Consider the following 114,046-nt stretch of genomic DNA (forward strand, 5'->3'; position numbering starts at 1 on the left):
CGCTGGAGGATATTCTGGAGGAGATCGTCGGCGACATCTCCGACGAGCAGGATGTGCAGGTCGCGGGTGTGCGCGTGCAGCCGGACGGATCCGTCGTCGTCGATGGCTCAGTGCCGATCCGCGATCTCAATCGCGCGATGGACTGGACGCTGCCCGATGAGGAAGCAACGACAGTTGCCGGTCTCGTCATTCACGAGGCGCGTTCGATCCCCGAGCGCGGCCAGAGCTTCACGTTCCACGGCTTCCGGTTTCGCGTGCTGCGCCGGGAGCGCAATCGCATCACTGCGCTGCGCATCGTACCGGTGCCGCGCGGCGAAACCGAGGAGACGCGGCCGCGCCGTGCAGGCACGGCGTTCTAGCTAGAGCATGATCCGGAAAAGTGGAAGCCGGTTTTCCGAAGAGATCATGCTCAAACAAAGCGATGGGATCAAGCCTCGCCCGGCGCCTTCGCATGCAGCGCGAGCGCGTGCACCGAGCCGGCAAGTTCCGCTGCCAATGCGGCGTTGATCAGGCGGTGGCGATCGACACGGCTCTTGCCCGCGAAGGCCTGCGACACAATATACACGCGGAAATGGGTCTCACCGCTCGGCTGATGGCCCATATGGCCTTCATGCAGATGTGATTCGTCCTGAACATCGAGGCTTTCAGGCGTGAAAGCTTCGCGCAACTTTTTGATGATAGCATCTCGGGTCCGCATGGTCTCTGGAAATACGCATCAAATTATTTTTCGTCAATCGGCGGTCCCCGCCCGAGGTATTCGCAATGTCAAGACTTGAAGCTTTTCGCGTTGCGTAGTCAAAGTCCGCCATGCCGATCGATTCAAACAAATTCTTCGACTCCATCCGCATCAAGCCCAAGAAGGCGGCTGCGCGGCAGCCGGTGGTGCGCGAGGAGGCCCAGCCCTGTCAGTGGCCGGACTGCAAGAACAAGGGCTCGCATCGCGCGCCCAAGGGACGCGAGAACGCGCGCGAGTATTGGCACTTCTGTCTCGATCACGTGCGCGAGTACAACCAGTCCTATAATTTCTTCTCGGGGATGAACGCCGAGGCGGTCGCGCGCTATCAGAAGGATGCGCTGACCGGACACCGCCCGACCTGGAAGATGGGGGCCAACACGTCGGCCAAGCGCGGCACCGGCAGCGCCGAGGGCGATCTCGGCGATGCCGCCGATCCGTTCAGCGTATTCGCCGAGATCAACGGCCGCGGCAGCTGGCGCCCGGATCCCCGGTCGGCCCCCAAGGCCGAGACGCGCAAGGTGTTCAACGCCGAGCGCAAGGCGCTGCAGGTCATGGGCCTCGGTCCCGACGCGACGCTGGAAGACGTCAAGGTCAAGTACAAGGCGCTGGTGAAGCAGCACCATCCCGATGCCAATGGCGGCGACCGCTCCACCGAGGATCGCCTGATCGAGATCATCAAGGCCTACAACTACCTGAAGACGGTGGTGAAGGGCTGACGCGCGGCAGCGCGTGAGGCTGCCGCGCGTTGCGTCGAAGGTCTCAGGGCTTCGGCCCGATATAGGCCGAGCTCGGCCGGATCAACCGCCCCGTCCGCTGCTGCTCCCGCGCATGGGCGGTCCAGCCGGCGGCGCGCGCCACCGCGAAGATCGGCGTGAACGCCTGGCGCGGAATCTTCAGCGCATCGAGCAGGATGGCGGTGAAGAACTCGACATTGGTGTCGAGCGCCCGCTCCGGATTCTTCCGCCGCAGCGCCTGGCGGATGTAAGCCTCCACCTCGCTCGCAAACGGCAGGTCGGCGCCGCTGCCCGCCAGCCGCTCGATCGCGGCCTTGAGCACGTCGGCCCGCGGATCGCGCACGCGATAGATCCGATGTCCGAACCCCATCAGCCGCTCGCCGCGGCCGAGCGCCGCGTCGACCCACGGCTTGATGTTCTCGCGCGTGCCGATCGCGTTGAGCATCTCCAGCACCGGCTCCGGCGCCCCGCCATGCAGCGGGCCGGTGAGCGCGCAATAGCCGGCGGTCACCGATGCGAACAGGTCGGCCTGGGTCGAGGCGACGACGCGCGCGGCGAAGGTCGAGGCGTTCATGCCGTGATCGCTGACGGTGACGAGATACGTGTCCAGCGTCGCCACCTCGCCAGCCGCAGGCGTATCGCCGCGGACCATGCGCAGGGTGTCGGCGGCGTGGCTGGCGTCAGGATCGGGCGCAATCGGCTGTGCTCCCTGTGCGCGCTGGACCAGGGCGCCGGCGATCACCGGGCAGGCGCCGACGATCGTGGCTTCGTCGTCGAGCCCGGGCTCGGACCGCAGCGCCGCGATGGCGGCGCGGAAGCCGTCGATGATCGACAGGCCGGAGGTCGCGGCGAGCAGCTCGGGCAGCCGCGTAAAGGCGCGCGCGCGGGCCTGGCCGAGGCTGGCACGGACATCCGTCTCGCCGACGCTGCGCTTCGTCGCCGCGCTCCATAGTCGGGCAGTCACGCCCTCGAAGCCGCTGGCGGCGGCGAGGTCGGCCACACGCGCTCCGGCGATGATGAGCTCCCCCTGCTGGCCGTCGACGTGGCTGAGCACGGTCTCGGCGGCGGCGATTCCGTCGAGGCCGATGGGGGTCTTGCCGAGCTGGATGGTCATGGCGGGTCTCCTTCGAGAATGGTCACGCTGCCAAGATCCGCCCAGTCGACAACTTGATCAATCTTGATTAAGCTGATCAATATGAAAAAAGACAGCGGTCTTTACCTATCTGCGCGCGAAGCTTCGGCTGAACTGGCGATCTCGCCGGCCACCCTCTACGCCTATGTCAGCCGCGGACTGGTCCGCTCCGAGCCGTCGCCGAATTCGCGCAGCAACCGCTATCGCGCCGAGGACATCCGGGCCCTGAAGGAGCGGCGCGCACCGGCGCCCGAGCCGCGCGCCTTCCGCAGCTTCGATGCGGACCTCCCCGTGTTCGATTCCGCCGTGTCGACAATCACCGAAGCCGGTCCGATCTATCGAGGCGTCAATTGCGTCGACCTAGCCGTGCGCGGCACGCTGGAACATGCTGCGACCCTGCTGTGGGACGTGACCGCGCTCGATCCGTTTGCGCCGGGCAACCTTCCGGCCGTGTCGGAGGAGATGGGTTTCATCGCCGATGCCGCGCGGCGTGCGGCGCCGATCGACCGGGCCATCGCGGTGCTGGCGCTGGCGACACATGCCGATCCCGCGGCGTTCAACCGCGCTCCCGATGGCCGGGCCCTGGTCGGCGCGCGCATCGTCCGGCTGGTGGTCGCAACCATGTTGAACCAGCCCGCCTCAGCCGATCCGCTCCATGTTCAGGTCGCACGGAGCTGGGCGCCCGGACATGAACATGCGCCGGACCTGATCCGCCGCACCCTGGTGCTGCTGGCCGATCATGAGCTGAATGCGTCGACCTTCACCGTCCGCTGCGCGGCGTCGACGGGCCTCAGCCTTTATGATGCCGTCATCGCGGGTCTGGCGGCGCTCAAGGGACCGCAGCACGGCGGCGCCGGCGTCCTGGCGTCGCAACTGGTGAAGACCCTCATCGATCGCGATGTCGCGCCGCTGATCCGCGAGCGCGTGGCGCTCGGCGAGCGCTTCGCGGGCTTCGGCCACGGCGTCTACAAGCACGGCGACCCCCGCGCCATCTCGCTGCTGGAGGCGCTGACGCGCGCCGGCGCGCCGCGCAAATTCACCCGCGAGGTGCCGGAGCGGATCGCCGAGGCGACCGGCGAGTTCGTCAATATCGACTATGCGCTGGCGGTGCTGGTGCATAGCCTGCGGCTGCCTGCCGGCAGCGAGCTGGCGCTGTTCGCGATGGCACGCTGCGTCGGCTGGCTCGCCCATGCCTGCGAGCAGCTGCAGCACGGCCGCCTGATCCGCCCACGTGCTCGCTATATCGGACCCGCACCCGGCCGCGGAGCCATGTTGGATGCGCTGTAGCGTTCTAATCCGTGACGCCAGCGGCGAGCTCAGACTCGCGCCGCTTCCGCACCAATCTGAGGACCAGCCAGACCACGATCGTGCCCGCGACAGCCGCGATGATCCAGGTGGACTTGGCGATATGGCTATGATGCGGAATCCCGCCATAACGGTGCAACAGCTGCACCGCGAAGACGCCGGGCAGGACGTGGGCGCAGGCCCACAGCGCGATGGCTGGGATGTTCACGGCGTAGAAGCGCAGCGGAGGGATGTCGAGCGCGCCGGCCGTGATCGGCACGACGGCTCGGATCGGCGCGACAAAGCGGGCGAAGAAGATCGCCAGGGTGCCGAACCGGTGGAAGAAGGCCTCGCTCTGCGCCACCAGGCGCGGATAGTTCGAGAATGGCCAGTTCGCCAGGATCTCGCGCTGCCGGCGATGGCCGACCCAGAACGCCCCGCCGTCCCCGAGCACCGCGCCCAGGACGGCCGCCGCCAGCACCCATTGCAGGGTCAGCTCGCCGCCCGGAATCAGCGCGCTCAGCGCCAGGATGATGGTCGTGCCCGGAATCACCGAGCCCACGATCGGGATCGCCTCCAGCAAGGCGGCCAGAAACAGGGTGAGATAGGCCAGTCCCGCATGCGCTGAGACAAAGGCAATGAGTGGGTCGAGCGGATGGGCCACGCGGTTCCTGTTGGTGGAGAGGGTGGGGCGGGGACTTCCCGATAAGTAGGAACCCCGGCCCCGGGTGCCACGTCGAGATTCCTGGGAAGAGCCGGTGGGCGAAAAGGTGGCACGATTCGCAGGGCAGCCTTCCGAAAACGGCCACCCATGCCTATCTCGATGATATAACGACGGAACTTTGATCAAGGCTTAGGCTTCTGCCCGCGCGTGCTCTCTGCTAGGCTTACGTCGAAGCCCTTCAACCGCAGCCAAACATGAAATCTGGTTTCGGGAATGCCCGGGACCTCGGAGGATGAATGACGACCGCCGCTACGACCAATGCGCAGGAGATGACCGGTGTGCCCGACATGAAGGTGTCGGTGCGGCAGGTGTTCGGGATCGACAGCGACCTTGAGGTGCCGGCTTTTTCAGCGACCGACCCGCACGTTCCCGAGGTCGATGCCGATTACCGCTTCGACCGCGCCACCACGCTGGCGATCCTGGCCGGCTTCGCCAAGAACCGCCGCGTGATGGTGACCGGCTACCATGGAACGGGCAAGTCGACCCATATCGAGCAGGTCGCGGCGCGGCTCAACTGGCCGTGCGTGCGGGTCAATCTCGACAGCCACATCAGCCGTATCGACCTCGTCGGCAAGGACGCGATCGTGGTCAAGGACGGCAAGCAGGTGACCGAGTTCCGTGACGGCATCCTGCCCTGGGCACTGCAGCACAACGTCGCGCTGGTGTTCGACGAATACGACGCCGGCCGTCCGGACGTGATGTTCGTGATCCAGCGCGTGTTGGAGGTGTCGGGCCGCCTGACGCTGCTCGACCAGAACAAGGTGATCAAGCCGCACCCGGCATTCCGCCTGTTCGCGACCGCCAATACGATCGGCCTTGGCGATACCTCGGGCCTCTATCACGGCACCCAGCAGATCAACCAGGGCCAGATGGACCGCTGGTCGATCGTCACCACGCTCAACTACCTCGCCCATGACGAGGAGGTCGAGATCGTGCTGGCCAAGGCCAAGCACTATCAGAACGCGCAGGGACGCGACATCGTGAACAAGATGGTGCGGCTCGCCGACCTCACGCGCAACGCCTTCGCCAATGGCGATCTGTCGACGGTGATGAGCCCGCGCACGGTGATCACCTGGGCCGAGAACGCCGAGATCTTCGGTGACATCGGCTTCGCCTTCCGTGTGACGTTCCTCAACAAGTGCGACGAGCTCGAGCGTCCGCTGGTCGCCGAATTCTATCAGCGCTGCTTCAATGCGGAGCTGCCGGAATCCTCCATCAACGTGGCGCTGAGCTGACACAACGGCGTGGTCCCGGCCTCGGGCCGGGACCCATACGCCGCGGCCTCTCTCGTGGGGTGATGCGGGAGAGCGAGTGCGAACAAACGAACGCCGGTGGTTATCGGGCCTGGCGTTCGCCGGGACGATAGCCGCAGGAACCAGATGACCACACCGAGCAACAAGCCCCGTCCTGGCGTCAAGGAAGCACCGACCGAACCTTTCAAGAGGTCGGTCACGGGGTGCCTGCGCGCGATCGCCAGGGCGCCTGAGCTCGAAGTCTCCTTCGCGGCCGAGCGTCCCGGCCTTGCGCCGGGCAAGGCCCGGCTGCCGGAGCCGGCGCGCAAGATGACCAAGCGCGACGCCGCCGTCGTGCGCGGCCATGCCGACTCGATCGCGCTGAAGCTCGCCTGCCACGATCCGAAAATCCATCGCAAGCTGATCCCGGGCAATCCGCAGGCGCGTGGCGTGTTCGAGGCGGTCGAGCAGGCGCGTGTCGAGGCGATCGGTGCAAAACGCATGGCCGGCGTCGCCAAGAATCTCACGGCGATGCTCGATGATCACTTCCATCGCGGCAAATATGACGAGATCACCGACCGTGCCGACGCACCGCTGTCGGATGCGTTGGCCATGATGGTGCGTGAGCGCCTCACTGGCATGGCGCCGCCGAACGCGGCGCGCAAGGTGGTCGATCTCTGGCGTCCGTTCCTGGAGGACAGGATCGGCCAGCGTCTCGATGAGCTCGGCCGCTTCACCGAGGATCAGGCGAAGTTCGGCGACCTCGTGCACGATCTCTTGTCGGCGCTGGATCTCGGCGACGAGCGCAACGCCGATTCCGAAGAGGACGAGGACAACGACGACAGCCGCGACGGCGACAACGACCAGTCCGGCGCCGAGGGCTCGCCCGAATCCGACGCCGCGCAGGAGATGAGCGCAGACCAGGCGCAGACGACGTCGGACGAGATGTCGGAGAGCGCGATGGAGGCCGCCCAGGCTTCGGCGTCCGACACGCTCGACGACGGCGAGCTCGGCGACGACGAGACGCCGGGCGAGGCGACGCGTCCGAACCGCGGCGGCGCCAACGAGCCGCGCGGGCCGGAATATCACGCCTTCGCGCCGAAGTTCGACGAGGTCATTGCCGCGGAAGACCTGTGCGACCATGACGAGCTGGAGCGGCTGCGCTCCTATCTCGACAAGCAGCTCGCACATCTGCAGGGCATCGTGGCGCGGCTCGCCAACCGGCTGCAGCGCCGGCTGATGGCGCAGCAGAACCGCGCCTGGGAGTTCGATCTCGAGGAAGGCATCCTCGATCCGGCGCGGCTGTCGCGCGTGGTCATCGACCCCTATCAACCGCTGTCGTTCATGCGTGAGAAGGAAGCGACCTTCCGTGACACCGTGGTGACCCTGCTGCTCGACAATTCCGGCTCGATGCGTGGCCGACCGATCACGGTGGCCGCGACTTGCGCCGACATCCTCGCCCGCACGCTGGAGCGCTGCGGCGTCAAGGTCGAGATCCTCGGCTTCACGACGCGGGCCTGGAAGGGCGGGCAGTCGCGCGAGGCGTGGCTTGCCGCCGGCAAGCCGGCCAATCCCGGCCGCCTCAACGATCTCCGCCATATCATCTACAAGTCGGCCGATGCGCCGTGGCGGCGGGCGCGCAAGAATCTCGGCCTGATGATGCGCGAGGGGCTGTTGAAAGAGAACATCGACGGCGAGGCGCTCGACTGGGCGCACAAGCGCCTGCTCGGGCGTGCCGAGCAGCGCAAGATCCTGATGATGATCTCGGACGGCGCGCCGGTCGATGACTCCACGCTGTCGGTCAATCCCGGCAACTATCTCGAGCGGCATCTGCGCCACATCATCGAGGAGATCGAGACCCGCTCGCCGGTCGAGCTGATCGCGATCGGCATCGGCCACGACGTCACCCGCTACTACCGTCGCGCGGTGACCATCGTCGATGCCGAGGAGCTCGGTGGCGCCATCACCGAGAAGCTCGCCGAATTGTTCACGGAGACCCACGCGGCACCGCAGCCTGCGCCGGGACCAAAGCGCAGGCTGCATTCGTAAGCGGCCGTCGGCCGGCTGCGTCTCCTCCGTCTTGGAGGAGGTGGGGGAGGGGGCTCCGCTGACGATGTCGCTGCAGGCGATTGCCGACCGCAGGCGCTTTCTCGCGCTGACCATCGGCGGAGTGTCGGCATTCGCATGGTCCAGGACGGCTCGCGCGCAGCTTGCGCCGGCGCCGGTCCGCGGACGCGTCACCATCGACGAGCACTCCGTCACATCGGCGGTCAAGATCGAGGTCAACGCGCGACCGCTGCCCTCGTTCGACCTCCGTGATCGGACGCATCTGCGCTTCGGGATGCTGCAATATCGCAGCGGCGTGGCGCTGACCTCGTCTTTTCCCGGCTTCGGTGGCCTGTCCGGCATCCGGCTCGATGCCAAGGGTGAACGCTTCCTCGCGGTCAGCGACAAGGGCGGCTGGTTCACCGGCCGCATTGCCTATTCCGGTCGCGAGATCGCGGGGCTCGCCGACGTCGAAGCGGCGCCGCTGCTTGGTCCGGACGGACGGCCCATCACCGATCGCGGTTGGTATGATTCCGAGTCGCTCGCGCGCGATGGAGACATCGTCTATGTCGGCCTCGAACGCGTCAACCAGCTCCTGCGCTACGACTTCGCCAAGGGTGGAACCGGCGCGCGCGGCGAGATCGTGCCGCTGCCGCCGGCCGCCAGACGGCTGCCCCACAACAAGGGACTGGAGGCGTTGGTGGTCGTGCCGAAGGGCCTGCCGCTCGCCGGCACCCTGATCGCGCTGTCCGAGCGCGGTCTGGACGCGAACGGCAATCTGCTGGCCTTCCTGATCGGCGGACCGGCCGCGGGACAGTTTAGCATCGTCCGTAGCAACGAGTTCGACGTCAGTGATGCCGTGCTGCTGCCGTCCGGTGATCTTCTGGTGCTCGAACGCAAGTTCTCGCTGTTCAACGGGGTCGGCATTCGAATCCGCCGGCTGACGCTAGCGCAGATCGCGCCGGGCGCGCTGGTCGATGGTCCGGCGATCTTCTCCGCCGATCTCGGCCAGGAGATCGACAATCTCGAGGGCATCGATGCGCATGTCACGCCGGACGGCGAGACCGTGCTGACGCTGGTGTCCGACGACAACTTCTCGATGATCCAGCGCACGCTGCTGCTGCAGTTCACGCTGATGGAGTGAGCAGCGATACCGCTGCGGCGGCTCGCGTTGACCGCGGCTCGTCCATGATCGACACTCGCGGCCATCGGATCATCGCGTCAACCGTCACAACCTGGAACTCAGCATGAGCGCCCTGTTCACTCCGATCAAGCTGCGCAGTCTCGAACTCGCCAACCGCATCATGGTGTCGCCGATGTGCCAGTACTCGGCCGAGAATGGCGCTGCCAATGACTGGCACTTCACCCACATCAACACGCTGGCGCTGTCAGGCGCGGCGATGTTCTGCATCGAGGCGACGCATGTCGAGCCGATCGGGCGCATCACGCCGGGCTGTCTCGGGCTGTGGGACGATGTGACGGAAGCTGCGCTGAAGCCGATCCTGGCCTCGGTTCGCAAACATTCGAAGGCCGCGGTCGCGATGCAGCTCGCCCATGCCGGCCGCAAGGGCTCCAGCCACAAGCCGTGGGATGGCGGACAGCAGATTCCGCTCGCGGACGGCGGATGGCGGACGGTGGCGCCGTCGGCCTTGCCGCACAAGGCGGGCGAGCTCGCGCCGGAGGCGCTCGATCTCGCGGGCCTGGCCCGCATTCGCGATGCGTTCGTTTCTGCAGCGCAACGGGCGTCGCGCCTCGGCATCGACGCGATCGAGCTCCACGGCGCGCATGGCTATCTGTTGCATCAGTTTCTGTCGCCGATCGCCAACCAGCGCACCGACAGCTATGGCGGGTCTCTGGAGAACCGCATGCGCTTTCCGCTCGAAGTTTACGATGCGGTGCGCGCCGTCTTGCCTGCGGACAAGCCGGTCGGCATGCGTGTCTCGGCCACCGACTGGGTCGACGGCGGCTGGGATCTCGAGCAGACCATCATATTTGCGCAAGAGCTGAAGCGCCGCGGCGCCGACTGGATCGACGTCTCCTCGGGCGGCGTGTCGCCGTTGCAGAAGATCGCCCTCGGACCCGGCTACCAGGTGCCGTTTGCCGCGGCCGTGAAACAGGCGACGGGGCTTCCGACCATGGCGGTCGGTCTCATCACGCAGGCGCAGCAGGCCGAGGAGATCGTGGCCTCGGGCAAGGCCGACATGGTCGCGCTGGCCCGCGGCATGCTCTATGACCCGCGCTGGGGCTGGCACGCGGCAGCGGAGCTCGGCGGACAGGTCGCCGCACCTCCGCAATATTGGCGCTCGCAGCCGTCGACGCAGAAGGAGCTGTTCGGCAAGACGACGTTCGGCGCACGCTGACGTGCAATTGATGACCGCAATGTTGCGCACCAGCGTTGCAAAATTCTGCGGTCATCATTCCGCCCGCGACACGGCTGACGATTGTCGCTGTCGGACGAAGTGCTAGACTTCGCAGACCACGTGCGGCGATGCCGACTCGTCTGGTCGTGTTTCGTCTCGCGTGACGATGAGCGCATCACAAAGATGCGCCGCAATACAAACGCGAGAGGAAAGCGCCATGGAAATCGGATACTTCACGATGCCCTCGCATCCGCCGGAGTGCGGATTGAAGGAGGGGCAGGAATGGGACCTGCAGGTCCTGCGGTGGCTCGACGAACTCGGCTATCAGGAAGCCTGGATCGGCGAGCATCACACCGCGCCCTGGGAGCCGCACCCGGCACCCGATCTCATTCTGGCGCAGGCCTTCCGTGAAACGAAGAACATCCGGCTTGGGCCGGGCGGCTTCCTTCTGCCCTATCATCACCCGGCCGAGCTCGCCAACCGCGTTGCGATGCTGGATCATCTGTCCGACGGCCGGCTCAATTTCGGCATTGCCGCATCCGGTCTGCCGAGCGACTGGGCGATGTTCAACGTCGACGGCATGAGCGGCCAGAACCGCGAGATGACGCGCGAGGCGCTGGAGATCATCCTGCGTCTGTGGACCGAGCCGGCACCGTTCACGCACAAGGGCAAATACTGGACGGTGACCAAGCCCGACGTGATGTTCGACTTCCTCAAGCCGCACATCAAGCCGGTGCAGGCGCCGCATCCGCCGATCGGCGTCGCCGGCCTGTCGAAGAACTCCGACACGCTCAAGCTCGCCGGCGAGCGCGGCTTCATCCCGATGAGCCTCAACCTCAACCCGGCCTATGTGTCGTCGCACTGGGACTCGGTCGAGGCCGGCGCGGCCAAGTCCGGGCGAAAGCCCAGCCGCAATGACTGGCGGCTGGTGCGCGAGGTGTTCGTCGCCGAGACCGACGAGGAAGCCTGGCGCTTGTCCTCCGGCGACATGATGGGGCGGATGATGGGCGAATATTTCCTGCCACTGCTCGGCCATTTCGGCTTCAAGGACTATCTGAAGCACTCACCCGAGGTGCCGGATTCCGACGTGACGGTGGACTATTGCGCCAAGCGCAACTGGATCGTCGGCTCGCCGGCCACGGTGACCGAGAAGATCGAGAAGATCTGGCACGAGGTCGGCGGCTTCGGGACGCTGTGCGTGTTCGGCTTCGACTACAAGCACAAGCCGGAAGCCTGGCACAACTCGCTGCGCCTGTTGAAGCAGGAGGTGATGCCGAGATTGAGCCACCTCAATGCCGGCCTGACCAAGGCCGCCTAGTAACGTCCTAGTATCTTGGCGCCAGCATTCCCCCTCCCTTTCGGGCAATGCTGGCGTCAAAAGAAATGTAGCTAAAATTTTCGCGCGAGTGCAGCTTCAGATTTGACGTTTGGGTGACGGTCTTGCCGTTAGGACGGATCCAGGCGTCGAATCCGCTGCATGCGCGTGGCGGGTCTGACATCTGGGGGCAGGTCATGCGGTTTCGCGTCAGGAAGTTTGCCCATATCCTCGAACGCTCGGGTCTGGCTCTGGCAGGCGCCGCCTGCGGCGTCTTCGTCGGGGCCCATGTCGGCTCCAGCGTTCCGTTGCTGACCACGCAGGGCTTCCTGATCGTGATGATGCTGTCTGGGGCGCTGGGCTTCTATCTCGGCATCGACACGCCGCAACTGCCTTTTCATCCTCATGACGAGAACTCGCCGACGGAGACGAAGATCGACACGGCCGAATTTCTGAGCGCCGTCGGGACCTTCCTCGCAACCCTCACGGCGTTCTTCGCCGTTGCCATCATCATCCTGCGCGAAGATCCGCACATCGTCTGGACGTCGCTGATCATGGTCGGCTGGATCATCGGCGTGATCATGCAGATCGTTGCCGGCGCGATCGCGCGTCTGCGGCGCTGATTTTCCCTGTTCAATTTTTGGGCTGACGCTGTCGCGAGTTTCATCTTGCGGCGAACAGGTGGCGCATAGGCTCCTCGTTGAGTTCTGCTCTGCGGAACTAGCTGATACTGAGCAGCGACGGCACCGTCGGCGAGCCAACTTGCCGGCCGGTGATCCGGCAAATGATCAGGCTGCATTTCGGCGCGGGGTCGCGACAAAGCCGGCGTCCATGCGCCCAGAGCAAGCGCAGCATCAAAACGCCGCATGGCGATTCCGCGCGCGTTGGCGCGCTTGATGCATTGCAGGCGGCAAGGACATTTGGGAAGTTCATCATGTTGAAACGGGTGCTGCTGGGTGTGGTCATTGGCTGCGGACTGTCCGCGGCGCAAGCGGAGGAGCCGAAGGTCGGCGGCGTGGTCAATGCCGTCATTCAGCCCGAGCCGCCGGGCCTGATGCTGGCGATGGTCCAGAACGGCCCGACGCAGATGGTCGCCGGCAACATCTTTGAGGGCCTGCTGCGCTACAGCCCCAAGCTCGAGCCGCTGCCCGGCCTCGCCGAAAGTTGGACGATCAGCCCGGATGCCAAGGTCTACACCTTCAAGCTCAAGCCTGGCGTGACCTGGCACGACGGCAAGCCGTTCACGTCGGCCGACGTGCTGTTCTCGATCGAGATGCTGAAGCAGACGCATGCGCGCGCCCGCAACAACCTCGCAATCGTCGAGAAGGTCGAGGCGCCGGACGATCTCACGGTGGTGTTCACGCTGAAGGAGCCGTTCGGTCCCTTCATCGGTATTTTCGAGGTCGGCTCGATGCCGATGGTGCCGAAGCACCTGTATGAAGGCACCGACTACAAGACCAATCCGAACAACAACGCGCCGATCGGCACCGGTCCCTTCATGTTCAAGGAATGGCAGAAGGGCTCCTTCATCCGGATGGTGAAAAATCCCAACTACCACGAGAAGGGCAAGCCCTATCTCGACGAGGTCTACTGGCAGATCATTCCCGACGCGGCGGCGCGCGCGGTGGCCTTCGAGACCGGCAAGGTCGATGTGCTGCCGGGCGGCTCGATCGAGAATTTCGACGTGCCGCGCGTCTCCAAGCTGCCGGGCGCCTGCGTCACCGGTGCCGGCTGGGAGTTTTTCTCGCCGCTGGCCTGGATGTGGCTCAACAACCGCAACCCGATCCTTGCCAACAAGAAGGTACGCCAGGCGATCATGTATGCCATCGATCGCGACTTCGCCAAGGACGTGATCTGGAACGGCCTCGGCAAGGTGGCGACCGGCCCGTCGGCCTCGACGATCAAGTTCTACACCGATGACGTGCCGAAATATCCGTATGATCCGGCCAAGGCCAAGGCGCTCTTGAAGGAGGCCGGCTACAAAGGTGAGAAGATCCGCATGCTGCCGCTCGCCTATGGCGAGACCTGGCAGCGCTGGGGCGAGGCGGTGAAGCAGAACCTGCAGGATGTCGGCATGAACATCGAGACGATCGCGACCGACGTGCCCGGTGGCAACCAGAAGATCATGGAATGGGACTACGACATCGCCTTCACCTATCTCTATCAGTACGGCGATCCCGCGCTCGGCGTGTCCCGCAACTACATCACCTCGGCGATCGCCAAGGGCCAGTTGTTCAACAATGTCGAAGGCTATTCCAATCCGGAAGTGGACAAGCTGTTCGCCGAGGGCGCGACGGCGCCGACCGACGCCAAGCGCAAGGAGGCCTATGACAAGGTGCAGAAGATCCTGGCCGAGGACGTGCCGGTGGCCTGGCTGCTCGAGCTCCAGTTCCCGACCATCACCAAGTGCAAGGTGAAGAACCTGATCACCACCGGCATCGGCGTCAACGACGGCTTCCGCGACGCTTGGCTCGACAAATAGCGGTGCACTCCGGGGCGCGGCCATGATCCCCGCGCTCCGGTGCTTCGCTGTCCTCCCGAGCTGACCTTCACGGACCTTTCATGCTCTCCTTCATCGCTCAGCGCGTCGTGAAAGGCATCATCGTCCTTCTCGCCATCATCGTGCTGAATTTCTTCCTGATCCGGCTGGCGCCGGGCGATCCGGCCGTGGTCATGGCCGGCGAGGCCGGCGCCTCCGACCAGATCTTCGTGGCGCAGTTGCGCGAGAAGTTCGGCCTCGACCGTCCGCTGCCGGAGCAGCTGCTGATCTACGTCAAGGGCATCGCCAGCCTCGATCTCGGCTTCTCGTTCCGCCAGCAGGCGCCGGTCGCCAGGCTGATCGCCGAGCGGCTGCCGGCGACGCTGCTGCTGACGCTGACGGCGTTCGCGATCTCGCTCGGTCTCGGCATCCTGTTCGGTGTGCTCGCCGCGCGCTTCGCCGGCACCATCCTCGACACCGCGATCACGGTGCTCGCGCTGATCTTCTACGCAACGCCGCTGTTCTGGATCGCGCTGATCGCGATCCTGCTGTTCTCGGTCTGGGTCGATTGGCTGCCGAGCTTCGGCTATGAGACGATCGGTGCCGGCTATACGGGAGTCCGCCACGCGCTCGACGTCGCCGCGCACCTCGCGATGCCCGCCGCGACGCTCGGGCTGTTCTTCATGGCGACCTACACCCGCATGACCCGCGCTTCCATGCTCGAGGTCAAGCGGCTCGATTTCGTCAAGACCGCGCGCGCCAAGGGGCTGCGCGACGGCGTCATCCTGCGCCGCCACGTGCTGCGCAACGCGCTGCTGCCGGTGGTGACCCTGGCCGGCGTTCATGCCGGCACGCTGGTCGGCGGCGCGGTCTTGACGGAGACGGTGTTCGCATGGCCGGGCATCGGCCGGCTGATGTACGACGCGCTGATCCAGCGCGACTACAATCTCCTGCTCGGCGTGTTCGTGGTGTCCTCGGCCATGGTGCTGATCTTCAACCTCGTCACCGACCTCGTCTACCGTCTTGTCGATCCGCGCATCGAGTACGCCTCATGAGGCAGTTCTGGCGCACCATGCTGCGCAGCCCGAGCGGCGTCATCGGGCTGATCATTCTCGTGCTCGCGATCGTGATCGCGGTCGCCGGACCGCTCTACTTTCCGAACTCGCCGTGGCGCATGGTGCAGCGGCCGTTCGTTCCGCCGTTCACGCTGTCCAGGGTCCCGCTCGGCACCGACGCGCTCGGGCGCGACGTGCTGGCCGGCCTGATCTTCGGGACTCGCGTCTCACTGCTGGTCGGGCTGGTCTCGACGCTGGTGGCGCTGATCGTCGGCGTGCCGCTCGGCGCCATCGCCGGCTATTTCGGCGGCCGTGTCGACGACGCGCTGATGCGCTTCACCGAGTTCTTCCAGACCATCCCGAGCTTTGCGCTCGCGATCGTGCTGGTGGCGATCCTGCAGCCCTCGATCTATTCGATCGTCGCCGCGATCGGCCTCGTCAGCTGGCCACCGGTGGCGCGTCTCGTCCGCGGCGAGGTGCTGAGCCTGCGCACCCGCGAATATGTCCAGGCTGCGGTCGTCACCGGCCAGAGCAATGCCTGGATCATCTGGCGCGAGATCCTGCCCAACGCGCTGTCGCCTGTCATCGTGCTGGCCTCGCTGATGGTCGCGACCGCGATCCTGCTGGAATCCTCGCTGTCGTTCCTCGGGCTCGGCGATCCCAACCTGATCTCCTGGGGCTACATGGTCGGCGCCGGCCGCACTGTCATTCGCCAAGCGTGGTGGATCACGGTGTTTCCCGGCGTCGCGATCCTGCTGTCGGTGCTCGGCCTCAATTTGATCGGCGAGGGCCTGAACGATGCCCTCAACCCGCGCCTGTCGCGCGAGGGCAGGTGAGGCCATGATCGACCATGAGTCCGCAGGGTGGGCAAAGGCGCACCGCGCCGTGCCCACCGATTTTTCTACCTCATCTGCCGATGGTGGGCACGCTTCGCTTTGCCCACCCTACGACGCTGTGGCGGTGAGCCATGGCTGACTCTGTCGTTGCCATCAGGAACCTGCGCATCGCCTTGCCCAAAGGCGCCGAGCGCACCCACGCGGTCGACGGCGTCTCGTTCGATCTCACCGCCGGCAGGATCGTCTGCGTGGTCGGCGAATCCGGCTCGGGCAAGTCGATGTGCGCGCACGCGCTGCTCGGGCTGCTGCCCGATACGGTGAACGTCGAGAGCGGCGAGATCCGCTTCGAAGGGCACGACCTGCTTGCCGTCGATGAGGACGGCTGGCGGGATCTGCGCGGTCGCCGCATCGCCATGGTGTTCCAGGAGCCGATGACCGCGCTCAATCCCTTGATGCGCATCGGTGACCAACTGATGGAGGTGTTCGAGGCGCATGATCTGCTGAGCCCCCGCGAGCGCCGCGCCAAGGCGCTGGCGCTGGTGCGCGAGGTCGGGCTGCCCGATCCCGAGCGGATCATCCGCGCCTATCCGCATCAGCTCTCCGGCGGCCAACGCCAGCGCGCGATGATCGCAATGGCGCTGGCGCTCGAGCCGGCGGTGCTGGTCGCTGACGAGCCGACCACCGCGCTCGACGTGACGACCCAGGCGCAGATCCTCAAGCTGATCCGTAGCCTCCAGGCCAGCCACAACATGGCGGTGATGTTCATCACCCATGATTTCGGCGTCGTCGCCGACATCGCCGACCAGGTGGTCGTGTTGCGCCATGGCAAGGTGGTGGAGGAAGGCGCGGCCGAGTCCGTGCTGGGCAATCCGCAGCACGACTACACCAAGGCGCTGCTCGCCGCGGTGCCCTCTTTCGATCCGCCGCCGCGGCAATCCCGCGAGGACGTTCCGAAGGCGATCGACGTGATCGGCCTCGACAAGACCTATGTGACGCCGACCGGCTGGTTCCGCCCGAAGCGCGAGACGCGCGCTGCGCATGCGGTCAATTTCGCGATCCATCAGGGCGAGACGCTCGGCCTCGTCGGCGAGTCCGGCTCGGGAAAGTCGTCCGTCGCGCGTCTCGTGATGCGGCTGATCGAGGCCGATCGCGGCACGGTGCGGATCGGCGACGTCGATCTCACGGCGCTGGAGGGCGGTGCCTTGCGTGCGCAGCGTCATCGCATCCAAATGATCTTCCAGGATCCGTTCGCCTCGCTCAACCCGCGCCGCAAGGTCGGCCGCATCATCGCCGACGGCATGGTCGCGCGCGGCACGCCGCTCGATGCCGCGCTGAAGCGCGCTCAGGAGCTGCTCGGCATGGTCGGGCTCGACGCGGGCGCGATCGGCCGCTATCCGCACGAATTCTCCGGCGGCCAGCGTCAGCGCATCGGCATCGCGCGCGCGCTCGCGCTCGATCCGGAGATCATCGTCGCGGACGAAGCGGTGTCGGCGCTCGACGTGTCCGTCCAGGCGCAGGTGCTGCGGCTGCTGGAAGATTTGAAGGCGCGCCTTGGTCTGTCGATGCTGTTCATCACGCATGACCTGCGGGTGGCCGCGCAGATCTGCGATCGGATCGCCGTCATGCAGAAGGGCGAGATCGTCGAGCTGAAGCCGACCGCCGCGCTGTTCGCCAATCCCGAACACGCCTATACTCGCGAGCTGCTCGCTGCCGTTCCCGGCCGCAAGCACGGAATGGCGTGATTGTGCGTAAACCGACCGCCGGTCGGAACCATGGCGCATCGTGCCGGGCCGGGTTCAATTACTTGCAACATCTTCGGCGTATTTGGATTATAATAGCATTGGACCCCGATGAGGCCGCAGGGTGGTCGCCCTAGCTGGTCCGCGCCAAGACAGCGGGCTCGTGCTCCCTCTACCCGAGGCTGTCATTGAACCGTGCCCATGAAGCGTCAGTCTCGACAGGATGTCGCAGCGGCGTTCACCATCCCAACGAGGACTCTCATCATGTCGGAGCGCAAGCCAACGGCCGCCGTGCGCGAGGCTCAAAAAGCCTTCAAGCCGGCCGAGCCGACGAGAAGCGATTATGAAAAGGCACAGGCCGCGTTCGATCAGAACCGCGAGCGGCTGAAGGCCGAGCGCTTGGCGCGTGAAGCGGCTGACAGCGCCGGCAAGCAGCCGAAGAAGCTGGCGTGAACCGCCAGCCTCGTCCCGTCGATTTCGGCGGGCATGCCGTCGCTCGCTCAGCTGCGCGGAGGCGTAGCGGTGAGCTGGCCCTGCGGCCGTTCACGATCGGTGCGCGTCGAGGTCGTTGAGGGGAGCGCGCCCGGCCGCGCCGCAGGCACCTTCTTGACCGGCGCCGGCAGCAAGCCTTCGCGGATGGCCTGCTTGCGCGCGACTTTGCGTTGGCGCCTGATCGCATCGGATTTCTCGCGCGTCTTGCGCTCCGATGGCTTCTCGTAGGATCTACGGCGCTTCATCTCGCGGAATACGCCTTCGCGCTGCATCTTCCGCTTCAGGATGCGCAACGCCTTCTCGACGTCGTTGTCACGAACAAGAACCTGCAAAAGTGTCCTCCTTGTCTTCATCTCTATCGATGAAATTCGGTTGGCGAAGCCGATCGGCGCTGCGGCGGGGAGAGCGGCGCGCTCAGCTGAGCGGCACCAATGAAACGTGTTGCTCACAATGTGATGAGGCACGATGCGTGCGAGACACGGTGATCCCCTTCGTCGGAAGGCGGGAGCACGAGTGTCTCTCAGCCATCGATGGCCAGGCCGTTACCGATGGTGCTGTGAAGATAAGGGCAATCTGCTGATATTGCCAGCGCGAGCCGACTCAACGGTTCCGGCCCTCGGCAAACTATATTTGCCGCGCGGCCTTGTAATTCCTCAGAAAATCTCTACCTTGAGGTAGTTCGATTAGCCGCTGTGCCTTTCTGAATGTGCCTGTGGGCTATTTCCAAAAGTCATCGCTCAGTTGAATGAGATCGCGTGATGGTCGCGCGATGAATGATTTGGAGATAGACATGCAGGGTACCGTTAAGTGGTTCAATGGCCAGAAGGGCTTTGGTTTCATTCAGCCGCAGGATGGCGGGAACGACGTGTTCGTTCACATCAGCGCGGTTGAACGCGCTGGTCTCGCCGGTCTGGCTGAGGGCCAGAAAGTCAGTTTTGAGGTCAAGACGGACAAGATGCGCGGTAAAACCAGCGCAGAAAATCTCGCGCTGGTCTGACCGTACTGATCAGACGTCTCTGACGTCTTAGGCCATTTCACGGATGTACTGAAATGGCTGGTTTGCCCGCTCGATCCTGTATTGAGCGGGCTTTCCGCGTTCCGACGGTAACCCGCATCTCCGGAAGGATCAGTCGATGGCTACCAAGAAGATGTCAGAACGCTCCCCGGAAAGCATTGCGCGGTCGGAGCGCCAGCGCGTCGCCGCCGAGGACGGGGCGAAGGCGCGCGCCGAATGGGATCAGCGCGCCATCGCGGTCCGCAAGAACATGGAGCGGCTGCGCGTGTTGCGGCTCGCCAAGGAAGCGGAAGCTGCGCAAGCGGGTTCTGAGGCGGCGCCTGCGCCGAAGCGGCGCAAGAAGGTCGCTCGCTAGGGCTGCTTCATCGCGCCTTCCGGCGTCGGGTGCCCGGTGGAATTATCGGAACTTCGTTGCCGGTGCTCGAACAGACGGGCGATCCATGCCTGATTACTACGCCCCAACCGTGTCCCGCGTACAGACCCGACCTTCGTACCGAGGAGGCTGACGTGGCCAAGCCGACCGCTACAGACGTTCGCATTGCCAAGGATGAGACGCAGCGTGGAGCCCAGACGATCGCATTCGCGCTCGCAATCGGCGCCACACGGCAGGTCTGTCATCTCGAGACCTGCTTCTGCACGCGCAACCAGGCGTTCGCCTATCTGCAACGGAACCGCACGGCGTTCGAGCAGATGGCGCGCGAGCAGTTTGCCCGTGGCGAGGTGACCGACGGCGTCATCCATCTGCGCATGATCTGAGGCGATCCGCCACACGCGGGCCTCCGAAGGCCGTGCTCGACGCGCAACGCGCTGTTGCTGCTACTCCGCCTTCTGTTTGACCGGAAGCGGAATGCGCTCATAGGACGCGGGCAGGTTGACGGGGCGATAGTCCTTCGATTCCGCGATCCGCATCAGCACGCTCTCATGAACGAAGGCGCCGTCGGGGATGAAGCGCGGTTCGCCATTCGGAATGTAGAAGCCGAAATGCGCCTTGCGTTCCGGCCATTCCTTGTACGTCGCGCTCTTCGGCAGCCATTCGAGCACCCGCCAGGCCGCTGTCATCGAATCGTGCAGCGGTCCCTGGACGCTCGGCGCCACATAGGAGAACGGACTGTTCTTGCGCTGCACGCCCCAGGCGAGCTGATTCACCGTGCGCGGATTGACCGTCAGCCCGGCCTCGACCGCCTCGTCGATCATCCACAGCAGCGGATATTTCGAAGCCGCCGACCGGACCTCGGGATAGCCGCCGCCGACGTCGGAATGCACGCCGGCGAACCACACCTGTTTGGCGTCCTGCGGTCGCGCCTGCGCCTTGTTGAAGCGGTTCGGCGTGAAGGTCTGCGGCATGCCCCACGGCTTCAGCCGGAACATGCAGCGGCGCTCGTCGATCGCCGCAGCCTGGCGGAAGATCTTCACGCTCGGGTTCTCGATCGTGAAGGCGAGCTCCTCGAGGCTCGGCAGCGCGAACAGCCGGTCGGTGCGAGGCACGATCACGCTCGCCACCGTGTCCCACACGCCGACGAAATGGATTGTCGGCCAGCGCGCCGAGGTGATCCGCGCGAACTGCGCGGCGTGGTCGTCGCGGCTCTCCGGGATCGGCCCGTCCTCCTCGGTGCTCTCGAGCTCCTTGGTGATGCCGCGCCCGGCCTTCGGATTGTCCGAGGAGTACTTCTTGTAGGCGATCACGCCCGGGCCGACGAGATTGATCTGACCCGGCGAGATCAGCCCGATCTTGTGGATCAGCCCGGCCAGCACGCGCACGGTGTAGGCGCCCCGCGAGAAGCCGAACAGAAAGATGCGGTCGCCGTCCTCGTAATGCGTGGCCAGGAAGGAGTAGGCGTTGATGACGTTGTCGTCGAGGCCGTAGCCGGTCGCGAGCCCCAGCACCATGTTGAAATTGGCCTTGAAGCGGTGCCAGGTGTCGGGCTGGGTCAGCGTGCCGACGCCGGGATCGTAGAATACGGCCTGATGCGGTGTCGTCTTGTCGGTCTTGCGCAGGCAGCGATAGAGCTTGAGTACGTTCGAGATGTTCTCGCTGATCTCGTTGCCGGTGCCGTCGCAGCAGATGACAATATTCTTCATGGCAAAGGAATGTCCGCAATAATGCTACCGCAACGAGTGTAGAGCATCCGGCTGGTGTTGGGGAGGTCGGTTCCCTATGGCACTTCGTCTGGGTCGCTGTTGCGCGCGGCGCGGCCGACATGGCGGAGTGACTGCTGGGCGCCGTTGTACGAACGGATGGTCACCCGACCTGTCCTGCCGCCCCGCGCCGGCTGCCTTGTCCAGAGTTGTCAGTTGATCACGGCATCCGCAAGCAAAACGGCCGGATCTCTCGACCCGGCCGTTTCGACATCTCGTTCAGCTCGAAGCCCCGCTCGTGACGCGTCCGGCTTCTGCATCAATCTTGAATTTCGGTTGGCTCTCTCAGCTCGCCTTCGCGACCGGGGCAGCGTCCGCCGCCTTCTTCTCGATGGCGCGCTTCAGCTCCAGCGCGCGCGGCGACAGGGTCGCGGCGTTGGCCTTGAGCAGATAGGCGTCGAGGCCGCCATTGTGGTCGACGCTCTTGAGCGCGTTGGTCGAAACGCGCAGGCGCACGTTGCGGCCGAGTGCATCCGAGATGAAGGTCACGTTGCACAGGTTCGGCAGGAAGCGCCGCTTGGTCTTGATGTTGGAGTGGCTGACCTTGTGGCCAACCTGGGGACCCTTGGCCGTCAGTTCACAGCGCCGCGACATGGCAATAAATCCTCTCTCATCCCCGCACCCTTCGTCCGCCTATGTCGGCGGGCCGCGGGGGTCCAAAACTCGTCCAGCTCGTCTCTGGGAGATGCGGTCCTATAGGGGGGATGCGGCTTTTCGTCAAGGTTTTGAAGGCCGCAGCAAATACAGGGAACCGGGCCGGCGAACCCGGAGGACGCGACCCATGCCTCCTCCTGGTCGGGCCGAAATCGCCGACCAGCAGAAAAGCAGGCGTGTAATCAATAGTATAGCCGGCAGTTTAGACCATATAAAGGGCGCATTCGGACGTGATGGATGGATATCCCGCGAACGGAATGGCGGCATGCTGGCGCGGTCGGAGGTTCGCGGCTCGGTTCCGGCAGCGCTGCGGACGACGGTTCTGAGTGCTGTTCAGGCGCAAAGCGCTGGACAAACCGCCATTGTCGGACGGTTCGCGTTGTTTGAAGGCGTTTTTGGCTTAAGTAGCAAGGACGGCGCGTCGGATCGGTCCGGCGCTCAGGCAGGCGGATCGGCAGGATCATTCGTCACGTGACCATCATCTCGGTTCCCTCATTTCTCTCGGGCCGCCTGGCCGCGGCCGGGGCAGCGCTCTGCCTGTTGTTGCTGGCGCAAGGCGCCCAGGCGCAGGCTCGGTTGGACGCTCAATACGAGGCTTCCCTGGCCGGCATCCCCGTCGGCAAGGGCACCTGGGCGGTCGAGATCGGGGATGATCAGTATGGTGCTGCGGCTCAGGGCGGCACCGCCGGCCTGCTCAAGAGCTTCTCGCAAGGATCAGGCACGGGCTCGGTGCAGGGACGCGTCGTCAACGGCGCCCTGGTCGGCCAGAGCTACCAGGCCTCGACCTCCACGGGAAAGAAATCGGAGCAGATCCGCATCAATCTGCAGAACGGCACCGTGAAGGACTTCGCCATCGAGCCGGCGCCTCCAGTCGATCCCGACCGCATTCCGGTGACGGATGCCCACAAGCGCGGCGTGCTCGATCCGATGACGGCCTCTCTGGTGCGGGTGCCGGGCAATGGCGAACTGCTGTCGCCGGACTCCTGCCGCGGCGCTGCGCCCGTGTTCGACGGCCGCATGCGCTACGAGCTCAAGCTCGACTACAAGCGCATGGAGAACGTCAAGGCTGACAAGGGCTATCGCGGTCCGGCGCTGGTCTGCGCGATCTACTTCACGCCGGTCGCGGGCTACATCCCGGACCGGCCGGTCATCAAATATCTGGCTCAGGCCCGCAACATGGAGATCTTCTTCGTGCCGATCGCCGGCACCCGCGTGCTGGTGCCGTTCAAGATGGTGATCCCGACCCCGCTGGGGACCGCGATGCTGGAGGCGACGTCGTTCATCACCCAGGCGGCGCCGCACGTCGCCAAGACCCAGTAGCGCCTCGTATCGCTGCTCCTCCACATCCGAATCTCGTCGCTGTGGCACGGCCCCGTCAGCGGCTGAGCCGCAACAGCGGCCGTGGCGTGAAGGTCTGGCGGCATGCCGTCCGCTCTCGCTTGAATGCGATGGAGATTCCGCGTTGACCTCCGATTTGCCGGTCCCCGTATGGATGCTGTCTGCTGCGCGTGAATCCGTTTGACTCTTCCCTGATTCTGATTCGACTCGGGACGCCCTGAAATGCGCGCCAGTTCCATCGCGAAAGCGTTGCTTGTGGAGCCCGCGAAAACTTGATCTAGTGCTGGCTTGATCGCAGAGCGCGAGATGTTGCGGTGAACGAAGCCTGAAAGCCGACAGAGTCAGCGATTCCTTCGCGATTCGTTCTCAAGGCGTTCCGAAGCTTAAGCTGCGGCACTATATGCGTCACAATGTGAGACAGGGGTCAGCATCTCAGCCTCTCCAGACACACGACAATTCCGCATCCGTCGCGCGTGAACGACGCGCTTCCAACGCCGGCTTCGAGACCCACATTTAACGAATGGCTTTTTCGTCCTCTTCGGCTGCCTCGCCTTTCGAGCGCACGTCCGACCGTGCTCCCGGAAGCGGCGTCACCGCCGTGCTCGGCCCCACCAACACCGGCAAGACGCATCTGGCGATCGAGCGCATGCTCGCGCATTCCTCCGGCATCATCGGACTGCCGCTGCGGCTGCTCGCGCGCGAGGTCTACAACAAGATCGCCGATCGCGTCGGCAGCGAGGCCGTCGCGCTGATCACCGGCGAGGAGAAGATCAAGCCGAAGAACCCGCGCTATTGGGTGTCGACGGTCGAGGCGATGCCCAGGGATCTCGACGTGTCGTTCCTGGCCGTCGACGAGATCCAGATCGCGTCCGATCTCGAGCGCGGCCATGTCTTCACCGACCGCATCCTCAATCGCCGCGGGCGCGACGAGACGCTGCTGCTCGGGGCTGCGACGATGCGCCCCATCATCGAGCGGCTGTTGCCCGGTGCGTCGATGGTGACACGGCCACGATTGTCGCAGCTCGAATTCGCCGGCGACCGGAAGATCACGCGGCAGCCGCGCCGGACCGCCATCGTGGCGTTCTCGGCTGACGAGGTGTACGCCATCGCCGAGCTGATCCGCCGCCAGCATGGCGGCGCCGCCGTGGTGCTGGGATCGCTGTCGCCGCGCACGCGCAACGCGCAGGTGGCGATGTTCCAGAACGGCGACGTCGACTATCTCGTCGCCACCGATGCGATCGGCATGGGGCTCAATCTCGACGTCGATCACGTCGCCTTCGCATCCGACCGCAAATACGACGGCTATCAGTTCCGCCGGCTCACGCCGTCGGAGTTTGCCCAGATCGCCGGCCGTGCCGGACGCGCGACGCGTAACGGCACGTTCGGCACCACCGGACGTTGTGCGCCGTTCGAGCCCGAGCTGGTCAATGCGCTCCAGAACCACACCTTCGATACCGTGAAGGTGCTGCAATGGCGCAACTCCAGGCTTGATTTCGCGTCCTTGAGCGCGCTCCAGGTCTCCCTGGCGATTACGCCGGGGCATGACGCGCTGACGCGCGCGCCGACCGCGGAGGATCTGCGCGTGCTCGATCATGCCGCGCGCGATGCCGAGGTGCGCGACATGGCGCATGGCGCTGAAGCGGTCGAGCGTCTCTGGGAAACCTGCCAGATTCCCGACTATCGCAGGCTGTCGCCGGCTGCCCATGCGGAGCTGGTGACCACCGTGTTCGGCTTCCTGATGCAGAAGGGGCGTATTCCGGACGCCTGGTACGCGGCCCAGGTCGATCAGGCCGACCGCGTCGATGGCGACATCGATACGCTGTCGGGGCGGATTGCACAGATTCGCACCTGGACCTTCGTGGCCAACCGGCCCGACTGGCTGCGCGACCCTGATTATTGGCAGGGGATTACCCGCGAACTCGAAAATAAATTGTCAGACGCCCTTCATGAACGGCTCACGGAGCGTTTCGTTGATCGTCGTACCAGTGTATTGATGCGGCGCCTGCGGGAGAACAGTGTTTTGAATACGGAAATCGGCAAGACCGGCGAAGTGATCGTTGAAGGGCACGCGATCGGCCGCCTGGATGGATTCACCTTCGCGCCCGACGCCGCCGAAGCCGGCTCGGAGGCCAAGGCCTTGCAGGCTGCTGCCCAGAAGGCGCTGGCCGGCGAGATCGAGGCGCGCGCCGAGAAGCTGTCCGGCGCGCCCGACGAGCACATCGTGCTCACCGCCGACGGCACGATGCGCTGGACCGGCGACGCGGTCGCCAAGCTGGTCGCGGCCGACGACGCGCTGCATCCGCGCCTGCGCATCATCGCCGACGAGCGGCTGACGGGTGCTGCGCGCGACAAAGTCCAGGCGCGGCTCGATCTGTGGCTGAAGACGCATATCGAGAAGCTGCTCGGCCCGCTGTTCGAGCTGTCCAAGGCCGAGGACATCACCGGCATCGGCCGCGGCATCGCGTTCCAGCTCGTGGAGGCGCTCGGCGTCATCGAGCGCGCCAAGATCGCCGCCGAGATGAAGGATCTCGACCAGCCGTCGCGCGCCACCTTGCGCAAATATGGCGTGCGCTTCGGGGCCTATCACATCTACGTCCCGGCACTGCTCAAGCCGGCGGCGCGCGCGCTCGCCGCGCTGCTGTGGGCCGAGAAGCAGGGCAATGTCGACATGTCCGCGCTGACCGGCGCCCAGCATCTGGCGAGCTCGGGCCGTACCTCGTTCCCGGTCGACAAGGCGCTGCCGCGCGATGCCTATCGCGTGCTCGGCTATAAGCAGGCCGGCGAGCGCGCCGTGCGCGTCGACATCCTGGAGCGGCTGGCGGACCTGATTCGTCCCGCCCTGGCCTGGCGCGACAATGCGCCGGGCGAGAAGCCGGCCGGCGCCTTCGACGGCCGCGGCTTCGTGGTGACGCAGGCGATGACCTCGCTCACCGGCTCGGCCGGCGAGGACTTCGCCTCCATCCTGCGCGCGCTCGGCTATCGCATGGAGAAGCGTCCGCCGCTGCCGCCCAAGCCGATTGAGAAGCCCGTCGAGGCTGCTGCCATCGCGGAAGCTGCTGCTGCCGAAGCCGCTCCGGCAGATGCGCAGGCTGTGCCGGGCGAGGACCTCGCAGTTGTCGCCGGCGAGCCGGCCGACGAGCAGGTTCCCACCGTCGCGGAGGCCGCCGTCGCTCCGGTGACCGAGCAGGCCGTCGCCGTGCCCGCGATGGTCGGTGAGGAGCAGCCGGAAACCACGTCGGGATCGGCCCTGGCATCGCTGCCGACCGTCGATTTCGTCACGCCGGATGTGGCGGACGCCGCTTCCATGGCCGAGACGGCTGCCGAAAGCGTCGTCGCCGAGGCGGAAACCGCCGTCGCTGCGGATGCGCCGCAGCCAGAAGCCGCGGAGGCCGTTGCGAACGAGGCAACAAGCATCGGCGACGCTTCGGCTGAAGCTGCCGCGGCGGAAACTGCTGCTGGATCGACCGCCACCGAGGCTTCTCCCGCCGAGGCCTCGCCTGCTGCCGAGCCCGTCCTGGTCGAGGTCTGGCGGCCGGGCGGGCGGTCGGAGGAGCGCAGGCCGCGCCACGACCATCATCATCGCGGCCGGCCCAACCGTCCGCAGCATGAGCGCGGGCAGGGGGGCGGCGGCGGTCAGGCATCGGCCGGGACCGCTCCGGCCGAGGGCGGCGAGGCGCGCGAGCGCCATCACCGCGGCCATGGCCGGCGCGACCGGATGAAAGAGTTCGGCAAGGACTTCCGCAAGGGCCCGCCGGAGGCGGGTGCGGCGCCAGCCGAGGGCGCATCGGCGCCGGCGCGCGAGGATCGCGGGCCGCGCCGCGATCATGATGCCAAGGGGCGCGACCAGAACCGGGATCGCAACAAGGGCGGCAAGTTCGGGGGCGACCGCGAGGGGCGCGGTGGCCGCGACTTCGGCAAGGGCGGCCGCGACAAGCGCGACAGCGGCCCGGCGCTGCGGCCCTACGCATCGAGCAGCGGCGGCGGCCGGGATCGCGACCGTCCGGTCGATCCCAATTCGCCGTTTGCCAAGCTTGCTGCGCTCAAGGAGCAGCTCGCGGGGAACAACCGCAAGGACTGAGCGGCAAGATCGGTTGGCAAGATTGGTTGGAAGGACAACGCCGACGTCCGACACCCCGTCAGAGCGCCAGCGCATCGACAAATGGCTGTGGCATGCGCGGCTGGTGAAGGCGCGCACCAGCGCCGCGGCGCTGGTGTCGTCGGGGCATGTCCGGGTCAATGGTGTGCGCGAGACCTCGCCGGGCCATGGGGTGAAGACCGGTGATGTGCTGACCATCGCGCTCGATCGCAGCGTGCGCGTGCTCAAGGTGACCGGCTTTGCCGCGCGTCGCGGCGACGCCGCGTCCGTGCGCGGGCTCTACGACGACCTCGAAGGTCGCGGCCGAAGTTGATTGGTTGCGCCGGCGCAATTCCAATTCAGTTCTTCGCCCCGCTTCACTTGCGGCACACCACGTCCTGCGCTAGTCCAAGCCAGCCGATTTGTCGATCCGTTCCGGAGCCCTGGATGACTTACGTCGTCACCGAAAACTGTATCAAATGCAAATACACCGATTGCGTTGAGGTCTGCCCGGTAGACTGCTTCTACGAGGGCGACAACATGCTGGTGATCCATCCGGACGAATGCATCGATTGCGGCGTGTGCGAGCCGGAATGCCCGGCCGACGCGATCAAGCCGGATACCGAGCCGGGGCTGGAGAAATGGCTGGGTGTGAACGCCGAATATGCCAAGTCCTGGCCCAATATCACGCAGAAGAAGGACCCGCCGGCGGATGCCAAGGAGCACGACGGCGAGGACGGAAAATTCGAGAAATATTTTTCATCGAAGCCGGGCGCCGGAGACTGACGGGTCACCTCTGCGCTGGCGCGAGAGCGGCGCCGGCAATTCTGCCGCTGGCCGTGGCTGATTGGAATCGCCACGCGGAAACAATGGCCTAGAACGAGATTGCGGCGAGCGGGAACCGCCGCATGAGTTGTTCTATTCCGGCACGCTTCACTTAACCCTAACTTCGTGGACCCGTCACAATACCGCCCCTGCGGCCTCTAAATCATTGATTTTTGCGGTAAATGTGCTATATATAGCACATTCTCAGAGCCGAACCCGGCCATGCGTACCTTTTTTTGGCCGCCCTTTTAGGTTCCCGCAACATCAAACAGGGGCGTGGCAGTTCCGCGCGCAGGCTGTGTCACAGAAAACGCGTAAAAAGAGTGCTTCCAAGAGTACAAAAAAAGCCGCCGCGGCCAGCCGCAGCGTTTCCAAGGGCCGTGCCCGGGCTCCTGTAAAGGAGATTCGGGCTGCCGCGAAGGCCTCGGCTGCCAAGTCCACCAAGAACAAAAGAAGCGCAATGCCTGAAAAGACTGCCAAGACTGCCGCGAAAGCATCCGCCGCGAAGACCACTCTTGCAAAGGACTCTGTTGCCAAGGCTGCGCCCGCCAAGGCCGCCGCTGCGCCCAAGGCTGCCACCAAGACCGCCATTCCTGCGGCTGCTGCCCCTGTTGCCAAGCCCGCCGTCGCCGCCAAGCCGGCTGCTCCCGTCGCGGCCGCGCCGCGCGTCGAGGAGAAGAAGCTGCCGACCCAGCGCCAGGGCTTCAAGACCAACGAATTCGTCGTCTATCCGGCTCACGGCGTCGGCCAGATCCTGGCCATCGAGGAGCAGGAGATCGCGGGTGCGAAGCTCGAGCTGTTCGTCATCAACTTCATCAAGGACAAGATGACGCTGCGCGTGCCGACCGCCAAGGTCGCCAATGTCGGCATGCGCAAGCTGTCCGACCCGGCGCTGGTCAAGAAGGCGCTGGAGACCCTGAAGGGCCGCGCCCGCGTCAAGCGCACGATGTGGTCGCGCCGCGCCCAGGAGTACGAAGCGAAGATCAATTCGGGCGACATCGTCGCCATCGCCGAGGTCGTGCGCGACCTGTATCGCTCGGAGTCGCAGCCGGAGCAGTCCTACAGCGAACGCCAGCTCTATGAAGCCGCGCTCGACCGGCTGTCGCGCGAGATCGCGGTCGTGCAGCACTCGACCGAGACCGAGGCCGTCAAGGAGATCGAGACGCAGCTCGCCAAGAGCCCGCGCCGCGGCGCCAAGACCGAAGCCGATGCGGTCGCCGAGGGCGATGCGGAAGGCGAGGGTGATGACATCGACGGCGACGATACCGCCGTGGCCGACGAGGCCGCCTGATCGACCGTTCAAGCGTTTTCGAATTAGTTGCTTACGAAAGCCCGGCCGCAAGGTCGGGCTTTTTGTTTGGGCGTGTCGCCTTGACGACGTCCTGCTACGGTTCCTGGATCGTCAGCTGCGGGGGGTCTGCGCAGCGGGCGTGCCATGCTTCGCCTCGACAGTGCGGAAGAGCAGGATGTTCTACATCGCCTCGATGAATTCGTGGTCGGTCACGGTTCCGGCTGCGACGTCGGCGCGCTTGCTCGTCTCGTGAAGATGATAGGATACATTCGGCGCCGCGAGCCGGTTTTTCCTATGTCCCAGCCGGAACGACGTCCTCCGGAAAGCTGGCCGAGCTGAGCCGTCGCAGCCCCGTCACTCCACCACGATCTTGACGCGGTCGCGGACCTTGACCTGGGCGCGGGCGTCGAGGCCGTTGAGGACGCGGAAGCGCTCGACCGGGCGGTCGACGCCGGTCATGCGGTGCGCCAGCGATTCGACCGTGTCGCCGGGCTGCACGGTGATCACCTTGATGCGCAGAGGCCGCGCCGACTGGATCTCCTCCAGGCTGAGCCGGCGGAACGAGTTCACCGTCTCCCGCGCATTGCGCTCGCTCTCGGTGGTCTTCTGCCGCGAGGCGAAGATGAAGCGGTAGACGTCGCTGCCGACGCGCAGCGCATAGACCTTGAACTGCCAGGGATCGCCGCTCGCCGTCGTGGAGGCCGCCGGGAAGCCGTTGATCGTCAGCTCCTCGGTCGCCGACTTGTCGACGTTCTCCATCCAGCCGGAGTTCAGATAGTCGCCGAGCGTCTGCTGGGCCGGCACGCGCACCACGTCGAAGCGCATCGCCTGGGCGCCGCCCTCGCGTACGCCGATCACCGCCTGCGCGGTGTTGTCGAGCGTGAAGTTCTCCGGCGCCTGGAAGGTGAAGCCGAGCTTCGGATGCAGGAAGCGCCGTCCGCGCACGAAGCCCTCGCTCGGGTCCTCGCCGTAGACGATGTTGTCGACTGCAGCCAAATAGGTCTCGCGGTCATGCTCCCTGGCCTCGGGGGAGACGTATTGCTTGGCGATGGCGGCGGCGTTCTGCACCCGCTCCGGCGTCGCCGGATGCGACGACAGGAAGTCCTGCGCGCGCGGGTCGATCGCGACCTTGCCGGCCTTCAACTCTGCGTTGCGCTCCATCGAGGTCAGGAAGCGCGCCGCGCCGTAGGGATCGAACTTGGCCTTGGCGGAGATGCCGACGCCGATGCCGTCGGCCTCGAACTCCTGGGTGCGCGAGAAGCTCGCCATCGTCAGCTTGGTCTTGGCGAGCGCCAGCGCCGTCAGGTCCGGATCGTTGCCCATGTCGGAGACGACGCGGGTCACGACCGCAGCCTGCCGCGCCTGGTCCTCGCGGATCGCAGCATGGCGCGCCAGCACATGTGCCATCTCGTGGCTGAGCACCGAGGACAATTCGGAGGTGTCGTTGGCGAGCGCAATCAGCCCGCGCGTCACGTAGAGCTGGCCGGTCGGCAGCGCGAAAGCGTTGACCGCACCGGAGTTCAGGATCGTGACCTTGTAGCCCTGGTCGGGGCGATCGGACACAGCCACCAGCCGGTCGACGATCTTGGAGATCAGGCCCTCGAGCTGAGGATCCTCATAGGCGCCGCCATAGGTTGCAAGAATGCGCTCGTGCTCGCGATCGCTTGCCGGCGTCGTCTGCACCATCGCCGGCTTCGGCCGCGGCGTCGGCAACGGCGCCGTCGCCTGCTGCAACTTGCCCATGTCGCTGCAACCGGCCAGCGCCAGCCCCAGGCACAGCAGCGCCGGTGCGATCCGCGAACCGCAGTTCATCACCGTCATGCGCTTTCGAACAGACAGGTTCACGTCGCTACTCATGTACCTCAGCGGTCAATTCCCGCTTAAAATCTCGATCTGGGCGGTCTGCGTCAGTTCCAGTCTCGGACCCGCATGCGCTTCAATCCAACCGCGCACGCGAACCTGCCGATTCGCAAGTGATTTGACGTCGATGCCGGCACCTTCCAATACCGCCATCATACGCTTTGGAATAGTCACCGCGAAGCCCCGTGTCCAGTTACGAGCGAAGTTCAGATAAGTTGTTGTCCCCGTCTGTCGTACGGACAACACCTTCCCTTCGACAACCGTAAATAGCCCTACGCGAGACAAAATATCGTCTGGACTTTCCGTGTTTTTTATGACGGTCGCAATCTTCCAGAGACCACGCCCGGCGTTGCGGGCCTCGGCTTCCGCCGCGCCCAGGCTGAGGGCGCAATCCCGGTCGGGCAGGTCGATCCCGCGCAGCACGGCGCCCTGCCGCAGCAGCTCGCTTTGCACCGGCTGGTCCGCGCCGGCCACGAAGACGAAGGCGCGCTGCCGGCCGTAGCGGTCGGGGGTGTCGTCCTCACCGCGGAGCACGACGTCGCGGTCGCGCAGCAGCGCGCCCAGCGCATCCACCGACGTCGCGCGCTGCTCCTCCGGCGGCACCTCGATGCCGGCGAGCCTGACCTCGCGACCGTCATCGAGACGGAAGCCGCGTGCATCGATGATCTCGCTGACGTGGCCTTCGCCGAGCTCCGCGAGCATGCACGGTGTGGCGTGACTCGCCGACGTCATTGCGATGACCGCCACGCTCGCACCGAGCGCAACCAGCCTTCGTCCGCTCTGCATTCCGCGCACTCTCGCCATGCTGCATCATCGCACGAAATTTCCATTCCACTGAGCGGAAAGCGGCGACCGGCGACGCCTTTGCTGAGCGTGCTGAGCGCTTGCCGCATGCGCATGCGTGCGCCATGATGAGAACTATCAAAGAGGCCGTCGCCATGTAGCGACGTGCCCGGCAGGGAGGATATCAATGAGCAGAACCATCCGCGGCGCGGCGGCGTCGTTGTTCATGCTGGCGTCGGCGCTGACGTTGTCCGCAGGCGTGGCGCATGCGCAGAGCAAGCCGCCGCTGAAGATCGGCGGCATTCTCGACATGTCGAGCCTCTACGCCGACATCACCGGTCCGGGCAGCGAGACCGCGGCGAAGATGGCGGTGGAGGATTTCGGCGGCGAGGTACTGGGCCGCAAGATCGAGGTGATCGCCGCCGATCATCTCAACAAGGCCGATCTCGCCGCCAACATCGCCCGCGACATGCTCGACAACCAGGGCGTCGAGATGATCTGGGATGTCGCCGCCTCCGCCACCGCGCTGGCCGCCGGCGAGATCGCCAAGGCGCGCAACAAGATCATCATCTTCAACGGTCCCGGCTCTGTCAGGCTCTCCAACGAGGCCTGCGGCCCCTACACCGTGCACTACGTGTTCGACACCTTCGCGCAGGCCAACGTCACCGGCCTGGCGGCGGTGAAGTCCGGCCTCGACAGCTGGTTCTTCCTGACCGCCGACTACGCGTTCGGCCAGGATCTGGAAAAGGACACCACCGCCGTGGTGGTGAAGTCGGGCGGCAAGGTGCTCGGCAGCGTGCGTCATCCGCTCAACACCTCGGACTTCTCCTCCTTCCTGCTGCAGGCGCAGGCCTCCAAGGCCAAGGTGATCGGGCTTGCCAATGCCGGCGGCGACACCATCAACGCGATCAAGCAGGCGGCCGAATTCGGCCTCACCAAGGGCGGACAGAAGCTGTCGCCGCTGCTCGCCTTCGTCTCCGACATCGACAGCGTCGGGCTGGAGACGGCGCAGGGTCTGCTGGTCGCGGAAGCGTTCTACTGGGATCTCAACGACGATACACGCGCCTTCACCAAGCGCTTCATGGCGCGTACCAAGCGCGTGCCGACCTCGGCCCAGGCCGGCGTCTACTCCTCGGTGACGCACTATCTGAAGGCCGTGAAGGCCGCGGGTACGACCGACGCGGACGCCGTGATGAAGCTGATGAAAGCGACGCCGATCAACGACATGTTCGCCAAGGGCGGCCGTATCCGCGAGGACGGCCGCATGGTGCATGACATGTATCTGTTCGAGGTCAAGAAGCCGTCGGAGTCGAAGGCCAAGTCCGACGACTACAAGCTGCTCGCGACCGTGTCGGGCAACGAGGCGTTCCAGCCGCTGGAAGCGTCGCGCTGCCCGCTGGTGAAGAAGTAACGGCCGAACGGCCGTCATTCCGGGGCGCGCGTGAGCGCGAACCCGGAATCTCGATGTGAGACAATCAGCTCTGGATTCCGGGTTCGACGCTCGCGCGTCGCCCCGGAATGACGAGACCATCACGAGCAACAGCGGAGCGGCTACCATGACCACCAACACCACCGTCCTGCAGCACGTCGAGGCCGGCCTGCTCACGATCACGATGAACCGGCCGGAGCGGCGCAACGCGCTGAACAGCGACCTGACCAAGGGCCTGGTCGAGGCGGCGCATCGCGCGGCCGATGATCCGGAGGTGCGCGCCGTGCTGCTCAAGGGCGCCGGCGGCACGTTCTGCGTCGGCGGCGACGTCAAGGCGATGGCCGAAGCCAAGACCGCGCCCTCGTTCGAGACCAAGGTGACGACCCTGCGCGAGCGCATGGAGGTGTCGCGGCTGCTGCACCAGATGCAGAAGCCGGTGGTGGCGCAGATCGACGGCGCCGCCGCCGGCGCCGGCCTGTCGATCGCGCTGGCCTGCGATCTGCGGGTGGCCGGCGAGTCGGCCAAGATCACGACGGCCTTCGCCAAGGTCGGGCTGTCGGGCGATTTCGGCGGCACCTACTTCCTCACGCAACTGCTCGGCAGCGCCAAGGCGCGGGAACTGTATCTGACCTCGCCGGTCCTGACGGCGCAGGAGGCGCTCGCCCTGGGCATGGTCACCAAGGTCGTGCCCGACGCCGAGGTCGAAGCCGCCACGCGCGCGCTGGCGATGTCGCTGGCGCAGGGGCCGAGCGTGACGCTCGGCTACATCAAGCGCAACATCAACAATGCCGAGACGATGACCTTGGAGGCCTGCTTCGACGCCGAGGCGATGCATCACTCGCGCTGCAGCGACACCGAGGACCACAGAGAGGCGGCGAAAGCCTTCGTCGAGAAGCGCGCGCCGCTGTTCCAGGGGCGGTAGCGTCGCTCGCAATGACGCTGCTGAAGCCGCTGGCCTGTGTGAACAGGTAAAGCCTCGAGGAGGACCGCATGCCTTACCTCCACCTGCGCCAGATCTGTCTCGTCGCCCGCAGCCTCGAGCCCGTCGTCTCGGACATCGCCGCGATCATGGGCCTGGAGATCTGCTATCGCGACCCGCATGTCGGCAAATACGGGCTGGAGAATGCGCTGCTGCCGGTCGGGCCGATCCTGCTCGAGTTGATCGCGCCGACCCGCGAGGACACCGCGGCCGGACGCTTCCTCGACAAGACCGGCGGCCGCGGCGGCTACATGGCGATCTTCGCCTGCGATGATCCCGATGGCCGCGCGTCCCGAGCCAATGCGATGGGCGTGCGCACCGCCAACGTGATCGATCATCCGCCCTATCACGGCGTGCAACTGCATCCCCGCGACTGCCGCGCGGCCTTCATCGAGCTCAATCACACCGAGGGCAGCGACGATGTGCTCGGCGCCTATCCGCCCGCCGGGCCGGATTGGACGCGCGCGATCCGCAGCGACGTGACGAAGGCGATGACCGAAGTGGTGCTGCAGAGCCCCGAGCCGGCCGCGCTCGCCGGGCATTGGGGGCGCATTCTCGATGTGGTGCCGTCTGCCCGAGATGGTGTTCAGCAGTTGAAATTGCCGAACGCCGGTATTCGTGTCGAACCCGGCGAGCGCGAGCTCATGAACGGCCTGACGTTCCGCGTCGCCGATGCTGCGCGTGTGGCCGACGCTGCGCGCGCCCGTGGCTATGCAGTTTCAGGCGGCTGTTTCACAATTGGCGGCGTTGCCTTCGCGTTGCAGGGGGCGGTCGCCAACTAGTCGATCGGCATGGCCGGGACGAGCCCGGCCATGCCGACGTTCGAAGCTCGCGGTTCGTCACCGCCCCTTGAAGTTCGCGAAGCGCCGCTCCTCGGTGGCCTTGACGCCTTCCTTGAAATCCTCGGTCGCGCGCAGCCGGGTCTGTTCGGCGAGCTCGTGCTCGGTTGCCGCCATCACACGGTCGGCGAGATTGGCGCGCATCGTCGCGCGGGTCGACAGCAGGCCGAGCGGCGAGCATTCGGCGATCTCGGCGGCGAGCTTCATCGCGGCCGTCCGCACCTGGTCCTGCGGCACGCATTCATTGGCGAGGCCGATTCTGAGCGCTTCCTCGCCGGTGACCCGGCGGCTGGTGTAGAACATCAGCTCGGCGTTGTTCTTGCCGACCAGTTCCGGCAGCGTCACCGTCAGCCCGAAGCCGGGATGGAAGCCGAGCTTGGTGAAATTGGCCGAGAAACGCGCCTCCGGACAGGTGACGCGGAAGTCGGCCGAGACGGCGAGGCCGAGCCCGCCGCCGATGGCGGCGCCGTGCACCGCGGCGACCACCGGCTTCTTGCAGCGGAAGATCCGCACCGCCTGCATGTAGAGATGGTTGATCGCCCCGAGGCTGTCGGCCGGATCGCCTTTGGCGCCGGCCGCTTCCTGCGCCTGGCGCGCCGGATCGGTGAAGTTGGCGCCGGCGCAGAACGCCTTGCCTTGCGCCGCCAGCACCGAGGCGCGGATCTCGATGTCGCGGTCGAAGCCTTCCAGCGCATCGGCGATCTGGTTGATCAGTGAAATGTCGAAGAAGTTGAGCGGCGGCCGGCGAATCTCGATCAGGCCGACATGGCCGTGGATCTCGACGCCGATGTCAGGGAAGTGGGTCATGGTGGGGTCTCCTGATTAGTTACCTAATGCAGCGGTACGGCCGGTGCACCCTCTCCCCTTGTGGGAGAGGGTGCTCGCCGACGCGAAAGCGACGGCGAGCCGGGTGAGGGGTTCTCTCGGCAGTTGGCCGTGCGGATGGAGACCCCTCACCCGCCTCCGATGCTTCGCATCTCCGGCACCCTCTCCCACAAGGGGAGAGGGTGCACCGAGCAAGCCGAATTGGCTCCTACAATCACCTCAACCCCAGCCCGCGCGCGATGATGCCGCGTAGCACCTCGGTGGTGCCGCCCTGGATGGTCAGCTTCGGCGCGGTCTGCATCGCGAAGGTCAGCTGGCTCTCCAAGGTCTCGCGATTTCCTGCGTTGTCCTCGACGAACGCGGCGAGGTCGCGGACGCGATGCGGCAGCTGCTGCTCCCAGACCGTACCGACGTCCTTGACGATCGAAGCCTCGACCACCGGCTCCTTGCCGGCCTGCAGCATGCCGGCGACCGACACCGACATCCGCCGCATCGTGTGTAGCTGCGCCACCAGGCGACCGATGCCCTCCGCGCTGCGCGTGTCGGGGTTGGGACCGACCGCGCGCACCAGCTCGGTCAGCACATAGTAGGTTTCGAGGAAACGCTCGGGCCCCGAGCGCTCATAGGCGAGCTCGGAGGTGGCCTGCTTCCAGGCGCCGTCGATCTCGCCGAGCTGATGATCGTCCGGCACGAAGGCGTCGGTAAAGACGACCTCGTTGAACTCCTTCTGCCCGGTGATCTGCCCAATCGGGTTCACCTTGATTCCCGGTGATTTCATGTTCACCAGGAACTGCGTCAGGCCATGACGACGGTTCTCCTTGGTGGCCGGCGACGTGCGGAAGATCGCGATCATGTAGTCGGCCATGTGCGCCGACGTGGTCCAGATCTTCGAGCCGTTGATCAGCCAGCCGCCGTCCGTCCTGGTCGCGCGCGTCTTGGCGGCGAACAGGTCGGAGCCCGAGTTCGGCTCGCTCATGCCGATCGCGAAGCACAGCTCGCCGCGGCAGATGCGCGGCAGGATGTCCATCTTGATATGCTCGGGCGCGTAGCGCAGCAGGATCGGCCCGCTCTGCCGGTCGGCGACGAAGAAGCGCCTGACAGGCGCATTGGCGACCCGCATCTCCTCGGTCACGACGTAGCGTTCCAGGAACGAGCGCTCGTGGCCGCCATATTGCTTCGGCCAGGTCATGCCGATCCAGCCGCGCGCGCCGACGCGGGCCGCAAACTCACGTGCGTCGGCATCCTCTCGCTTGGGCTGGTACGGGTTGAAGGTGCCGGCCGCGATCTCATCAGCGAGGAAGGCGCGCACCTCCTTGCGCAGCTCCTCGCATTCTCTCGGCAGGCGGATCGGATCGAAACGAAGTGCGGTCATGCGGCAATCCTCTTCGTCGTCAGCGCGAGGCGACCAGCGGCCACAGCTCATCGGCGCCGTGTGCGGCGACGCGCCTGCCGAGCTCGACGGCCCAATGGCTCTCGGAGCCGAAATCGTCGCGCCAGCCCAGCGCGCGCAAGGAGAAGCGATGCAGGATGTGCTCGGTGGTGAAGCCGATGGCGCCGTGCACCTGATGCGCGATCGCCGCGCCCTTCTCGGCGGCCTCGGCGCAGCGGATCTTGGCCGCTGCGGCTTCGAGAAACACCGCGTCGTCGAACGCGGCGGCCCGCGCGATCGCATCCGCGGCCGATGTCGCGGCCGCGCTCGCGGCGGCGCTCTCACCGGCCAGCCGTGCGAGATTGTGCTGCACCGCCTGGAATTTGCCGATCGGCTTCTCGAAGGCGACGCGCTCACCCGCATAGTTGACGCTGATCGCGAGCAGCCGATCCAGCGCGCCGGCGATCTGCAGTCCGCGGGCAACGCCGCCCATCAGCATCAATGTCGTGGCGTCGAAGCCGGCCGGCGCCGGCCGGCATGCCACCGGCGTGATCTTGTCGAACGTCAGCGTGTCGCTGGGATCGTTGGCGAGGTTGAGGCCCGCGTCGATGCGCAGCCGCGCGGTCTCGACCAGCGCGATCGACACGCCGTCGCCGCCTTGCGCGAGCACGGCAACATGCTGCGCGGCTCTGGCGAACGGCACGCCGCGGGCATGGCCGGACAAGGTGCCGTCAGCGTCGAGCGTGATCCGGTCTCTCGGATGAGCCGGCGCGATCGTCATGGCGCCGTCGGGCGAGGCAATGCCGCCTTGTTGCAGCAGCCAGCCGGCGAGCAGCGTCTCGGCCAGCGGCACCGCAATCGCAAAACGGCCGGCGGCATTGATGATCTCGAAGCCGTCGGCGAGGTCAGTGCCGGCGCCGCCGAACTCCTCGCCCACCCAGGCGAGCGTCAGGCCGGCCTCGCTCAGCGCCTGCCACAGCGGCGCCGTCCAGCGGCCGTCCTTGTCGTGGTTGATCGTCTGCGGGTCGGCGAGATCGGCGAAGATCCTCTCCGCGGTCGCAACGACGATGTTCTCAGCTTCCGCCACAGCGCTCCTCGCCCTCGTTGTCGTCGGTCTCGGCGCGCCATGTCCTGCGCGCGCCGGCGATGTCTTGCCGGCATGATGGGCGCAAGCGATGGCCCTGACAAGCGTAGCGCGCTGCAGGGCCCCGTCCGCTCGCCGCATGGAGGCGAGCGATTTCCGCGCTGCGGAGATTTTGCCGATTTTGCAGATGCAGCGATGTTGGCTAAGAAGAAGCAAGGTAACAGGCAAAGGCAAACAGGGAGGTGCGGAATGGCTGAAGGTCTGTGCGCGGTCGTGACGGGGTCGGCGTCCGGCCTCGGAGCCGCGACCGCGTTGCTGCTGGCGAAGGCCGGCATGCGCATCGTCGTGAACTATTCGAACAGCAAGAGTGAAGCCGAGCAGACCGCTGATCTCTGCCGCAAGGAAGGAGTCGAGGTCGTCGTCATTCAAGGCGACGTGTCGCGCGACGAGGATTGCCGCAAGATCGTCGCCGCCGCCGCGGCCTGGGGCCGGCTGGATGCCCTCGTCAACAATGCCGGCACCACCAAGCACGTCCCGCACGATCAGCTCGACGGCCTTTCGGCGGAGGATTTCCAGCGCATCTTCGCGGTCAACACCATCGGCCCCTTCCAGATGGTGCGCGCCGCACGGCCGCTGCTGGAAGCAGCGGCCAAGGCGACGGCGCGTGCGTCCGCGGTCGTCAACGTCTCGTCGGTGGCCGGCATCAGCGGCGTCGGCTCGTCGGTTGCCTATGCCGCCAGCAAGGGCGCGCTGAACACGATGACACTGTCGCTGGCGCGCGCCCTGGCGCCAGCGATCCGCATCAACACCGTCTGCCCCGGCTACATCGATACGCCGTGGTTCACCAAGGGCCGCGGCGAGGCCGGCGCCAAGCAGGTGCGCGATGCGGTGGTGGCGCGGGTGCCGCTGCGCGCGGCTTCATCCGCCGAGGATATCGCGCAGCTCGTGGCGTTCCTGGCGAGCCCGGCGTCAGGCCACATGACCGGCGAGGTCGTGCGCATGGATGCGGGGATGCATCTGTTGGGGTGACGCCGTTTCTTGGGGCGACGCCGTCGTGGTGAACAGCCGACGCGACGGCGCAGTCCAGACCTTGTTGGTGCTGGATTGCGTCGCCGCCTGGCTGGCAATGACTTGGAGTGAGAGCGCTTGGAGCGAGCGCGCTAGCGATTGAAATCGCGGATCGTGCCGCTGGCGACCAGCCTGTTCCAGATGAACAGCACCACCACGGCGCCGATCGTCGCGGTGATGAAGCCGGCGCCCTGGTTCGGACCATAGTGCCCGATCGCCTGTCCCACCGCGGTGGCGAGGAATGCGCCGACGATGCCGAGCACGGCGGTCAGGATGAAGCCGGAGGGGTTGTTCGGTCCCGGCGACAGAAGCCGGGCGAGGAAGCCGGCGACCAGCCCGACGATCAAAATATAGAGCATGACATGATCCTTGCCTGAAGGTCGCGCTCAGATCCGGCTCGCCAACTCGTGCTCGGTCGGCAGCCGCCCGTCCGGCGTGAGCTGATCGACCACCTTCGGCAGGTACTGGCTCAGCCCGTTCAACAGCTCGTCGCGCGACAGCCCGCTCTGCGCGGTGAGCTGATCGATCTGGTCGGCGCCGAGCGCATTGGCGAGGTCGCCGGGCGAGATCGGCTTGTTCTCGCCGGGGGAGACCCAGGAGTTCGCGGTGTCGCCATGGCCCTTGTCCTGCAACTGGCGCAGCAGATCGCCGAGCCCGCCGGACAAGACGCTGCCGGCGGCGCCGCCGGCGAGCAGGCCGCCGAGTCCGCCAGCGATGATGTTGCCGAGGCCGCCGCTCAATCCGCCACCAAGCGCACCGCCGAGCGGTCCGCCTTGATTCCCGGTCGGCTGAGACGGCGGGACCGGCGCGGGCGCCGCGTTCGGCTGCTGCCCATTCTGCGAGAAATGCTTCACCGCTTTCCACGCCAGCAAAGCGAGGATCGCCATCGTCATTGGCGACATGCCGCCGCTCTTCTGCGTGGCCGGATGACTTGGCCCATTCGGGCCGTTCTGCATGCCGTTGAGGATATCGAGTAGACCCATGACCTGCCTCCTGCGCCCCACGCCGACAAAGCTATTGGCTTGCACGGAGCGTTACAAGCCGCGGTCAGAAGGGTCGCACAGGGGAACGTGTCGCGCGCGGCTCAGTTCCGGGCTTCGGCCCGTTTCGGCGCCTTGGCTCCGGGCGGTGCGGCAGCGGTCTGGCTCGGGCCGGTGAACATCCGCTTCAGCTCGTCGAGCTTCTCCGACAGGACCGGAAAGTTGCACGAGAACGAATCGCGCCGCCAGCCATCCTTGGCGCATTGCGCTGCCTTGATGCGGGCGCGTGCCTCCACGTTCGACGCCGGCGGTGGCAAGCCGCCCTGCGCGGTCGCGGCCGGCGGCTTGCTCGGCCGTTGCGGCGGCGGCGCCGGCATGGCCGGCTTCGGCGGCTCGATCGCGGCCCGCGCCGTCATGTCCCGGAGCGAGGGCTGGAGGTCCTGCGTCTGCGGCCGCGACATCATTGCCGAGCTCATGTTGGCGTGGCGCTGGCGCTCGAGGTATTGCGTATACTGCTGGTCGATGAACTTCTGCTCTTCGGCCGTGGGATTGGGCCCGGCGATGTCGAAGCTGCGGTCCTGCATGAAGTCGTAGTAGACATAGCCGCCGCCCGGCTTCCGTCTCCCGGCAAATTTGGCGTTGCATTGCGCCAGCGCCGCGGTCTTCTCCTCCTTGGAGGCGGACTTCTCGGCGGCGTCGGCGCACTCCTCGAAATCCGTCGGGGAGCGGCTCCACCATTCCGCATGCGCGCGTTGAGGTTGCACCGCAGGCAGGCAGGTGATCGCTGCAAAGACCAGAATTGGCAAGTGGGGTCGGTACACGAACGGCAATCCTCAGCGGCTCCCCGCCTCAGATGACGGGAGATTGTCGCCAATTTGGGGCGATGTGTGACTCCAATGCTGCGTAATTTGCGACTTTCTTCTTTATCTGCCGTGGTTCCGTGATCTCGTTGCCACAGTCGGGTCGGCAATGACGGCGGCGCCGTTCGTGAATCGCACCTTGCTGTGGCGCCGGAACGATACGCAGCTTTTTTCCACCATTTTCATCCCGCCGTAGTTGACGAAACTAATCTTGACGATGGAAAGATTGGTGTTGACTGGACCGCACAAGCGCTCCTATGAATATCTTGACACTGGAAAGATGGATTGCGCCGCCCGGCGCGGAGGAGGCTGCGATGAAGGTGTTCCTCACGGTCAAGCTGGCGCTGCTGCCGTTCGTCGTGTTCTGGACCCTGCTGGCCTGGCATCAGCCGGCATGGGCGGTGTGGTCCGCGCTGGCCCTGGCGCTGGCCGCCAATGTCTGGCGCGCCTCCCGTAGCGAGCTCGCGCTGCTGGAACTCGGAAGCCTCGCCCTTTTCGTCGTGCTGGCGATCGCCAACGACGTCGCGCCGAATTGGACGGCCGGCAATGCCCTGTGGCTGTCCTTCGCTGGGCTCGGCCTCATCAGCTTCGCTTCGCTCGCCGTCGGCCGCCCCTGGACCGGGGATTATTCCCGGTCGGCGTATGCCGACAGCGCCTCGACGCCCCAGTTCCACCTGATCAACATGCTGATGACCGGGCTCTGGGGCGTCCTGTTCCTCGTGCTCGGCCTGTGCCGCTGGGCCAGCGTCGCCTCCTGGATCACGACGGCGATCGTCATCGGCGGCGCGCTGATCTCGATCTTCGGCCCCCGCTTCGCAATTCGCCAGGCCTTGCTGCGCATGCGGGCCGCGCGCGAGGAGTGCCATTGGCCGGCGCCGGGCTTCGCCTCCGCGGCCGAGACCGATTGCGATGTCGCGGTGATCGGCGCTGGAATCGGCGGGCTGACGGCCGCGGCCCTGCTCGCGGAGTCCGGGCTGAAGGTGAAGGTGTTCGACCACCACGTCGTGCCCGGCGGCTTCTGCCACACTTATCTTCGCAAGGCGCACCACGACAACAAGCCGGTGCTGTATCGCTTCGATGCCGGGCCGCACGATTTCTCCGGCGTCTGGCCCGGCGGGCCGGTCGACGGCGTGCTGCGCCGGCTCGGCGTCGCCGACCGTATCCAATGGCGGCGGGTCACCCACTCCTACCGTCTCGCCGGCCGGCGCATCGAGGTGCCAGAGGACTGGCGCGCCTATGTCCGACTGCTTTGCGAGATGTTTCCAGCCAGCGCGGACGGGCTGACCCGGCTGTTCGACACCATCCATGCCATCTTCGAGAGCATGTATGCGACGGGGCAGGGTCGCAGCGGCATTCCCGGCATGCCCGCCACATTGGAGGAGATGCTGGCCTTCCCGCGCAAGCATCCGCAGGCGTACCGCTGGATGAACCGCCCGTTCGACGAGCTCGTCGCCGCCCACGTCTCCGATCCCGAGCTGATCGCCACTCTCAATGCGCTGTCGGGCTATCTCGGCGACGGCAGCGAGACGCTGAGCTGCGCGCAGATGGTCCCGATCTTCGGCTACTATTTCAAGGGCGGCTTCTATCCGGTCGACGGCTCCGGCCACCTCGCGGACGTGCTCGCAGAGGCGGTCACCGCCCGGGGAGGCGAGGTGCATCTGAAATCCAGGGTCACGCGCATTCTGGTCGAGGAGGGCCGCGCCGTTGGCGTCGTGCTCGGCAACGGCCGCACGGTTCGCGCGCAGGCGGTGGTCTCGAATGCCGATCTCGGCCGCACCTTCACCGAGCTTCTGAAGGCCGACGATCTGCCGGCCGGCTTTCGCGAGCGCGCCCGTGCCCTCGTACCGGCGACGTCGTGCTTCTCGGTGCATCTCGGCCTCGACATGGTGCCGGACGTCGCGCCCGCCGCGCATCTCGACTCCCCGATGGGGATCGGGCTCGCGGTAATGTCCAAGCTCGATCCGTCGGCGGCGCCGGAAGGCCATGCGACGATGACGATCATCACCCTCGTTCCTCACGAACAGGCCAAGAGCTGGTTTCCCGACGAGGGCGGCGACGACTGGAAGGCGTGGCGGCGCTCGCCGGACTACGAGGCGCGCAAGCAGCAGCTCGGCGATGCCATGGTCGCCGCCGCCGAGACCATCATTCCCGGCCTGTCGCAGCATATCGTCTACCGCACCGACGCCAGCCCCGTGACCTATGCGCGCTACGACCTCGCCAGTGCCGGCGCGATCTATGGCGTGGCCCGGTCGGGACGGCTGAAGGGCGCCAAGGCGCCGGTGCGCAATCTCGTCATCGCCGGCGGCGGCAATGCCGGAGCCGGCGTCGAGGCCGTGGTGATCTCGGGCGCGGAGGCGGCCGAGGCGCTCGTGCCCGGCCTGCTGGCGCGCGTATCAGATGTCGCATCGGACGCAATGACAGCGCCGCCGAAGGCGGCATGAGCGCGGCGATCAGGGCGTGTAGAGGTAGCGCAGCAGGGTGCGGCCGACGGTCTCCAGGCTCTGCGCCGAGCACTGTTCGATCGTATCCTGCGTGGTGTTGAAATAGGGCTCGTAGTCGAAGTCGATGACCAGGAAGCTCGGAATTCCGGCCTGCTGCAGCGCCGTGTGGTCGTCGCTGATCGGGTACGTCGTGGGCTCCGGCGAGAACGCCTGCGGCGCGATCCGGCTGCCGATGCTCCAGAACTTCTTGACCTCCGGCAGCGCCGAGGCCAGCGACGACGGCTCCGGCTGCAGCTTGAGATCCTTGTCGCAGACCATGTCGAAATCGACCGCCTTCTCCGGCTTGTGCGTCGGATAATACGTCTTCAGGTTGGCCGCGAAATGCGGCGAGCCGAGGGGACGCCAGGTCGGATCGCCGGCGCCGAGCGATTTCGGCCCTTCCTCGCCGTCGAAGAAGATCAGGTCGATGCCGACGTCGGGCCGCGGCGACAGCGACAGCACGCGTGCGGTCTCCAGCAGCAGCGCCACCGCCGAGGCGGAGTTGTTGGCGCCCGGCATCGGCGCATCCGGCGACTTCGGATCGCGATAGGCCTTGATGATGCTGTCGTAATGGGTCGCGACGATAACGCGCCGCGGGTTCTGCACCTGGAAGCGGGCGATGATGTTGGTGAGCGGGATCGCCTTGCCGTCGTCACCCTTGGCGGAGAAGCTCTGCGTGAGCACCGCATCCGCCGCGCTCTTGGCCATCGCGTCCTTGATGTAGTCGATCGTTTTCTGATGCCCCGGCTCACCCATCGAGCGCGGCGTGAAGCGCAAGAGATCGGCGATGACGGACATCGCGCGCTGGCCGTCCCACAACTCGATCTTTGCGTCCGCGGCGTGGGCGGCCGGCGACGTCAGCAGCAACGCGGCCGTTGTCGCGGTGGCGGCGAGGCGGGGCCAGAACTCGGTCATCCGAAAAGCTCTTCAACGATGTCAGGACGGCTTCTTGCCGAAGGGAATGAACAGGATGCCGGCGCAGCCAGCCAGCACCACGGCGAAATAATAGGTGATGGCGCGCGAGCCGATGGTCGGAATCAGTGCGAACGTCGTGACCAGCGTGCCGACGACGTTGCCGATGGTCGAGACGCCGTAGACCAGCCCGGCGACACGGCCGGCCTCGCCGGCCGAGCGCGTCAGCAGGCTGACGGCGATCGGCGAGAAGGTGCCGAGCAGGGTCAGCGGCACCAGCAGCAGCGCGGTCGAGGCCATCAGCGTCGCCATCGGCCCGTCGCCGATGCTGTCGAGGATGTCGGCCATCACGGTATCGGCGGTCGCCGGCACCAGCGCCATGTAGGCGGCGGCGATCAGGATCATGGTGCCGATGGTGCGCGTCGACGGTTGCCGGTCGACGATGGCGCTGCCGGCGAAATAGCCGATCGCGAGCGCGCACAGCACGGTCGAGATCAGGCTCGCCCAGGCGCCGATGCCGCTGCCGAAATACGGGTTGAGGTAGCGGCTGCCGAGCATCTCGAAGCCCATCAGCACGCAGCCGACCAGGAACGAGCAGACATAGATCGCCAGCATGCCGGCGCGGGACACGTGCTCGCTCATGGCAGCTTCTTGTTGTGGCGCTCGATGCTCTTCAGCGCCTCGACCGGCGCGAAGTCGTCGGTCAGCACCTTGGCCTTGGCGTCGATCACCTGGCCGTTGTCGATGTCGATGCGCTTGCGCTGCGCCAGCATGTCGGCGAGCTTGTAGCGGAAGCCGAATTCCTTGTCGCGCTCTTGCGCGATGCCGGCGAGATCTTCCGCCTTCCGCTCGTCGCCGGGATATGCGACCATGACGATGTTGCCGCCGGCCTCGTAGAAGTCGACCTGCGGGAACACGCTGTGAATGGTCTTCACCGCGGCGTCGAACAGCATCGTCGACGGCTCGACGTTCTGCGCCACCACGCCGCCCTCGGCGAGATGGTCCTTGACGAGCTGGTAGAATTCCTTGGTCAGGAGATGAAACGGCACGAACGGCCCGCGATAGGCGTCGATCAGGATGATGTCGTAGCGGTCCTTGGATTCCTGCACGAACAGCCGGCCGTCGCGGTTGGCGACGTGGAAGTTCGGCTCCTCCTTGATGCCGAAATATTTCTTGGCGAGCTCCAGCACCGTCGGATCGAGCTCGACCGACGTCACCTGCACCTTGGGCAGGAAGCGGTGCAGGTACCACGCGGTGCGGCCGCCGCCGAAGCCGATCTCGAGAATGGAGCTGACATTCTTGGCGTACATCACGCTCGCGGTCATGAAGCGGGTATAGTCGACCGGCAGGTCGAGCTCGTCGCGGGTGTTGTAGACGCTCTCGGTATAGATGCGCCGGTTGTGACCGAAGGTCATGCTGCGGTAGGGCGCCTGCTCATAGACATAGATGTTGTTGTAGAGCGACTCCTTGGACTCCAGCAGATTGCGGGTGTCCTGCGCGCTTGCGGCGGCGATGGAGAGGAAGCTTGCGAGCGCGCCTGAAATGACCGACCGGATGAGCATCGACTTAATCGTTTCCCTCGGCTGAAAAATGATGGGCAAGGTCTATGTGACCTGGCGGCTCCGGCTTCGCAGGACGGCTATCCTCCGGTCCGAGATGCGCTCAGGCACGACCAATACGGCGATCCCGAGGCCGGTTCCGCATCGGCGCCGTTCTCTTAGACCATTGGCTGCCTCCCGGATAGTCAAACCGGCCCCGGCCAACGGGGGTGTGATCGCGGCAGCCCCTTCGAGCGGTCCGGCGCGGCGACGTTCCCCCTCGCTGAACCGGACCCGCGAACCTGCCGCGCGGCGCTGTGCCACGGTGAGCCACGCCGTGCTGGCGGTCACCGGAGAGGCTTCCGGTCGGTGGCCGGGTCTGCTATGGAGGCAGCGAAGCAGGTGCACTTCGGTGCAGGCTCCGGTCCCGTAGCTCAGCTGGATAGAGCGGCGGTTTCCTAAACCGTAGGTCGCATGTTCGAGTCATGCCGGGATCGCCATCTGCCGCAGCCTTGCGCGCGCAGACCTCTCCAGATCAAACCCATTGCGTGCTTGATCAGGCCCGACCGGGAATCGGGTGGAGCGCGTCGCTGCCATCGAGGACCTTCTCCGGGTGAGACGGCGGCCTGAGCCCCGTCCACGCGGCGCGCAGTCGCCGCCGAGACGCATCACCCTGGAGAGTTTTCCATGCATACGACCATCGAGCCGGGCATTCTTTATTTCGGGACGCCGGTCGTCCTCATCAGCACGGTCAACGAGGACGGCGGCTTCAATCTCGCGCCGATGTCGTCGGCATTCTGGCTCGGCTGGCGCTGCATGCTGGGCCTCGCGGCGGGATCGAAGACGCCGCAGAACATGCGCCGCACCGGCGAGTGCGTGCTGAACCTGGCGTCGGTCGATCTCGCCGCCGCGGTCGATCGCCTGGCGCTGACCACGGGATCGGACCCGGTGCCGGCGATGAAGCAGCGCAAGGGCTACCGCCATGAGCCGGACAAGTTCGCCGCGGCCGGCCTCACCGCGGTCAGGTCCGAAACGGTGGCCGCGCCGCGTGTCGCCGAATGTCCGGTTCAGCTCGAAGCGCGCGTCGAAGCGGTGCATGGCGTCGCCGATGACGACGCGCTGCTGAAGGGGCACATCCAGTGCTTCGAGGTCCGCGTCCAGCGCGTTCATGTCGACGGCGCCCTCCTGATGGACGGCGTCCGCGACCGCATCGATCCCGACAAATGGCGGCCGCTGATCATGAGCTTCCAGCAGTTCTACGGCCTCGGCCCGCGCCTTCACGATTCGCGGCTCGGGACCATTCCGGAGGCGGCCTATCGCACGCCCGATGTCGAGCGCGCGCGCAACGTGCCGACGCGGATGGAGACCGCGGCAGGCTGAGCCGGCTCGGCCTCTAGTCTCGCCTGGAATCGCCCGGCCGCCCGTTCAAGCTTGCATCCGGGTGCGAGAGGTCAAGGACATCATGGGGGCTGTGGCTGTCGACCGGCTGCTGATCGAGGCGGCCGATCATTACAATGCGGGGCGCGCCGGACCGGCCAAGGCACTGTGCGGCGACATCCTCCAGGCGGTGCCGGATCATCTGCCGGCGCTGCATCTGTCCGCGATCCTCGCCTTTGCCGACGGCCGCATGGCCGAGGGCGCGGAGCTGCTCGGGCGCGTCTTCGCCCGCGATCCCCGCCATGCGCCGGCGTATGTCACGCTCGGCGATGCGCTGGCGGTGAAAGGCGAGCGCAACGGCGCCGCCGATGCGTTCGCGCGCGCAGCGGCGTTGCGGCCGCTCGATGCGGCGATTCAGAGCAGGCTCGGCAGCGCGCTGCTGGAGCTGTCGCGCTTCGCCGAGGCCGAGGCCGCCTATCGCCAGGCGCTGACGCTCGATCCTGCGCTCGCGCATGCGCGCTGGAATCTCGCGCTGGCCCTGACGCGTCAGGGCCGTCTCGCGGAGGCCGAAGCCGTCTACCGTGCGCTGCTCGAACGCGACCCGGCCTACCCCGAGGCGTGGCGGGCGCTGGCGCATGTGCTCGCCGACCAGGGAAATCATGCGGCGGCGGTGCCGGCCTATCAGCATGCGCTCGCCGTCCATCCGGCCGATGCCGGCCTGCATCTCAGCCTTGGCGATGTGCTCTACAAGCAGCGCGCCTTTGCCGAGGCCGCGCTCCATTATCGTCGGGCCTGCGATCTCGCGCCGGGCGATGCCAATGCTGCGCGGCTGCTCGGGCACGCGCTGCATGAGGCCGACCGCCCGGCCGAGGCCGTCGAGGCCTATCGGCGCGCCGCCGTGCTCGATCCCACCGATGTGGTCGTGCTCAGCAATCTCGCCGCCTGCCTGTGCGGGACCGGCCAGCTCGATGCGGCGATGGCCGCCTGCGAGCACGCGCTGGCCTTGCTGCCCGATCACGCCCCGGCGCACACCAATCTGGGTATCATCCACGAGATGCGCGGCGAGACCATCGAGGCCGTCGCGGCGCATCGCCGTGCCGTGGCCGCCGATCCTGCTTACGCCAAGGGCCACGCCAACCTCGCGGTGGCGCTGCGCAACGCCGGCGACATCGACGCCGCGCTGGCGGCCTCCCACCGCGCGGTCGCGCTGGCGCCCGACGATGCGCTGGCGCGCTACAATCACGCGCATTTCCTGCTGATGTGCGGCGACCTCGTGAACGGCTTTGCCGAGCATCGCTGGGGCCGCGACTGTCCGGATCTGTCCGCGGGCATGCCGCGCTTCGAGGCACCCGAATGGCAGGGCGCGCCGCTCGACGGACGCACGCTGCTGCTGTTCGCCGAATACGGCATCGGCGACGCGCTGCAGTTCGTGCGCTATGTCGATCGCGTCAGGATGATGGGCGGCCCGGTCGTGCTGCAGGTGCAGCCGGCGATCGCGCCGCTGCTGCGCTGCCTGGAGGGCGTGACCGTGGTGCCGCGCGGCGCGCCGCTGCCGCCAGTCGACCTGCAGGCGCCGCTGATGGATCTGCCGCGCATCTTCGGCACCACGCTGGAGACGATCCCGGCCGAGGTGCCTTATCTCGCAGCTGATCCGATCAAGATGGCCGCGTGGCGCAGCGTGCTGGGCCGCGCGCCGTCGTTGAAAGTCGGCGTCGTCTGGGCCGGCAATCCCAGGCACAAGGGCGACCGCCAGCGCTCGCTCACCGCGCAGGCGGTGCTGCCGCGGCTGGTGATGCCGGGCGTGCAGCTCTATTCCTTGCAGAAGGAGCCGCGTCCTGGCGATGCGCTAGGGCTCGCCGAGCTTGGCACCGACGTCATCGATCTCGGGCCGCTGCTCAGCGACTTCGCCGAGACCGCAGCTGCCGTCGCCGCGCTCGATCTCGTCATCTCCGTCGACACGTCGGTGGCGCATCTCGCCGGCGCGCTCGGCCGCCCGGTCTGGGTGCTGTTGCCTTACGCGCTCGACTGGCGCTGGCTGCGCGACCGCGCCGACAGCCCGTGGTATCCGACCATGCGGCTGTTCCGCCAGGACAAGCCGATGGCCTGGGATGGTGTGCTGGCGCGGACGGCCGGGGAGCTTGCGCGGCTGGTAGCAGGTGAGCGCGGGCTGCTGTCGCCCGGGCCGGGTATGAGGCCGAGAGCGGACGTCGAAGGCTTATGAGGCCCGACGCCTATCGCGTGGCCATGCGTGCGAGACCGGTCTGATCCGAGCGCGTGGACGGAAACGACAATCGCCACAAGCTGAACAGCATCGGGAGTTGGAAAACGAAGCTGATCGCCGCAGCGCCCGCCAGCACCTCGAAACGTTGCGCCTCGATCAGAGCCTTGGCGCTCGGTACCACGTGGACCAGGCCGTCGGCGACGTAGACAAGCGCAACCACCCGCCAGATGTTGGCGGAGAGCAAGCCCATCCTGAAGGCATGATCGAACAGCGCGAGCAACCCGCCGAGCGCGAGCGTCGAGCTCACCATGTGAGCCGGCGTATCGTAGAAGCCGGAGTCCAGGGCGGCCTGGACGAACCAGAGTCCGTAAACCACCGCGATGATCTTCAGCAACATCAGTTCGTTCCCAGGCCCGCGAGATCGTCGTCTGCCTCCGGGCAGCCGATCGGATTGCGCCCCCTTGATCGGAGCAGGCGTGCGCGACGTCGAGCTTATGCTGCGTGTCACGAAGGCTCTCTTAATCGGCTCGCTTGGATTGTCCTGAACGAGCCGCCCGCCTTTGATCCAGGTCCCGTGATGCAGGAGCCAGGCGCGGTTGCGGACATGGTCAAGAACCGCGGAGGCGGCCTACTGCTCCGCCAGCAACTCCCGCACCCGCGGCACCACCACCCGGCCATACAGCTCGATGCTGCGCATCAGCTTCGCATGCGGCAGCGGGCCGGCCGAATACTTCAGTTGAAAGCGCGACAGGCCGAGGGCCTTGATCGTCGCGGCGATCTTCCGCGCCGCGGTCTCCGGCGAGCCGACATAGAGCGAGCCGTGGTCGGCCTCCTGCACGAATTCGTCGCGGCCCATCGGCGGCCAGCCGCGCTCGCGGCCGATGCGGTCGCGCATGGTCTTGTAGTCCGGCCACAGCTCCTCGCGCGCCTGGTCGTCGGTGTCGGCGACATAGCCCGGCGAATGCACGCCGATCGGATTCATCTCGCGGCCGAACTGCTTGATCGCACGATGATAGAGCTCGACATAAGGCGCGAACCGCGCGGGATCGCCGCCGATGATCGCGAGCATTAGCGGCAGCTCGTAATGCGCCGCGCGCACCACGGACTCCGGGCTGCCGCCGACGCCGATCCAGGCCTTCAGCCGGCCGTGCTCGACCGGCGGGTAGACCAGCTGCTCGCGCAGCGGCGGGCGCAGATTGCCCTGCCAGGTCAGCGGCTGCTGCGGCAGCAGGCTGACGAACAGATCGAGCTTCTCCTCGAACAGCGCCTCGTAGTCCTTGAGATCGAAGCCGAACAGCGGGAAGGACTCGGTGAAGGAGCCGCGGCCGAGGATCACCTCGGCGCGGCCGTTCGAGACGGCGTCCAGCGTCGAAAATCGCTGGAACACGCGGATCGGATCGTCCGAGCTCAGCACCGTCACCGCCGAGCCGAGCTTGATGCGCGAGGTCTGCGCCGCGATCGCGGCCAGCGCCACTTCGGGCGCCGAGATCGCGAAATCGCCGCGATGGTGCTCGCCGAGCCCGATGAAATCGAGCCCGAGCTGGTCGGCCAGCACCGCTTCCTCGACCACGTCGCGGATCACCTGGGCATGCGAGGCCATGTCGCCATCAGCGCCGCGGGTGACGTCGCCGAACGTGTCCAGGCCGAATTCGATCCGTGTGGTCATATCTCATTCCATTGCGTCGGGCCGTCATACGGCGTCACGCCGTTAGCTGGAAGGGGCGGAGCAGGATTGCAAGCGGCTGGAGCGAAACACAGGGTTTCGATGGTGCGGCAACGACAGAACCCCGTGTGTGGAGAGCTCGCCTGTTGGCTTCAGGCACCTCATGCCCGGCGATGACGGTGGATAGAGGGGGGAGAAGGCGGCCCGGCCGCCGTCCGCGTCAAGGTCAAGGCGGCAAAAATATCTCTTTCGTTTTTCCAGAAAGTATGCTCTATTGCATCCAACCTGCCTCATCGATGAGGGGCGTACGCGCGGTCGTCACGAGACGCGAGGCGGGGATGCGGTGGCCGTAGCGGGTCGCAGCGCGGTTTCGCGCCGACGAACGATCCGTTGCGGACAGTCAAGTCGCGTGGTCCTGGCCTCCCGATGCTGAGGTCAAGCCGGACGGCGGTGCGGAAGCGCAGCGCGCCGACGATGGGGGCAAGACAGCCGGTCCCCAGGGAGATCGCGAAGCAGCTGTAAAACCATCGCGCAGGGAAGGCCGGGATGTTCCAGCCGAACCTGTGGTTCCTGCCGCCTGCATTTTTTTTCGCAGGCGGGCCATGGGGGCGGCGAGCTCCCGGTCTTCCCTGCGCCCTCACGTTTCCGAGGGCGAACGATCCGGACAAGGCTCGGGCTAGCGCGGCCGCGAGAGCGCGAACGCATGACCTCGGCCGATGCGATGGCCGGCCGCGCCTGTTGTGCGGTCATGCCATGCCAAAAAATGGGCGTGTGGCGCGGCCGCGCATCACCTAGGCTCCGATCATCGATCACACGGGATGACGCACATGGCGACCGGCAGCGACTATCAGATCTTCGAGGCAGGCGACGTCGTGCTGCAATCGGGCGTGACGTTCCCGTCACTGCGGCTCGCCTACAAGACCTATGGCACGCTGAACGCGGCCAAGGACAACGTCATCCTCTATCCGACCTCGTTCGGCGCCCAGCACGTCGACACCGAGTGGCTGGTCGCGCCCGGCGGCGCGCTCGATCCGAGCAGCTACTTCATCATCATTCCGAACCTGTTCGGCAATGGCCTGTCGTCGTCGCCCTCGAATACGCGCGAACTGTTCGGCGACGCGCCGTTCCCGTCGATCAACTATCACGACGCGGTCGCGGTGCAGCGCCGGCTCGTGGAGGAACAGTTCGGGATCAGCCGGATCGCGCTGGTCTATGGCTGGTCGATGGGCGGCATGCAGGCCTATCACTGGGCCGCGCGCCATCCGGACATGGTGGAGCGTGCGGCGGTGGTGTGCGGCAGCGCGCGCTGCTCGCCGTATAACCATCTGTTCCTGGACGCCGTGAAGGCGGCGCTGACGGCCGATCCCGCGTTCCGCAACGGCCGCTTCGTCGAGAAGCCTGTCGCCGGCCTGCGCGCCATGGGCCGCATCTATGCCGGCTGGGCGATGTCCTATGAGTTCTACCGCGACGAGGCTTGGCGCGAGCAGGGTTTTGGCTCGCAGGAGGACTATCTCGCCGCGACCTGGGACTTAGCGTTCGCGCATCGCGATGCCGACAACCTGCTGGCGCAGATCGCGATCTGGCAGGGTGGCGACATCAGCAATTGCGCGGCGTTCGGCGGCGATCTCGATCGGGCGCTGGCGGCGATCAGCGCGCACATACTGCTGATGCCGGGGCAGACCGACCGCTATTTCGACTGGCGCGACAACGAACGCGAGCTGCCGAAACTGGTCAACGCCCGTTCCGCTGTGCTGCGGCCGATCCCCTCGATCCACGGCCACCGGGCCGGCAATCCCGTCCGCATCCCGGCCGATCACGACTTCATCAAGGCCAACGTTTCCGCGCTTCTCCAGAGCTGACACCCGAGTTCGACATGACCGACGTGCCCACCGACGAATTCGCGCCCCGCCCGAAGCTGCTGACACCGCCGGTCTTGCAGCAGCTCTGCACGCGCTCCAACCTGCAGGGCGCGCTCCGCACGCTCAGCCATTATGGTGCGATCATCGGGGTGGGTGCGCTGATCGGAGTGATCGCATCGACGCATGGTGCGCTGTGGGCGCTGCCCTTGCTGCCGGTGCAGGGCGTGCTGATCGCGTTCCTGTTCATGGCGGTGCACGAGACTGCGCACAAGACCGCGTTCGACAGCCGCAGGCTCAACTTCGCGATCGGCAACCTCTCCGGCTTCCTGATCGGACTGCCCTATGACTATTACTGCCTGTTCCACTGGGAGCATCATCGCCACACCCAGGATCCGGAGCGCGACCCGGAGCTGATCGTTGGCCCCAAGCCGCGCTCGGAGACCCAGCTTGCGATCGCCTATTCCGGCCTGGTCCAGGTCGCCGGCCGTCTCCGCCTGGTGCTCAAGCACGCGGTCACCGGTGAGGTGACGGTGCCCTGGGTCCCCGCCGGCCGCCGCGCCACCATCGTGCGCGAGGCGCGCGCCTACGTCGCAGGCTACGCGCTGCTCTTGATCGGCTCGCTCGCGCTGCACAGCGCGTTATTGCTGTGGGTCTGGGTGGTGCCGCTGCTGCTGGGACAGCTGGTCCTGCGGCCTTATCTCTACGCCGAGCACACCGGCTGCGATCATGCCAAGAGTGCCTTCCAGAACACCCGCACCACCTTCACCACGCAGGTCGTGCATTGGCTCGCCTGGAACATGCCCTATCACGTCGAGCATCACGCCTATCCGGCGGTGCCGTTCCACGCGCTGCCGAAGCTGCATGCGATCGTCGACGGCGAGATCAAGTATCGCGGGCAGGGCTACCTCGCCGTGACGCGGCACACCCGGGCATGGTTTCGCGCTCAGTGGAAGGAAACGAAGTCTCATCCATGATGAGTTCGGGTCCGAGTTATCGCCGCTCGGCCGGTGCGCTCCCTCTCCCGCTTGCGGGCAGGGCTATCGCATATGGCGATCGATGTTTTGCGCCCATCTCCCTCCGCGTCGTCATGGCCGGGCTTGTCCCGGCCATCCACGTCGTCCGGCATGCTGAGAACGACGTGGATGCCCGGGACGGAGCCCGGGCATGACGATGTGGAGACGGTTTCGCGACACACTCAGAGTGGCCATATGCGATAGCCCTGCGCTTGCGGGGGAGGGCTGGGGTGGGGGCGCCACAGCGGCAGTCTTTCCAGAGCATCCCCCGCCCGCATCGCATCTGACGATGCGATGCGACCTCCCCCGCAAGCGGGGGAGGCGCAGACCGACCACGTCGCTAAAGATTTCGGCAAACCATTGCACTCGACCGGTGCGCTACTTCCCGGCACCCGCCTTATGGGGGAGGCTCAGTCATTGGCGCCGCGCTGATGTCATCGCTGTGCCGTCAGCTCACCGCCACCGCTCGCGCATTCGCGCGCCAAGATCGATGCGCGGCCCCTGGCTCGCCACCGCCGCGCCCCTCTGCACCCGCGGCCAGCTGGTCCGCTCGAACAGCGGCACCAGCGCTTCGGGAATGAACCGCGTGCGCGAGGCATAGACATGACGATCGCCGCGCACCGGCTGGCCGTGGACGAAGAAGCGCTGCGGCACCAGGAGATGCAGATCGTCCTTGGCGCGGGTCATCGCGACATAGAGCAGCCGGCGTTCCTCCTCCAATTCGGCGCTGGAGCCGGCGCCGAGATCGGATGGCATGCAGCCGTCGACGACGTTGAGGACGTGTACGGAATTCCACTCCATCCCCTTGGCGGAATGGATGGTGGAGAGGATCAGATAGTCCTCGTCGAGCAGGGGCACGCCGGCCTGATCGGAGGTGGCGTCGGGCGGGTCGAGCGTCAGCTCGGTGAGGAAGCGTTCGCGCGAGGGATAGCCGCTCGCGATCTGCTCGAGCTGCAGCAAATCGGCGGTGCGGACCTCGGCGTCGTCGTGGACGCGCTCGAGATGCGGCTGATACCAGTGCCTGACGCGCTCAATATCTCCGGGCCATTGCGAGACGCGCAATTGCTCCAGCGTGCGCACGAACGCGGTCCAGTCCTCGCCGGCGCGCGCCGGCGTTGGCTGCTCGCACAGCCGCGCGATCGGGTCGGCGCTTTCACTCACGGCATCAAGCAGGCGCTGCGCCGACGCCGGGCCGATGCCCGGGATCAGATGCAGCACGCGGAAGCCGGCGATGCGGTCGCGTGGGTTGGCAACGAAGCGCAGGCAGGCCAGCACGTCTTTCACGTGAGCGGCATCGAGGAACTTCAGCCCGCCGAACTTCACGAACGGGATGTTGCGGCGCGTGAGCTCGAACTCCAGGGGACCGCTGTGCGACGACGTGCGGAACAGCACGGCCTGCTGTTTCAGCACGATGCCTTCCTCGCGCTTCGCCAGCACCTGCTCGACGATGTAGCGCGCCTGGTCGGTCTCGTCGCCGACGGTCACGAGCTGCGGCTTGCGCGAGCTCGTGCGGTCGGTCCACAGATTCTTGGTGAAGCGCTCGCGCGCCAGCCCGATCACGCCATTGGCCGCCGTGAGGATCGGCTGGGTCGAGCGGTAGTTGCGGTCGAGCGTGACGATGTCGGCGCGCGGGCTGAACTGATCGGGAAAGTCCAGGATGTTGCGCACCGTGGCGGCGCGGAAGGCGTAGATCGACTGCGCATCGTCGCCGACCACGGTGAGGCCCGCCCCAGTCGGCTTCAAGCCGAGCAGGATCTGCGACTGCAGCCGGTTCGTGTCCTGATATTCGTCGACCAGCACGTGATCGAATCGATCGCCGATCTCCCGCGCGATCGTGTCGTCCGCCATCATCTGCGCCCAGTACAGCAGCAGATCGTCGTAGTCGAGCACGGCATTGGCCTGCTTGGCCTCGACGTAAGCGGCGAACAGGCCCTTCAGCTCGCCGGCCCATTCCGCGCACCACGGAAAATGCCGCACCAGCGCTTCCTCCAGCGGCATGTCGGCGTTGACGCAACGCGAGTAGATCGCAAGGCAAGTGCCTTTGGTCGGGAAGCGCCGCTGCGTGTTGGACAGGCCGCGCTCATGCCGCACCAAATTCATCAGGTCGGCGGAATCCTCGCGATCATGGATCGTGAACACAGGGTCGAGACCGACGCGCTCGGCGTAGTCGCGCAGCATCCGCGCGCCGAGGCCATGAAACGTGCCGGCCCAGGTCAGGCCCGCGGTAACGGCCTCGGCCTGGCCGCCCAGCACCTTGCGGGCGATGCGCTCGACCCTGCGGCTCATTTCGCTCGCCGCGCGGCGCGAGAACGTCATCAGCAGGATGCGGCGCGGATCGGCGCCATTGACGAGCAGATGTGCGACGCGATGCGCGAGCGTGTTGGTCTTGCCCGAGCCCGCGCCGGCAATGATCAGCAGCGGCGGGCCCGGCGCGGCGCAGGCACCGCCATGCTCGACGGCGCGGCGCTGCTCCGGATTGAGATCGTCGAGATATGTCGCAGCCGTGGCCTGCACGAATCGTCCCTCAACCTGCAAGAATCAGTGATTTGCGCCGCATGTGCAACGCGATGGCCCGGTCGCGACAGCGTTTTACATGATTCGCAACCGGTCTTTTTTGCCACGGTTGCCCACAGAGCGTCCGCCAGCCGCTTGCGCTGGCGCGCGTGCACTCCTATCCAATCAGCCCCGTCACGAATCTCGGAAGAACACCGTGTCGAATTTTGCCTCCATCATTGCCGCTGAGCTCGCCGTCAGGGATGCCCAGGTCCAGGCCGCGATCGACCTGCTCGACGGCGGCGCGACCGTGCCGTTCATCGCGCGCTACCGCAAGGAGGCGACCGGCATGCTGGACGACACGCAGTTGCGCACCTTGGAGGAACGGCTGCGATATCTGCGCGAGATGGATGCACGGCGCACCGCGATCATCGAGAGCATCAAGTCGCAGGGCAAGATGACGCCGGAGATCGAGCTGGCGCTCGCGACCGCCGACACCAAGGCCCGGCTCGAGGACATCTATCTGCCGTTCAAGGAGAAGCGCCGCACCAAGGCGCAGATCGCGAAGGAAGCCGGGCTCGAGCCGCTTGCCGACATGCTGATCGGCGATCCCATGAAGAATCCGGAAGACGAGGCGAAGGCATTCATCAAGAAGGACGGCGACAATCCGGTCAAGGACGTCAAGGCCGCGCTCGACGGCGCCCGCGCGATCCTGGTCGAACGCTTCGCCGAGCATGCCGACCTCGTCGGCTCGCTGCGCGAGGAGATGTGGACTCGCGGCGCTGTGAAATCGTCCGTGCGGCACGGCAAGAAGACCGAGGGCGCCAAGTTCGCCGACTACTTCGATTTCGCCGAGCCCTTCACCAAGCTGCCGTCTCACCGCATCCTGGCGATGCTGCGCGGCGAGAAGGAAGAGGTGCTGCAGCTCGATTTCGGCGATGGGGAGCCCGAGGATTCGAAGGATCCGTCGCTGTACGAGAACCGCATCGCGGTGACGTTCGGCATCTCGCGCCAAGGCCGCCCCGCCGATCAGTTCCTGTCGGACTCCGTGCGCTGGGCCTGGCGCACGCGCATCAAGACCTCGCTGGCGCTCGATATCCGCATGCGTCTTTGGCAGGAGGCGGAGAAGGAGGCGGTGCGCGTGTTCGCGGCGAACCTGCGCGATCTGCTGCTCGCCGCCCCCGCCGGCGGCCGCGCCACGCTCGGGCTCGATCCCGGCTTCCGCACCGGCGTCAAGGTCGCGGTCATCGACCGCACCGGCAAGTTCGTCGATCACGCCACGATCTATCCGCACGAGCCGCAGCGGCAGTGGAACGAGAGCATGCTGACACTGGCGCAACTCTGCGTGAAGCACGGCATCGATCTCGTCGCCATCGGCAACGGCACGGCGTCGCGCGAGACGGAGAAGCTGGTCAACGATTTGATGAAGCTGAAGCCGGATCTCAAGCTGACCAAGGCGATCGTGTCGGAAGCCGGCGCGTCGGTCTATTCGGCCTCGGAGTTCGCCGCCAAGGAATTCCCCAATCTCGACGTCTCGATCCGCGGCGCGGTCTCGATCGCGCGCCGCCTGCAGGATCCGCTCGGCGAACTCGTCAAGGTGCCGCCGGCCTCGATCGGCGTCGGCCAGTATCAGCACGATCTCAACCAGTATGAGCTGGCCCGCGCGCTCGATGCCACCGTCGAGGACTGCGTGAACGCCGTCGGCGTCGATCTCAACACCGCCTCGGCGCCGCTGCTGGCGCGGGTGTCGGGCATCGGCGAGAGCCTGGCGCAGAACATCGTCGCGCATCGCGATGCCAACGGTCCGTTCCCGACCCGCGACAAGCTTAAGGAGGTGCCGCGGTTGGGTCCGAAGGCGTTCGAGCAGTGCGCCGGCTTTTTGCGCATCCGCGACGGTGACAACCCGCTCGATGCCTCCGGCGTGCACCCGGAATCCTATCCGGTCGTGAAGAAGATCCTGGAGACGACAAAGAGCGACATCAAGGTGCTGATCGGCGACACCAAGACCTTGAAGACGCTCAATCCGGCGAAGTTCGCCGACGAGCGCTTCGGCGTGCCGACGGTCACCGACATCATCAAGGAGCTGGAGAAGCCGGGCCGCGATCCGCGTCCGGAGTTCAAGACCGCGACCTTCCAGGAGGGCGTCGAGAAGATCACCCATCTCAAGCCGGGCATGATCCTGGAGGCGACCATCACCAACGTCGCGGCTTTCGGCGCCTTTGCCGATATCGGCGTGCACCAGGACGGCCTGATCCACATCTCGGCGATGTCCGAGAAGCGCATCAACGATCCGCGCGAGGTGGTGAAGCCGGGGCAGGTCGTGAAGGTCAAGGTGCTCGACGTCGACGTGCCGCGCAACCGCATCTCGCTGACGCTTCGGCTGTCCGATCCGCTGCCGGCCAAGGGCGAGAAGCGGACCAGCGCACGGCCGCCTGCGGGGCGCATGACCACGCGTGAGGAGAAGCCGTCCGGCGGCGGCGCGTTCGCCGCGGCGATGGCCAAGGCCGCGGAGCGGCGCAAGGGCGCCTGAGGCGGATGGTGATGAGGCGCCGCGGAGGGCATGTCCCGTCTGCGGCGCCATCTCTGCGGCGCCATGGCATTCGGCGTCGTGGCATTCGGCGTCGTGTCGTTGCCGCCTTCCCTATCTCCGCGGCCACGCGTACATTGGTCGGCGGGTTGTGAGTGGGGACCGCGCATGACGAACCGGACCGTGATCATTGCCGGCGCAACCGGGCTGGTGGGACGGGAGCTGCTTCGCGGTCTGCTCGCCGATCCGACCGTGGATCATGTGCACGTCGTCGGCCGCCGTGCGCCCCCTGACGTTTCACCCAAGCTGACGGCCCATGTCGTGGATTTCACCGCGCTGCCGTCCCTGCCGCCGGCCGACGAGCTCTATCTGGCTCTAGGGACCACGATCAAGGTGGCCGGGAGCCAGGCCGCCTTCCGCGCCATCGATCACGACGCAAACCTCGCCGTCGCCAGGGCCGCGCTCGCGAGCGGCACCAGGCGCGTCGGTCTGGTCAGCGCGATGGGGGCAGATAGCACGTCGCGCGTCTTCTATAGCCGGGTGAAGGGTGAGCTCGAGGATGAGCTCACCGCGCTGCCCTTCGAGGGACTGGTGATCGCGCGGCCTTCGCTGCTGGTCGGCGCGCGGACGGAGCTGGGACAGCCGAGCCGGCCGGGCGAGGAATGGGGCAACAGGCTGAACAACATCATCGGCTTCCTGATCCCGGCGAACTACAAGCCCATCGCCGCGGCGGACGTCGCCAACGCGCTGCTCATGGCTGTTCCTACAGTTGCCGGCAAGCGAGTGATGCTGTCAGGGGCCATGCGCCGATGATCGAGCCTGCCGCTCTTGCGTAGCGGCCAAGTCGCGCCATTTATGAAAAAGCGAATTCGATTGGTGGGGTTCGGCGATCTCCGTAGTTATACGGCTCATCGCCTGCGACTGTCGGGGTCTTAACATCTTAACCATATCTGGCTGTTAGTTGTGCATCGAGGAAAAACGAGCCCGGTGTTTCATGCGCAGACAGCTGCTTGAATTTTGTTTCTTGGCGTTGGTGGGAACCCTGCTCGGATCCCAAGCGGCGACGGCGTCTCCGCGAATGGTGTCGCTGGTCTTCAACTCGCAGGTTCAGAATCCGCAGCAGGTCGGGTCGGACGAATTTCGCGTGAAGCTGCAGGCGCTGGCCGGCAAGCGGCTCATCATCGATGAGCGTGCGGGCAACGCATTCGGCAGCGAGGCGGCGGTGCTGGCTGCAACCCGGAGCGGCGCGGTGGACGTGGCCGTGGTGTCCGGCGGCATCGCCAGCGCGGTGGTGCCCGAGCTCGGCGTCTTCGACATCCCGTTCCTGTTTCGTGACACCGCGCATGCCAAGGCGGTTGCGCAAGGGCCTGTCGCCGCCGCGATCGGCGCCAAGTTCGCCGACAAGGGACTGGTGCTGCTGGCGCTGGGCAAGCAGGGCTTTCGCAATCTCACCAACTCAAAGCGTCCGGTCCGTACCGTCGATGACGTCAAGGGCCTCAAGATCCGCGTCATCCCCAATCCGGTCTACCAGATGACCTTCAAGGCGCTGGGCGCCGACGTGATGCCGATGGATTTCCCACTGGTCTATGCCGCGCTCAAGGACGGCCGGCTCGACGGTCAGGAAAATCCGGTCGCCACCATCGCGGCCAATCGCTTCGACGAGGTGCAGAAATATCTGACGCTCACCGGGCATTTCTTCGCGCCGATCGCTTTCGTCGCCAACCGCGCGATGTTCGACCATCTCGATGCGGCGGACCGTGATGCGCTGGTTGCCGCCGCCAAGGCGGCTGCGGAGGTCACCTGGCAGGCCCAGCTCGATGCGCAGAAGCTCGATGAGTTGCGCAAGGCCGGCATGGAGGTGATCGAGACGTTCGACCGCAAGACCTTCGTCGACGCGGTCAAGCCGCTCGATGCCGACTTCGAGAAGCGCTTCGGCAAGGAGCTGCTCGCCACCATCAGGTCCACTCCGTGAAACAGCCGGGCAAATCGATGAAACTGTCTTCTCTGATGTCTTGGATCGGTGTCCGCCCGCGAATCTTCGGCGGCTTCGCCCTGATCCTGAGCTTCCTGGTGTTGCTCGGCGGTTTCGCCATGATCCAGGTCGGGCGCATCGGCGGCACCGTGGATGAGCTCGTCACCAGCGCGGCCGGGGACGCCGGCATGTCGCAGGTGCGCGCCGCGCTGCTCGGTGCCAACGGCGCGGTCGAGAGATTCATCCGCACCTGGAACGTCGGTGACAAGGATGCGGCCAGCAAGGCGATCGACGCCGTCGGCGGTCTCGCCGATCAGGTCGAGAAGCAGTCCGGCCGTCTGAAGGTGCTGGCTGACGGCGTGGGACCGGTGCGAAGCGCGCTGGCCGCCTATCGCGCATCGTTCGTTGCCGCGGCCGAGGCCGTGGACCGGCTGCGCGCGGCGACCACCAAGACCGACGCATTGGGCGCCGTTGCCGGCATCAACATCGGCGGCATCCAGGTGGCCCTCGCCAATCGCGCTGGCAGCGAGCCGCTGATGAATCCGTTGCGTCTGGCCAGCGTCGTCGACGCGGTTCGCATCGCGGTGATGCGCTATACCAACACGTTGTCGAATGGCGATGCCGACGATGCCAGGCTCACCTTCGTCTATGCGAAGCTCGGGATTGCCGATACGGAAGCCGAGATCGCGGGTGTCGATGATGCCAAGCTGAAGGCGCTGGTTGCTGCGCTGAAAGAGGCTCTGACGGCCGATGCCGCTGCGCTCGAGGAGGTGATCAAGGTGGCCGCGGACCTGCGCGCCAAGCAGGCGGAACTCGCCAAGGCGAGCGCCTCGATCGATACCCAGGTCAGCCAGATCAACCGGCAGCTTGGGACCGCGCGTGCAGAGCAGGCCGCGAGGACCGGCGTCGCGGTCGAAGATACCAAGCAGACCGTCGTCGTGACGGCAGCCGCAGCGGTGATATTCGGAGCGGTGCTGGCCTGGCTGATCGGCGCCAGCGTGTCGGCGCCGATCCGCGGCATGACCGACCGCATGCAGTCGCTGGCGGCCGGCGAATTGGATCAGCCGATTCCCGGTGGTGAACAGCGCGACGAGATCGGCCGGATGGCGCGCGCCGTGGAGATTTTCCGTGACAATGCGCTTGCTGTCCGCCGCATGGAGCAGGAAGCGGCGACACAGCGTGAAGCTGCGGAGGCCGAGCGCGCCCGCATGATGTCCGATCTGGCTGGCCGGTTCGAGCAGGGCATGCAGGGTGTCATCACCGGCGTCGGCGGGCGTGCGACCGAGATGGGCGAGAGCGCCAGCGAGCTGGCACGCGTCGCCGAACGCGGCCGCGGCCTTGCGGAAGCGGTCGCCAGCCGGGCCGAGCAGGCGTCCGTCAATGTGCAGACCGTGGCCTCGGCGACCCAGGAGCTCGCGGCCTCGATCAGGGAGATATCCTCCCAGGTGCAGCGCTCGGTCACGGTGTCGACCCGGGCGACGCACGAGACCCAGCGGACGTCCGAACTGATCGACGGGCTGTCCAGCGCGGCGGAGAGGATCGGCACCATCGTGCAACTGATTCAGGCGATCGCGAGCCAGACCAACCTGCTGGCGCTCAACGCCACCATCGAGGCGGCGCGTGCCGGCGAGGCCGGCCGCGGCTTTGCGATCGTCGCGAGCGAGGTGAAGAATTTGGCGTCGCAGACCGCGCAGGCGACGGAGCAGATCTCGAGCCAGATCGCGACCATCCAGAGCGCGACGCAGGAGACGGTCGGCGCGATCGCCCAGTTCGGAACCACGGTGCGGGAGATCGCCGAGATCTCCAATGCGATCGCCGCCGCGGTGGAGCAGCAGGGGGCCGCAACCAGCGAGATCGCCCGCAACGTCGAACAGGCGGCCAGCGGCACGGCGGCGGTGACGCAGGAGATCGGCGACGTGCGCAACGTGGCCGGGCAGACCGATGCCGGCGCTGAAGCTGCGCTGGCGGCGGCCGCCGCGCTGCAGCAGCAGGCCGCTTCGCTGAGGAGCAATGTCGCCGACTTCCTGCAGACGATCCGGACCGCGGCCTGAGCCGCAAAGCCGGTGGTCACTGGAGTTGACGCAGGGGACGCCGGCTCGCACTCTGGGGCATGACCGAGCACCAGCCGCGCTCCCTTGCGCTTCCCGTCGACGGCGCGGGCGTCGTGTCCGCGCTGTTCATGGCCCCGCCTCGGCCGCGCGCCTGTTTCGTGTTCGCCCACGGCGCGGGCGCCGGCATGAGCCACGTCTTCATGAGCCAGACCGCCGCAAGCCTTGCCGCACGCGGCATCGCGACGCTGCGCTTTCAGTTTCCCTACATGGAGAAGGGAAGCAAGCGCCCTGATCCGCCCGCGCTCGCCCACGCCGCGGTGCGGGCGGCCGTGGCGGAGGCCGCGCGGCTCTGTCCGGGGCTGCCGCTCGTCGCGGGCGGCAAGTCGTTCGGGGCGCGCATGACGTCGCAGGCGCAGAGTGCAGCGCCGCTGCCGGGCGTGGCCGGGCTCGCCTTTCTCGGCTTTCCACTTCACCCCGCCGGCAAGCCCTCCATTGCGCGCGCCGATCATCTCGACGCGATCGAGGTCCCGATGCTGTTCCTGCAGGGGACGCGCGACAAGCTTGCGGAGATGGAGCTGCTCGCGCCCGTCGTGAGGCGGCTGGGACCGCGCGCGACGTTGCATTGGCTCGATCAGGCCGACCACGCCTTCCACGTGCCTGCGCGCTCCGGCCGGAATGATCAGGCCGTCATGGACGAATTGACGGGGGCATTTGCGGTGTGGCTTCAGGCGCTCGAAGCCCGTGCCGGCTGACGCCCCGCAGCGGCCGTTTCTGAAAAAGTGATATGAGAACAAAAATAGAACTTCCATGTCGTCAGAGGTTGAGGCATAGTCGTACTCAAGGGCATGGGAGGGGAGTCCGATGAAGTCAGCGGTGTTGGCAGTGTCGGTGTGTGCGCTCGGCGTGCTGATGCAATCTGCAACTCCATCGTTCGCCGATGCCCGGTTGACCGCCATGGTGACCGTGAAGGGAACTTGCCAGAAGCTCATCGTCGCTGGAAAGGATCGCAGCTCGGAATGCAAGGGCGCGCTGCTCAATACCGACTATGACGATCAGCGCACCGGCTTCTACTTCACCTTGCTCGACGGCAGCATCGTCACGTTCTCGAATCGTGGCGATCTGCAGGAGCAACCTGGCCCCGACAAGTTCGTCACACCGGTCGACATGATGATCTTTGGCCAAAGTCGGACGGCGATCAACAGGGTGATGGCCAAGGGGCAGTGCCGCCACGGCAATCCATTCAAGGGACCCGACCTGATCGAATGCGCGGCCGACAGCGAGATCGGCCGCTTTGAAGGGCTGTTTCTGTCCAATGGCGAGAAGCCGGTGATGCAGACGTTCTGAGGCCGTCACCCTGTGCACAAGCAGGATGAACCAGCGGGAGGCTTCGTCGCGACGTCGCCCATCGTCATTCGGCCACCGTGTGGTACTCGCGGCAAAGGACCGGACCGCCGACTGCAAGGGTGCCTTGCTCAATACGCGCTACAGTGATGGACGAGCCGGCTTCTATTTCGTGATGCTCGACGGAGGGATGATGACCGTCTCGAGCCCCGGCGATGTCGAACAACGGCAGCCCGCGAACGCGCGCGCCTATCCCGTCGATATGATCATCTTCAAGGTGGATGGTGACATCCGCAAGCTCACGGCCAAGGGGATGTGCCGCGCGAAAAATATGGCCGGCGCTCTGTCGGGCTTGACCTGTCGGGCGGGCAGTGAAGCTGGGCGGTTCGAAGATGGGTTTTCCGCTGAGACCAAGGCAGTCGAGACCACGCCAACCGAGTCCAAGGCAGCCGGCACCAAGGCGGCTGGGAGCAAGATGCCCGGCCTCTGAGGCTGCGATCCCCTGAAAATTTGGCGCGACATCAGGCTCGAAATATTGCAACAAGTCGGCGTCATCGTTGGGCCGGGTGTGCGGGTCGCCAGATCTTGGAGAGTGTGATGTTCCGATGCGTTGGCTTCGTCCTGGGGCTGCTCTGGAGCCTCGTAGCAATCGGCACTGCGCTGGCCGACGACGCCAAGCTCCGGATCGGCGTTCTCCGGCTATCCTCGTCCGCGCCGGTGTTCATCGCGCTGGACAAGGGCTACTTCCGCGACGCCGGCCTCGACGTCGAGCTGAAGTTTTTCGATGCAGCGCAACCGATCGCCGTGGCGACGGCCACGGGCGACGTCGATGTCGGGGTGACCGCCTTCACCGCGGGATTGTACAACCTTGCAGGCAAGGGCGCGTTGAAGATCATCGCCGGCATGAGCCGCGACCGCCCGGGCTTTCCGCTGATCGGCTACTTTGCCAGCAACAAGGCCTATGAGGCAGGTCTCAAGACGCCGAAGGACATTGCCGGCAAGCGCGTGGCGATGACCCAGGTCGGGTCGAGCTTTCACTACTCGGTGGGGCTGCTGGCCGACAAATACGGCTTCAAGCTCGGCGACGTGAAGATCGTGCCGCTTCAGTCGATGTCCAACATGTCGGCCGCGATCAAGGGCGAAACCGTCGACGCGGCGCTGATGCCGGTTTCCGTCGCGCGCAAGCTGATGGAGGAGGGTGCCGTCAAACATCTCGGCTGGGTCGGCGACGAGACGCCGTGGCAGGTCTCCGGCGTGTTCGCCGGGCCGAAGACGCTGGCCAACACGGCCCTGGTCGGCAAGTTGCTGGCATCGCTTCAGCGCGCCGAGCGCGAGTATCATGATGTCGTGCTCGCCTCGGTCAAGGACGGCACTGCCGCCATCGACGACAAAACCAGGCCATTGCTGGAGATCATCGGCAAGTACACCAACCTGCCGGTCGAGCAGGTGGTGGGCAATTGCGCCTATATCGATCCCGACGGCAAGCTCGACGTGAAGAACATCGACAGCCAGATCAAATGGCTTCAGGCGCAGGGTTTCGCGGACCAGGGCTATGATGCGGCTGCGATCATCGCCAAAGACCTCGTGAAGCCGGATTGATGAAGGCAGGCACGGTGCGGACCTGCAGCGGGATCGTCTGACATGGACCTGATCGCCGAGGCCATCAGCCACCGTTTCGACGCGCTCGAAGTGCTCGATGGCGTGTCGTTCACGGTGGGAGCCGGCGAGGTGGTGGCCATCGTTGGACCGTCCGGCTGCGGCAAGAGCACGCTGCTGTCGATCCTCGGCGGGTTGTTGCAGCCGAGCAAGGGGCAGGCGCTGCTGCGCGGAGCCCCGCCGCCCGGCAGCCTCAATCCCTTGACGTTCGTGTTCCAAGACTTCGCGCTGCTGCCGTGGGCGAGCGTCGCCGATAACGTCGCGTTTCCGCTCCTCCATACATCGCTGTCGACGCAGCAGCGCGCCGCCGCCGTCGACGATGCGTTGCAGCGGACCGGGCTGGCCGACTTCCGGACCGTCTATCCCAAGCAGTTGTCGGGCGGCATGCGCCAGCGGGTCGGCATTGCCCGGGCGCTGGCGGTCCGCCCGGCGATCCTGCTGATGGATGAGCCGTTGTCGGCGCTGGACTCGCAGACCCGCGAACTCTTGATGGAGGATTTCGTCGATCTGCTCGCGGACGGCACCATGGGGGCGATCTATGTCACGCATAATCTCGAGGAGGCGGTGCGGCTCGCCGATCGCATCGTCGTGCTGTCGCGCCGTCCTGGCCGCATCCGGAGGGTCGTCAGCGTCCCGGCGACGCGGCGCAGCCGCGGTGATGCCGGAGTGCGCGCGCAACTGCTGGACCTGCAGAACGAGCTCTGGGGGCTGATCCGGAGCGAGGCGATCGATGCCGAGCGCGAGGTTCAGAATGCTTGAACGGTCCCCGGCCGAACCGCCCGAGGTCGCCGGCAAGCAGGGCAAGAAGGTGCCGTTCCGCGGCGGCGGCTTCACGCCGGCCGCAAGCCGCTGGGCCGGCTGGCTGGCGCTCGCGGCGGTTCTCGGCCTGTGGCAACTGGTCGGCAGCCTCGGGCTGGTCAATCCCCTGTTCCTGCCGGCGCCGCTGACGATCCTGGGCGCGCTGTATCGATTGGCCGAAAGCGGCGCGCTCTGGCAGCATGTCTCGGCCTCGTTCGTGCGCATCGTATCCGGCTGGGCGCTCGGCACGGCCACAGGCATCGTCGTCGGCTTCGCGATCGGCCTCTGGCGCATTGCGCGCAGCATCGGCATCACGTTCGTCTCTGCGCTGTTTCCGATTCCGAAGATTGCCGTGCTGCCGTTGCTGATTCTTTGGCTCGGCATCGGCGAGCAGCCGAAGATCGCGACGATCGCGCTGGGCGTGTTCTTCTCGACCACGATCTCGGTCTATAGCGGCGTCGATGCGGTGCCGCGCAATTTGATCCGCATGGCGCAGAGCTTCGACGTGCCGTTCCCGACCATCGTCCGCCGCGTGATCTGGCCCGGGGCGCTGCCATCGATCCTCGCCGGTTTCCGCATCACCGCGTCGGTGGCGCTGATGCTGGTGGTTTCGGCGGAGATGATCGGCGCCGAGGCCGGCATCGGCACTTTCGTGCTGCAGGCCGGCAACCTGATGCAGACCGATCAGCTGATGGCGGGGATTCTGATCCTGTCGCTGTTCGGCCTCGTCGTCGGCCGGCTGATCAGCATGCTCGAGGCGCGGCTGCTGCGCTGGCGGTGACGGACCGGCGTCACGCGTTGCCGCGATCCTCGCGGAACAGGTCGAGCTTCTGCTGCACCGGGCGATCCGAGAACGAGAACAGCACCGCATCCTCGTCCGGCTCGTGGCTGACCCATTGCCAGCTCGGAACGACGAACAGATCGCGCGGGCCCCATTCGAAGGTCTGGTCGCCGATGCGGCTGCGGCCCTTGCCCTCGATCGCGGTGAACACGGTCGCGTCGGTCGAGCGATAGCGCGCGGTCTTGAAGCCCTTCGGCAGCAGCTGGATGAAGGTGCCGATCGTCGGCATCGCGAAATCGCCGGTCTCGGGATTTGAGAATTTCAGCTTCAGCCCGTGGCAGGCATCCCATTCCTCGCTGCGCTTCGCGTTCTCCAGCGCCTCGCGCGTATAGACGTAGGGATAGTTGAAGATCGGCGATGTCCTGGATCTGCGCTTGGCGTCGACAGGCAGGAGGTTATGTCCGTAGCGCGCGAAGCTGTCGCCCGCGGGGCGCGCGACCTTCTGCTGGTCCTCCTGCGCGCCCTGCGCGAACGATGCGTCGAGAAACTGCACCAGCGGAATGTCGAGGCCGTCCAGCCAGAACATCGGCTCGGTGGTCTCATTGCCGTGATCGTGCCAGGTCATCGACGGGGTGATGATGAAGTCGCCCGGCTCCATCAGGGTGCGCTCGCCCTCGACGGTCGTGAAGGCGCCCTTGCCTTCCAGCACGAAGCGCAATGCGGACTGGCTGTGCCGATGGGCGGGGGCGACGTCGCCCGGGATCACCATCTGAACGCCGGCATAGAGCGAGGTGGTGATCTTGGATTGCCCGCGCAACCCGGGATTCTCCAGGATGAGCACGCGCCGCTCGGCCTCCTTCGCCGTGATCAGCCGCCCGGCCTCGATCATATAGTCGCGGATCGCCGCGAACTGCCATAGATGCGGGCGGCAGGCGCTCTTCGGCTCGGGCGTGATGAGATCGCTCATCACCGTCCACAGCGCCGTCATGTTTTCGCCGTCGATCTTCTTGTAGAACGCCTCGCGCTCCGGTGTCGAAACTGCGGCCATGCGTCCCTCCCATGATCAGATGTCGTTCTTAATTGACAGTATACTGCCAATTTGATTACCGTCAAATACAACCAGAGTTATCGCATCGGGAGGACTGCCATGATGAAGCTGCACGGCTATTTCCGCAGCAGCGCATCCTATCGAGTCAGGATCGCGCTCAACCTCAAGGGTCTCACGGCCGAGCATCTGCCGCATCACCTCCGCAAGGGCGAGCAGCGCGCGCCCGCCTATCTCGCGCTCAACCCGCAGGGGTTGGTCCCCGCGCTCGAGGACGACAGCGGCGTCGCGTTGATCCAGTCGCTTGCGATCATCGAATGGCTCGACGAGACCCATCCTGAGCCGCCGCTGCTGCCGAAGGATCCGTTGCGGCGCGCCCAGGTCCGCGCCTTCGCGCAAGTGCTCGCCTGCGACACCCATCCGGTGCAGAACCTGAAGGTGCTGGCGCGGCTCCGGGAGCTCGGCCTGCCCGAGGACAAGGTCACGGCCTGGGCCGGCTGGGCCAATCGCGAGGGGCTCGCTGCCTGCGAAGCGCTGATCAAGCATGAGCCCGGACCATTCTGCTTCGGTGCCGCGCCGACCCTGGCGGATCTGTGTCTCGTGCCGCAGCTCGGCAATGCACGCCGCTTCGGCGTCGATGTCGCAGCGTTCCCGCGCCTGCTGCAGGCCGAAGCCGCGGCGAAGGCGCTGCCGGCCTTCGCCGATGCTGCTCCGGAGCGTCAGCCCGATGCCGAGTAGGCCGCCCGACATCACGATGGACGCAGTCTACACCAAGCCGGGCTATCTGTTCCGGCGGATGCAGCAGATTGCGGTGTCGATCTTCGTCGAGGAGTGTCGGGAGTTCGACCTGACGCCGGTGCAATACGCAGCGCTGGTCGCGATCCAGACGCACCCGGGCATCGATGCCACCCGGTTGTCGGCGGTGATCGCCTTCGACCGTTCGACGCTCGGCAGCGTGATCGAGCGGTTGGAGAGCAAGGGCCATATCGAGCGCAAACCGTCGGCCGAGGACAAGCGCGTCAAGCTCCTTTACCTGACCAGAACGGGTGGCGCACTGCTCCGTGCGATCATGCCGGCGGTTGATCGCGCCCAGGCCCGCATGCTGGCGCCGCTGAAGGCCGCGGATCGCAAGATGCTGATGGCCCTGCTGGCGCAACTCGTCGATCTCAACAACGAGGTCTCGCGGGTGCCGCTGCGCGCCGAGGATGCACTGGAGCATCTTGGCAAGGCCGGCTGATCGCGGAGCTCCGCGGCTCTCGGGCGGACGGCGTCGATTCACAGCCGCATCACCGCCTGGCGATCGATCTTGCCCGTGCCTGTCTTCGGCAACTCGTCGAGGAACACGATCTCGCGCGGATATTTGTAAGGCAGCAGCTTCGTTTTCACGTAGTCCTGCAGCGCCTTGACCGTTGCGGGCTCGTCCCTGGATCTGCCGTTGGTCACCACCACGGCCTTCAGGCTCATGCGACGATCCGGCAACTCGTGCGCAAACACGGCGCACTCCCGGATATCGGGATGCTCGGCGAGGCAGAGCTCGACTTCGAGCGGATAGACCCATTGTCCGGAGATCTTGACCAGATCGTCGGCGCGGCCGCGGAAGAAATGGAAGCCGTCGGCATCACGCACGAAACGGTCGCCGGTGTAGATCCAGCCGCCATCGCGGATCGTCTCCGCGGTCTTGTCCGGACGGTTCCAGTAGAGCGGCGTGTTCGAGTCGCCGCGTACCCAGAGAATGCCCTCTTCGCCGGTGACGACCTCGCGTCCTTCGCCGTCGCGCAGCGCGATCTCGTAGCCGGGGACGCGCAGGCCCGCGGCGCCGAGCTTCTTGCGGTCCTCGCGGTTCGAGAGATAGACGTGCAGCACCTCGGTCGAGCCGAGGCCTTCGACGATCTCCAGGCCGGTCAGGCTCTTCCAGCCGTTGAAGACCTCGGCCGAGAGCACCTCGGCCGCGGAGACCGCGAGCCGCAGTGACGAGAAGTCCGCCTCCTTCGCACCCTCGGCCTTGGTGAGCGCGGTGTAGAGCGTCGGCAGGCCGAAGAACACGGTGGGACGGAAGCGGCTGATCGCATCGAAGATGGCGGCGGGTTTCGGCTGGCCGGGCAGCAGCAGCGTCGTCGCTCCGGCCGAGAATGGAAAGGTGATCGTGTTGCCGAAACCGTAGGCGAAAAAGATCTTGGGCACCGAGAAGCAGATGTCGTCCGGCGTCAGCCGCAGCACGTTGCGCGCGAACGCCTGCTCGCTATAGGCCATGTCGTGCTGCAGATGGACGATGCCCTTGGGGCGACCGGTGGAGCCGGACGAGTACATCCAGAACGCCATCTCGTCGCGGTGGGTGTCGGCCTCCGCCAACTGATCGCTGAAGTCGTGCATCCACGCATCGACGGCAACCGTCGTTGCGACGGCCGTGGCCGGCACATCGCCGTTGACGACGATCAGCGTGCGCAGCGCGGTCTCGGCGCAGGCCTGGGCGTCGAACCGTGCGGCAAACTCGGCGTCGGCGACCGCGACCTTGGCGCCGGAATCAGCCAGATAGAATTGCAGCAGATCCGGCGGCGTCAGCGTGTTGATCAGCAGCGGCACGAAGCCGGCGCGCACTGCGCCGAAGAACGCGGCCGGATAGGCCGGTGTATCGTCGAGGAACAGCAGGACACGATCGCCGCGGCTGAGCCCGAGCGCGGCGAAGCCGTTGCCCCAACGGCAGGCGTCGGCACACAGCTCGGCATAGCTGCGCTGGCCGGCGGGACCGATCAGCGCAGCCTTGTCGGCGTTGCCTCTGGCGAGATTGTCGAACAGCACACGGCTGGCATTGTAGCGGGCGGGAATCGCGAAGCCGATCTCGCGCGCGCCGGCGCTGTCGCGCGGAACCTTGTCGGCGATCTCGTTCGTCATCCGTGCGCTCCCGTGCGCCGAGCTGCCTCGTAGCGGGCCATGAATTGCGGGGCCATCGCCCGCAGCCTGGAATCATCGATGCGCCCGGACCGGGTGATATAGCTGTAGGCGAAATCCAACAGGCCGAGCGTCATGTGGGCCGGGAAGGATTCATACCAGTCGCTACTGGTCCGGGCCGCCGTCACCAGCTTCTTCACGATTGGCTGCCGCTCGGCCTGATAGCGGGCGAGGCCGTCGGAGAGACTCCTCTCGGCATCGAGCGCCTTGGCGAGCGCGATCGCGTCCTCGATCGCCAGCCGCGTCCCGGAGCCGATCGAGAAGTGCGCGGTATGCAGCGCGTCGCCGATCAGCACCATGTTCCGGTGCCACCAGTGCTCGTTCCAGACCCAGGGGAAATTGCGCCATACCGATCGGTTGGAGACCAGCGCGTGACCATCGAGCGTGGCGGCAAACACCTGCTCGCAGACGCGCCGGGATTCATCGACCGACATCTCGGCGAAGCCATAAGCGTGCCAGGTGGCGCGATCGCATTCCACCAGGAACGTGCTCATGTCCGGCGCATAGCGATAATGGTGCGCGTTGAAGCTGCCGTGGTCGGTCGCGACGAAGGTCTGCGACAGCGTCGCGAATGTCTTCGACGTGCCGTACCAGGCGAACTTGTTGCTGGAGTAGGACACGGAGAAGCCGAAATCGCCTTCGAAGCTGCGGCGGACCAGCGAGTTCAGCCCGTCGGCAGCGACGATCAGATCGTAGCCTGCGAGCTGGTCCAGCGACTGGACGGTCGTGCCGTAGCGGGCGACGACGCCGACGCTCTCGGCGCGGGCCTGCAGCAGCTTCAACAGCTCGAGCCGGCCGATCGCGGAAAAGCCGACGCCGTCGACCTCGACGGTCTCGCCGCGCAGATTGAGCGTGATGTTGCGCCAGCTCTCCATGCGCGGCGCGATCGCGTCCACGGTGTCGGGATCGTCGGCGCGCAGGAATTCAAGCGCCTGGTCGGAGAACACGACGCCAAAGCCCCAGGTCGCTCCAGCCGGATTCTGCTCGAACAGATCGACCACGGCGGCGGGGTGCCGCTTCTTCCAGAGATAGGCGAAATACAGCCCGCCAGGGCCGCCGCCGAGCACGGCGATGCGCAAGGACGTCCTCCATATTGACAGTATACTGTTTATTTTGGACCGGAGACTAATCCCTCATCCTGATCGAGGCCAGAGAAATCTTATTGCTGGAGATCGGGCCGCCGGCCGCGCGTCATTTCGGTGGGCCTCTGCCGAAGATGGTGTCGAGCGCGGCGAAATAAGTGCTCTCGACCAGCTCCGGCGCATGCCGGCCGAGCGCCTCCATCTTCACGCCCGAATTGATTTCGAGCACCTGCCAGCGTCCATCGGCCAGCACGAGGTCGACCGATGCGTAGCGGATGCCGATGACGCGCGCCGCCGCGGTGGCGAGCGCAGCACAGAGGTCCCGTTGCGCGCCGGGTTCGAGCAGCTCGGGTTGAGCCCCGAATTCGAGATTGTGGCGCCAGCTCAGCAGGCGCTGCTCGCCACGCGGCACGACGGCGCGCAGCGCAGACGCGTCGAATTCCGCGTCGAGGCGCCGCAGGAGTTGCGCGTGTCCCGCGGCCGGAGTGGCCGCCAGCGCGAGGTCGCGGAGCGACTTGACGCCATCGCCCATCACGATGGGGCGCTGCTTGCGATAGACGATCATGGCTGCGTCATCGAGCTGCACGACCCGGACTTCGTCGATGATGTCCATGAGCGGCGCGATCGCGACGTTCGCGTCGGTCTCGAAGATGCCGTTCACTGCGCGCAGCAGGTCATCCTTCGCCGTGACGCGGACCACCGACCGCCCCGAGGTGCCCTCGTTGGGCTTGACCACCAGCCCGCGCGGATGCGTTTCGAGCAGCGCCAGCACGGCCTCGGCCGTCTGGCCGGACTGGCCGCCAAGGACCGGCGCCAGAAAGAATGCGTGTGGAACCGCGGCAATCCCGTCGGCTCTCAGCAGCGCCGAGGTCGCCGCCTTGTCACAGGCCAGTCTGTGCGCCACCGCACTGTTCAGGCCGAGATCATAGCCGAAGATCAGGTGACGCCGGGTGGCATCCTCGAGCACCAGCAACCAGCCGTCCTCCCGCACGTCGAGCGCGATGCCTCGTTCGACGCAATAGCGGGTGATGGCGGCGAGCTGGGTCTGCGGATGGTTAATCATTGCTCAAGGATTGGGCCGGAGATGCGGAATTAAAGTGCTGGAAAATCGGAATCTCGGCAAGTAAATTACCCGTATCGTTTGTGTACGAATGAACGGCCGATCGAGGCGATTCCGGGCATCAGCCGGCATGCATTTGATCGTGATCAATGGTGCGTCCACGCGGGTTGATTATTCGCTGTTTTCACGTACATCAGGCGCCGAAATCGCTGGATCTATAGGGTTTTTGCGGTCCTGCCTCCGTCACGACTTGTTTCTTCCAACTTCAGCCCACGTGAAAAAACAAACGACATGAGCGCGTTCTATAAAGAGAAAGTTCTTTCCGTTCACCACTGGACGGACACCCTGTTCTCCTTCCGAGCCACCCGCGATGCGGGCTTCCGCTTCCAGAATGGTCAGTTCGCGATGATCGGCCTTGAGGTCGAGGGCCGCCCGCTGCTGCGCGCCTACAGCATGGCGAGCGCCAATCACGAGGAGGAACTCGAGTTCTTCAGCATCAAGGTGCAGGACGGTCCGCTGACCTCCCGGCTGCAGAAGATCAAGGAAGGCGACACCATCCTGGTCGGCCGCAAGGCGACCGGGACGCTGATCCCCGACAACCTGCTGCCCGGCAGCCGGCTGCTGCTGCTGTCGACCGGCACCGGCCTTGCCCCGTTCGCCAGCCTGATCAAGGATCCCGACGTCTACGAGCGGTTCGAGAGCATCGTGCTGGTCCACGGCTGCCGCCAGGTCGCCGAGCTCGCCTATGGCGAGAGCGTCGTCGCCAAGCTGCGCGAGGACGAGCTGTTCGGAGAGCTGCTCGACGGCAAGCTGCAGTATTATCCGACCGTCACCCGCGAGCCGTTCCGCAACCGCGGCCGCATCACCGACCTGATCTCATCGCAGCAGCTGTTCAACGATATCGGCCAGCATGAGCTCGATATCGCCAAGGACCGCATCATGATGTGCGGCAGCCCGGCGATGCTGGAGGAGCTCAAGACCATGTTCGAATCCCGCGGCTTCCTCGAAGGCAGCGGCAACGAACCCGGCCATTTCGTGATCGAGAAAGCGTTCGTCGAGCGCTGAGCCGCCAAGCTTCCGACTTTGACACTTTCGAAAGAGCGCCTCGACGCAATCGGGGCGCTCTTTTCGTTGGCAATATCCTCCTTGCGCGTTTCGAAGCGGCCGTGCGATTTTCGGCAGCAAGACCGGACCTGCAGACGTCCGGCGCGACACAGGGAGGGGACTTGGATTGCCCGAGCGGCGGCCATCCCCGATACAATGAGGGGTACGGCCATGGATTCCATCGTTCGCAGACAGACGCTCGGTGACCTCCTGCGGCGGAGCGCGGCGCGCACGCCAGGCAAGACGGCGGTGATCTGCGGCGATACGCGTTGGACCTACGCCGAGTTCAACGCCATCGTCGACCGGCTCGCGGCCGGCCTCGCCGCGCGCGGCGTCGGCAAGGGCGAGCGGGTCGCCATCCTCGCGCGCAACTCTCATGCCTTTGCCGCCCTGCGCTTCGCGCTGGCGCGGCTCGGCGCTGTCCTGGTGCCGATCAATTTCATGCTCAAGCCGGAGGAGGTCGCCTACATCCTCAAGCATGCGGGCGCGCGGCTGCTCGCGACCGACAGCGGCTTTGCCGGCGTGGCACGTGCTGCCAAGGCGCTGGTGCCGGCGGTCGAGCAATTGATCTGGCTGCCGTCGGAAGGTTCGAGCGAGCGGCAGGCCGACATGATCGATTTTGCCGAGCTCGCGGCCTCGACGGCGACGGTGCCTGCCGTCGAGATCGCCGGAGGCGACGTCGCGCAGATCGTCTACACCTCCGGCACGGAGTCGCTGCCGAAGGGCGCGATGCTGACCCATGACGCCGTCATTTGGCAGTATGTCAGCTGTATCGTCGATGCCGGCATTTCCGCCGACGATGTCACCCTCCACGCGCTGCCGCTGTATCACTGCGCGCAGCTCGACGTGTTCTTCGGGCCGTCGATCTATGTCGGCGCCACCAACATCATCACCGCGTTTCCGACGCCGGACAATCTGCTGCCGCTGATCGCGAAATATCGCATCACCTCATTCTTCGCGCCGCCGACGGTGTGGATCTCGATTCTGCGCTCGCCGCTGTTCGAGACCACCGACGTGTCCACTTTGCGCAAGGGCTATTACGGCGCCTCGATCATGCCGGTCGAGGTGCTGCGCGAGCTGGCGCAGCGGCTGCCGAAGGTGCGTCTGTGGAATCTGTATGGCCAGACCGAGATCGCGCCGCTGGCGACGATGCTCGGACCCGACGATCAATTGCGCAAGCCGGGCAGTTGCGGCCGCGCCGTGCTCAACGTCGAGACCCGGGTCGTCGATGACGACATGAATGATGTCGCCCCGGGCGAGGTCGGCGAGGTCGTGCACCGCTCGCCGCATCTGATGCTCGGCTACTTCCATGACGACGAGCGTACTGCCGCCGCCTTCCACGGCGACTGGTTTCATTCCGGCGATCTCGCGACCATCGACGACGAAGGCTACATCACCATCGTCGACCGCAAGAAGGACATGATCAAGACCGGCGGTGAGAACGTCGCCAGCCGCGAGGTCGAGGAGGCGCTGTATCTGATTCCGGAAGTGTCGGAGGTCGCCGTCGTCGGCCTGCCGCATCCACGCTGGGTCGAGGCGGTCGTGGCGATGGTTGTGGTCAAGTCCGGCTGCGAGCTGACCGAGGAGGCGGTGCTCAAGCAGGCCTCGGCACGGCTCGCCACCTTCAAGACGCCGAAGCGGATCGTGTTTGTCGATGCGCTGCCCAAGAATCCCAGCGGCAAGCTCTTGAAGCGTCAGTTGCGCGAGGCGCATTCGGGGCTGTTTGCGGAGGGGTAAGCAGCTGCCTTTGGCGATCGCGTGTCTCGGCGGGGAGGCGCCGAGGCCGCTACGGCGCTGCGGACCGATCTCGCAGTGCCGCAGCCGATAGCCTAGGGCTATCGACGTTGTGATATCATCGATGGCCGATTGCGCGCGCTTGTGTAACGATTGCTTCGCGATAGCAGTACTATCGTGACACCGGATCTTCTTCCACGAGCTGCCCCGAGGCCTCCCATGGATACGCTGCTGCTCCCGTTTTCGCCGCGCTTCATCGTGCTGACGATCTGCGCCACGGCGACCGCTTTGCTGCTGATCCTCGGCATCTACGACCGCAAGATCTTCGATCTCGTCCTGATCCCGCTGCTGATCTTCGGTGCGCTCACCCTGCTCGGCATCCGCGATCTCGTGCAGAAGAGCCACGCAGTGCTGCGCAATTATCCGATCTCGGCACATATGCGGTTCTTGCTCGAAGAGATCCGGCCCGAGATGCGGCAGTATTTCTTCGAGAGCGAAAAGGACGGCATGCCGTTCTCGCGCGACACCCGCGCGGTGGTCTATCAGCGCGCCAAGATGGAGCTCGACAAGCGCCCGTTCGGCACCCAGGAGGACGTCTACCGCGAGGGCTACGAATGGATGCACCATTCGATCGCGCCCAAGCCGCATGCGGAGGAGAAGTTCCGCATCACCATTGGTGGTCCGGATTGCACCAAGCCGTATTCGGCCTCGGTGTTCAACATCTCCGCCATGAGCTTCGGCGCGCTGAGCCCGAATGCGGTGCGTGCCCTCAATGGCGGGGCGAAGAAGGGCGGCTTCGCCCACGACACCGGCGAAGGCGGCTTCAGTCCCTATCACGCCGAAATGGGCGGCGACATCATCTGGGAGATCGGCTCCGGCTATTTCGGCTGCCGGCGTCATGATGGCACGTTCGATCCCGAGGCGTTCACGCGGGTCGCGAGCCACGACCAGATCAAGATGGTGGAGCTCAAGATCAGCCAGGGCGCCAAGCCCGGCCATGGCGGGGTGCTGCCGGCCGCCAAGGTGTCCGAGGAGATCTCGAAGATCCGCGGTGTCTCAATGGGCGAGGATTGCATCTCGCCGCCGGCGCATCGCGCGTTCTCGACGCCCATCGGCATGATGCAGTTCATCAGCGAGATGCGGCGACTGTCGGGCGGCAAGCCGGCCGGCTTCAAGCTGTGCATCGGCCACCCCTGGGAATTCCTCGCGATCTGCAAGGCCATGCTGGAGACCGGCATCTATCCCGACTTCATCGTGGTCGACGGCAATGAAGGCGGCACCGGTGCCGCGCCGCTCGAGTTCATGGACCATCTGGGCATGCCGATGCGCGAGGGCGTCAGCTTCGTGCACAATGCGCTGGTCGGCCTTGGCATCCGCGACCGCATCAAGATCGGCGCCTCCGGCAAGATCGCAACCGCGTTCGACATGGCGCGCGCGATGTCGATCGGCGCCGACTGGTGCAACGCGGCGCGCGGCTTCATGTTCTCGCTCGGCTGCATCCAGTCCTTGAGCTGCCATACCGATAGATGCCCGACCGGTGTCGCCACCCAGGATCCGACGCGCGCTCGCGCGCTGGTCGTCCCGCACAAGCTCGACCGCGTCTACAACTATCATCACGCGACCCTGCATGCGCTGGCCGAGCTGCTCGCCGCCGCCGGTCTCGAACATCCGCAGGACCTGCGGCCGATCCACTTCTCACAGCGGACGTCGACCACTGAGGTGTCCTCGTTTGCCAAGCTGTATCCGGCGCTGCGTCCTGGCGAGCTGCTCGACGGCACCCAGGACGTCCGCTTCCGCGACGCCTGGGCGATGGCGCGAGCCGATACGTTCGCGGCGGTGCAGTAAAACGCCTTGCGTGATTGTTCTTGGGAACCTTCCGGCTCCAATTCCATCTAAGCCACGCGTGCTCAGCTTGGATGATCGACAATGCCTTGGACCACAGCGACCACAGTCTCCGCGGCGACGAGCGGCGAGGATGACCTGATCCGACGGGCAAAAGCCCGGGACGAGACCGCCATCCGGGCCATCCTCCAGGCCAACAACCGTCGCCTGTTCCGGATCGCCCGCGGCATCCTGCGCAATGACAGTGAGGCGGAGGACGTCGTGCAGGAGACCTATGTCCGGGCGCTCACCCATCTCGACGAGTTTCGCGGCCAGTCCAGCCTGTCGACCTGGTTGGTCCGCATCGCAATGAACGAGGCGATGGGACGCCTGCGCGGACAACGGCCCGCACTGCAACTGGATGTGCAGCACCAAGACAGGCCAGGGGCCGAGGTGATCCAATTTCCCGCTACGTCGAGCGATCCGGAGAAGTCTGTGGCGCAGCGCCAGATCCAGGCCGTCGTCGAACGGGCGATCGATGACCTGTCCGAGCCGTTTCGCCTGGTGTTCATCGCCCGCGTGATCGAGGAGATGAGCATCGACGAGACGGCGGACTTGCTCGGATTGAAGCCCGAGACCGTGAAGACGCGCTTGCATCGCGCCCGCGGCATGTTGCGCGAGAACGTCGAAAAGCAGATCGGTCCCGTCCTTCTGGACGCGTTTCCCTTCGCCGGCCCGCGTTGCGAGCGGCTGACCGACGCCGTGCTCGATCGTCTTCGACGTCCGGCGTGAAGATTCCCGGGAACGTCGGCTCCCGCTTTTCATCCAATCCCTGTGCAGCCATTCACCCGCCGGCCACGAGGTCCGGCGCCACAGGAGATGAGAACCATGTTCAAGCATATCGGCACGATCGCCGTCGCGCTCTGCGTCACGAGCAGCGCCGCCCTGTCGCAGGGCGCCAAGCTCAGCGATCCGCAGATCGCGCATATCGCCTACACAGCCGGCGAAATCGACATCAAGGCGGCGAAGCAGGCCTTGGACAAATCCGGGAGCAAGGAAGTCAAGGAGTTCGCCCGAGGCATGGTGCGTGACCACGAGGCGGTCAACAAGCAGGCCCTCGCCCTCGTCAAGAAGTTGAAAGTCACGCCTGAGGACAACGACACCAGCCGCGCACTGTCGAAGCAGGCGAGCGAGAAGCTCGACGAGCTCGGCAAGCTCAAGGGCGCGGCCTTCGACAAGGCCTATATCGCCAACGAGGTCGCCTACCACAAGACGGTGAACGGCGCGCTGGAGACGCAGCTCATTCCGTCTGCAACCAACGCCGAGCTGAAGGAGTTGCTGCAGACCGGCCTGAAGCTGTTCCAGGGCCACGAGCAGCACGCCGAGCATGTCGCGGCGGATATGAAGTAGGACGATCCGATGCTGTCGGGACGCATCACTCTCGTGAGTGCGGTTGTGCTCGCCGCCGTGAGCGTTCCGGCGCGCGCGGCCACAATCCGGATCGTGGTGGACAAGCTCGAATTCTCGCCGGCCGCGGCTTCGGCCAAGGTCGGCGACACCGTCGAATGGGTCAACAAGGATGCGCTGGCTCATACGGCGACGGCGCGGGATGGCGCATTCGATGTCATTTTGCCGCCGAGCAAGACGGTGAGCTCGGTCCTCAAGAAGGCGGGCACGGTCGACTACTACTGCCGCTTTCACCCCAACATGAAGGCGACCCTGACCATCGCGCCGTGACGCCGCTGGCCTCAGTGCGGGTTTTCCAGGCTGAAGGTCTCGGATTGCTCGTCGTAGGCGAACAGCTCGGCATAGCGGCCCCATGACACGATGGTGTGCAGCGTCTCGTCGGCATAGTGCTCGGACATGTAGTCTTCGAGCTCGATGCGGAAGCGCGCCGCCGGGGCGGCATGCGACGGGCGGTCGTCGAGCACGCGGCGGATCAGCCCCATCAGCGGCACGTTCTCCATCAGATGCTGTGCGAACAGCTTCTTGCGCTCGTCGGTCTCCTGATGCGCGAACCGCCGTCCGGCCTCGGTCAGGGTCAGATCGCCTTCGCTGAGCTGGGCGAAGCGCAGGAGCTGCAGCGCCTCGGCCAAGGGAAAGATCTCGTCGACCTCGAGCTGCAGATGGCCCGCCAGCACCGGCAGGTCGGCATGCCCATTATAAGGTTCGCCGGCGAGCGTCTCGATCAGGCCCGAGATCGAGTTCGACGACACGTGGCTGAGCACCATGCCGACGCCGGCGCTGGCGGTGCTCGGCAGCTTCGGCTCGGGCCGCTGCGTCATGCGGGCATAGAGACTGTCGACGAGCTGGCGGAACGCCGGATCGAGCCGGTTGCGCGGATGCGGCAGGTCGACCTTGAACTCGGCGGCGACGCGGCCGGGATTGGACGAGAACACCAGGATGCGGTCGCACATCAGCACCGCTTCCTCGATGTTGTGCGTCACCATCAGCACCGACTTGATCGGCAGCCGCCCGTCGGTCCAGAGATCGACGAGGTCGGTACGAAGTGTCTCGGCGGTCAGCACGTCCAGGGCCGAGAACGGCTCGTCCATCAGCAGCAGGTCGGGATGCACCACCAGCGCGCGGGCGAAGCCGACGCGCTGGCGCATGCCGCCGGAGAGCTCCTTTGGAAAAGCGGATTCGAAACCGTCGAGACCGATCAGGTCGATCGCGGCCAGCGCGCGCTTGCGCCGCTCGGCGCTGTCGACACCGAGCGCCTCGAGGCCGAGCTCGACGTTCTGCAGCACGGTCAGCCAGGGAAACAGTGCGAACGACTGGAACACCATGGCGACACCAACGGGCGGGCCGGCGATGATCTCGCCGCGGCAGCGCGCTTCGCCCGAGGATGGCGACACCAGGCCGGCGATGATCCGCAGAAGCGTCGACTTGCCGGAGCCGGAGCGTCCGAGCAGGCCGACGATCTCGCCGGCGCGGATCGTGAGGTCAACCTTCTCCAGCACGACGAGATCCTCGCCGCTGCCCTTGGGAAACAGCCGGCTGACGCTCTTGATCTCGATCAGCGATGAGTCCTTGACCTGGTCGCGCATGACAATTCTCCCGGTCAGCCGAGCCGCAGCCGGCGTTCGCCGAAGGCATAGAGCGGCCGCCACAGCAGCCGGTTGAACAGAGTGACGAGAATGCACATCACGGCAATGCCGAGCACGACGCGCGGAAAGTCGCCGTGCTCGGTGGCCGCAGCGATGTAGGCGCCGAGCCCGCTTGCGGTGAGATGGGTATCACCCCAGCTCGCGACCTCGGCGACGATCGCCGCGTTCCACGAGCCGCCGGAGGCGGTAATGGCGCCGGTGATGTAATAGGGGAAGATTCCGGGCAGCACGACCTTGAACCACCAGCGCCAGCCGGTGAGATGCAGGCTCGCGGCGGCCTCGCGCAGGTCGGTCGGGAAGGCGCTGGCCCCGGCGATGACGTTGAACAGGATGTACCACTGCGTGCCCAGGATCATCAGCGGGCTCAACCAGACATTGGCGTCGAGGCGAAAGCGCACGATGAGCACGACGAACACCGGGAAGGCGAGGTTGGCCGGGAAGGCGGCGAGGAATTGCGCCAGCGGCTGGATGCGCTCGGCGAGCTTCGGCCGCAGCCCGATCCAGACGCCGACGGGCACCCACATCAGCGACGCCAGCGCGATCAGCACCGCGACGCGGATCAGCGTGATCAGGCCGTAGCCGATCGCGGTGAGGACGTCGGTGAGCGCCAGCGTCGCCGAGAGATAGAGATAGGTCTTCCAGCCGGCATAGACGCAGCCGAGGATGACCACGGCAAGCCAGAGACCGTCGACCATCTGCGACGGCGGCGCGTGGCGCACGGGGCCGCTCCAGGCTTTCGGCCAGTTGATCCGCAGGTTCGAGAAGGTGCGGTTGAGCGCAGCGAACGGCATCGACAGCGAGCGCAGGGCGCGGGTGCGCCGGAACAGATCGAGCATCCAGGAGGTGGGCGGATTGCCGGAGGCGGTCTGCTCGAAGCGGAATTTGTCGGCCCAGGCCACGATCGGGCGGAACAGCAGCTGGTCATAGGCGGTGACGACGAGCAGCATGGTCAGCAGCGCGGCGCCGATCGCCGCCAGATCCTTCTGCTGAATGGCGAGCGCGACATAGGAGCCGATGCCGGGCAGGGTGACGGTGGTGTTGCCGACCGTGATCGCCTCCGACGCCACGACGAAGAACCAGCCGCCGGACATCGACATCATCGCATTCCAGATCAGGCCGGGCATCGCATAGGGCACGTCGAGCCGCCAGAAGCGCTGCCAGCCGGAGAGGTGGAAGCTGCGCGTCGCCTCCTCCAGGTCCTTCGGCACGTTGCGCATCGATTGGTACATGCTGAAGGTCATGTTCCAGGCCTGGCTGGTGAAGATCGCGAACACGCAGGCGAGCTCGGCGCCCAGCACCTGGCCCGGAAACAGGTTCATGAAGAACACGACGGTGAAGGTCAGGAAGCCGAGGATCGGTACCGACTGCAGGATGTCGAGCAGCGGGATCAGCACGATCTCGGCGCGCCGGCTCTTGGCCGCGAGCGCCGCATAGACGAAGGTGAAGACGAGCGAGCACGCGATGGCGAGCAGCATGCGCAAGGTGGTGCGCAGCGCGTAGAGCGGCAGGTTGGACGGATCGAGCGAGACAGGGGCGGTGTCGAGCGCGGACAAGGGCTGGGTGGTCTGCTCGCCGCCATAGACGATCAGCACCATCGCGCCGACCACGATGATCAGCGCGACGACGTCCCAGATATTGGGGCGCACGGTTTCGCGCAGCACGGTCGTCCTGATGTCCCGGAGCAGCATCGGCATGTCTCGTCTGGTCGGCCGCAACCATCGGCGGAGGCTGCGGACGTGGCCGTGTCATGGCTTGAGGGCTGGTCGGCCGGACAGTGCCGGCCGAATCCGCACCCTAAGTGCCCTGTGTGATGGTTTGATATCAAGCGGAGCGGTCGGGATCCGGCCTCTCGGTCCGGCCTATCAAAGGATACGCAGGCAGCCTCTTCACGTTCCCGCGACGAGGCTAGTCGAACGCAGATGCGGCTTGGCTTGGGGCTCCATCGGTACGGAGACGCCGGGTCACATCTGTCGCGCCGACGACGGTCAGCGCCTCCCCCGCTTGCGGGGGAGGTCGCATCGCATCGTCAGGTGCGATGCGGGTAGGGAATGCTCCGGGAGCGACTGCCGCTGTGGCGCCCCCACCCCAACCCTCCCCCGCAAGCGGGAGAGGGAGCGCACTGGTCGGGCCGCAGCAGTGGGGCTCAATCACCCCACGTTCGGCTCGCCGCCGTCCGGCGCGAGCCTCGTCGCCAGGATCTTGTCGATGCGGCGGCCGTCGAGGTCGATGATCTCGAAGCGCCAGCCTTGCAGCTCGAAGCTCTGGCCGACCTCGGGCACGCTGCCGAAGTGCTGCAGCACGAGGCCTGCGACGGTGTGATAGCCGCGATGCGGCGGCACCTCGATCGCCAGCACGTCGGCGAACTCGTCGAGTTGCATCCAGCCGGAGACCAGCAGCGAGCCGTCGTCACGGCGGACGCAGGCCGGCTCGGGCGGGCCCTCCTCGGAGGAGAACGCGCCGACGATCGACTCCAGGATATCCGCCGCGGTCACCACGCCTTCGAACGCGCCGTATTCGTCGTGCACCAGCCCCATATGCACGGGCGCCACCTTCAGGATGGCGATCACGTCGCGCGCATCGACGGTGGACGGAATGATCGGCACCTCGCGCACCAGGCTGCGCAGGTCCGGCGTCTCATCGCGCAGATACGCCGCCAGCAGGTCCTTGGCCTGCAGCACGCCGATCGGACGGTCGCGCTCGCCGTCCGACACCGGCAGGCGCGAATGCGGGCTCTTGGCGAGCAGTTCGCGAATGGCCTTGGGGTCGTCGTTGAGGTCGACGACGTCGACCTCGGGCCGCGGCGTCATGATGGCGCCGACCGGACGGTCGCCGAGCCGCATCACGCCGGCGATCATCTCCTTCTCGCCTGGCTCGAGCACGCCGGCGGTCTCGGCCTCGCGCACCAGATGATGGATCTCTTCCTCCGACACTTTCTCCTCGGCCTCGCCGGAGCGGCCGAGCAGCGTCAGGATCAGCTTGCCGGAAAGGTCGAGCAGCACCACCAGCGGCAGCGACACCTTGGTGAGCAACTGCATGGCCGGCGCGACGCGGACGGCGATCGCCTCGGGATCACGCAGCGCGAGCTGTTTCGGCACCAACTCGCCGACGATCAGCGTGGCATAGGTGATAATGGTGACGACGAGGCCGACGCCGACGATGTCGGCGACGGAAGCCGACAGGCCGAGCTCCAGCAGCGACTGCGTCAGGCGCTGGCCGAGCGTGGCGCCGGAGAATGCGCCGGAGAGCACCCCGACCAGGGTGATGCCGATTTGCACCGTCGAGAGGAACCGGCCGGGATCGGACGCCAGCGCGAGCGCCCGACGGGCGCCGGAAACGCCCTTTTCCGCCAGCAGCGCCAGCCGCGCGGGACGCGACGACACGATCGCGAGTTCGGACATGGATAACAGTCCGTTGACGACGATGAGGACGACGATGATGGCGAGTTCGACGGAGAGCATTTCGACCTTGTCTGGCGCCCGGAGGGGCAGGATGGGGACAGGTCCTAGCATATGGGGACGGCAAGCGCCCAATGCCGGTGTGCGGCGGTGGCGTGCATGGGAGGGCTGAAAGTGGGAGGCTGGTTCGCTTGAGGCACGGGCAGCTCCTGAACCTCCGGTGTGGTCCCGGCGAACGCCGGGACCCATACCGCGTGATCTATCGAAGGCACTCGGAACGGCGACGAATTGCCGCCACCACGGGCGCTGACGATCAGGCAGGACAACTGCCAGCGAGGTCCCTCGATGGCGTCCGCGGTATGGGTCCCGGCGTTCGCCGGGACGACACCTTTTGTGGAGCGCCAGTTTCGGCTCTCACTGGCGTCAGGCAGCAGGGCGCAACGCCTGCGCGACCGCTCCTCAGAAATCCCCGTGCAAGCGCCCCGAGAAGATCGACACCGGGCCGCGGTCGGCGTTGTAGGCGGGGTTGTTGACGAACTGGTAGTCGGCGGTGAAGGTCAGGTATTTGTTGATGGAATAGGCGTAGTAGGCCTCGATGATGCTCTCGCGCCGGTAGTTCAGCGCGCCGTCGCCGATCAAGGGGCCGAGGCCGCCGGCGGCGAGGAAGGCGCGGTGGTCGCGCGACAGGCCGTTGGTCACGCCGGCGAGGCCGATCGTGTCGTCGGGACGGCCCCAGCGGGTGCCCTTGATCGAGGTGCCCAGCGACAGGCTGTTGTCGATGTCGGTGAACGCCATGATCTCGGTCTTGCCGTCGTTCCAGCTCCAGCGCCCGAACAGGCCGACATCGTCCGTCACCGCCTGGTCGAAGCTGACGACATAGCCGTATTTGCTGCGGCCGCGACGGGTCTGGGTAATGTCGGCGTTGAGCGCGGGATTGTCGAGCGTCTCGCGGTAGCTGCCGGAGAAGGTATTGTTGAAGAAGCCGATGGTGCGCAGATGGCCGGGCTGCGAGAACAGTTGATAGCGCGTCTCCAGCTCGACGACGTAGCTGCCGCGCTTGAACACCTTCATGTCGAAATTGTTCGAGTTCGAGGTCGCGTCGACCAGAAAATAACCGGCGCGCAGCGCCCAGCTCTTCTGGTTGAGCTCGGCTGTCGCGCCGTAGGTCAGGCCGAGCTTGTCGGCGGCGTAGTCGAAGGCGCCGGGCGCCCACACCGACCAGTTCATGAAGTCCTTGCGCGCGTCCTTGGCGTAGGCATTGCCGTCGAACACGTCGAGCACAGGAAATTTGCCGATCTGCACGGTGAGCCGCGAGACGTCCTGCTTGCCCGATAGCTGCAACTGGCCGCTGCCGAGCTGCTCCTGCTCGCCGCCGAAGCCGAAGGTCTGGCGCAGGAACAGGCGCGAGGTGTTGTAGTGGGGGTATGGAAAGTCCGACTTCTGCGCCTCGCCATTGGGGAAGCCGCCAAGGCCAACGGTGTTGCTGAGGCCGAAGCCCTGCAGCAACTCGGGATTGTAATAGACCTCGCCGCCGTCCCACAGCCGCGCATTGATGAACAGGCTGTTGCTCCAGGTCTCCTGGAACTGGCGCGCGGGCGTCAGGCTGTTGGCGCCGGTATAGGCGGCGCGGAACGCCGGATAGCCCTGGCCGAGCACGGTCGCCTGGCCGTGGATCTCCCAGCGGTCGGATTCGGGATCGGACGGATCGCTCTTGAGCTTCAGATCGGGACCGCCGGCGAAGTCCAGCTTGCGGTTGAGCCCAACCCGCAGGGTCTGGAATTCGAGCGCGGAATTGTAGCTGGCACCGTTGGAGAAGCGGACGCCGGCGTTCTCGAAATGGCTGTAGAGATATTCGAGGCGCCAGCTCCAATGCGGCGCAAAGCTGCGCTCGATGCCGGCGCCGGCGGCCCAGCCGAGCCGCGTCGTCAGCAGCTTCTCGGTGTCGCCGGCCGCAGTGGTGTTGATGAAGCGGCCGCCGGTCCAGGCCAGGCCGCCGGTGGCATAGACCAGCCAGTCGCCCCTGACGTAGCCGACCCGGCCGCGGGCGGTGGCGACATAGTCCCACAGCTCGGAGACGTTCGAGCCGGGTGTGCCCAGCATCGCGACGGTGTGGTTGGAGGTGAGATAGTTCGGAAAGCTGAAATCGCCCTCGAGCCCGAGCAGCAGGCCGGAGCGGGTGACCCAGTTGTAGCCGGCCTGCGCGCCACCGGTGAGGCCGCTGAACGGGCTGCCGGCGCTGGCCGTCCCGCTCGGGTCGGTCAGGGTCGCCCGGGCATGGTCACGGGTATAGCCGGCATGGACGCCGACATAGAGGCCGGTCCAGTCGAACACCGTCTGTGCCATCCGGGCCTTGACCGGCAGGTCGGCGGCAGCAGCGGGGGCGGCGAGCGCGGCGATCATGGCGGCGGTCGCGATCGTCTCCCGGGTGCAGTTCGAACGGATCATGGCAGCAGATTCCCAAGGCGAGGCACACGACGACACCGGCAACGTCACACCTGATTGCCCGCGCACAGTCACGAGAAGATTACGGAGTAGATGATGTTCGATCGGAAGTGTGGATGAGCTGCGGCGATTTAGGGATGATTTATATTGCGATTAATTCGCAACAGCAAGCGCAGGGCTGGTTCATTCGGTTTCTGATTGCGGGTGTGGCGCCTGCGCAACAAAAAACCCGCCCGGGGCGGCCGGGCGGGTTGTCGAGATCGCGGATCGGGGCAGGTGGAAGCCCGGCCGTGGCGGATGGGGCGAGGCGGGCCTTGGCCGTGATTGGGCGGGGCGAGGCGAGCGCCCAGCATCAATAGCCGCAGGCCCTGACGCTGCCGACATACTGGCCGTAGACGTTGTACTGCGGCACCCAGCGGCAGTACCGATAGCCACCGCCGTAATAGTAGCCGTCGTTGCTGGCGGCGATGGCGCTGCCGACGACGGCGGCTCCGACGAGGCCGGCACCGACGCCCCAGCCCCAGTGATGATGGTGGAAGCCGTTGGCCGCAGCGGGCGTCGACGTCGCCGCGATGCTGCCGGTGACGGCGAGCGCGGTCAGTGCGAGGGCGGCAATCTTGGTCTTGATCGACATGGTCGAAGGCTCCTGTTTGCTATTGGGGCGGCCGGCGTCGGCCGCTTGCCAAATTGGACGGAGCCTTTTCGAAACCGGTTCGAATCGCCGGATGAGGTGCCCGGCGCCCTGAAAATTCGTTCGTTGATACAGGGGCTTGGCCTCGGTTCAGCAGCCCGGCAACGGGCCGCGGCGAAGCGTGTTCACGTCGAAGTTATCGACGTCCTCCAGCAGCGCGCAGAACGCCCGCGCGCCGTGGTCCAGCACGCGCTCGCCCTTCTCCGCCGACGCCTGCGTGGCATCGCCGACCGCACCGCTCGCATTCAGGTCCTGCGTCTGCCAGGCCATCGGCGCCGGCCGCTGCGTCGAGAGCACCTTGCAGGTGGTTTCCATTTCAGCGCCGCGCGAGGGGAAAGCGGCGATGGCATCGGTGCGCACCAGCGTGGGATGGCAGGCCAGCATGATCGAGGTCTCGACGGCGCCGCCGTGGATGCCGTGCCGCAGCTCATCGGCCGAGAACAACCCATCGGGCGCACCGAAGCGCGACCATGACGTCGTCACCACCAGCATGCGGTGATCAGCGCGCAGATCCTGCGCGACCAGGGTCATCGCAGCGCTGTTGCCGCCATGGCTGGTGACGATCACGAGCTTCCTGAGTCCAGCGCGCGCGACGCTGTCGCCGAGAGCACGCCAGCTCCGCAGCGCGACCTCCGTCGGCACGGTCAGCGTGCCCGGATAGTCGATATGCTCGGTCGAGATCCCCACGGGCTGCACCGGCAGCACCGTCACCGGCAGCGCCGGCGGCAGCAGCGCGCGGACGCGCGCGAGATAAGCCTCGGCAATGTAGACGTCAGTGCCGAGAGGCAGGTGCGGCCCATGCTGCTCGGTGGCGGCGAGCGGCAGCACCGCGATCCAGCGCGCGGTCTCGGGCGTTCCCGAGTCGGGCGCTCCAAAATCCGGCCAGTGCAGCTCGGTCCAGTCGCGGGGCGGCACGGTCATCGCGCGGGCCATTTCCTTCGTCCGTCGGGCAGGGTAGTTATCACCGATTGATCTTAGCATGTTCAGCCAGAAAGAACCGGGGAGACCAGACATGGCGCAGGCGCTTCTGTCGCGAACGTTAATGGCGGCATCGCTGGTCGTAGCCGGACTGATCTCGGCGGCTCAGGCCCAGATGCTGGACAAGGTCTCGTTCGGCACCAACTGGGTTGCCGAGGCCGAGCATGGCGGCTTCTTCCAGGCGGTCGCCGACGGCACCTACAAGCGCTACGGACTGGACGTGACGATCGTGCCGGGCGGTCCGAACGAGAACAACCGCATGCTGCTGATCTCCGGCAAGATCGAGTTCTTCATGGCCGCAAATACGCTGATGTCGTTCGACGCCGTCGCCAACAACGTGCCGGTGGTGTCGATCGCGGCGATGTTCCAGAAGGATCCGCAGGTGTTCCTGACCCATCCGGAGTCCAGGATCACCAAGCTCGAGGAGCTGAAGCCGCTGACCCTGTTCGTCTCCAAGGAAGGCATCTCCAGCTACTATCAATGGCTGAAATCGGAATACGGCTTCTCCGAGAAGAATGTCCGCCCCTACACGTTCAATCCGCAGCCCTTCATCGCTACGCCGCAGAGCGCAATGCAGGGGTATGTCACGTCGGAGCCGTTCGCGGTCGAGCGCGCCGCCGGCTTCAAGCCCGGCGTGATCCTGCTCGCGGACAACGGCTTCAACACCTATTCGACCCTGATCGAGACGCGGCGCGACCTCATCGAGAGCAAGCCGGACCTGGTGCAGCGTTTCGTCGATGCTTCGATCATCGGCTGGTACAATTACATCTACGGCGACAATTCCGCGGGCAACGCGCTGATCAAGAAGATGAACCCGGAGATGACCGATGATCTCCTTGCCTATTCGGTCGCCAAGATGAAGGAGTACGGCATCGTCGATTCCGGCGACAGCGTGGAGAAGGGCATCGGCGCCATGACGGACGAGCGCGTCGCCAGCTTCTTCGACAAGATGGTGCGGGCCGGCGTCGTCAAGTCGACGATCGACTATCGCAAGTCGTATACGCTGCGTTTCGTCAACAAGGGCGTCGGCATCGATCTCCGGCCGAAGAAGTAGGACGCTCGAGCGGCGCTTTCAGCAAATGAGCTCACCCCCTTCGTCCGAGCGCGCCGTTGCGACCGCGGTATGCCTGCGCGGCGTCACCAAGGTGTACGAGTCCGGCGTCGCCGCGCTGGGGCCGATCGATCTGACCATCGCCAAAGGCGAATTCGTCTCGCTGCTCGGCCCCTCCGGCTGTGGCAAGTCGACGGCGCTGCGCCTGATTGCGGGTCTGGTGGCGCCAAGCGCCGGGACGGTGGATGTCGCCGCCTCGTCAGAGGCGCATCCCGGCGATCGCGTCGGCTTCGTGTTCCAGGAGCCGACCCTGATGCCCTGGACCAGCGTGCGCGACAATGTCGGCCTGCCGTTGAAGCTTGCGCGGGTGCCGGCGAGCCAGGCGCGTCCAAGGATCGATGCGGCGCTCGAGCAGGTCGGTCTCGCTGATTTTGCCGACGCCTTTCCGCGCGAACTATCCGGCGGCATGAAGATGCGCGCCTCGCTGGCGCGCGCGCTCGTCACGCACCCCGGCATCCTGCTGATGGACGAGCCGTTCGCTGCCCTCGACGAGATCACGCGCTTCCGCCTCAACAATGATCTGCTGGAGCTGTGGCGCAGGCTGAACATGACGGTCGTGTTCGTCACCCATTCGGTGTTCGAGTCGGTCTATCTGTCGCAGCGCGTGCTGGTGATGACGGCGCGACCCGGCCGGCTCAGTGCCGAGATCAGGATCGACGCTGACCAGCGCGATGATGCGTTCCGTGCCTCGCCGGCTTATGCCGATGATTGCCGCCGGGTCTCTGACGCGCTCGCACCGGCCTATACCGGAGTGCATGCGCTGTGAGCATGCAGGGTCGAGAATCGTCCCTCTCGGGCGCGCGGCTTGCGAGCCTCGCCTTTCCCGCGATCGTGTTCGTCGCTGCGATGACGGCGTGGGAGCTGGTTGTGCGCCTCAACGGCATCCAGCCCTATGTGTTGCCCGGGCCGCTGCTGGTGCTGAAGACGCTTGTCGCCGATTGGGACATTCTCGCGCAATCGCTGCTGACGACCCTTATCACGACATTCGAAGGCTTCATCGCCGCAGCGCTCGGCGGCATCGCGCTGGCGCTGTTGTTCAACCAGTCGAAATGGCTGGAATGGGCGTTGTTTCCCTATGCCGTCGTGCTGCAGGTGACGCCGGTCATCGCCATTGCGCCGATGCTCCTGATCTATCTGCCGCAGCAGACGGCGGTGGTCGTGTGCGCCTGGATCGTCGGCTTCTTCCCGGTGCTGTCCAACACCGCGCTCGGCCTCAACTCGGTCGATCGCAATCTCGCCGGGCTGTTCCAGCTCTATGGCGCCTCGCGCTGGCAGACCTTGCGCTATCTGAAGCTGCCGGCGGCGCTGCCTTACATTCTCGGCGGCCTGCGCATCGCCGGCGGCCTGTCGCTGATCGGCGCGGTCGTCGCCGAGATCGCGGCGGGCAGCGCTGGTGCCGGATCCGGTCTCGCCTATCGCATCGCGGAATCCGGCTATCGTCTCAACATACCCCGCATGTTCGCAGCGCTGGTGCTGCTGTCGGTCGCCGGGATTGTCATTTATGGCTTGCTGGCGCTAGTTTCGCACCTCGTTTTACGGCGCTGGCATGAGAGCGCGCTTGGAAAGGACAACTGATGGCGGCGACTTCGTCTGACAAGATCGATGTTCTGGTCTATGGGCCGCTGCGGCCGATCCTGGAAAAAGGATTCCCGGACAGCTTCAACGTGCACCATGCGACGACGCAGGCCGATCTCGAAGCGCTGCCGGCGGACGTGAAGGGCCGGATCCGCGGCATCGCCGTGACCTTCCACACCGTGAAGACCGACGCCGCCGTGATGGCGATGCTGCCGAAGCTCGAGATGATCGCAAGCTTCGGCGTCGGCTACGACCACATCGCAGCCGCGCACGCCGGACAGCACGGCATCATCGTCACCAACACACCGGACGTGCTGACCGAGGAGGTCGCCGACGTGGCGCTCGGGCTCCTGATCGCGACGTGCCGCGAATTCATCAAGGCCGATCGCTTCGTTCGTTCGGGGGAGTGGAGCGAGAAGCCCTATCCGCTCAGCGTCGGCTCGCTGCGCGACCGCACCGTTGGCATGGTCGGCATGGGCCGCATCGGCCAGGCGATCGCGCGCCGGCTCGAAGCGTCGCTCGTCCCCGTCGTCTATCACTCGCGCAACCCGGCGGCGGGCGTCGCCAACAAACACTATCCCGACCTGCTCGCGATGGCCAAGGACGTCGACACGCTGGTCGTCATCGTGCCTGGCGGTGCCGGCACCAACAAAATCGTCAACGCCGAGGTGCTGAAGGCGCTCGGACCGCGCGGCGTCGTCGTCAACGTCGCCCGCGGCTCGGTCATCGACGAGCAGGCTCTGGTCGAAGCGCTGAAGTCCGGCACGATTCTCGCCGCCGGCCTCGACGTGTTCGAGAAGGAGCCGGCGGTGCCGGACGCGCTCAAGGCGATGGACAATGTCGTGCTGCTGCCACACATCGGCTCGGCTGCCATCGTAACCCGCAACGCAATGGATCAGCTGGTGGTCGACAACCTCAAGGTCTGGTTTGCCGGCAAGCCGCCGCTGACGCCCGTTCCGGAAACGCCGGTGAAAGGTCGCCGATGAAACGTCCGCTCCCATTGCTGATCGCGCTGCTGTCGGTGGCGGGCGTCCCTGTCGTCGCACAAGACGCCGCCAGCCTGAAGAAGGCGATGATCGGGCAGTGGGAGCTCGCGACCACCGAGCGCAGCAAGACCTGCGTCGTGACCCTGAAGCCGGACGTCGCGCCGCGCGGGCAGAAGCTCGAGCTGGAGCCGAGCTGCGCCACGGCGCTGCCCTTCACCAAGGACATCGCCGGCTGGAACGTGAAGGGCCTCGACATCGTCAGCCTCCAGGCCGCCAATGGCGAGGCGGTGATCGATTTCACCGAGGTCGAGGCCGGCATCTTCGAAGGCCTGCGCCAGGGCGAGGGCGTCTACATCCTGCAGAACCTGGCGGCGGCGCGGTCGCTGGCGAAATCCATGGACCAGATGATCGGCGACTGGGCCATGGTCCGCGGCAACGGCGCCACGATCTGCAGCCTGGTGCTGACCAACAACGACGCCGGCAATGATAATTTCCAGGTGTTCGTGAAGCCGAAATGCGATCCCGCCGTCGCGGCGTTCGCACCGAGCCAATGGCGGCTCGAGCATGGCCAGATGATGCTGATGTCGGACCGTGGCGAGACCTGGCGGTTCGAAGCGGACGACAATGCGCAGTGGCGGCTCGTGCCCGACAGCGCCAATCCGCTGATCATGCTCAGGCAGTAGACGACACGCGCGCTGCTGAGCGTCCCTGCCCCGCGGCAGTCAGGCCTCGTCCGGCATCGGACTTGGTTAACGATTGGTTGCGTGCCCGTTCCACCAATCGGAACTTGTTGTTTACGCATCTTGCGTCTGATGGTTGCGCTTCATCGAGGGAGCCCGCCATGCGTGAGCTATTGCGCCGGTTCAACAGGTCGCTGCCGTCGTTCAGCCTGAACGACAAGATCTCGGCGGCTGCGGCCGCATTCGCCGTCCTGGTGATGCTGTCCACTTTGGGCGCGCTGTCGGCGCTGCGCGAGCAGCGCCTGTTCTACGACCGACTCGAAGCGCTTGCCGCGGCGTCCCGCAACACCGAGCGGACCAACGCGCTGATCTACGCGGTCGTGATGGAATCGCGCGGCATCTACATGTCGGCGGACCGCACCGTCGCGCGGCGCTATGCCGATGCGCAGCTCGTGAAGCTGGCGCAGCTGAGCAAGGTGGTGGAGGAGTGGGAAGCCCAGGTCGCCGACGGTGACGCCGCGCTGTTCGCCCCATTCAAGAAGCGGATCGAACAATTCGTCGCATTCCGCACCGAGATGGCGCGGCAGACGATTTCGGTCGGATCGTCCGCGGCGCGCGAGCTCGGCGACAATGACGAGAATCGCGCGGTGCGCACCGCGCTCAACGAGGACCTCGAGAAATTGTCGCGGCTCTATGCCGACCGCACCCGCGAGCTCGGCGAGACGGCCGATGCGCGCGGCATGGCCGCGTTCTATCTGGGGGCGCTCGGAGCGGTGATCATCACGCTGATCGCGGCCGCGGCGCTGGCGCTGCGCCGGGGCGTGCTGATGCCGCTGCTCGACATCGCCCGCGTCACCGACCGCATCGCCGCCGGCCGCATCAAGCTCAAGATTCCGCACGCGCGGCGCCATGACGAGATCGGACGGGTCGCGCAGGCCGTCGCGACCTATCAGGACGGTGCATTCCGCCTGCATGAGCTCGAGCAGCACGAGGTCGAGATCGAGCGCCAGTACACCGACATCCTGCGCCAGCACGAGCAGCTCGAGCAGGGCGCGATCAGCAGCCAGCAGCGGCTCGATGCGGCGGTCGCCAACATGGCCCAGGGCCTGATCATGCTCGACAGCTTCGGCTACGTGCTGATGGTCAACGATCAGTACCGCAAGCTCTACGGTGTTCCGGCGTCGATCGCCAAGCCCGGCGCGCACATGCGCGAAATCCTCGCGCATCGCGCCAAGCTCGGCCTGATGCGTGAGAAGCCGTCGGAATTCCTCGCCGCGCTGCGCGAGCGCATGAAGGAGCGAAGAGCCGAGATCGTCGAGGTCGCGCTCGCTGACGGCCGCATCATTCGTGTGTCGGAGCGTCCGATGGATGGCGGCGGCTGGGTCGCAACGCATGAGGATTTCACCGCCCAGCGCCGCAACGAGCGTATCCTGGCGCGCGCCGAATACTTCCTCGCCGCCCTGCTCGAGAACATCCCACAGGCGGTGGTGGCAAAGGATGCGGAATCGCTGCGTTACGTCTTCGTCAATCGCGCCACCGAGGTCCTGTTCGGTCTGCCGCGGTCGGAGATCATCGGCCGCGCCGCGCGCGACCTGTTTCCAGAGCCGACATGCACCCTCATCGAGGATTTCGATCGCCAGCTGCTGGCCGACGTGTCCGATGAAACTCCGAAGGCGCACAGCGTCGAGATGCCCGGCAACCGCCGCCGCGACGTGGTGGTGCGCCGGCTGCCGGTCTCGATCGGCGAGGGGGCGCCGAAATATCTTCTCAATATCATCGAGGATCGCACGCCGGAACAACGCGCCGCGGCCTGACGCCTTGTCGCAGCAGTCCGGGATCCTGCTGCCTTGACGTCGCCTTGATCTGCATCAAGAACGGCCCCGCCGGGTGGAATAGCGTGCCCGAAACGGAGACCTGTTCATGATCCGACGTCTGGGGATTCCTTTCGCCACGCGCTTGGGCGCTGCCGCGCTGCTCATGCTGGCGGTCGCAGCGCCGCTGCATCAGGCTGCCGCGCAGGACGCGCTGGGTGGCGCCATCCTCGGCGGCGCCGGCGGCGCGATTCTGGGCGGCGCGATCGGCGGCGGCCGTGGTGCTGCGATCGGCGCGGTGATCGGGGCCGGCACCGGAGCTGCCATCGCGGCCGACGGCGAGCGCCGTCGTGGCGGTTATTATTCCTATCGCAACGGCTGCTATCTGCAACGCGGCGACGGCTCCTGGGTTCGCGCGCATCCGCGCTACTGCTACTAAGCCTTATCCGTCGGCCGAATTGGCCGCTTGGCCGCGCGATGAACGCGCGGCCGGCGACTTGGTTGCGCGCTCCAGCACCTGGATGACGCGCGGATCCTCGCAATGCGCGACGTTGAAGCGCATCATCGTCGCGGCGGATTGCGCCGCGCTGAAGACGTCGCCGGGCGCGAGCACCACGTGCTCCTCGAGCGCGGCCTGGGCCACCTCGATCGCCGTACAGCCGTCCGGCAACCTGCACCACAGATGAAAGCCGCCGCGTGGCATCAGCCATGGGGCGATACCGATGCGCTGCAGCCGTGCCGCCACCCGCGGCCGCGCTCGCGCAAGCCGTGCCCGCAGGTCCTCGACGTGCTTGCGGTAGCTGCCGCTGGTCAGCACCTGGGTCAACGTCTCCGCGGCGAATTGTCCGGGACCGCCGAAGCCGGTCGCGATCTGCAGGTCGATCAGCGGCTCGATCCAGTCCGCGCGCGCCGCGATGTAGCCGCAGCGCACCGAGGCCGACAGTGTCTTGGAGAAGCTGCCGACCAGGATCACCCGCGCAAGCCCGTCGAGCGCGGCGAGCCGCGGCGACGGCGCGGGTTCGAAATCGCCGTAGATGTCGTCCTCGACGATGATCGTGTCATGCGCTGACGCGGCGTTGAGCAGCCGGTGCGCCGTCTGCAGCGACAGCGTCGCCCCGGTCGGATTGTGCAGACCGGAATTGGTGATGTAGAGCCGCGGGCGCTCGGCCGCGAGCACTGCCTCGAACCGGGCGATGTCGGGTCCGCCCGGCGTCATCGGCACGCTGACGATCCGCGCCTGATGCGCGCGCAGCAGGGCGAGGAAGTTGAAGTAGCAGGGATCGTCGACCAGCACGGCGTCGCCGGGACGCAGCAGCATGCGGCAGATCAGGTCGATCGCCTGCGTACCGGACGAGGTCAGCACCAGTTGCTCGCTGAACGCGTCGATGCCGATAGCGGCAAGGCGGCCCTGCAGCAACCGCCGTAGCGCCGCCGATCCGCGTGCAGCGCCGTAGTCGCTCAGCACCCGCCCGCCGCCGCGCGCCAGCGCGCGGACCGCGCGCCGCAGCGCGTCCTGCGGCATCCACTCGGCCGGCAGCCAGCCGCAGCCGGGCGTCAGCGTTCCCGGCCCGGCGTCGAGCGACTGCCGCGACACCCAAAACGGGTCGACCGCGCGCGGACGGCGCGGCTCGCGATCGCCGAGGGCCAGCGGCGGCAGCGCCGTATCGGCGACATAGAAGCCGGAGCCGCGCCGGGCGCGGATCACGCCTTCCGCGGCAAGTCGGTCATAGGCCTCGACGACGGTGGCTGGCGAGACCCCCATCGCCGCGGCGAAGGCGCGGATCGAGGGCAGACGCTGGCCGGCGCTGAGCGCGCGCGTCGCCAAGCGCTGCCGGATCGCATCGACCACGGCGATGGTCCGCGTGCCGCCCCGCCGGGAATCGCGCGTCACTTCTCCCAAGTGTGTCGCCCTTTGCGCCAATACAGATTGTGGAAATTGTATCGGTCTGTCGCTGCCGCAACAAGCCTGGTCGGGCTATGGGATCTGCGAGGAGGAGCCGTGCATGAAGGGATCGATCGAAGGCTGGGGGAGCGGCATCGTCGGCATGACGATCTTCAGCGGCTCGCTGCCGGCGACGCGGGCGGCACTGGAGGGTTTTTCGCCGCTGTTCCTGACGGGCGCACGCGCGACGCTCGCGGCCGTGCTGGCCGCGCTTTGTCTCATGCTGCTGCGTCAGCCGCTCCCCGGCCGGCGCGATCTGGTGTCGCTGGCAGTCGTGTCGCTCGGTGTCGTCATCGGTTTTCCGCTGCTCACCGCTCTGGCGCTCCAGCACATCACCTCGGCCCACGCGATCGTGTTCGTCGGTCTGCTGCCGCTGTCGACCGCCTTGTTCGGCGTGCTGCGCGGCGGCGAGCGGCCGCGGCCGTTGTTCTGGCTGTTCGCTGCGCTCGGGGCTGCGGCGGTCTCGGGCTTCGCCCTGTCGCAGGATGGCGTCGCGTCGCCGATCGGCGATCTCGCGATGATCGCCGCGATCATCGTCTGCGGCCTGGGCTATGCCGAGGGCGCCATGCTCACGCGCAGGCTTGGCGGCTGGCAGGTGATCTCGTGGGCGCTGCTGTCGTCCGCGCCGCTGATGCTGCTGATGGCGGTGCTGACGCTGCCCGCCGCATCCCGTGACATCACGGCCGCGGCGTGGCTGGGCCTCGCCTATGTCTCCGTCTTCAGCATGTTCGTCGGCTTCGCCTTCTGGTACCGCGGGCTCGCCCGTGGCGGCACTGCGACGGTGGGCCAACTGCAACTGCTGCAGCCCTTCCTTGGCCTCGGTTTCGCGAGCCTGCTGCTGCATGAGCCGGTGTCGGCAACGATGATTGCCGCAGCCGGAATCGTCGTCGTCTGCGTGGCGATGGCGCGCCGCTGGGCGTAAGCCGTCGGCGGCTATTTGCGATGATAGAGTCCGGTGAAGCTGACGCCGGCGCCGCCGCAATCATTGTTGTCCTCGACCAGCAGAAGCGCGCCGATTCGCTGCAGGCGCACGCGGCACTCGTCGCCGGCATTCGGCCGCTCGAACGGCGTGCTGCCGTCGTCGACAAAGGCAATGAGGCCGCCCTTCGGCTCTGCCGTGGCGCCGAGCGATCCGTTGCGCAACTCGCGCCCGGCCGGCAGCACCTGATCGCCTTCGATCCGGAGCCGGTTGCCGGCCTCTTTCCTGATCGTCAGCCCCCCTCCAGGGTGCTCCCAGCTTCCGGTCCAGTCGGCCGTCGTCGGCGCGGCCATCGGCTCGACGGCGGTGAGGGCAGCGCGCGGCAACCAGCCGGTGGTCCAGATCTGTGCCTTCGCATGCGGCTGCTGGTAGCTGACGCAGACGAAAGCGCCGCGGGTCCTGTCGACCAGCACGAGGTCGTCGCGGACGAGGTAAGCCTTCTTCCGGCAGGCGTCGGTCGCAGCGGGACAGCTGGCGGCCTTGAAGTCGTCGTCATAGGGGCTCTTGACGAAGTTCACCCGCGGCTGGCCGCTCACTTTGGCCACGACGAGCGGCAGCGCATCATCCCAGCCGACGCCATTGCAATTGGCGGGATCGTTGGCGTCGTAGGCGGCGGCCGCCGTGAGGGGCAGGACGCCCAGGATCAGTCCGATGAAGGCCGCGCGCATCCGTCGTTCCTCTCCACGCTTCGCCAGCATTAGCCGGCGCGGGAAGACGGCCGGTTCAAACCGGCCCGACGTTTCGTCTATCCCGCTCGTCTATCCCGCGGCGATCTTGGCGGCTTCGCTCGCCGCGCGCTGCATGCTGTTCGACATCTCGGTCGTCACCGTGCTCTGCTCCTCGACGGCTGCCGCCGTCGAGGTCACATACTCGCTCACATTGTGAATGGCCTGCTTGATCTCGCCGAGCGCCAGCACCACCTCGCCCGAGATGTTGTTGAGACCTTCGATCTCCTGCCCGATCTTGTCGGTGGCGTGCTTGGCCTGATTGGCGAGGCTCTTCACCTCGGAGGCCACGACGGCGAAGCCGCGTCCGGCCTCGCCGGCGCGGGCGGATTCGATCGTCGCGTTCAGTGCCAGCAGATTGATCTGCCCGGTGATGTTGTCGATCATCTCGACGATGCCGCTCATCGCTTGCGTCGCGGCGGAGAGATGCTGCGCCTGGGTGTCCGCCGCCCCGACGCGATCGACTGCGCCCATCGCGGTTTCCCGCGACTTGGTCATGGCCTCGGAGATCTCGCGCACGGAGGCGTTGAGCTCCTCGGCGCCGGCCGCAACCGATTCCATCATGCCGCGCACGCGCTCGTTGCCCATTCGCACCAGAACCTGCTTCGTGACGTCGGTCGCGTATTTGACGACCTTGAACGGCCTGCCGTTCAGATCGAGGATCGGATTGTACGACGCCTGGATGTAGACCTCCCTGCCGCCCTTTCCGATCCGCTTGTATTCGCCGGCCTGATATTCGCCTCGGTTGAGCTTGGCCCAGAAGTTGCGATAGCCGGCGCCGTCGCGCTCGATTGGCTCGACGAACATGCTGTGGTGCTTGCCGCTGATTTCGCCGAGCGTATAGCCGAGCGCGGCCAGGAAATTGTCGTTCGCCGTGATCACCGTGCCGTCCATGTTGAACTCGATCACCGCCTGCGACTTTCCGATCGCCGCAATCTGGCCGGCCAGATCGGCGGTCTTCAGCTTTGCGGCCGTGACGTCAGTCGCGAACTTGACCACCGCGAACGGCTTGCCCCGCTCGTCGAGGATCGGATTGTAGGACGCGAGAATCCAGACCTCCTTGCCGTTCTTGCCGAGCCGTTTGTACTCGGCCGCCTGGTATTCGCCGCGATTGAGCTTGGCCCAGAAGTCGCGATAGGCCGCGCTGTCGCGCTCGGCGGGCTCGACGAACATGCTGTGGTGCTTGCCCTGGATTTCCCGTAACTCATAACCCATGACCTTCAGGAAGTTTTCGTTGGCCGTGGTGACCGTGCCGTCCATGTTGAACTCGATCACGGCCTGAGAGCGGTCGAGCGCGGCGATCTTGCCACTGTCCTTGAGGTGGGCGATCTTCTTGGCCGTGATGTCGATGGCGATCTTGACGATCTTGCAGGGCTTGCCCTTGGCGTCGAGAACCGGATTGTACGAGGCTTCGATCCAAACCTCGCGGCCGCCCTTGCCGATCCGCTTGAATTCCGCAGCCTGGAAGTCTCCGTTGTTCAACGCGGCCCAGAACGCGCGATAGTCCGCGCTCTCGCGCTGATCCGCGGGCACGAACATCGAATGATGCTTGCCCTGAATCTCCTCGAGACGGTAGCCAAGTGCGTCGAGAAAGTTCTTGTTCGCCGTTCGGATAGTGCCGTCCATGTCGAATTCGATCATGGCTTGGGAGCGGCTGATGGCAGCGAGTTGAGCCTCTGCGCCTCCAGCGGTCTTGCGAGCGAACATCGAGCGGAGTCCTTCCAGATGGGAGCGAATTCGATGATGGTATTTGCGGGTTGTTAGCTGTACGCATCTACCGGCGGCAGAGAAGGGGACGGCTCGAACGAACGACCTGCCGTCGAACCTTCCGGCACACTGAACTAATTCAGCCGACAGCATCTCGGCTCTTAGCAGGGGAGATTCGCGTCGTTCGCGAGCCAGCTAACATCGACGAAAGTGGCGAAATCTTCTTAAGATTTGCGCTTCGGCGTTTAACGAATGTTATGCACTTGTGCTCGGGATCGTTCCTGATTTAATGCTGCCGTGATGCGCACAGAGAAGCGCCCCTGATGGGGAGACAGGACATCGGACCGCCGACGAGATGTGCCTCTTGTCCTGCCAGCGACAAGGGATTTTGCGGAGCTATCTTTGCGTCGTGCGGCGATCGAGCGGCTTTCAAGGAGCTGGATCAACGCTTCTTCACGGTCGCGGCCGGCCATCCCGTAGGAACCGACTCGGACATCATCGTCCTCTGCAGTGGATGGGCGTTCCGCTATCTGCCGTTCAGCGACGGCAGGCGGCAGATCGTGAAGTTCCTGTTTACGGGAGATTTTGCGTCCGTCCGGATGATCTTCTCGAACGTGCCGTCGCGTGCGGATTTTTCCGTCAAGTCGCTCTCGGATGTCCAAGTTTGCGCTTTCCACGCCGGCGCCTTGCGCAGGAAGTGCCTGACTGATCCCTCCCTGGTGGCGCTCGGGTTCGAGCTGCTCTTGCAGGAGAGGTCGGACGCGTATGAGCTCGCGAGCGTTCTGGGACAGCGCCCCGCCGAAGGCCGGATCGCCTTTCTCATTCTCAGCCTGATGAGACGGGCTAACGCGGGCCGGCTCGATCAATCTCGAAGATATTCGCTGCCGCTGCGCCAGCAGCACATCGCCGACACGGTCGGCCTTACCACCGTTCACGTCAGCCGCATCCTGGCGCAGTTTCGCGATCGTGGCATGCTGACGATCAGCGAGGGCAGCATCATCGTGCACGACCTGCCGGCGCTCGAGGACGCGGGTGCGCTGACATAGCCTGAGCCGCCTTCGCCGTACGAGGCATCGCAAATGCCGCTCGGAGCTGCGCCGCCGTCGGGCAGGAGGTCATCGCATCCGCGTAGCCTTCACATCACCCCGATGCTCTTCAGGCTGGTGTGGCCGTTCTTGCCGACGATGATGTGGTCGTGAACCGTGATTCCCAGCGGCTTGGCGATCTCCACGATCGTCTTGGTCATCCGGATGTCGGCCTGTGACGGCGTCGGATCGCCCGAGGGATGGTTGTGCACCAGGATGATCGCGGTGGCCGACAATTCGAGCGCCCGCTTGATCACCTCGCGTGGATAGACCGGCGTATGATCGACGGTGCCGGTCTGCTGCACCTCGTCGGCGATCAGCTGATTGCGCTTGTCGAGAAACAACAGCCTGAACTGCTCCTTGTCGGCGAACGCCATGCTGGTGCGGCAATAGGTGATGACGTCCTGCCAGGACGCCAGCGCGTGCTTCTGCCGCACCTCGCCCCTGGCGATGCGGTGCGCGGCGGCGGCGATCAGCTTGAGCTGGGTGATCGAGGCGTCGCCGACGCCGTCGATCTCGCGCAGCCGCGGCTCCGGCGCGTGGATCACCTCGGCGAACGATCCGAACGTTTTCAGCAGCGCCTTCGCCAGCGGCTTGACGTCGCGCCGCGGCAGCGCGGCGAACAGCACCATCTCCAGCAGCTCGTAGTCGTTGAGCGCGTCGGGGCCGGCGCTGTGAAAGCGCTCGCGCAGCCGCTGCCGGTGGCCGTGATAGTGCGGCGTGTCCGGCGGCGTATCGTTGGAAGGAGGGGCTTTGTCGGGCATCGGCGTCAGCATGCCGTGATGCCGCATTTTTGCAACCTCGAAGTGCTCGCGCGCCACGGGGCGCGCCTTGCTAGGCCGCGCGTCCCGTCAGCACGACGGCGAGGCCGACGATGAGCGAAAACGCTGTGGGATAGAAGGTGAGCGCAAAGCCGAAGGCGCGGCCCGCCGCGCCCCTGGCATAGCCGAGCCAGAACAGCAGCCGCCCGAGGCCGAACAGGATCACGAGCGTGAGCAGCAGGGGCGCGGGATGAGGCAGCGTCGCCGCCAGGCCGAGATGCACCGTGACCGCGAGCGCGGCCTGCTCCAGCGTGTTCTGCAGGATCGCATTTCCCCTGCGGACCGCATCGCTCGCGACCGTGGTCGCGCTGCCGGCGATGTCCTGGGCCGAGAAGAAGCGCAGCCGGGCGACATTGCCGATCGCGGCGAGCAGCCAGGCGATCACGAACAGATCGAGCCGCAGCGCGATGGCGAGGCGCTCTGCGGCGGGCTCCGCAGGGCCGTCGCCTCGCCACAGCGCGACGCCGATGGCCGCGATCGCGATCAGCGCGGCTGCGGCCATGCCGGCGGCGACCTGGGTCTGCTCGCGATGGAATGCTGCATCCTCGGCCATCGCGATCGAGTCCTCCTGGGGCACCGGACGACGTCCATTTTGCCAGTCCGGCGATCCTGCTTACAATGGCAGACCGCGGAGGAAGGCTTCGATGCTGGCGAGGACGGGCCTCTGGTCGCCGGCGAACATCCAATGGTCGGCGCCGTCGAGCTCGACGAAACGTGCGTGGCGGATCTGGCCGGCGAGATGCCGCCCGGCCCCGACGACCACTGCGCGATCGTGGCCACGGTGCAGCACCAGGGTCGGTGCGGATATCCGGGCGAGCAGGTGGCGCACGTCCATATCCCTGAAGGCTTCGAGCAGGCCCTTGATGGCGCCGGGGCTGGATGCTGCGCGAAGCAGTCCGGCCCACCAGGCGCGCGCCTGGGGATCGCCGGCCAGGCTCGGCGCGAACGTCTCGATGCCGGCCGGTCCGCCCCATCCGGCCACGAGCTGCCGCAGCCAGATGCCGTACTGGCCGGCCTGCAGCGCATGCGGATAGTCGGCCGCAGCGCTGCCCTTGGCGAGCGAGGCGAACAGGATCAGCCCGGCGACACGTTCGGGATGGTCGGCCGCGAAGGTGATGCAGGCCGGTCCGCCTTCGGAGGCGCCGAGCAGCACCGTGCGCCGGCTGCCGGCGGCGTCGAGCACGGTCGCGATGTCGCGCGCGGTCGCCTCGACGCTCGGGCTGAAACCGACCCGGTCGGAGAGCCCGATGCCGCGGCGGTCGAACAGGATCAGACGGCCGATTCTGGCGAGCGCGGACAGCAAGGCCCGGCAGCGCGGCTCCTCCCAGATCCGTTCGACATGCGAGACGAAGCCGGGCAGCAGCAGAATGTCCAGCGGACCGGCGCCGTAGGTCTGATAGGCGAGATGAACGCCGTCGCCGAGGACATAGCGCGTCGGCGGCGCGCTTTCGCCGTGGGCCGCGACGCCCTGCGCCAGCAGCGCCAGCGTCTCCGCCTCGGGGGGCACGCCGAGCTCGTCGCGCAGCCGCTGTGTCAGGGCGCCGAGATGGCGCTCGGCGGCGGCGCGGTCGCCGGCCAGCAGCAGGCTGCGGATCAGGGCGCGGCCATAGACCTCGCTGAGCGGATCGAACGCGACGAGGCGCCGGGCGTGGAGCGCGGCCGCGGCATGATCACCGGACACGCTGCGATCCTGCACCACGCGCTCCAGTGCCTGGACCGCCCGGCCGCGCAGGGCCTCACGCCGGAAGAACGCCCATTCCTCGAACTGCGGACAGTCGCCGGGCGTGAAGCCATCCAGGAAGTCGCCGGAATAGAGGCGGCAGGCCGGCGCAAATTCGCCGCGGTCGCACGCCGCTTCGAACAGTCCCGAGTCGACCTCCAGCTCGACGGCGGCGGCCCATCGAACCGTCGCGCGATCGATGGTGAGGCAGCCGTCGCCGAGCGTGAGTTGGAGCCGGTGCAGCAGGCGGCGCAGCCTTGCGCGCGCCACCTCCTCGGAACTCTCGGGCCAGAGCATCGTCGCCAGCACATCGCGCGCGACGGGGCCTTTGGCTTCCGCCAGATAGACCAGCAGGGCGAGGCCCTTCCTCAGCGCCAGCGGGCAGGGCTCACCGTCGCGATGCAGCTCGGGAAAGCCTAATGTCCGGATGCGGAACTGAACCATCGGGATGCGACCTGCATGGCTGCGTCCGGGGGACGCTCGGGGGACGGTCGATTGGTAAGGGCTCAGGCTCGCACGAGACGTGACCGATCCCAGGATCGGGCGTCTCGATCACGGCCATGCCGTCCTCGATGCAACAAGGAAACATTCATGTCCGGACGCCTCCTCATCATGCTCTACGCCATCACGAGCTATGCCGTCTTTCTTGGGTCGTTCGTATGGGCGGTCGGTTTCGTCGGCAATTACAACTATCTCACGGCCAAGTCGATCGACGTCGGCGTGTCCAGCGCCGTGACCGAGGCCGTCGTCGTCGACGTGCTGCTGCTCGCGCTGTTCGCGATCCAGCACAGCGTGATGGCGCGGCCGGCCTTCAAGCGCGCATTGACGCGCATCATTCCGGCGGCCGCCGAGCGCAGCACCTATGTGCTGCTGTCCAGCCTGATCCTGCTGCTGCTGTTCTGGCAATGGCGTCCGATCCCGAATCCGGTCTGGCACGTCGAGGGTGCCGCCGCGGGCGTGCTGACCGGCCTCCACTGGCTCGGCTGGATCATCGCGCTGTCCTCGACCTACATGATCGATCATTTCGACCTGTTCGGCCTGCGCCAGGCCGTGCTCGCCCTCCGCGGCAGTGCCGGGATGGCGCAGCCTTTCAGAACGCCGCTGCTGTATCGGCTGGTGCGCCACCCGCTGATGCTGGGCTTCCTGCTCGCCTTCTGGGCCACGCCGGAGATGTCGGTCGGCCACCTGCTATTCGCCGCCCTCAGCACGGCCTACATCCTGGTCGGGCTGCAGCTCGAGGAGCGCGATCTGGTCGCCCAGTTCGGTGACACCTACCAGCGCTATCGCCGGCAGGTGCCGATGCTGCTGCCACGGCTGATCGGCGGCCGGCGGACCGCGGAGACCGAGACGGAGGCGCACGGCGCGCAGTAGCCGGCGCGGGCTCGACGTCGCCAGGGCCTCGTCGAGCGCGCTCGCCTTTGATTGCGGACTTGCTCGATGCAGCGCCCACGCAGACGTGAATTGGAGCGGGGGACCTCAGCACCTATGTCGGGCTTGAATGCTGCGATGCAAAATCGCAGATCGACAGCCTCCGTTCTCATCGGGCCCTATGGCCTGCCGTTCCTCCCCGAGAGAGATCCACGTTGACCACCATCACGTCCGATTCCGGCGACTCGCTGTCGGCCTGGATCACGCTGCTATTGGCCTTTTCCTGCGGGCTGATCGTCGCCAACATCTATTACGCGCAGCCGCTGATCGGGCCGATCAGCGCCGACCTCGGGCTGCGGCCGCAGCTCGCGGGACTGCTGGTGACGATGAGCCAGATCGGCTACGGCGCGGGTCTGTTGTTCGTGGTGCCGCTCGGCGATCTCATCGAGAACCGCAAGCTCGTCATCACGACCATCATCGTCGGCGCGGCCGCGCTCGGCTGCGCGGCGCTGGCGACGAGCCCGTCGACGTTCCTGCTCTCGGCGCTGCTGATCGGCTTCGGCTCGGTCGCGGTGCAGATCCTGATCCCCTATGCCGGGCACATGGCGCCGGAGGCGATCCGCGGCCGCACCGTCGGCAACGTCACCACCGGCCTGATGCTCGGCATCATGCTGGCGCGGCCGCTGGCGAGCTTCGTCGCGGCGCATGCGTCCTGGCACGTCATCTATGCGGCCTCGGCGCTCGCCATGCTGATCCTGGCCGTCGTGCTGCGCCTCGCGCTGCCGCCGCGCGAGCCGCAGGCGCGGCTGAGCTACGGCCAGCTGCTCGGCTCGATGGTCGAGCTTTATCGCGACACGCCGGCGCTGCGCCGCCGTGCGCTGTACCAGGCCGCGCTGTTCGGCGGCTTCAGCGTGTTCTGGACCACGTCCCCGCTGCTGCTGGCCGGGCCCGATTTCCGGATGTCGCAGACCGGCATCGCGCTGTTCGCGCTGGCCGGCGTCGCCGGCGCGATCATGGCGCCGGTCGCGGGCCGCATCGCCGACCGCGGCTGGACCCGGCCGGCGACGATCGCCTCGATGCTGATGTGCGCGCTCGGCTTCGCGCTGACATTGGCGGCACCGCTCGGAACCCCTTGGTCGCTGGCGACTTTGGTGATCGCCGCCATCGCGATCGATTGCGGCGCGCAGCTCAGCCTGATCCTCGGCTATCGCGTGCTGTTCGTGCTCGGCGCCGGCCAGCGCAGCCGGCTGAACGGGCTCTATATGACCACCTTCTTCGTCGCCGGCGCCGCCGGCTCCGGCCTCGGTGCCTGGGCATACGCCCATGGCGGCTGGACAGCCGCCGCCGCGCTCGGCACGGCGCTGCCGCTCGCCGCTTTGGCCTATCAGTTCACCGAGCCGAAATGATCAGAACGGGCTGCGCTTGAGCCCGGGCACCAGCGCCGCGAGCCGGTCCTTGATCCATGGCGCCGGCGGCAGCTTTCCGGTGGGCATCTCGACCGCGGCGGCCGGCTTGCGGCTCACGGCGAGCGTCAGGGTCGCGAGATAATGGTCGCGCTCCTCCTTCACCGCGCAATGCGCGCGGTGTTCGGGATCGGCTTCGGTCGCGACGCGGTCATTGGCATTGATGACGAGCCGCTGCTTCGGCCGTCCGGTGTAGTCGGGCACGTTGGTGTAGATGAACTCGTTCAGCGCCTCGGGAAAGAACGTCTGTCCGGTCAGCACCGTGGTCTCGTCGACAAACACCCTGAAGTGGATGTGGGTGGCACGGCCGGCATACCAGCCGGGATAAATCGTCCTGAAGCCGGCCCAGCCGGCGGCATCGGCCATCTGGGTGCCGCGCAGATACGTCTTGCCGCTCTGGTCGAGCTTGTGGGTGTCGCTCTGGCCGGGATAGCCCGAATAGATCCCGCGGGCGTCGCAGTGCCAGATGTCGACGCGCGCGCCTGGTACCGGCGCGCAGGTGCCGGCCTCGATGACGCGAAGGCGCAGCCTGAGCGGCACGCCCGGCCGGTCCTCGGCGATCTCGGCACGCACCAGCTTGGGATCGAGATAATAGGGACCGGATTCCGACTGCGGCGTCAGGAAGCAGGCCTCGTCGGCATTCGCCGACGCGGGAGCCGTCTCCGACGCTGCGCGGGCCGGCGGCGTCAGCAGCGCTGCGCCCGCCGAGAGCAGGCCGAGAACGCCACGGCGTGTTGCGTTGGTCAGAGCAGCCTCCCGCGGTCGCATGCGATGGAAGCGGCAGTCGATCAGCCCGGCATGGCAACAATCGGACGCCCGGTGACCATTGGGCCAGGCAGCCCGCTCACACCTGCGTCAGCGGCTTCTCGCCATGGCGCTCCGAGAGCGTGAATATCTCGACGCCGTCATTGGTGACGCCGACCGAGTGCTCGAACTGTGCCGACAGCGAGCGGTCGCGCGTGACGGCGGTCCAGCCGTCGGACAGGATCTTCACATGCGGCTTGCCGAGATTGATCATCGGCTCGATGGTGAAGAACATGCCGGGCTTCAGCAGCACGCCCTCGCCGGGACGGCCGACATGGATGATGTTCGGCTCGTCGTGGAACAGCCGGCCGAGGCCGTGGCCGCAGAAGTCGCGCACCACGCTCATGCCCTGCGGCTCGACGAAGCTCTGGATCGCATGGCCGATATCGCCGGTGGTGGCGCCGGGCTTCACCGCGGCGATGCCGCGCATCATCGATTCGTAGGTCACCTCGATCAGCCGCTCGGCCTTGCGCGCGATCGGCCCGATCGCATACATGCGGCTCGAATCGCCGTACCAGCCGTCGACGATGAAGGTGACGTCGACATTGATGATGTCGCCTTCCTTCAGCGGCCGGTCGTTCGGCATGCCGTGGCAGACCACGTGGTTGATCGACGTGCAGGTCGAGTAGCGATAGCCCCGATACATCAGCGTCGCCGGATAGGCGCCATGGCTGAAGGCGAAGTCACGGACGAAATCGTCGATTCGCGAGGTCGGCACGCCCGGCTTGACGATGTCGGTGAGCGCATCGAGGCACTTCGACACCAGCGCGCCGGCCTTGCGCATGCCGGCAAAGCCGCTCGGGCCGTGCAGCTTGATCTGGCCGTTCTTGCGCGCAGCAGCGTCGGTCGCTTCGATATAGTTCATGGGCCTGTTTCGTTCTCAGGGGTGTCGCGGGGTGATCGCCTAATTTAATGATCGTGCCGGCCGGTGCAAGCCGGGTGTGCGCGGCCGGACCTGCCGCCTAGCCGGCCGGCACTTCCAGCGTGGTCTCCACCGGCAGGGCACCACCGCGAACGCGAAGCTCTCGCACCGGATACGGCACCCTGATGCCCTCGCGCTTGAAGGCCTCCCACAGCGCCAGCATCACCTCGCTCTTGACGCTGTCCATGTAGCTGGGATCGGCGATCCATGTGGTCAGCGAGAACTTCATGCCGGCCTCGGTGAACTCGGTCAGCAGGCAGTTCGGCGCCTTCGATTTCAAGGTGCGCGGCGTCTCGGCCGCGATCTCGGTGGCGAGCTTGCAGACGACGCGGGGATCGGCGTCGTAGTTGGTGCCGAAATTGACCTTCACGAGCGTGTTCTTGTCGGTGTAGGTCCAGTTGGTCACCTTCTGGGTGACAAGATCCTCGTTCGGGATCAGGAACTCGCGGCCGTCGCCGGCGGCGACAGAGATGTAGCGCGTGTTCATCGCGCTGATGCGCCCCGAGCTGTCGCCGATGGTGACGAGATCGCCCGGCTTCACCGATTTGTCAGCCAGCAGGATGATGCCCGCGACGAAATTGGCGACGATGCGCTGCAGGCCGAGGCCGATACCGACACCGGCGGCGCCGGAGAAGATCGCGAGCGCCGACAGGTTGATGCCGACCGCACTGATCGCAATCGCAACGCCGAGGATCATCAGGCCCATGCGGACCATCTTGATCAGGAGCACCTGGATCGACGGTGTCAGGTCGGTCGAACGCGTGATACGGCTCTCGACGAAATTGCTGGCGACGTTGGTCAGCCACAGCACCGCGAGCAGCAGCACGCCGAGCTTGATCACCAGCAGCGGCGTCAACCTGAGGCCGCCGAGCACGACCGAGATGGAATCGAGCGCGTCGACCACATTGTCGAGCTGGCCGATGATGCTGAGCGCGGCGACCAGCCAGGCCGAGATCGACACGATCTGCACGATGAAGGTGCTGCGGATCACCGAAGTGATCAGCCGGATCACCAGCCAGGCCAGCGCCAGCTTGAGCGCGACGGCGAGCAGGTAGCTGCGGCTCGGCCAGGTCCACAGCAACATGCCGGTGCGGGCGATCCGCATCAGGATCACGAACACGACCGTGGTGACGCTTTCCAGCAGCACCCGCAGCAGCTGGCGCAGCGGGCCCGGCCAGCCCATCGCCAGCGAGGTCATGTCGATGCGGGCGCGCACGGCAGCGCTGGCGGCAAAGGCGATGCCGGCGCCGCTCAGCACCAGCCCGAGCTGAAGATAGAACCACGGCGAAGTGACCTCGGCGCCGATCGAGCGGCCAACGGTCTGCAGGAATTCGAGAACGTCTTTCAGGTCGAGGTCCATCAGCGGGGTCTCGGAGGGGAACAGGGGCGCGGGTTGGCCGGATCAGCGGGATTTAGTTCGTTTTCGTCACGGGCGATTGCCGCGAAATATACCCCGAACGCGGGCAAGGATGGAAAAATGGGCATATCGCCGCGATAAGAGCAAATCCGGTTGGCGTGCAAGTGTGGCGACGATAAGGATGTAAAACTCGGATTCATCAACGTTTTTTCATGACATCCCTCGACGCCGTCAGCATTGCAATCCTCCTCGGTGCGGTCCTCGTCATGGCCGGCATCCTGTCGAGCCTGCTGGCGCTGCGCTTCGGCGCACCGCTGCTGCTGGTGTTCCTGGTGATCGGCATGCTGGCGGGCGATTCCGGCCCTGGTCATATCGAGTTTCAGGACGTCCGTACCACCTATCTGGTGGGCTCCGTCGCGCTGGCGCTGATCCTGTTCGACGGCGGCCTGCGCACGCGTTTCCAGAGCATCCGCACCGTGCTGGCGCCCTCGATGGTGCTTGCGACCGTCGGCGTGCTGATGACCGCCTTCATCACCGCACCGGTGGCGAAATATGCCCTCGACCTCGGCTGGACCGAGGCGACGCTGGTCGGCGCCGTCATCGCCTCGACGGATGCGGCGGCCGTGTTCCTGCTGGTCCACGCCCAGGGCCTGCGGCTGCGCCCGCGCGTCGGCGCCACGCTGGAGGCGGAGTCCGGCAGCAACGATCCGTTCGCCGTGTTCCTCACCCTGATGCTGGTCGAGCTGATCTCGGTCGGTCACGGCAGTATCGGACATTTCGTGTTCGAGCTGGTCCGCGAGGCCGTGCTCGGCACGCTGTTCGGCATCGTCGGCGGCCGCCTCGTCGTCATCGGCCTCAACCGGGTCTCGCTGCCGCAGGGCCTGCACGCGCCGTTCGTGACCACCGCTGCGCTGGTCATCTTCGGCATGGCGCAGATCGCGCACGGCTCCGGCTTCCTCGCGGTCTATCTCGCCGGCCTGATCGTCGGCAACCGGCCGACGCGGGCGCACAACTCTGTCGTCACCTTCCTCGATGCCGCGACCTGGCTTGCCCAGATCGTGATGTTCGTGCTGCTTGGGCTACTGGTGTCGCCGCAGCGGCTGCTCGACAGCCTGCTGCCGGCGATTGCCGTCGCGCTGATGCTGATGCTGGTGGCGCGACCCGTCGCGGTGTTTCTCTGCCTCTATCCGTTCCGGTTCAACTGGCGGGAGAAGGCGTTCATCGCCTGGACCGGCCTGCGCGGCGCGGTCGCGATCTTCCTGGCCTCGATCCCGCTGCTGGTCGGCCTGTCCAACGCCTATCTTTATTTCGACGTCGCGTTCGTGGTGGTGATCATCTCGCTGCTGGCGCAGGGCTGGACACTCGGCGTCGCCGCACGCAAGCTGCACGTGGCGCTGCCGCGCACCGATCGCGGCCCGCGCCGCATCGAGCTTGATCTGCCCGGCCAGCTCGAGCAGCAATTGGTCGGCTATTCGATCCGCTCCAAGAGCCTGTACTTCCGCCGCGGCCTGATCCCGTCCTGGTCGAAGCCGACCCTGGTGATCCGCAACCAGCAGATCCTGTCGCCGCCCGAGGCCGAGCCGATCGCGCCCGGTGACTACCTCTATCTGCTGGCGCCGCCGGAAAAGGCCGAGTCGCTCGACCGCTTCTTCGTCGACATGCCGCCGTCGGCGGCGCCCGACCCGCATCTGCTCGGCGACTTCATGGTCTCGGCCGAGCATACGCTCGACGAGGTCTCCGGCATCTATGGCGTCAAGCTCGGCGAGGGCGAGGACAAGCTGACGCTGGCCGACTATTTCGACATCCACCTCGACAACGCGCCGAAGGAAGGCGCGACCGTGGCGCTCGACACCATCGTGCTGGTCGCCCGCTCGATCTCCGGCGGCCGCGTCAACGTGGTCGGCCTGCGCCTGCCGGAGGACGAAGAAGAGGTGCCGGTGCTGACGCGCAAAGAGCGGATGAAGCGCAGACTGGCCGAAGTCTGGTCGTCGGTTGCGGGAGTGTGAGCGTCACTCTGCCGCGGGCAGGACCGCGATCGAAATCGCATTGTCCGGCGCGCCGCTGACCTGCAACACCAGGGGATGCGATCCCAGCTCGTACTTCAGGGTCTTGCGGATGCCGTCGCAATCGGTGGCGCCGCTGAAGCCGGCGGGTTTGAGGATCTTGCCGTCCTGCACGACGTCGATCCAGGCCGCGGCCGACAGGCTGATCGTGTACACGCCCGCCTTGGGCGCTGCGGTGATCCGCGTGAGGCCGGCGAAGGTGCCGTCCTTGGGCGCGCGTTCCGGTGGCATCGCCAGCCTGGCCTCGGCCGTCGGACGCAGCTCCAGCACCATGCCGGTGGCCGGGATGGCGGCGATCTCGGCGCCCGATACCAGCTTCTCGCGGTTGGCCGCGGTCAGAGCGGCACGCTCGCGCGCGATGTCCCATTTGAATTTGTCGCAGCCGCTCGGTTCGGCGGCAGCCGCAGCCGAGCTCGCGGCCAGCGTGAGGAGGAAGGCAGTCGTGGCGGGACGGATCAGGATCATGACGGACTCGCGACTGTTGCGCCGCGCAGCGGCGCGCGGCATTTCGATACCGCGATAACAGGAGGTGGAGGGACCGTCATCCCCTTCGATCGTCGCGCTCACGGCGCGAACGATGTCATTCTAAAGCAATCCAGCCTTACTGCGATTCCTGCGCCGCGTCAGCCGTCGCTGAATCAATTCTTGGCGTCCGGCGCATGCAGCACCGCTCGGCAGCCAGGCGGCAGTTGCGCCATCGTAATCGGTTGCGGCGGCTTGGGTGGCTCTTTCGGCGGCAGCGGATGCAGCACCGCGTCCGAGAACCAATAGTCGAGGTCGCCGCAGCCATCGCCGCCCTCCTGGTTGGTCTGGCCGTGGCAGTCCGGGTTGCCCGGCGGGCACACCATGCGGATGTGGAAGTGATAGTCGTGTCCCCACCACGGCCGCACCTTGGTGAGCCAGCTGCGGTCGCCCCTGGCGTCCCGGCATAGCGCCTTCTTGATCGCGGCGTTGACGAAGATGCGCTGCACCGACGGCTCCTGGGCGGCGGCCCGGATCACGGCGAGGTGGCCCTTCGTGAACACGCGCGGATCGACATCGAGGCGATCGGGCCGAACCATCATGACCGCCGACATCTCCTCGCGCTCGTTGCGCGACAGCCTGTGGTCGGGCATCGGCGTCAGCCAGATGTCGGCGTCGAGCCCGATCTGATGGCTGGCATGGCCGCTCAGCGCCGGACCGCCGCGCGGCTGGCCGATATCGCCGACCAGGATGCCGGGCCAGCCAGCATCCTTGTGCGCGCGGGTCGCCAGCCGCTTCAGC

102 protein-coding genes and 1 tRNA gene (2 of these 103 cut by a window edge) are annotated in these 114,046 nt (G+C 66.2%); 62 read left to right on the forward strand and 41 right to left on the reverse strand.

What is annotated here, in order from left to right:
- Positions 1–359 carry the 3' portion of an HlyC/CorC family transporter gene (locus ACQR10_RS14470; RefSeq protein WP_315800593.1) on the forward strand. Its footprint begins 946 nt before the window's first position, so only the last 359 of its 1,305 coding nucleotides appear in the window; the start codon falls outside the window, past its left edge; the stop codon is at positions 357–359.
- Positions 360–427: 68 nt separating this feature from the next.
- On the opposite strand, the gene ACQR10_RS14475 is transcribed toward ACQR10_RS14470, so the two are convergent.
- Positions 428–697: a BolA family protein gene (locus tag ACQR10_RS14475; protein WP_315800592.1), complete on the reverse strand. Its 270-nt coding sequence runs from the start codon at positions 695–697 to the stop codon at positions 428–430.
- 110 nt (positions 698–807) lie between these two features.
- On the opposite strand from ACQR10_RS14475, the gene ACQR10_RS14480 reads away from it, so the two are divergent.
- On the forward strand, positions 808–1,452 hold the full coding sequence (locus ACQR10_RS14480; protein WP_315800591.1) for a J domain-containing protein: 645 nt from the start codon (positions 808–810) through the stop codon (positions 1,450–1,452).
- Between the two features lie 43 nt (positions 1,453–1,495).
- Here the strand turns inward: ACQR10_RS14480 and ACQR10_RS14485 are convergent, their stop codons facing one another.
- Positions 1,496–2,584: a citrate synthase/methylcitrate synthase gene (locus tag ACQR10_RS14485; RefSeq protein ID WP_316216834.1), complete on the reverse strand. Its 1,089-nt coding sequence runs from the start codon at positions 2,582–2,584 to the stop codon at positions 1,496–1,498.
- An 81-nt stretch (positions 2,585–2,665) separates the two neighbouring features.
- Here ACQR10_RS14485 and ACQR10_RS14490 point away from each other — a divergent pair, with 81 nt between their 5' ends.
- Positions 2,666–3,889 carry a citrate synthase family protein gene (locus ACQR10_RS14490; RefSeq protein WP_316216833.1) on the forward strand — a complete coding sequence of 408 codons (1,224 nt, stop codon included), beginning with the start codon at positions 2,666–2,668 and terminating at the stop codon, positions 3,887–3,889.
- 4 nt (positions 3,890–3,893) lie between these two features.
- Here the strand turns inward: ACQR10_RS14490 and ACQR10_RS14495 are convergent, their stop codons facing one another.
- Positions 3,894–4,550, reverse strand: a complete 657-nt coding sequence (locus tag ACQR10_RS14495; RefSeq protein WP_434911985.1) for a DedA family protein — start codon at positions 4,548–4,550, stop codon at positions 3,894–3,896.
- Between the two features lie 296 nt (positions 4,551–4,846).
- Between ACQR10_RS14495 and cobS the strand changes: the two genes are divergently transcribed.
- The 11 genes from cobS to ACQR10_RS14550 all read left to right on the forward strand — a co-directional run bounded on the left by cobS (position 4,847) and on the right by ACQR10_RS14550 (position 18,125).
- A complete protein-coding gene (gene cobS, locus ACQR10_RS14500) occupies positions 4,847–5,845 on the forward strand; it encodes a cobaltochelatase subunit CobS (protein ID WP_315800587.1) in 999 nt (332 codons plus the stop codon).
- Positions 5,846–5,989: 144 nt separating this feature from the next.
- Complete coding sequence (cobT, locus tag ACQR10_RS14505) at positions 5,990–7,891, forward strand: cobaltochelatase subunit CobT (protein WP_315800586.1); 1,902 nt, start codon at positions 5,990–5,992, stop codon at positions 7,889–7,891.
- A 64-nt stretch (positions 7,892–7,955) separates the two neighbouring features.
- Positions 7,956–9,032, forward strand: a complete 1,077-nt coding sequence (locus ACQR10_RS14510; RefSeq protein ID WP_316182911.1) for an esterase-like activity of phytase family protein — start codon at positions 7,956–7,958, stop codon at positions 9,030–9,032.
- Between the two features lie 103 nt (positions 9,033–9,135).
- Positions 9,136–10,248, forward strand: coding sequence for an NADH:flavin oxidoreductase/NADH oxidase (locus tag ACQR10_RS14515; RefSeq protein WP_316182912.1), 1,113 nt, complete (start codon positions 9,136–9,138; stop codon positions 10,246–10,248).
- Between the two features lie 217 nt (positions 10,249–10,465).
- Entirely contained in the window at positions 10,466–11,566 is a 1,101-nt protein-coding gene (locus tag ACQR10_RS14520) for an LLM class flavin-dependent oxidoreductase (protein ID WP_316182913.1), read from the forward strand.
- Positions 11,567–11,760: 194 nt separating this feature from the next.
- The gene (locus tag ACQR10_RS14525; RefSeq protein ID WP_315800582.1) at positions 11,761–12,186 is read left to right on the forward strand and encodes a hypothetical protein; all 426 of its coding nucleotides are present in this window, start codon (positions 11,761–11,763) and stop codon (positions 12,184–12,186) included.
- Between the two features lie 311 nt (positions 12,187–12,497).
- On the forward strand, positions 12,498–14,045 hold the full coding sequence (locus ACQR10_RS14530; protein ID WP_434911986.1) for an ABC transporter substrate-binding protein: 1,548 nt from the start codon (positions 12,498–12,500) through the stop codon (positions 14,043–14,045).
- Between the two features lie 80 nt (positions 14,046–14,125).
- Positions 14,126–15,097 carry an ABC transporter permease gene (locus tag ACQR10_RS14535; protein ID WP_315800580.1) on the forward strand — a complete coding sequence of 324 codons (972 nt, stop codon included), beginning with the start codon at positions 14,126–14,128 and terminating at the stop codon, positions 15,095–15,097.
- Positions 15,094–15,933 carry an ABC transporter permease gene (locus ACQR10_RS14540; protein WP_434911987.1) on the forward strand — a complete coding sequence of 280 codons (840 nt, stop codon included), beginning with the start codon at positions 15,094–15,096 and terminating at the stop codon, positions 15,931–15,933. Before ACQR10_RS14535 ends, ACQR10_RS14540 begins: the two co-directional genes overlap by 4 nt.
- Before the next feature lie 131 nt (positions 15,934–16,064).
- A complete protein-coding gene (locus ACQR10_RS14545; protein WP_434863960.1) occupies positions 16,065–17,675 on the forward strand; it encodes an ABC transporter ATP-binding protein in 1,611 nt (536 codons plus the stop codon).
- A 261-nt stretch (positions 17,676–17,936) separates the two neighbouring features.
- Complete coding sequence (locus ACQR10_RS14550; RefSeq protein WP_315800577.1) at positions 17,937–18,125, forward strand: hypothetical protein; 189 nt, start codon at positions 17,937–17,939, stop codon at positions 18,123–18,125.
- Positions 18,126–18,172: 47 nt separating this feature from the next.
- On the opposite strand, the gene rpsU is transcribed toward ACQR10_RS14550, so the two are convergent.
- Complete coding sequence (gene rpsU / locus ACQR10_RS14555; RefSeq protein WP_315800918.1) at positions 18,173–18,496, reverse strand: 30S ribosomal protein S21; 324 nt, start codon at positions 18,494–18,496, stop codon at positions 18,173–18,175.
- A gap of 458 nt (positions 18,497–18,954) precedes the next feature.
- On the opposite strand from rpsU, the gene ACQR10_RS14560 reads away from it, so the two are divergent.
- The 3 genes from ACQR10_RS14560 to ACQR10_RS14570 all read left to right on the forward strand — a co-directional run bounded on the left by ACQR10_RS14560 (position 18,955) and on the right by ACQR10_RS14570 (position 19,935).
- On the forward strand, positions 18,955–19,161 hold the full coding sequence (locus ACQR10_RS14560) for a cold-shock protein (protein ID WP_315715242.1): 207 nt from the start codon (positions 18,955–18,957) through the stop codon (positions 19,159–19,161).
- A 136-nt stretch (positions 19,162–19,297) separates the two neighbouring features.
- A complete protein-coding gene (locus tag ACQR10_RS14565; RefSeq protein ID WP_316216829.1) occupies positions 19,298–19,534 on the forward strand; it encodes a transcriptional regulator in 237 nt (78 codons plus the stop codon).
- A gap of 152 nt (positions 19,535–19,686) precedes the next feature.
- Positions 19,687–19,935 carry a hypothetical protein gene (locus ACQR10_RS14570; protein ID WP_315800575.1) on the forward strand — a complete coding sequence of 83 codons (249 nt, stop codon included), beginning with the start codon at positions 19,687–19,689 and terminating at the stop codon, positions 19,933–19,935.
- Positions 19,936–19,995: 60 nt separating this feature from the next.
- Here ACQR10_RS14570 and ACQR10_RS14575 read toward each other — a convergent pair whose 3' ends face one another.
- Both ACQR10_RS14575 and rpmB read right to left on the reverse strand, forming a co-directional pair.
- Positions 19,996–21,258 carry a T6SS phospholipase effector Tle1-like catalytic domain-containing protein gene (locus ACQR10_RS14575; protein WP_315800574.1) on the reverse strand — a complete coding sequence of 421 codons (1,263 nt, stop codon included), beginning with the start codon at positions 21,256–21,258 and terminating at the stop codon, positions 19,996–19,998.
- 342 nt (positions 21,259–21,600) lie between these two features.
- Positions 21,601–21,909: a 50S ribosomal protein L28 gene (rpmB, locus tag ACQR10_RS14580; RefSeq protein ID WP_172114511.1), complete on the reverse strand. Its 309-nt coding sequence runs from the start codon at positions 21,907–21,909 to the stop codon at positions 21,601–21,603.
- Positions 21,910–22,512: 603 nt separating this feature from the next.
- On the opposite strand from rpmB, the gene ACQR10_RS14585 reads away from it, so the two are divergent.
- The 5 genes from ACQR10_RS14585 to ACQR10_RS14605 all read left to right on the forward strand — a co-directional run bounded on the left by ACQR10_RS14585 (position 22,513) and on the right by ACQR10_RS14605 (position 29,498).
- Entirely contained in the window at positions 22,513–23,289 is a 777-nt protein-coding gene (locus tag ACQR10_RS14585; RefSeq protein ID WP_315800917.1) for a DUF3108 domain-containing protein, read from the forward strand.
- Between the two features lie 538 nt (positions 23,290–23,827).
- Positions 23,828–27,385, forward strand: a complete 3,558-nt coding sequence (locus tag ACQR10_RS14590; RefSeq protein WP_434873422.1) for a helicase-related protein — start codon at positions 23,828–23,830, stop codon at positions 27,383–27,385.
- Positions 27,386–27,458: 73 nt separating this feature from the next.
- Positions 27,459–27,716, forward strand: a complete 258-nt coding sequence (locus tag ACQR10_RS14595; protein WP_315800916.1) for an RNA-binding S4 domain-containing protein — start codon at positions 27,459–27,461, stop codon at positions 27,714–27,716.
- A gap of 113 nt (positions 27,717–27,829) precedes the next feature.
- Positions 27,830–28,168 carry a ferredoxin FdxA gene (gene fdxA / locus ACQR10_RS14600; protein ID WP_035660174.1) on the forward strand — a complete coding sequence of 113 codons (339 nt, stop codon included), beginning with the start codon at positions 27,830–27,832 and terminating at the stop codon, positions 28,166–28,168.
- Between the two features lie 499 nt (positions 28,169–28,667).
- The gene (locus tag ACQR10_RS14605) at positions 28,668–29,498 is read left to right on the forward strand and encodes a CarD family transcriptional regulator (protein WP_315800572.1); all 831 of its coding nucleotides are present in this window, start codon (positions 28,668–28,670) and stop codon (positions 29,496–29,498) included.
- A gap of 354 nt (positions 29,499–29,852) precedes the next feature.
- On the opposite strand, the gene ACQR10_RS14610 is transcribed toward ACQR10_RS14605, so the two are convergent.
- Complete coding sequence (locus ACQR10_RS14610) at positions 29,853–31,319, reverse strand: M48 family metalloprotease (protein WP_315800914.1); 1,467 nt, start codon at positions 31,317–31,319, stop codon at positions 29,853–29,855.
- 48 nt (positions 31,320–31,367) lie between these two features.
- Positions 31,368–32,144 (reverse strand): thermonuclease family protein, encoded by a 777-nt coding sequence (locus tag ACQR10_RS14615; protein ID WP_434840306.1) that lies wholly within the window; start codon positions 32,142–32,144, stop codon positions 31,368–31,370.
- 223 nt (positions 32,145–32,367) lie between these two features.
- Between ACQR10_RS14615 and ACQR10_RS14620 the strand changes: the two genes are divergently transcribed.
- The 3 genes from ACQR10_RS14620 (at position 32,368) to ACQR10_RS14630 (ending at position 35,331) form a co-directional block, all read left to right on the forward strand.
- Complete coding sequence (locus tag ACQR10_RS14620; protein ID WP_434911997.1) at positions 32,368–33,552, forward strand: ABC transporter substrate-binding protein; 1,185 nt, start codon at positions 32,368–32,370, stop codon at positions 33,550–33,552.
- A gap of 145 nt (positions 33,553–33,697) precedes the next feature.
- The gene (locus tag ACQR10_RS14625) at positions 33,698–34,492 is read left to right on the forward strand and encodes an enoyl-CoA hydratase (protein ID WP_434907407.1); all 795 of its coding nucleotides are present in this window, start codon (positions 33,698–33,700) and stop codon (positions 34,490–34,492) included.
- 68 nt (positions 34,493–34,560) lie between these two features.
- Entirely contained in the window at positions 34,561–35,331 is a 771-nt protein-coding gene (locus ACQR10_RS14630; protein WP_434911988.1) for a hypothetical protein, read from the forward strand.
- Between the two features lie 57 nt (positions 35,332–35,388).
- Here the strand turns inward: ACQR10_RS14630 and ACQR10_RS14635 are convergent, their stop codons facing one another.
- From ACQR10_RS14635 to ACQR10_RS14645, 3 genes are all read right to left on the reverse strand, one after another.
- Positions 35,389–36,195 (reverse strand): enoyl-CoA hydratase/isomerase family protein, encoded by an 807-nt coding sequence (locus ACQR10_RS14635; RefSeq protein ID WP_316216820.1) that lies wholly within the window; start codon positions 36,193–36,195, stop codon positions 35,389–35,391.
- A 232-nt stretch (positions 36,196–36,427) separates the two neighbouring features.
- On the reverse strand, positions 36,428–37,585 hold the full coding sequence (locus tag ACQR10_RS14640; RefSeq protein WP_316216819.1) for an acyl-CoA dehydrogenase family protein: 1,158 nt from the start codon (positions 37,583–37,585) through the stop codon (positions 36,428–36,430).
- Between the two features lie 19 nt (positions 37,586–37,604).
- Positions 37,605–38,669, reverse strand: a complete 1,065-nt coding sequence (locus tag ACQR10_RS14645) for an acyl-CoA dehydrogenase family protein (protein ID WP_316216818.1) — start codon at positions 38,667–38,669, stop codon at positions 37,605–37,607.
- A 246-nt stretch (positions 38,670–38,915) separates the two neighbouring features.
- Here ACQR10_RS14645 and ACQR10_RS14650 point away from each other — a divergent pair, with 246 nt between their 5' ends.
- Positions 38,916–39,695 (forward strand): SDR family NAD(P)-dependent oxidoreductase, encoded by a 780-nt coding sequence (locus ACQR10_RS14650; RefSeq protein WP_315800565.1) that lies wholly within the window; start codon positions 38,916–38,918, stop codon positions 39,693–39,695.
- Positions 39,696–39,826: 131 nt separating this feature from the next.
- On the opposite strand, the gene ACQR10_RS14655 is transcribed toward ACQR10_RS14650, so the two are convergent.
- From ACQR10_RS14655 to ACQR10_RS14665, 3 genes are all read right to left on the reverse strand, one after another.
- A complete protein-coding gene (locus tag ACQR10_RS14655; RefSeq protein ID WP_315800564.1) occupies positions 39,827–40,093 on the reverse strand; it encodes a GlsB/YeaQ/YmgE family stress response membrane protein in 267 nt (88 codons plus the stop codon).
- A 27-nt stretch (positions 40,094–40,120) separates the two neighbouring features.
- Positions 40,121–40,717, reverse strand: a complete 597-nt coding sequence (locus tag ACQR10_RS14660) for a YidB family protein (protein WP_315800563.1) — start codon at positions 40,715–40,717, stop codon at positions 40,121–40,123.
- Positions 40,718–40,818: 101 nt separating this feature from the next.
- The gene (locus ACQR10_RS14665; protein WP_316216817.1) at positions 40,819–41,535 is read right to left on the reverse strand and encodes a hypothetical protein; all 717 of its coding nucleotides are present in this window, start codon (positions 41,533–41,535) and stop codon (positions 40,819–40,821) included.
- Between the two features lie 353 nt (positions 41,536–41,888).
- On the opposite strand from ACQR10_RS14665, the gene ACQR10_RS14670 reads away from it, so the two are divergent.
- Positions 41,889–44,015 carry a phytoene desaturase family protein gene (locus ACQR10_RS14670; RefSeq protein ID WP_316216816.1) on the forward strand — a complete coding sequence of 709 codons (2,127 nt, stop codon included), beginning with the start codon at positions 41,889–41,891 and terminating at the stop codon, positions 44,013–44,015.
- Between the two features lie 9 nt (positions 44,016–44,024).
- On the opposite strand, the gene ACQR10_RS14675 is transcribed toward ACQR10_RS14670, so the two are convergent.
- Genes ACQR10_RS14675 through ACQR10_RS14685 form a run of 3 tightly spaced genes read right to left on the reverse strand, consistent with a single transcriptional unit; the run spans position 44,025 to position 46,528 of the window.
- Positions 44,025–44,969, reverse strand: coding sequence for a M28 family peptidase (locus ACQR10_RS14675; RefSeq protein WP_315800560.1), 945 nt, complete (start codon positions 44,967–44,969; stop codon positions 44,025–44,027).
- Positions 44,970–44,990: 21 nt separating this feature from the next.
- Positions 44,991–45,608: a fused MFS/spermidine synthase gene (locus ACQR10_RS14680; protein WP_315800559.1), complete on the reverse strand. Its 618-nt coding sequence runs from the start codon at positions 45,606–45,608 to the stop codon at positions 44,991–44,993.
- Positions 45,605–46,528: a spermidine synthase gene (locus tag ACQR10_RS14685; RefSeq protein WP_316216814.1), complete on the reverse strand. Its 924-nt coding sequence runs from the start codon at positions 46,526–46,528 to the stop codon at positions 45,605–45,607. Before ACQR10_RS14685 ends, ACQR10_RS14680 begins: the two co-directional genes overlap by 4 nt.
- 399 nt (positions 46,529–46,927) lie before the next feature.
- On the opposite strand from ACQR10_RS14685, the gene ACQR10_RS14690 reads away from it, so the two are divergent.
- The 3 genes from ACQR10_RS14690 (at position 46,928) to ACQR10_RS14700 (ending at position 50,102) form a co-directional block, all read left to right on the forward strand.
- Positions 46,928–47,004, forward strand: a tRNA-Arg gene (locus ACQR10_RS14690).
- Between the two features lie 187 nt (positions 47,005–47,191).
- Positions 47,192–47,884, forward strand: coding sequence for a flavin reductase family protein (locus ACQR10_RS14695; RefSeq protein ID WP_316216813.1), 693 nt, complete (start codon positions 47,192–47,194; stop codon positions 47,882–47,884).
- An 82-nt stretch (positions 47,885–47,966) separates the two neighbouring features.
- Positions 47,967–50,102, forward strand: a complete 2,136-nt coding sequence (locus tag ACQR10_RS14700; protein WP_316216812.1) for a tetratricopeptide repeat protein — start codon at positions 47,967–47,969, stop codon at positions 50,100–50,102.
- A 10-nt stretch (positions 50,103–50,112) separates the two neighbouring features.
- On the opposite strand, the gene ACQR10_RS14705 is transcribed toward ACQR10_RS14700, so the two are convergent.
- Together ACQR10_RS14705 and ACQR10_RS14710 are read right to left on the reverse strand one after the other, a co-directional pair.
- A complete protein-coding gene (locus ACQR10_RS14705; RefSeq protein WP_434848543.1) occupies positions 50,113–50,499 on the reverse strand; it encodes a hypothetical protein in 387 nt (128 codons plus the stop codon).
- 231 nt (positions 50,500–50,730) lie between these two features.
- Positions 50,731–51,768, reverse strand: coding sequence for an LLM class flavin-dependent oxidoreductase (locus tag ACQR10_RS14710; RefSeq protein WP_316216810.1), 1,038 nt, complete (start codon positions 51,766–51,768; stop codon positions 50,731–50,733).
- A gap of 824 nt (positions 51,769–52,592) precedes the next feature.
- On the opposite strand from ACQR10_RS14710, the gene ACQR10_RS14715 reads away from it, so the two are divergent.
- Positions 52,593–53,624: an alpha/beta fold hydrolase gene (locus ACQR10_RS14715; RefSeq protein WP_316216809.1), complete on the forward strand. Its 1,032-nt coding sequence runs from the start codon at positions 52,593–52,595 to the stop codon at positions 53,622–53,624.
- A gap of 14 nt (positions 53,625–53,638) precedes the next feature.
- The gene (locus ACQR10_RS14720) at positions 53,639–54,598 is read left to right on the forward strand and encodes a fatty acid desaturase family protein (protein WP_316216808.1); all 960 of its coding nucleotides are present in this window, start codon (positions 53,639–53,641) and stop codon (positions 54,596–54,598) included.
- A 492-nt stretch (positions 54,599–55,090) separates the two neighbouring features.
- Here the strand turns inward: ACQR10_RS14720 and ACQR10_RS14725 are convergent, their stop codons facing one another.
- Positions 55,091–57,151, reverse strand: a complete 2,061-nt coding sequence (locus ACQR10_RS14725) for an ATP-dependent helicase (protein WP_315800551.1) — start codon at positions 57,149–57,151, stop codon at positions 55,091–55,093.
- Positions 57,152–57,347: 196 nt separating this feature from the next.
- On the opposite strand from ACQR10_RS14725, the gene ACQR10_RS14730 reads away from it, so the two are divergent.
- The 10 genes from ACQR10_RS14730 (at position 57,348) to ACQR10_RS14775 (ending at position 68,256) form a co-directional block, all read left to right on the forward strand.
- A complete protein-coding gene (locus tag ACQR10_RS14730) occupies positions 57,348–59,660 on the forward strand; it encodes a Tex family protein (RefSeq protein ID WP_316216806.1) in 2,313 nt (770 codons plus the stop codon).
- Positions 59,661–59,825: 165 nt separating this feature from the next.
- Positions 59,826–60,470 carry an NAD(P)H-binding protein gene (locus tag ACQR10_RS14735; protein ID WP_316216805.1) on the forward strand — a complete coding sequence of 215 codons (645 nt, stop codon included), beginning with the start codon at positions 59,826–59,828 and terminating at the stop codon, positions 60,468–60,470.
- 265 nt (positions 60,471–60,735) lie between these two features.
- Positions 60,736–61,629, forward strand: coding sequence for a TRAP transporter substrate-binding protein (locus ACQR10_RS14740; RefSeq protein WP_316216804.1), 894 nt, complete (start codon positions 60,736–60,738; stop codon positions 61,627–61,629).
- Positions 61,630–61,664: 35 nt separating this feature from the next.
- On the forward strand, positions 61,665–63,680 hold the full coding sequence (locus tag ACQR10_RS14745; RefSeq protein ID WP_316216880.1) for a methyl-accepting chemotaxis protein: 2,016 nt from the start codon (positions 61,665–61,667) through the stop codon (positions 63,678–63,680).
- A 59-nt stretch (positions 63,681–63,739) separates the two neighbouring features.
- The gene (locus ACQR10_RS14750) at positions 63,740–64,432 is read left to right on the forward strand and encodes an alpha/beta hydrolase family protein (protein ID WP_434846517.1); all 693 of its coding nucleotides are present in this window, start codon (positions 63,740–63,742) and stop codon (positions 64,430–64,432) included.
- Positions 64,433–64,541: 109 nt separating this feature from the next.
- Positions 64,542–65,024 carry a hypothetical protein gene (locus tag ACQR10_RS14755; RefSeq protein ID WP_316183156.1) on the forward strand — a complete coding sequence of 161 codons (483 nt, stop codon included), beginning with the start codon at positions 64,542–64,544 and terminating at the stop codon, positions 65,022–65,024.
- Between the two features lie 25 nt (positions 65,025–65,049).
- Positions 65,050–65,511 (forward strand): hypothetical protein, encoded by a 462-nt coding sequence (locus ACQR10_RS14760; RefSeq protein WP_316183155.1) that lies wholly within the window; start codon positions 65,050–65,052, stop codon positions 65,509–65,511.
- Between the two features lie 107 nt (positions 65,512–65,618).
- Positions 65,619–66,620, forward strand: coding sequence for an ABC transporter substrate-binding protein (locus ACQR10_RS14765; RefSeq protein ID WP_316239352.1), 1,002 nt, complete (start codon positions 65,619–65,621; stop codon positions 66,618–66,620).
- A 42-nt stretch (positions 66,621–66,662) separates the two neighbouring features.
- On the forward strand, positions 66,663–67,436 hold the full coding sequence (locus tag ACQR10_RS14770; protein ID WP_316183153.1) for an ABC transporter ATP-binding protein: 774 nt from the start codon (positions 66,663–66,665) through the stop codon (positions 67,434–67,436).
- Entirely contained in the window at positions 67,429–68,256 is an 828-nt protein-coding gene (locus ACQR10_RS14775; protein ID WP_434911989.1) for an ABC transporter permease, read from the forward strand. Before ACQR10_RS14770 ends, ACQR10_RS14775 begins: the two co-directional genes overlap by 8 nt.
- Positions 68,257–68,266: 10 nt before the next feature.
- Here the strand turns inward: ACQR10_RS14775 and gtdA are convergent, their stop codons facing one another.
- Complete coding sequence (gtdA, locus tag ACQR10_RS14780) at positions 68,267–69,304, reverse strand: gentisate 1,2-dioxygenase (protein WP_316239349.1); 1,038 nt, start codon at positions 69,302–69,304, stop codon at positions 68,267–68,269.
- A gap of 102 nt (positions 69,305–69,406) precedes the next feature.
- Here gtdA and maiA point away from each other — a divergent pair, with 102 nt between their 5' ends.
- The gene (gene maiA, locus ACQR10_RS14785; RefSeq protein ID WP_315800910.1) at positions 69,407–70,039 is read left to right on the forward strand and encodes a maleylacetoacetate isomerase; all 633 of its coding nucleotides are present in this window, start codon (positions 69,407–69,409) and stop codon (positions 70,037–70,039) included.
- Positions 70,029–70,538 carry a MarR family winged helix-turn-helix transcriptional regulator gene (locus tag ACQR10_RS14790; RefSeq protein WP_315800540.1) on the forward strand — a complete coding sequence of 170 codons (510 nt, stop codon included), beginning with the start codon at positions 70,029–70,031 and terminating at the stop codon, positions 70,536–70,538. The genes maiA and ACQR10_RS14790 overlap by 11 nt, the downstream gene beginning before the upstream one ends.
- 38 nt (positions 70,539–70,576) lie before the next feature.
- Here the strand turns inward: ACQR10_RS14790 and ACQR10_RS14795 are convergent, their stop codons facing one another.
- From ACQR10_RS14795 to ACQR10_RS14805, 3 genes are all read right to left on the reverse strand, one after another.
- Positions 70,577–72,190 (reverse strand): benzoate-CoA ligase family protein, encoded by a 1,614-nt coding sequence (locus ACQR10_RS14795; protein WP_434911990.1) that lies wholly within the window; start codon positions 72,188–72,190, stop codon positions 70,577–70,579.
- On the reverse strand, positions 72,187–73,326 hold the full coding sequence (locus ACQR10_RS14800; RefSeq protein ID WP_316216795.1) for an FAD-dependent monooxygenase: 1,140 nt from the start codon (positions 73,324–73,326) through the stop codon (positions 72,187–72,189). Before ACQR10_RS14800 ends, ACQR10_RS14795 begins: the two co-directional genes overlap by 4 nt.
- A 112-nt stretch (positions 73,327–73,438) precedes the next feature.
- Positions 73,439–74,392: an ATP-grasp domain-containing protein gene (locus tag ACQR10_RS14805; RefSeq protein WP_316216794.1), complete on the reverse strand. Its 954-nt coding sequence runs from the start codon at positions 74,390–74,392 to the stop codon at positions 73,439–73,441.
- Between the two features lie 288 nt (positions 74,393–74,680).
- Between ACQR10_RS14805 and ACQR10_RS14810 the strand changes: the two genes are divergently transcribed.
- The 6 genes from ACQR10_RS14810 (at position 74,681) to ACQR10_RS14835 (ending at position 80,785) form a co-directional block, all read left to right on the forward strand.
- Entirely contained in the window at positions 74,681–75,454 is a 774-nt protein-coding gene (locus ACQR10_RS14810; RefSeq protein ID WP_315715287.1) for a ferredoxin--NADP reductase, read from the forward strand.
- A 210-nt stretch (positions 75,455–75,664) separates the two neighbouring features.
- A complete protein-coding gene (locus ACQR10_RS14815; RefSeq protein WP_315800536.1) occupies positions 75,665–77,230 on the forward strand; it encodes an acyl-CoA synthetase in 1,566 nt (521 codons plus the stop codon).
- 216 nt (positions 77,231–77,446) lie between these two features.
- Positions 77,447–79,072, forward strand: a complete 1,626-nt coding sequence (locus ACQR10_RS14820; RefSeq protein WP_316216793.1) for an FMN-binding glutamate synthase family protein — start codon at positions 77,447–77,449, stop codon at positions 79,070–79,072.
- Between the two features lie 81 nt (positions 79,073–79,153).
- Entirely contained in the window at positions 79,154–79,840 is a 687-nt protein-coding gene (locus ACQR10_RS14825) for an RNA polymerase sigma factor (protein ID WP_315800534.1), read from the forward strand.
- A gap of 96 nt (positions 79,841–79,936) precedes the next feature.
- Positions 79,937–80,458, forward strand: coding sequence for a DUF4142 domain-containing protein (locus tag ACQR10_RS14830; RefSeq protein WP_316216792.1), 522 nt, complete (start codon positions 79,937–79,939; stop codon positions 80,456–80,458).
- A 9-nt stretch (positions 80,459–80,467) separates the two neighbouring features.
- Complete coding sequence (locus tag ACQR10_RS14835) at positions 80,468–80,785, forward strand: cupredoxin domain-containing protein (RefSeq protein ID WP_316216791.1); 318 nt, start codon at positions 80,468–80,470, stop codon at positions 80,783–80,785.
- A gap of 11 nt (positions 80,786–80,796) precedes the next feature.
- Here ACQR10_RS14835 and ACQR10_RS14840 read toward each other — a convergent pair whose 3' ends face one another.
- From ACQR10_RS14840 to ACQR10_RS14865, 6 genes are all read right to left on the reverse strand, one after another.
- On the reverse strand, positions 80,797–82,098 hold the full coding sequence (locus tag ACQR10_RS14840; protein WP_316183142.1) for an ABC transporter ATP-binding protein: 1,302 nt from the start codon (positions 82,096–82,098) through the stop codon (positions 80,797–80,799).
- Positions 82,099–82,112: 14 nt separating this feature from the next.
- On the reverse strand, positions 82,113–83,846 hold the full coding sequence (locus tag ACQR10_RS14845; RefSeq protein ID WP_316216878.1) for an ABC transporter permease: 1,734 nt from the start codon (positions 83,844–83,846) through the stop codon (positions 82,113–82,115).
- A gap of 459 nt (positions 83,847–84,305) precedes the next feature.
- Complete coding sequence (locus ACQR10_RS14850) at positions 84,306–85,616, reverse strand: hemolysin family protein (RefSeq protein ID WP_434911991.1); 1,311 nt, start codon at positions 85,614–85,616, stop codon at positions 84,306–84,308.
- A gap of 396 nt (positions 85,617–86,012) precedes the next feature.
- Positions 86,013–87,998: a carbohydrate porin gene (locus ACQR10_RS14855; RefSeq protein ID WP_316216790.1), complete on the reverse strand. Its 1,986-nt coding sequence runs from the start codon at positions 87,996–87,998 to the stop codon at positions 86,013–86,015.
- Positions 87,999–88,347: 349 nt separating this feature from the next.
- Positions 88,348–88,629, reverse strand: a complete 282-nt coding sequence (locus ACQR10_RS14860; protein ID WP_316216789.1) for a hypothetical protein — start codon at positions 88,627–88,629, stop codon at positions 88,348–88,350.
- A gap of 147 nt (positions 88,630–88,776) precedes the next feature.
- Positions 88,777–89,619, reverse strand: a complete 843-nt coding sequence (locus ACQR10_RS14865; RefSeq protein WP_410053196.1) for a creatininase family protein — start codon at positions 89,617–89,619, stop codon at positions 88,777–88,779.
- Between the two features lie 109 nt (positions 89,620–89,728).
- Here ACQR10_RS14865 and ACQR10_RS14870 point away from each other — a divergent pair, with 109 nt between their 5' ends.
- The 7 genes from ACQR10_RS14870 (at position 89,729) to ACQR10_RS14900 (ending at position 96,266) form a co-directional block, all read left to right on the forward strand.
- Positions 89,729–90,718, forward strand: a complete 990-nt coding sequence (locus ACQR10_RS14870) for an ABC transporter substrate-binding protein (protein WP_315800907.1) — start codon at positions 89,729–89,731, stop codon at positions 90,716–90,718.
- Positions 90,719–90,743: 25 nt separating this feature from the next.
- A complete protein-coding gene (locus ACQR10_RS14875) occupies positions 90,744–91,541 on the forward strand; it encodes an ABC transporter ATP-binding protein (protein WP_315800528.1) in 798 nt (265 codons plus the stop codon).
- 2 nt (positions 91,542–91,543) lie between these two features.
- A complete protein-coding gene (locus tag ACQR10_RS14880; RefSeq protein WP_315800527.1) occupies positions 91,544–92,350 on the forward strand; it encodes an ABC transporter permease in 807 nt (268 codons plus the stop codon).
- Complete coding sequence (locus ACQR10_RS14885; RefSeq protein ID WP_315800526.1) at positions 92,350–93,336, forward strand: 2-hydroxyacid dehydrogenase; 987 nt, start codon at positions 92,350–92,352, stop codon at positions 93,334–93,336. The genes ACQR10_RS14880 and ACQR10_RS14885 overlap by 1 nt, the downstream gene beginning before the upstream one ends.
- A gap of 86 nt (positions 93,337–93,422) precedes the next feature.
- Positions 93,423–94,019, forward strand: a complete 597-nt coding sequence (locus ACQR10_RS14890; protein ID WP_315800906.1) for an AprI/Inh family metalloprotease inhibitor — start codon at positions 93,423–93,425, stop codon at positions 94,017–94,019.
- Positions 94,020–94,177: 158 nt separating this feature from the next.
- Complete coding sequence (locus ACQR10_RS14895; protein ID WP_316216787.1) at positions 94,178–95,830, forward strand: PAS-domain containing protein; 1,653 nt, start codon at positions 94,178–94,180, stop codon at positions 95,828–95,830.
- Between the two features lie 106 nt (positions 95,831–95,936).
- Positions 95,937–96,266, forward strand: a complete 330-nt coding sequence (locus tag ACQR10_RS14900) for a hypothetical protein (protein WP_315800524.1) — start codon at positions 95,937–95,939, stop codon at positions 96,264–96,266.
- A gap of 3 nt (positions 96,267–96,269) precedes the next feature.
- Here ACQR10_RS14900 and ACQR10_RS14905 read toward each other — a convergent pair whose 3' ends face one another.
- Positions 96,270–97,718, reverse strand: a complete 1,449-nt coding sequence (locus ACQR10_RS14905) for a PLP-dependent aminotransferase family protein (protein WP_315800523.1) — start codon at positions 97,716–97,718, stop codon at positions 96,270–96,272.
- A 112-nt stretch (positions 97,719–97,830) separates the two neighbouring features.
- Between ACQR10_RS14905 and ACQR10_RS14910 the strand changes: the two genes are divergently transcribed.
- Entirely contained in the window at positions 97,831–98,691 is an 861-nt protein-coding gene (locus ACQR10_RS14910) for a DMT family transporter (protein WP_316216877.1), read from the forward strand.
- 11 nt (positions 98,692–98,702) lie between these two features.
- Here the strand turns inward: ACQR10_RS14910 and ACQR10_RS14915 are convergent, their stop codons facing one another.
- Positions 98,703–99,416, reverse strand: a complete 714-nt coding sequence (locus ACQR10_RS14915) for a hypothetical protein (RefSeq protein WP_434863970.1) — start codon at positions 99,414–99,416, stop codon at positions 98,703–98,705.
- A gap of 90 nt (positions 99,417–99,506) precedes the next feature.
- The gene (locus ACQR10_RS14920) at positions 99,507–101,180 is read right to left on the reverse strand and encodes a methyl-accepting chemotaxis protein (protein WP_316216784.1); all 1,674 of its coding nucleotides are present in this window, start codon (positions 101,178–101,180) and stop codon (positions 99,507–99,509) included.
- A gap of 323 nt (positions 101,181–101,503) precedes the next feature.
- Between ACQR10_RS14920 and ACQR10_RS14925 the strand changes: the two genes are divergently transcribed.
- Positions 101,504–102,226 (forward strand): Crp/Fnr family transcriptional regulator, encoded by a 723-nt coding sequence (locus ACQR10_RS14925; protein WP_315800520.1) that lies wholly within the window; start codon positions 101,504–101,506, stop codon positions 102,224–102,226.
- 89 nt (positions 102,227–102,315) lie between these two features.
- On the opposite strand, the gene radC is transcribed toward ACQR10_RS14925, so the two are convergent.
- The 3 genes from radC to ACQR10_RS14940 form a co-directional block, all read right to left on the reverse strand.
- Positions 102,316–103,029 carry a RadC family protein gene (radC, locus tag ACQR10_RS14930; protein ID WP_316216876.1) on the reverse strand — a complete coding sequence of 238 codons (714 nt, stop codon included), beginning with the start codon at positions 103,027–103,029 and terminating at the stop codon, positions 102,316–102,318.
- 70 nt (positions 103,030–103,099) lie between these two features.
- Positions 103,100–103,663 carry an MAPEG family protein gene (locus ACQR10_RS14935; RefSeq protein WP_316216783.1) on the reverse strand — a complete coding sequence of 188 codons (564 nt, stop codon included), beginning with the start codon at positions 103,661–103,663 and terminating at the stop codon, positions 103,100–103,102.
- A gap of 36 nt (positions 103,664–103,699) precedes the next feature.
- Positions 103,700–105,250 carry an alpha/beta fold hydrolase gene (locus ACQR10_RS14940; protein WP_316216782.1) on the reverse strand — a complete coding sequence of 517 codons (1,551 nt, stop codon included), beginning with the start codon at positions 105,248–105,250 and terminating at the stop codon, positions 103,700–103,702.
- 147 nt (positions 105,251–105,397) lie between these two features.
- Here ACQR10_RS14940 and mddA point away from each other — a divergent pair, with 147 nt between their 5' ends.
- Both mddA and ACQR10_RS14950 read left to right on the forward strand, forming a co-directional pair.
- Positions 105,398–106,177: a methanethiol S-methyltransferase gene (gene mddA / locus ACQR10_RS14945; protein ID WP_316216781.1), complete on the forward strand. Its 780-nt coding sequence runs from the start codon at positions 105,398–105,400 to the stop codon at positions 106,175–106,177.
- A gap of 212 nt (positions 106,178–106,389) precedes the next feature.
- Positions 106,390–107,580: an MFS transporter gene (locus ACQR10_RS14950; protein ID WP_316216780.1), complete on the forward strand. Its 1,191-nt coding sequence runs from the start codon at positions 106,390–106,392 to the stop codon at positions 107,578–107,580.
- Here the strand turns inward: ACQR10_RS14950 and ACQR10_RS14955 are convergent, their stop codons facing one another.
- From ACQR10_RS14955 to ACQR10_RS14965, 3 genes are all read right to left on the reverse strand, one after another.
- Positions 107,581–108,384: an intradiol ring-cleavage dioxygenase gene (locus ACQR10_RS14955; protein WP_316216875.1), complete on the reverse strand. Its 804-nt coding sequence runs from the start codon at positions 108,382–108,384 to the stop codon at positions 107,581–107,583.
- Positions 108,385–108,481: 97 nt separating this feature from the next.
- The gene (map, locus tag ACQR10_RS14960) at positions 108,482–109,306 is read right to left on the reverse strand and encodes a type I methionyl aminopeptidase (protein ID WP_315800515.1); all 825 of its coding nucleotides are present in this window, start codon (positions 109,304–109,306) and stop codon (positions 108,482–108,484) included.
- 97 nt (positions 109,307–109,403) lie between these two features.
- Positions 109,404–110,723, reverse strand: coding sequence for a mechanosensitive ion channel family protein (locus tag ACQR10_RS14965; RefSeq protein ID WP_316183129.1), 1,320 nt, complete (start codon positions 110,721–110,723; stop codon positions 109,404–109,406).
- A gap of 209 nt (positions 110,724–110,932) precedes the next feature.
- Between ACQR10_RS14965 and ACQR10_RS14970 the strand changes: the two genes are divergently transcribed.
- The gene (locus tag ACQR10_RS14970) at positions 110,933–112,726 is read left to right on the forward strand and encodes a potassium/proton antiporter (protein ID WP_316216779.1); all 1,794 of its coding nucleotides are present in this window, start codon (positions 110,933–110,935) and stop codon (positions 112,724–112,726) included.
- A gap of 3 nt (positions 112,727–112,729) precedes the next feature.
- Here the strand turns inward: ACQR10_RS14970 and ACQR10_RS14975 are convergent, their stop codons facing one another.
- Positions 112,730–113,248, reverse strand: coding sequence for a hypothetical protein (locus ACQR10_RS14975; protein ID WP_316216778.1), 519 nt, complete (start codon positions 113,246–113,248; stop codon positions 112,730–112,732).
- Positions 113,249–113,421: 173 nt separating this feature from the next.
- Positions 113,422–114,046, reverse strand: the 3' portion of a protein-coding gene (gene mepA, locus ACQR10_RS14980) for a penicillin-insensitive murein endopeptidase (RefSeq protein WP_316216777.1). Its footprint extends 317 nt past the window's final position; only the last 625 of its 942 coding nucleotides appear in the window; its start codon lies off the right edge, out of view; its stop codon occupies positions 113,422–113,424.

It is taken from the genome of Bradyrhizobium sp. HKCCYLRH2060 (genome assembly GCF_051168135.1).
Classification (GTDB): Bacteria; Pseudomonadota; Alphaproteobacteria; order Rhizobiales; family Xanthobacteraceae; genus Bradyrhizobium.

Coding starts and splice junctions, on each gene's coding strand:
- ACQR10_RS14475 (WP_315800592.1), bottom strand. CDS start 697: ATGCGGACCCGAGATGCTATCATCAAAAAGTTGCGCGAAGCTTTCACG.
- ACQR10_RS14480 (WP_315800591.1), top strand. CDS start 808: ATGCCGATCGATTCAAACAAATTCTTCGACTCCATCCGCATCAAGCCC.
- ACQR10_RS14485 (WP_316216834.1), bottom strand. CDS start 2,584: ATGACCATCCAGCTCGGCAAGACCCCCATCGGCCTCGACGGAATCGCC.
- ACQR10_RS14490 (WP_316216833.1), top strand. CDS start 2,666: ATGAAAAAAGACAGCGGTCTTTACCTATCTGCGCGCGAAGCTTCGGCT.
- cobS (WP_315800587.1), top strand. CDS start 4,847: ATGACGACCGCCGCTACGACCAATGCGCAGGAGATGACCGGTGTGCCC.
- cobT (WP_315800586.1), top strand. CDS start 5,990: ATGACCACACCGAGCAACAAGCCCCGTCCTGGCGTCAAGGAAGCACCG.
- ACQR10_RS14510 (WP_316182911.1), top strand. CDS start 7,956: ATGTCGCTGCAGGCGATTGCCGACCGCAGGCGCTTTCTCGCGCTGACC.
- ACQR10_RS14515 (WP_316182912.1), top strand. CDS start 9,136: ATGAGCGCCCTGTTCACTCCGATCAAGCTGCGCAGTCTCGAACTCGCC.
- ACQR10_RS14520 (WP_316182913.1), top strand. CDS start 10,466: ATGGAAATCGGATACTTCACGATGCCCTCGCATCCGCCGGAGTGCGGA.
- ACQR10_RS14525 (WP_315800582.1), top strand. CDS start 11,761: ATGCGGTTTCGCGTCAGGAAGTTTGCCCATATCCTCGAACGCTCGGGT.
- ACQR10_RS14530 (WP_434911986.1), top strand. CDS start 12,498: ATGTTGAAACGGGTGCTGCTGGGTGTGGTCATTGGCTGCGGACTGTCC.
- ACQR10_RS14535 (WP_315800580.1), top strand. CDS start 14,126: ATGCTCTCCTTCATCGCTCAGCGCGTCGTGAAAGGCATCATCGTCCTT.
- ACQR10_RS14540 (WP_434911987.1), top strand. CDS start 15,094: ATGAGGCAGTTCTGGCGCACCATGCTGCGCAGCCCGAGCGGCGTCATC.
- ACQR10_RS14545 (WP_434863960.1), top strand. CDS start 16,065: ATGGCTGACTCTGTCGTTGCCATCAGGAACCTGCGCATCGCCTTGCCC.
- ACQR10_RS14550 (WP_315800577.1), top strand. CDS start 17,937: ATGTCGGAGCGCAAGCCAACGGCCGCCGTGCGCGAGGCTCAAAAAGCC.
- ACQR10_RS14560 (WP_315715242.1), top strand. CDS start 18,955: ATGCAGGGTACCGTTAAGTGGTTCAATGGCCAGAAGGGCTTTGGTTTC.
- ACQR10_RS14565 (WP_316216829.1), top strand. CDS start 19,298: ATGGCTACCAAGAAGATGTCAGAACGCTCCCCGGAAAGCATTGCGCGG.
- ACQR10_RS14575 (WP_315800574.1), bottom strand. CDS start 21,258: ATGAAGAATATTGTCATCTGCTGCGACGGCACCGGCAACGAGATCAGC.
- rpmB (WP_172114511.1), bottom strand. CDS start 21,909: ATGTCGCGGCGCTGTGAACTGACGGCCAAGGGTCCCCAGGTTGGCCAC.
- ACQR10_RS14590 (WP_434873422.1), top strand. CDS start 23,828: ATGGCTTTTTCGTCCTCTTCGGCTGCCTCGCCTTTCGAGCGCACGTCC.
- fdxA (WP_035660174.1), top strand. CDS start 27,830: ATGACTTACGTCGTCACCGAAAACTGTATCAAATGCAAATACACCGAT.
- ACQR10_RS14605 (WP_315800572.1), top strand. CDS start 28,668: ATGCCTGAAAAGACTGCCAAGACTGCCGCGAAAGCATCCGCCGCGAAG.
- ACQR10_RS14610 (WP_315800914.1), bottom strand. CDS start 31,319: ATGACGGTGATGAACTGCGGTTCGCGGATCGCACCGGCGCTGCTGTGC.
- ACQR10_RS14615 (WP_434840306.1), bottom strand. CDS start 32,144: ATGCAGAGCGGACGAAGGCTGGTTGCGCTCGGTGCGAGCGTGGCGGTC.
- ACQR10_RS14620 (WP_434911997.1), top strand. CDS start 32,368: ATGCTGGCGTCGGCGCTGACGTTGTCCGCAGGCGTGGCGCATGCGCAG.
- ACQR10_RS14625 (WP_434907407.1), top strand. CDS start 33,698: ATGACCACCAACACCACCGTCCTGCAGCACGTCGAGGCCGGCCTGCTC.
- ACQR10_RS14630 (WP_434911988.1), top strand. CDS start 34,561: ATGCCTTACCTCCACCTGCGCCAGATCTGTCTCGTCGCCCGCAGCCTC.
- ACQR10_RS14635 (WP_316216820.1), bottom strand. CDS start 36,195: ATGACCCACTTCCCTGACATCGGCGTCGAGATCCACGGCCATGTCGGC.
- ACQR10_RS14640 (WP_316216819.1), bottom strand. CDS start 37,585: ATGACCGCACTTCGTTTCGATCCGATCCGCCTGCCGAGAGAATGCGAG.
- ACQR10_RS14650 (WP_315800565.1), top strand. CDS start 38,916: ATGGCTGAAGGTCTGTGCGCGGTCGTGACGGGGTCGGCGTCCGGCCTC.
- ACQR10_RS14655 (WP_315800564.1), bottom strand. CDS start 40,093: ATGCTCTATATTTTGATCGTCGGGCTGGTCGCCGGCTTCCTCGCCCGG.
- ACQR10_RS14660 (WP_315800563.1), bottom strand. CDS start 40,717: ATGGGTCTACTCGATATCCTCAACGGCATGCAGAACGGCCCGAATGGG.
- ACQR10_RS14670 (WP_316216816.1), top strand. CDS start 41,889: ATGAAGGTGTTCCTCACGGTCAAGCTGGCGCTGCTGCCGTTCGTCGTG.
- ACQR10_RS14675 (WP_315800560.1), bottom strand. CDS start 44,969: ATGACCGAGTTCTGGCCCCGCCTCGCCGCCACCGCGACAACGGCCGCG.
- ACQR10_RS14680 (WP_315800559.1), bottom strand. CDS start 45,608: ATGAGCGAGCACGTGTCCCGCGCCGGCATGCTGGCGATCTATGTCTGC.
- ACQR10_RS14685 (WP_316216814.1), bottom strand. CDS start 46,528: ATGCTCATCCGGTCGGTCATTTCAGGCGCGCTCGCAAGCTTCCTCTCC.
- ACQR10_RS14695 (WP_316216813.1), top strand. CDS start 47,192: ATGCATACGACCATCGAGCCGGGCATTCTTTATTTCGGGACGCCGGTC.
- ACQR10_RS14700 (WP_316216812.1), top strand. CDS start 47,967: ATGGGGGCTGTGGCTGTCGACCGGCTGCTGATCGAGGCGGCCGATCAT.
- ACQR10_RS14705 (WP_434848543.1), bottom strand. CDS start 50,499: ATGTTGCTGAAGATCATCGCGGTGGTTTACGGACTCTGGTTCGTCCAG.
- ACQR10_RS14710 (WP_316216810.1), bottom strand. CDS start 51,768: ATGACCACACGGATCGAATTCGGCCTGGACACGTTCGGCGACGTCACC.
- ACQR10_RS14715 (WP_316216809.1), top strand. CDS start 52,593: ATGGCGACCGGCAGCGACTATCAGATCTTCGAGGCAGGCGACGTCGTG.
- ACQR10_RS14720 (WP_316216808.1), top strand. CDS start 53,639: ATGACCGACGTGCCCACCGACGAATTCGCGCCCCGCCCGAAGCTGCTG.
- ACQR10_RS14735 (WP_316216805.1), top strand. CDS start 59,826: ATGACGAACCGGACCGTGATCATTGCCGGCGCAACCGGGCTGGTGGGA.
- ACQR10_RS14740 (WP_316216804.1), top strand. CDS start 60,736: ATGGTGTCGCTGGTCTTCAACTCGCAGGTTCAGAATCCGCAGCAGGTC.
- ACQR10_RS14745 (WP_316216880.1), top strand. CDS start 61,665: ATGTCTTGGATCGGTGTCCGCCCGCGAATCTTCGGCGGCTTCGCCCTG.
- ACQR10_RS14750 (WP_434846517.1), top strand. CDS start 63,740: ATGACCGAGCACCAGCCGCGCTCCCTTGCGCTTCCCGTCGACGGCGCG.
- ACQR10_RS14755 (WP_316183156.1), top strand. CDS start 64,542: ATGAAGTCAGCGGTGTTGGCAGTGTCGGTGTGTGCGCTCGGCGTGCTG.
- ACQR10_RS14760 (WP_316183155.1), top strand. CDS start 65,050: ATGAACCAGCGGGAGGCTTCGTCGCGACGTCGCCCATCGTCATTCGGC.
- ACQR10_RS14765 (WP_316239352.1), top strand. CDS start 65,619: ATGTTCCGATGCGTTGGCTTCGTCCTGGGGCTGCTCTGGAGCCTCGTA.
- ACQR10_RS14770 (WP_316183153.1), top strand. CDS start 66,663: ATGGACCTGATCGCCGAGGCCATCAGCCACCGTTTCGACGCGCTCGAA.
- ACQR10_RS14775 (WP_434911989.1), top strand. CDS start 67,429: ATGCTTGAACGGTCCCCGGCCGAACCGCCCGAGGTCGCCGGCAAGCAG.
- gtdA (WP_316239349.1), bottom strand. CDS start 69,304: ATGGCCGCAGTTTCGACACCGGAGCGCGAGGCGTTCTACAAGAAGATC.
- maiA (WP_315800910.1), top strand. CDS start 69,407: ATGAAGCTGCACGGCTATTTCCGCAGCAGCGCATCCTATCGAGTCAGG.
- ACQR10_RS14790 (WP_315800540.1), top strand. CDS start 70,029: ATGCCGAGTAGGCCGCCCGACATCACGATGGACGCAGTCTACACCAAG.
- ACQR10_RS14795 (WP_434911990.1), bottom strand. CDS start 72,190: ATGACGAACGAGATCGCCGACAAGGTTCCGCGCGACAGCGCCGGCGCG.
- ACQR10_RS14805 (WP_316216794.1), bottom strand. CDS start 74,392: ATGATTAACCATCCGCAGACCCAGCTCGCCGCCATCACCCGCTATTGC.
- ACQR10_RS14810 (WP_315715287.1), top strand. CDS start 74,681: ATGAGCGCGTTCTATAAAGAGAAAGTTCTTTCCGTTCACCACTGGACG.
- ACQR10_RS14815 (WP_315800536.1), top strand. CDS start 75,665: ATGGATTCCATCGTTCGCAGACAGACGCTCGGTGACCTCCTGCGGCGG.
- ACQR10_RS14820 (WP_316216793.1), top strand. CDS start 77,447: ATGGATACGCTGCTGCTCCCGTTTTCGCCGCGCTTCATCGTGCTGACG.
- ACQR10_RS14825 (WP_315800534.1), top strand. CDS start 79,154: ATGCCTTGGACCACAGCGACCACAGTCTCCGCGGCGACGAGCGGCGAG.
- ACQR10_RS14830 (WP_316216792.1), top strand. CDS start 79,937: ATGTTCAAGCATATCGGCACGATCGCCGTCGCGCTCTGCGTCACGAGC.
- ACQR10_RS14835 (WP_316216791.1), top strand. CDS start 80,468: ATGCTGTCGGGACGCATCACTCTCGTGAGTGCGGTTGTGCTCGCCGCC.
- ACQR10_RS14840 (WP_316183142.1), bottom strand. CDS start 82,098: ATGCGCGACCAGGTCAAGGACTCATCGCTGATCGAGATCAAGAGCGTC.
- ACQR10_RS14845 (WP_316216878.1), bottom strand. CDS start 83,846: ATGCTGCTCCGGGACATCAGGACGACCGTGCTGCGCGAAACCGTGCGC.
- ACQR10_RS14850 (WP_434911991.1), bottom strand. CDS start 85,616: ATGCTCTCCGTCGAACTCGCCATCATCGTCGTCCTCATCGTCGTCAAC.
- ACQR10_RS14855 (WP_316216790.1), bottom strand. CDS start 87,998: ATGATCCGTTCGAACTGCACCCGGGAGACGATCGCGACCGCCGCCATG.
- ACQR10_RS14860 (WP_316216789.1), bottom strand. CDS start 88,629: ATGTCGATCAAGACCAAGATTGCCGCCCTCGCACTGACCGCGCTCGCC.
- ACQR10_RS14865 (WP_410053196.1), bottom strand. CDS start 89,619: ATGGCCCGCGCGATGACCGTGCCGCCCCGCGACTGGACCGAGCTGCAC.
- ACQR10_RS14870 (WP_315800907.1), top strand. CDS start 89,729: ATGGCGGCATCGCTGGTCGTAGCCGGACTGATCTCGGCGGCTCAGGCC.
- ACQR10_RS14875 (WP_315800528.1), top strand. CDS start 90,744: ATGAGCTCACCCCCTTCGTCCGAGCGCGCCGTTGCGACCGCGGTATGC.
- ACQR10_RS14880 (WP_315800527.1), top strand. CDS start 91,544: ATGCAGGGTCGAGAATCGTCCCTCTCGGGCGCGCGGCTTGCGAGCCTC.
- ACQR10_RS14885 (WP_315800526.1), top strand. CDS start 92,350: ATGGCGGCGACTTCGTCTGACAAGATCGATGTTCTGGTCTATGGGCCG.
- ACQR10_RS14890 (WP_315800906.1), top strand. CDS start 93,423: ATGATCGGGCAGTGGGAGCTCGCGACCACCGAGCGCAGCAAGACCTGC.
- ACQR10_RS14895 (WP_316216787.1), top strand. CDS start 94,178: ATGCGTGAGCTATTGCGCCGGTTCAACAGGTCGCTGCCGTCGTTCAGC.
- ACQR10_RS14900 (WP_315800524.1), top strand. CDS start 95,937: ATGATCCGACGTCTGGGGATTCCTTTCGCCACGCGCTTGGGCGCTGCC.
- ACQR10_RS14910 (WP_316216877.1), top strand. CDS start 97,831: ATGAAGGGATCGATCGAAGGCTGGGGGAGCGGCATCGTCGGCATGACG.
- ACQR10_RS14915 (WP_434863970.1), bottom strand. CDS start 99,416: ATGCGCGCGGCCTTCATCGGACTGATCCTGGGCGTCCTGCCCCTCACG.
- ACQR10_RS14920 (WP_316216784.1), bottom strand. CDS start 101,180: ATGTTCGCTCGCAAGACCGCTGGAGGCGCAGAGGCTCAACTCGCTGCC.
- ACQR10_RS14925 (WP_315800520.1), top strand. CDS start 101,504: ATGGGGAGACAGGACATCGGACCGCCGACGAGATGTGCCTCTTGTCCT.
- radC (WP_316216876.1), bottom strand. CDS start 103,029: ATGCCCGACAAAGCCCCTCCTTCCAACGATACGCCGCCGGACACGCCG.
- ACQR10_RS14940 (WP_316216782.1), bottom strand. CDS start 105,250: ATGGTTCAGTTCCGCATCCGGACATTAGGCTTTCCCGAGCTGCATCGC.
- mddA (WP_316216781.1), top strand. CDS start 105,398: ATGTCCGGACGCCTCCTCATCATGCTCTACGCCATCACGAGCTATGCC.
- map (WP_315800515.1), bottom strand. CDS start 109,306: ATGAACTATATCGAAGCGACCGACGCTGCTGCGCGCAAGAACGGCCAG.
- ACQR10_RS14965 (WP_316183129.1), bottom strand. CDS start 110,723: ATGGACCTCGACCTGAAAGACGTTCTCGAATTCCTGCAGACCGTTGGC.
- ACQR10_RS14970 (WP_316216779.1), top strand. CDS start 110,933: ATGACATCCCTCGACGCCGTCAGCATTGCAATCCTCCTCGGTGCGGTC.
- ACQR10_RS14975 (WP_316216778.1), bottom strand. CDS start 113,248: ATGATCCTGATCCGTCCCGCCACGACTGCCTTCCTCCTCACGCTGGCC.